This window comes from Duganella phyllosphaerae (assembly GCF_001758785.1).
GTDB classification, from domain to species: Bacteria; Pseudomonadota; Gammaproteobacteria; order Burkholderiales; family Burkholderiaceae_D; genus Rugamonas; species Rugamonas phyllosphaerae.
Map to the genome: position 1 here is coordinate 107,971 of NZ_LROM01000152.1, position 101,210 is coordinate 209,180.

Consider the following 101,210-nt stretch of genomic DNA (forward strand, 5'->3'; position numbering starts at 1 on the left):
ACGAGCCGGAATGGCTGGAAAAGGTCGAGCCATCGGACTTTTCGCTGGAAGGCTATGAGCACCACGCGCCGATCACCGCGCCGATGGCGGTATGACCGTCCATGGCACACGCCTCGACCTGATCCCCGGCACCCTGTGCGACGAACGCATGTGGTCGCGGCTGGCGCCACTGCTCGATGGTTACGACCTGCACCACGTGCCGCTGCATCAAGCACGCACGCGCGAGCAGATGCGCGAGCTGATTGCCCGGCACAGCGCGCCGAAAACCAACCTGGTGGGATTTTCGCTGGGCGCCTATCTCGCGATAGAGTACGCGGTGGCGCACCCGGAGCGCGTGAACACGCTGGTATTGATCGCCAACTCCTGCAAGGGCTTGCTGCCGACGGAAATCGAAGCGCGCAAGCGCATCGTCTCCATGCTGGAAAAAAATGCCTACTCGGGTATGACGCGCCACCGCCTGCGCGAACTGCTGCATCCCGATCACATGACCGACGCATCGATCACCGGCATGATCCAGCAGATGGCGGTAGACCTGGGCAAGGACGTGCTGCTGGCGCAATTTACCACCACCATCGACCGTGTCGATTACATGGACCAGCTGCACACGCTGCCGTTCCCGGTGCTGGTCGTCGGCGCCGAGGGCGACCAGCTGGTGCCTGCCGCCGACCTGCGCGACATGGCGGCGCGACTGCCCGATGCGCGGCTCGAGATGGTCGCCGAGCCGACCGGGCATATGATTCCGCTGGAGGCCCCAGGGGCGCTGGCTGCGCTGCTGCACGCGTTCTACCGCTCAACGACTTCTCCATAAAAAAAGCCTGCGATCAACGCAGGCTTTTTCAGCTTTACACCTTCTGGTTACGCCTTCTTGGCCAGGCCCAGCAAATCCACCACCCTCAACCCCGCCACATCCTTGGTCACGTCACCCACGAACGCCGCGCGACTAGGTTCGCCGTTCTTGAGCCAGGTGCGCACTGCCGTGCGGATTTGCTCCAGGCTGCACGTAAGCACCTCGGTGCGGAAGCGCTGGCGCAGGGCCTGGTCGATGCCGCGGCGTTTCAGGCCCCAGGCGTGCAGCACCTGGTCGTACGGCGAGTTGGGCTTGTCCATGCCCTTGATCACGCAGATGATCGCCTCTTCCAGCATCTCCTGCGAGAACTCGCCGGTGAGCAAGTCGTCGATCGCCGTGTCGAAGTCGGCATAGGTTTCGGCCAGGCGCGGATCGCGGTACGACGCCATCAGGAAGGTGCCGGTGCCGCCGTTGTAGCCGGCATTGCCGCCGTAGGCGCCGCCCTTCTCGCGCAGCGCCACGTGCAGCAGCTGGTTGGTCATCAGTTCGGCGGCGACGGCCAGTGCGGCGGCGCCATCTTCCTGCATCATCGGCGCGCGGTACGACACCACGCAGTGATTGATCTGGCTGACCGCGTGCAGACCGGCGTTTTCCAGCGCGATGGTGCCCAGCTTGGGCGCCACCGCCGGCATCGCAGCTTGCGACGCCGGCAGCTTGAGCAGGCGGCCCAAGTCTGCACCGTCGGTGCCGGCGCCGGCAGCGAGCACGGTCGGCGTGATGGCGATCACGCGGCGGTGCAGCGCGTTCAGGCGGCCGGCAATGTGCGCCAGGCCTTCCGGGGTTTTGCTCAGTTCCAGCAGCTCGCCCTGGAACGCCAGGCTGGCCGCGCCACTGACGATATCCTCGAAGCGGCGCAGCACCGACAATGGCGCGGCGGACGTCAACATGGCATAGCGATTGCCCGACTGCGCCAGGCCGTTCAGGCGGTCCTGCACCTGGCTGTCGATCAGGAACGCCAGGCGTTCATGTTCGTCGAAGCGTGCTTCGGCCAGGCTACGCGACACCAGTTGCGCGATGTTCTCGTGTTCTTCGCGCAAGCCGCTGGCGGCGAACCACAGCTCCATGCTCAAGTGGCCGCCCGGGTGCTGGGTCGCGTCGAAATTGAGGTCGTACGAGGGCGCCATGCGCTGGCGCCAGGCATCGGCGTCCTCGTAGTCCATGTCGCCCACGCCCAATTGGGTCACCAGGTCCACCCACAGGCGCAGCCACGGCCAGTCCTCGACCGCGAAGCCGGAAACGTCGTAGCTCACGCGCACATACGACAGGCCATTGGAGGCGATCTCGAACGGCAGCACGATGGCGTCGCCGGCATCGCCCAGCGGCGACGGCAGCGGCAACGCCGCGCGCGGCTCGGCACTGACGTCGGCCGGGCGTATGCGCGGCAGCACGTCGGAGTTCGACGGCAGCTGCTGGTGCGCTTCCAGGTCGGCCGATTCCTTTTCGATGCGGGCGCGCTCAAGATCGGTCAGGGCGCGGGTGCGCTCTTCCAGGCGGGCTTCCTCGATGGCGTCGCGCTTCTTGAAGTAGTCGGCGTCGGGCACCACGCGGGTGGTGAGGCGAGTCGGGTTGTCGAGCAGCTTGCGCACCAGGCCCTTGAAATACGCGGGATCGGCAATCGCCTGTTCCAGCTTGACCAGGTGTGCTTCGTTATCGAATGCCAGGAACACGTCGCCATCGCGCATCGACACCGGCAGCGCGTTCAAGAGGCGCGACAGGGCGTTGGGCATGCGCCCGGACGCGGTATCGCGCTGGCTGTAGCGCACGTCGCGCAGGGCCGCTTGCAGCGATTCGGTCGGCACGCCCTCTTCCGCAGCGCGTTCCAGCGCGGTCCAGATGCGGTCGCGCGCTAAATCGATCTGCGGTTCGGTCAGGCCTTCCATGCCGAGGTGGAAAATCATCTGGCGCGGGCCGTTGTCCTGGCCGTTGAGCGCGGACGGACGGCCGAAACCGGCCGATTCCATCGCCTTCATCACCGGCGACGACGAGTCGCCCAACAGGCCCGACGACAGCAAATAGGTATTGAAGTAGACGTCGATATCGGACGACTCGCCCATCAGCCAGGTGATCTGCACGCCGTGTTCGTCGGGCTTGGCGGTTTGCGACGGGATCCGCACTTCGTTCGATTTCGGCTCAGGCCAGGCAGCAGCCAGTTCCGGCAGCATGCGCGGCGCGTTCAATGCCGGCAACTTGGACAGCACCTTGTCTTCGATCTGCAGCTGCACATCCACCGCGCTGATGTCGCCGGCGGTCATGAACACGGCTTGCGACGGGTGGTAATGGCTGGCGTGGAAGTCCTTGAGCATCTGGTGCGTCAGCTCCGGGATTACCAAAGGATCGCCGCCCGATTCGACTTCGTACGTGGTGCCGGCCAGCAGGGTGTTTTCGATACCGCTGTACAGCGCGCGGATCGGATCGTTGAAGGCGCCCTTCATTTCGTTGAACACCACGCCCTGGTAACCGAGCTTGCCGTCCTTGAGGACGTAGCGCCAGCCTTCCTGCAGGAAGTTCAGGTAGTCGAGGTTGGGGAAGAAAGTGGCGTCCAGGTAGACGTCGAGCAGGTTATAGAAATCCTTGCTGTCGGTGCTGGAAAACGGGTAGACGGTGCGGTCGGCGTAGGTGAACGCGTTCATGAAGGTGGCCGTGGAACGGCGCATCATGGCGAAGAACGGGTCGCGCACCGGGTAGCGTTGCGAGCCGCACAGCGACAGGTGCTCCAGGATGTGGGCACGGCCGTCGCTGACGTCGGGCACGGTGGGGAACGCCACCAGAAACACCTTTTCCGCCTGGTCGCTGGCGAGGTGGATGTGGCGCGCACCGGTGCGCGGCGAGATGTATTCTTCCACGGTGGCTTGCAGCGCGGGGATCACGCGGCTGCCGATTTTTTCAAAAGTCGTCGTCATAGGCACTCGGTTGGGCTTTTCGTTGGGCTAAAAAAGCCGGATTTCAGAGGGGTTACATAGGACACAGTGTAACGCAGATCGGCAATCTCGTCGGAGGAGGCGTACGCCACGGGCCTGGCTTGGTGAAGCAAGCGGATTTCCGCGATAATGACGGCCATTGCAGCCCAATCAGTTAACTTTAGACTAACGCCATGAGCAATCTCATCATTATCGTCGCCACCGACCAGCAACGCGGCATCGGTATCAATAACAGCCTGCCGTGGAAGCTGCCCGAGGACCTCGCGCATTTCAAGCGCGTCACCACCGGCCACCCGATCATCATGGGCCGCAAGACGTTCGAGTCGATCGGCCGCCCGCTGCCCAACCGTCGCAACATCGTCGTCACCCGCAATGCGGACTGGCGCCACGAGGGCGCAGAGACGGTCGGCTCGCTCGAGGCAGCCGTGGCGCTGCTCGATGGCGCCGACGGCTACGTCATCGGCGGCGCCGAGATTTACCAGCAGTCGATGGGGCTGGCCGCCACCCTGATCGTTACCGAAATCGGCCAAACCTTCGCTTGCGACGCGTTTTTCCCGGAAATCGACCCGGCCGCCTGGCAGGAAACCGCGCGGGAAAGCCATGTTTCGGCTGCGTCCAGCCTGCCTTACGCGTTCGTCACCTACAGCCGGCGCGGATAAAATCGGCTTGTGGCCTATACAGGTGACGAAAATTAGCGATGCGTGTAACAATGCGGTCACACCGGTGCGGCATTCTGCCCGGGTTTGGCCGTATTTCGATATGATATTTTTTCCCCGCAGCGGCTGCATTTCTGCGAGAATCCCGTTCTTATTTTTTTCGGCGACCCTGTCAAATAGTGGTCGCGCCCAGGGCCGCCCCGATACACAAGTGATGGGCGGCTTGCTTTTTTGGAGACATGCATGAAATTTCGTTTCCCCATCGTCATTATCGACGAGGATTTCCGTTCCGAGAACACGTCCGGCCTGGGCATTCGCGCCCTGGCCGATGCGATGGAAAAAGAAGGCATGGAAGTGGTGGGCGTGACCAGCTACGGCGACCTGTCCCAGTTCGCCCAGCAGCAGTCGCGCGCGTCGGCTTTCGTGCTGTCGATCGATGACGAGGAATTCGGCGCCGGCTCCACCGAGGAAACCGACGTGGCCCTGAAGTCGCTGCGCGCTTTCGTCGAAGAGATCCGCCACAAGAACGCCGACATCCCGATCTACCTGTACGGCGAAACCCGCACCTCGCGCCACATCCCCAACGATATCCTGCGCGAGCTGCACGGCTTCATCCACATGTTCGAGGACACGCCGGAATTCGTCGCGCGCCACATCATCCGCGAAGCCAAGTCCTACCTCGACGGCCTGGCGCCGCCGTTCTTCCGCGCGCTGGTGGAATACGCCAACGACGGCTCGTACTCGTGGCACTGCCCCGGCCACTCGGGCGGCGTGGCGTTCCTGAAATCGCCAATTGGCCAGATGTTCCACCAGTTCTTCGGCGAGAACATGCTGCGCGCCGACGTCTGCAACGCCGTCGAAGAACTGGGCCAGCTGCTCGACCACACCGGCCCGGTCGCCAAGTCCGAGCGCAACGCCGCGCGCATCTTCAACGCCGACCACTGCTATTTCGTCACCAACGGCACGTCCACCTCGAACAAGATGGTGTGGCACTCCACCGTGGCGCCCGGCGACATCGTGGTCGTCGATCGTAACTGCCACAAGTCGATCCTGCACTCGATCATCATGTGCGGCGCGATTCCCGTGTTCCTGATGCCGACCCGGAACCACCTGGGCATCATCGGCCCGATCCCGCTGGCCGAGTTCTCGATGGAGAGCATCCGCCGCAAGATCGAAGCCAACCCGTTCGCGCGCGAAGCCGTCAACAAGAAGCCGCGCATCCTGACGATTACCCAATCGACCTACGACGGCGTGGTGTACAACGTCGAAACCCTGCGCGAACTGCTCGACGGCCAGATCGACACGCTGCACTTCGACGAAGCATGGCTGCCGCACGCCACTTTCCACGACTTCTACAAGGACATGCACGCGATCGGCAAGGACCGCCCGCGCGCCAAGGAGTCGATGATCTTCTCCACCCAGTCCACCCACAAGCTGCTCGCGGGCCTGTCGCAGGCCTCGCAAGTGCTGGTGCGCGAATCGGAGTCGGTCAAGCTCGATCGCGACGCCTTCAACGAGGCGTACCTGATGCACACGTCCACCTCGCCGCAATACTCGATCATCGCCTCGTGCGACGTCGCTGCGGCCATGATGGAAGCGCCGGGCGGCACCGCGCTGGTGGAAGAATCGATCCTGGAAGCGCTGGACTTCCGCCGCGCCATGAAAAAGATCGACGCCGAGTGGGGCAAAGACTGGTGGTTCAAGGTATGGGGTCCGCAGGACTTCGCCGAAGAAGGCATCGGCTCGCGCGAAGACTGGGTGATCAAGGCGGAAGACGACTGGCACGGCTTCGGCAACCTGGCGCCCAACTTCAACATGCTCGACCCGATCAAGGCCACCATCGTCAACCCGGGCCTGTCGCTAGACGGCCAGTTCTCGGACTCCGGCATTCCGGCCTCGATCGTCACCAAGTACCTGGCCGAACACGGCGTGATCATCGAGAAGTGCGGCCTGTATTCGTTCTTCATCATGTTCACCATCGGCATTACCAAGGGCCGCTGGAACACCTTGTTGACGGCGCTGCAGCAGTTCAAGGACGACTACGACAAGAACCAGCCGATGTGGCGCATCCTGCCCGAGTTCGCAGCCGCCAATCCGACCTACGAGTCGATGGGCCTGCGCGACCTGTGCCAGCAGATCCACGACTTCTACAAGGCCTACGATGTGGCGCGCCTGACCACCGAGATGTACTTGTCGGACATGATCCCGGCCATGAAGCCGTCGGACGCATTCGCCAAGATGGCGCACCGCGAAATCGAGCGCGTGGCGATCGAGGACCTGGAAGGCCGCATCACGTCGATCCTGCTGACGCCTTATCCGCCGGGCATTCCCCTTTTGATTCCCGGTGAGCGCTTCAACAAGACCATCGTCGATTACCTGCGCTTCGCGCGCGACTTCAACGAGCGCTTCCCCGGCTTCGAGACCGATGTGCACGGCCTGGTCAAGCGTGAAGTCGATGGCAAGCGCGGTTACTTCGTCGATTGCGTTAAGCAGTAAGCACCACAGTAAAAGAGCGGCCGAAGCCGCTCTTTTTTTATGCTAAATTGCGTCCGAGGGCATCTCGCCCGCACGTTCCTGTCGTTTGCAGGCCAAGAAAGATAAAACACATGCGTCTGATCATTGCACTGCTGCTGCCGTGGCTCACCTTCTTCACCATCGGCCGCCCTATCGCCGGCATCATCTGCCTGATCCTGCAGGTCACCCTGATCGGCTGGCTGCCAGCGGCGATCTGGGCCGTGTATGCGCTGAGCCAGTACAAGACCGACCAGAAAATCCGCGACGCCCTGGGCCGCTGATTCGGTCCATCCAGCTTACCCTGCCACGCCAACCGTCAACGTCGCCACATAGCCATCGGTGACGTTGCCGGTTATGCTCACCACTTGCAGCGCAGCGCCGTCGCCAAACACATTGTCCGTCGCCAGGCTGATGGCTGCCATATTGCGCACGCTGGCGCTGTAGCCGGTGGTCGCATACACCGCGTTGCTGGCCGCGTCCGGAAACGCCAACTGCGAGGTCTTGATGCGGTTCGAGGCACTGGTCGCAGCAGTGAGCGACCGGTACACCTCGAAATGCACATGCGGCACCCGGCCCGCGTAACAGCCCGGATAAATCGTCGTAAATCCCAGATTGCCACTGCTGTCGCTCACCTGCACCCCGCGCAGGTAGTTTTGCGTCGTCACGCCACTTGAATACAGCGAATAGTTGCCGTCCCGGTCGCAGTGCCACAGGTACACCGCGTAGCCATCGAGCGCCGCGCAGCTGCCGTTCACGTTGACGATTTGCAGCTTGATGGTCAACGGCACGCCGGCTGCGCTGCCGGTGGCGCCGTTGAAACTGCTGCGGATATCGCTGCGCACCACGCCCGACTGCGTGAGCACGTTGACCACGCCGGCGGCGTTGCTGTTGGTGCCGTCGGCCGGATAAGGGCCACCGGTCTCTTCGGGAATCACCGAGCACGAACCGGTCGGCGTGGTGGTGGTGGGAGTGGTGGTGGTGGTGGTGGTGGCGCCGCTTGCTGGCGCAGTGGTGGCCGTGGTGGCCGCGCTGTCGGTGTCGGAGCCGCCGCCGCAGCCGAGGAGCGGCAGCGCCGACGCACCAGCGAGCAGCCAGCGCAAGCTCTGGCGGCGGTCGCTGCTCAGGTCGAGCATGGCGGCCAGGTCGGCGGCCAGGCTGTGGTCGTGGTGACTGTGGTAGTCATGGTGGTCGTGGTTATGCATGAGACTGCTCCCTGTTGATGTGTTCTGATTATTGTCCCGCTGCACCAGGTTAAGTCTCGTAAAGCCACGGTAAAACCAGGTAAAGATGCCGTTTTGACAGTCTATTTCCACAAAGCAGCTTCATGTAAAACCGGGTAAAACGCTGCTTTGGCCTTGGCGCCGCTGTTATGATGGGCGATCCCCATCCAGAGAATCGCTGCACATGAAGAGCAAAGTACTGCTGATAGACGACGACATCGAGCTGGTCGGCATGTTCAAGGAATACCTGGAACAGGAAGGTTTCGAGGTCAAGGCCGTGCACGATGGCGAGGCTGGCACCATCGAGGCCAGCACCGGCGCTTATGCGATCGCCATCCTCGACGTCATGATGCCGCGCATGAACGGCCTGGAAACCCTGCGCCGCATCCGCACCAACAGCCAGTTGCCGATCCTGATGCTCACCGGCCGCGGCGACGATACCGACCGCATCGTCGGCCTGGAACTGGGCGCTGACGATTACGTCGCCAAACCGTGCACCCCGCGCGAGCTGACGGCGCGCATCCGCGCCATCCTGCGCCGCGCCCACAGCGTGCCGGCCGAGAGCGGCAACGCCTCGGCCATCGTGGTGGGCCAGCTGACCATGTGGCCGGAACAGCGGCGCGCCACCTGGGCCGGCGGCAAGCTGGAGCTGACCAGCACCGAATTCAACCTGCTCGAAGTGCTGGCCCGCAACGCCGGCCGCCCGGTCAGCAAGAACACCCTGTCGGAACAGGGCCTGGGCCGACCGCTGGCCCGCTTCGACCGCAATATCGACGTTCACCTCTCGAGTCTGCGCCACAAGCTCGGCACCATCGCCGACGGCCGTTCGTGCCTGCAAACCGTGTACCGCCTGGGCTATCAGCTGATCAAGGAGTAAGCCTGTGGGCCGTTTGTTCTGGAAGTTCTTCGTGTGCATCCTGCTGGCGCAACTGGCGGCCACCGTGGGCATCGGCGGCGCGGTGTGGCTCAAGAACCGCAACCAGCAGGCCGAGCAAACCGACATCGATACCAGCCCGCCGGCGGAGATGGCGATCAATTCCGCTGCCGCCACGCTCGAGTTTGGCGGCGCCAATGCGCTCAAGCGCATGCTGGAAAACATGGACCGCCGCCGCGTGTACGCCGTCAACGATGCCGGCCGCGAGCTGCTGGGCCGCATCGTCAGCGATGCCATGCTGCGCGAATCGCGCGCCCTGCTGCGCGACGAAGAGCGGCGCCGCGTGGTGCGCCATGTCTATGATCCGCAAGGCAACCGCTACCTGCTGTTCCTGCCGTCGTCGGAACGGATGCGCGGCTACGACAAGGAGCGCTCGCTGCTTGGCATTAACGACCGCGATTTGCGCATGTTCATGAACCGCGAGGGCATGCCCGGTGGGCAACCGAACCGGGCAGGTCAAGGCGGACCAGCAGGCCAGGCGAATCCGGGCGGAGCCCCTGGCGGCGATATGCGCGGACCGATGGGCCCGCGCTTCCAGCCACTGACGCCGTGGGTACCGCTGGCGGCGGCCGTGCTGGCCAGCCTGCTGTTCTCGTTCCTGCTGGCCTGGTATTTCTCGCGCCCCATCCGCGCGCTGCGGCAGGCGTTCGACGCTGCCGCCGGCGGCGACCTGTCGCCGCGCTTTGTCAATGCCGCCGGCAAGCGCGGTACAGAACTCAACGACCTGGGCCGCGACTTCGACCGCATGACCGCGCGCCTGCGCAGCCTGATCGACGGCCAGACCCGCCTGCTGCACGACGTCTCCCACGAGCTGCGCTCGCCGCTGGCGCGCCTGCAGGCCGCGATTGGCCTGGCGCACCAGCAACCGGACAAGATGGCCGCCTCGATGGCGCGGGTGGAACGTGAAAGCGTGCGCATGGACAAGCTGGTCGGTGAACTGCTGACCCTGGCCAGGCTGGAAGCCGGCGCCATCAAGGCCGCGCAGGAAGACATCAGCATGGCCGACCTGATCGACCAGGTAGCCGACGACGCCCGCTTCGAGGCCGCCAGTGTGCAACGCAGCGTATCGCAAGATGGCGAGGCCGACGTGGTGGTGGTCGGCCAGACCGACCTGCTGGGCCGCGCCATCGAAAACGTCGTGCGCAACGCCATCAAACACAGCCCCGACGGTGGCGAGGTGCAGCTGCACGTGCAGTCGCTGCATGACCAGCGTCGCCTGTCGATCCGCGTGCTCGACCGGGGTCCCGGTGTGGCGCCAGCCGAACTGGACACCATTTTCCACCCCTTCTTCCGCTCCAGCAACGCCAGCACCGAGGGCCACGGCCTGGGGCTGGCGATTGCCCAGCACGTGATCGAGGCGCATGGTGGTACGATACGGGCCTCCAATCGCGAAGGCGGCGGGCTGTGCGTGGAAATTATCCTGCCGGTCAAGCCGCAGTAAATCATGACTGAATTGTTCGCTCCACGGCTGCGCCATGGCGTGCTGGAATTTCCGGTCCACCACATGCGTGGCGGCACCTCCACCGGGCTGGTACTGTGGGACCGCTGGGCGCCAGCCGATGTGGCGCTGCGCGAAGAACTGCTGCGCCACCTGATGGGCGTGCCGCTGGCCGGGCAGAACGACCGCAACAAGCAAATCACGGGACTGGGACGCGGCGGCCCCACCAGCAACAAGGTGTTTTTTGCCGATATCGAACGCAGCAGCGATGGCGATGGCGACGTACTGGTCAGCACACTGGCGCAGCTGGCGCACAACCACGGCGCCATCGACTGGAGCGTCAATTGCGGCAATATGTCGGCGGCCCTGCAACTGTGGGCGCTCGATAGCGGCATGGTCAGCTCGGCAGCCGACCTGCAGATCCGCAATACCAACACTGGCGTCACCACCGTCTCGCGCATGCAAACCAGGCCGGACGGCAGCTTTGTCGCCGCCGAGATTCCCGGCGTCGATGGCGCCTGGCCTGCGGTGGACCTGTTCATGCAGTCGCCGGTCGGCGCCAAGACCGGGCGCCTGCTGCCCACCGGCAGCGCAGTCGATGTGATCGACGGTTATTCGGTGTCGTGCGTGGATGTGGCGGTACCGATGGTGATCTGCGATGCGGCCGAGCTGGGCAAGACTGCGCGCGAATCGATCGCCGAACTCGACGCCGATCCCATCTTCAAGCAAACCCTGAAACGCCTGTGGGTCACGGCCGGCCTGCGCATGGGCTTGCAGCGCCGCGACGGCAGCCCGATGACCGAAGACGACCTGGCGCGCAGCGAGACCATCCCGAAAATCTGCATCGTCGGCCAGCCGCAGGCGAGCGGCAATATTGCCGTGCGCTACTTCACGCCGCAAATGGGCCACGCGTCGATGGCGGTGTCAGGTGGCTGCTGCCTGGCGGCGGCCTGCCTGGTACCTGGTTCGGTGGCGCAGCGGGTAGCGCGCGGCCTGCCCGTGCTCGGAGGCGAGTTTGGCGACGTGGAAGTGGGCATCGAGAACCCGGCCGGCATCCTCGACGCCACCGTGGTGGCGCGCATGACCGGCGGACTGCCCGAGATTCGCAGCGCCGCCTATCGCCGCAGCGCGCAGGTGCTGCTGCGCGGCCATGCGCCGTTGTACCGTGCGTCCCGCGCGCTGATGGCCGGCATCATGGAGCGGGTGGCCCGGTAAGACGGACCCGCCCTCCCGGGCCAGCCTTCACGCCGTCGTATCGATGATGGAACCGACGGTGTCGTAGCGCGACCTGGCGGCGCTGGTGCTGGTGCCGGTTGCCGTATCGGTCGTGGCGGTATCGGCAGCCGTGGCCGCTGCGGCCTGCTGTTGCTGGGCCTTCTGCGCCGCCTGCGCCTGTAATTGGGCGATCTGCTGCGCGATGGCTTCCACCTGCGTCTGCAACAGCTTGGCTTTGGCCTGGCCTGCCTCCGACGTATCCTTGCTCGCTTGCGTCAAATCCTTTTGCAGGGACTGCATCTGCTTTTGCAGGTTGGCGATGGTGCTGCTTTCCGACGAAACGCTGCTGGCGCTTGCCGCTGCCGAACTCGATCCCACTGCTGATACCATGTTTGCTCCCTCAACTGTATTGTTAAGGAAGGTATCGGCAAATAAAAAGCGGGCCGAAGCCCGCGTCATGTAAAGTGATGTAAAGCGACGTTAAGAAGCTTATGCGCGCGGCAATGTCACGCCGTGCTGGCCCTGGTACTTGCCGTTGCGGTCCTTGTACGATACGTCGCACAGCTCGTCGCTTTCGAAGAACAGCACTTGCGCGCAGCCTTCGCCGGCGTAGATCTTCGCTGGCAGCGGCGTGGTGTTGGAGAACTCCAGCGTTACATAGCCTTCCCATTCCGGTTCGAACGGAGTGACGTTGACGATGATGCCGCAGCGGGCATAGGTCGATTTGCCGAGGCACACGGTCAGTACGCTGCGCGGAATGCGGAAGTATTCGACGGTGCGGGCCAGCGCGAACGAGTTCGGCGGGATGATGCAGACGTCGCTCTTGATATCGACGAACGAGTTCGAATCGAAATTCTTCGGATCGACGATGGTGCTGTTGATGTTGGTGAAGACCTTGAATTCATCGGCGCAGCGGATGTCGTAGCCGTACGACGACGTGCCATAGGAAATGACCTTGCGGCCTTCTTCCATGCGCACCTGGTCCGGGAAGAACGGCTCGATCATGCCGTGTTCTTGCGCCATGCGGCGTATCCATTTATCGCTTTTAATCGTCATCGCAAAGTCATCCTGAGTGCTGGGAGGGCGCGGCTGCGCCGAATGGACGAGATTTTACGCGAAAGCATCCGCCTTCAACACATTTTTAGACTGTCCACCGATTAATTCGCCGATCATGGCGATGGTCGCATCGGCCGCCACCAGCGGCGCCTCCATCGGAAACAAATGGCCACCGGGCACGATGCGGAAATGCGGCCCCACCAGCGCTTTCGTATGCTGGTGGCCCGACTGGCTGGTTTCCCACGAATCGGCGCCGCCGATGAAGCCGATCGGTACCTTCAGGCCCTGGCGCAGGATGCCGCCCAGGTGGTGCGGCAAGGTGGCATACACCCTGGTTTCGATGTCGCGCGTAAATCGCAGTTGCACGCCTTCCGGGTGCGGCTTGAGGCCGCAGGCGATGTAGTCGGCCAGCACGCCTGGCGCCCAGGCGGCAAAGATATCCTTGCCGGCAAAATGCTGATGGGCGCTCTCGGCATCGGGCCACACGAACCGGCGGCGCCTGGAGAACTTGGCCGGCGGCATGTCGTACTCCTTGCCCACCAGCTTGATCAGGCGCCACACCAGCGCCCGCCAGCCGGCCACGACCGGCGCATCGAGCATGACCACGCAGCGCACCAGGTCGGGCCGCTGCTGCGCCACCAGCAAACTGAGCATGCCCCCGAGCGAATGGCCGACCAGGATCACCGGCTCGGTGTAGCGCGCCACCAGCTCGGCAATGTATTCATCTACCAGGTGCGGCCAGCAGTCGGTGACCGGGTAATGCGGGTTGTGGGCGTGCATGTCCAGCGCCTGCACGTCGAAATGTTCGCCCAGCCGGTCGAACAGCTGGCGATACACGCCGGCCGGGTAGCTGTTGGCGTGGGCGAAATGAAGCTTGGGCTGGGTCACCGGTGATCTCCGTTGCTTGTTTTTATGTTGACTGCCAATTGTAATGGCGGACGCCCTGCCCTGCGTGGGGGAAACGCTCTAACGCGATGCCAGCGCCATGCCGCGTTCGCCGATGCTGTCCGACAGGTTTTCAATTCGATCACAATATTTGCTTGATTTTGAGCGAAAACATCGCGCATACTCGAGTCCAGCCCGCAAACCTGTCCAACCGGATCCCTCGAATTCGGTGGCAGCAAACCGACGGGACGAGGAGACAACAATGCAAACCATACAAGTACCCCGCCATGGGGCGCTACCGCTGCGCCGGCAAGAAAGCACCGTGTCATGATCGGCCACGACATGCAGCTGGTCATCGCGGCGCTGACCGGCATCCTGCTGGCCGTGCTGATGATCGTCCGCGGCCGCCTGCACCCTTTCATCGGACTGTTATGCGGCGCCTTTACGGTCGGCCTGCTGGCCGGACTGCCGCTGTCCGCAGTTGCCAAGGCCGTGCAAAAAGGCGTGGGCGACATCATCGGCGGCACCGGCCTGGTGGTGGCGCTCGGCCTGTCGCTCGGCGCCATGCTGCATTTATCGGGCGCGGCCGCTGCGCTGGCCAAAAGCGCGCTGCAGCTGACCGGCGTGCGTGCCGCGCCCTGGGCCACGCTTGGCATCGCCATCATCGTCGGCCTGCCATTGTTCTTCGAGACCGGCCTGGTGCTGCTGTTGCCAATCGTGGTGGCGGCAGCCGAAGAGATGGCCAGCCGGGGCGGCACCGACCGCGACGCTGCCAAACTACGGCTGATCATGCCGGCGCTGGCCGGGCTGGGCGTGGTCCACGCGCTGGTGCCCCCGCATCCGGGACCGCTGCTGGCGGTCGAGGCGCTGGGCGCCAACCTGGGCCTGACCATGTTCTACGGCATACTGATCGCGATTCCCACCGCCGTCATCGCCGGGCCGGTGCTGGCCAGGTTTACCACGCGCGGCGTGCGGCTGGCCACGCCGATCGCCACCGAAACCAATCTCGTCATCGCGCCGCCGGCGCGGCTGCCATCGCTGCTGATCGTGCTGCTGCCGGTGCTGATGATCGCCACCGGCGAACTGGGCCAGATGATCCCCGGCATGCGCGGCGAGCCCTGGCTGGCCGCCGCCAGCAATCCGGTCGTCGCCCTGCTCTTGACCAACCTGCTGGCGCTGCCGCTGCTGTTCGGCAAACGGCTGCGCGAGGCGGCGATCCAGGAGGCGGTGTGGCACGAAACCATGGGCGCAGCCGGCGCCATCCTGCTGGCCATCGGCGCCGGTGGCGCGTTGAAGCAGGTGCTGGTGACGGCCGGCCTGTCCGACCTGCTGGCGCGCACGGTGCTGATGTATTCGATCTCGCCGCTGGTGCTGGGCTGGCTGGTGGCGGTGGCGATACGGCTGGCGGCCGGTTCGGCCACGGTGGCCACCATCACTGCCGTCGGCATCATGCCGGGCGTGGTGGCCGGGTCCGGCGTTTCGCCGGAGCTGGTGGTGCTGGCGATCGGCGCCGGATCGGTGTTCTTCAGCCACGTCAACGACCCCGGCTTCTGGCTGGTGAAAAGCTACGTGGGCACCAGTACGGCGGACACCTTCCGCACCTGGTCGCTGCTGGAAACCACGATTTCCGTGGTCGGCCTGGCGCTGGTCATGGTACTGAGCCATGTCATCTGACATCATGGACAACGGTGCAGACCACCCCGCGCCGGGTGAGGGCAGGCTGGCCGACCGCGCCTATGCGGGCATCGTCCAGCTGATCCTGGACGACCAGATGGCGATCGGCGACCGCCTGCCTTCGGAACTGGCGCTGGCCGCGAAGTTCGGCATCTCGCGCACCATCGTGCGCGAGGCGCTGGCGCGGCTGGCATCGGACGGCATCACGCAGACCAGGCTGGGCGCCGGCTCCTTCGTCAAGCGCCGCCCGTCCGAGCGGCTGGGGTCGCATATGCCGATGGACGGCCTGGCCACCACGCTCGGCACGTACGAAGTGCGCTTCGTGCTCGAAGCGGAAGCCGCGCGACTGGCGGCACAGCGCCGTTCGAGCCAGCAGCTGGCGGCCATCGAGAAGGCGCTCGAAGCCTTGCGCACGGCGTTGCTGTCGAATGCGCCGGCGCACGACGAGGACTGGCGGCTGCACCGCCTGATCGCCGCAGCGACCGCCAATGCCGCCTTCATCGAGGTGCTCGACCAGCTGCAGGCGCAGGTGATGCAGGTGATGCACGCCGGCGTCGATATCTCGCGCTCGCGCCCGCCCGAGGCGATCAAGGCCATGATGGACGAACATGACGACATCGTCGAGGCGATTCGCGCGCAAGATGCGGACGGCGCGGCGTTGGCAATGCGCTGGCACCTGTCGCAAGGCCGCAAGCGCCTGATGCCGTAACCAGGGAGACAAGATGATCGATGCACGTACACCTACAAACATCACGCGCGCAGTAATGAAGGCAGCAGCAACACTGTGGCTAAGCGCCGCCACGCTGACAGGTGGCGCGCTGGCCGCGCCAGCGCAACCGCCGGCATCGGTGTCGCTGTACCAGAGCGCACCTGCCGAACCTGATGCCGTCACCGTGCACGCGCGCGGCGACGGCGTGGCCGACGCCACGGCGGCGATCCAGGCCGCGCTCGACAAGGCGGCCGCGCAACCTGGCGGCGGCATGGTGTTTCTGCCGGCGGGCCGCTACCGGCTTACGCGCACGCTGTTCATGTGGCCGGGCGTGCGGTTGTTCGGGGTGGGTAAAACCCGTCCCGTGCTGGTGCTGGCCGATAACACCCCCGGTTTCCAGCAAGGCGTGGGCAATATGGTTTTCTTCACCGGTAACCGGCCCGGCGCGGTCGTGCCGGTCAACCTGGGCGGCGCGGCGCCGGTGGCGGGTGTCGATGCGGCCCGCGTGCCGGTGCCGCCGCCGACCAGCGTGCCGTTCGATGCGCGCATTGCCGACGCCAATTCCGGCACCTTCTATTCGGCGCTCGCCAATGTCGATTTCGAGATCGGCGCCGGCAATCCGGCGGCCACCGCCGTGCGCTTCCACACCGCGCAGATGGTCTACCTGGCGCACATCGATTTCCACCTGGGCTCGGCGCTGGCAGGGATTTACCAGGTCGGCAATGTGGGCATCAACCTGCGATTTTATGGCGGCCGCTATGGCATCCTGTCCGAAAAAACCTCGGCGGCCTGGCAATATACCTTGCTCGACTCGGTGTTCGACGGCCAGCGCGACGCCGCCATCCGCGAGCACGAGGCCGGGCTCACCCTGGTCAACACCGTGATGCGCAACACCCCGGTCGGCATCGAGATCGACCGTGGCTACGGCGACTGGTTATGGGGCAAGGATGTGCGCTTCGAAAACGTCACCAGGGCCGGCATCATCATCAGCAACGAAGGCAGTGTCTATACCCAGATCGGCTTCGACAACGCCGTGGCCAGCGCCACGCCGGTGTTCGCCCGGTTCCGCGACAGCGGCAAGACCGTGGCCGGCCCGGCGCCGCACTATCGCATGAAGTCGTTCACCTACGGCCTCACCCTGCCCGGCGCCGGTCAGCCGGGCGAGTACGCAACGCGGGTCGATGCCGTGGCGCTGCCGTCGCTGCCCGCCCGCCGCGCGCCCGCCCTGCGCCTGCTACCCGCCATGGCGGAGTGGACCGACGTGCGCACGCTCGGCGCGAAAGGCGACAACACCAGCGACGATACCGCCGTGCTGCAAAAGGCGATCGACAGCCACCGCGTGCTGTATTTCCCGATGGGGTATTACCGCGTGACAGGCACGCTCAAACTGCGGCCCGGCACGGTGCTGATCGGCCTGCACCCGGGCCGCACCCAGATCATGCTGGCCGAGGACACGCCCGCCTATCGCGGCGTGGGACCGGCCAGGGCGCTGATCGAGAGCGCGCGCGGCGGCGACGCCATCGTCTCCGGGCTGGGCCTGGCCACCGGCGGCAGCAATCCACGCGCGACCGCCCTGCTGTGGCGTGCGGGCGAGCGCTCGCTGGTTGACGACGTCAAGTTCATGGGCGGCCACGGCACCACGCTGGCCGACGGCAGCCGCTTCGATCCGTACAATGCCAACCACACGGCCGACAGCGATCCGAAAAAGCGCTGGGACACGCAATACGCCAGCCTGTGGGTCACCGACGGTGGCGGCGGCACCTTCAACGGCCTGTGGACCCCGAACACGTACGCCCAGGCCGGGCTGTATGTCTCGAACACCTCGACGCCCGGCTATGTTTACCAGATGTCGGCCGAACACCATGTACGCGCCGAAATCGTGCTCGACCGCGTGCGCAACTGGGAGTTCCTGGCGCCGCAGACCGAGGAAGAAGCGGGCGAGAGCCGCACCGCCGTCGCGCTCGAAGTGCGCAATTCCAGCGATATCCTGTTTGCCAATTTTCACGCCTACCGCGTCACCCGTTCGGTGCACCCGGCGCCGGCGGCAGTCAAGCTGTATGGCTCGACCGGGATCCGGTTCCGCAATGTCCACGTGAACGCCGAAAGCGGCTTCGCGACGTGCGACACCGCGGGCTGCGGCACTTTTGTCCGCGCCAGCAAGTACCCGTTTGCCAACGCCATCGTCGACGTCACGCGCGGCAACGAGGTGCGCGAGCGCGAGTTCGCGGTACTCGACATCACCGATGCACCGATTGCGGCCGGCACCCCTGCCCTGGCGCCGGTCACGCGCCTGGCGGGCGACTTCCAGGCGCTGGGCGGCGGCGCGGTCGATGCGGCCGGCAAACTCTATTTCATCGACCGGCCGGCCCACCGCATCCATGGCTGGTCTGCGCAGGAAGGGCTCTTGATCGTTGCCGATGCACCGCTCGACCCGGTCAACCTGGCGGTGGACCGCTCGGGCCACCTGCTGGTGCTGTCCTCGGACGGCCCCGAGGCCACCGTGTACAGCCTCAAGCCCGACGCACCGCAGGCCGTTGTGCAGATCGCCGCCACGCCGGTGCGTGACCGCTCAAGCGCTCGCGTCGCGCTGCCGGGCAACTTCTGGGTCAACGGCGAGTTCCGTGACCGCTACGACGCTGCCAGCGACAGCTTCCCCACCCTGGCCGAACTGTTCGCGCAGGACGTGGCCGCACCGCAGGCGCGCGAGTATGTCTCGCCCGATGGCAGCCTGGCGCTGCCTGCCTATCGCGTGTGGCAGCAAGGCCCGGGCAACCACCTGGGCTGGCGCTTCTCGCACGCGCTCGACACCTATGGCTGGACCATGGGCACCCAGGGCGCGCGCGTGTACCTTGCCAACGGCTCGGAAAACGTCACGTACTCCGCGCTGCTTGGCGCCGGCGGCGCATTGACCGATCTGCAGCGCTTTGCACCGCGCGGCGGCGAGAGCGTGGCGGCCGGGCCGGACGGCCGAGTGTACGTCGCCAACGGCCAGGTATTCGTGTACGACGCCAGCGGCCGCGCCGTGGGACGCATCGACGTGCCGGAACGGCCGCTGCAACTGCTGTTCGGCGGCGTGGACGGGCGCACGCTGTTCATCCTGACCCACCACGCGCTGTACTCGGCCCGGCCATAGCAGTGTTCATGGCTGGTCGTGCCAGTAGCGTGCATCGGTGTGCCGAAAGCGCCGGATCTCGATGCTGGGGCCCACCTCGATGGTCAGCGCGCCGGTGCGGTCGGTGCGCAGGCGTTCGATGCCGAGGTCGCCGTAGCGCTGGTAGACCTCTTTTTTCGGATGGCCGTAGCGATTGCGGTGGCCGACCTGGAAGATCGCGGCCTGCGGCAGCACCGCCTGCAAAAACGCCGGGGTGCTGCTGGTGCCGCTGCCGTGGTGCGGCGCCAGCAGCACGTCGGCGCGCAGCCGGCCGCCTTCCTGTTGCACCAGCCGCGCCTCTTGCGCCGCTTCGATATCGCCGGCCAGCAGCACCGACTTGCCGCTTGCGGTGATGCGCAGCACGCAACTGCGCGCATTCGATTTGATGGCTGCGTCGCTGCGACTGGTGGTCAGCGGGTGCAGCACCTCGAACAGCACGCCGTCCCAGGTCCACTGCTGGCCGGCCGCGCACGACACATGCTGGCGCGCTGCCCTGGCGATCGGATGGCCGGGCGCCAGCGAGGACAGCACCCAGTCGGCTCGCACGTTGTCGAGCACCGTCAGCGCGCCGCCCGCATGATCGACATCGCTGTGACTGACCACCACGCCATCGAGCCTGGCTATGCCACGCGCCCGCAAGTACGGCACCAGCACGCGCCCGCCGGCGTTGCTGTCCGGCCCGTAAGTGGGCCCGGTGTCGTACAGCAGGCGGTGGCTGCTGGTCTCGACCAGCAGCGCCATGCCCTGCCCCACGTCGAATGCGGTCACGGTCATGCGACCGGGCGCCGGGTGCGTGGACTGCGCCGCCAGCAGCGGTATCCACGTGGCGAGCCCCAGCCAGCGCACCGGCCAGCCGCGCGGCGCCAGCAGCCACAGCGTGCCAAACATGGCAAAGCAGAACAGCCACCACGGCGGCGCCGGCGCGGTCCACACCGCGTAACGCAGTCCGCTGAACCACGCCAGGCATGCGGCCAGCCACTCCACCAGCCAGTGCGACAGCACCAGCAACGGTGTGCCCAGCACGGTCGGCAACATGCTGCCGGCCAGCGCCAGCGGTGTGATCACCAGGCTGATCAACGGTATCGCCACCGCATTGGCCACCGGGCTGATGACCGACACTTGCGAGAACAGCAGCATGGTCAGCGGCAGCAAGCCGAGCGTGACGGCATACTGGGTATGGGCGCCCAGTTTTAACGCCGGCCACCATTGCCTCAGCCACACCAGCATGCGCGTCGCAGGCGTGCCGGGCGGCTGGTCCAGGCTGGAGTGATCCATATCGGTCCGTTCCCAGCCGGATTGTTCAGTATCGGTTCGAGTCCGCACCGGCCGCGCCGTGGTGCGCCCGGCCGTGGCATACACGATCACCGCCACCGCGCCGAACGACAGCCAGAACCCCGGCCACAACACGGCCCACGGATCGATCACCACCACTACGCCCAGCGCCGTGCACAGCACGTGTGAAAAGTCGGACAGCCGGTTGCACCACAGTGCCACCGCCACCACGATCAACATATATAGCGTGCGCTGCGCCGGCACGCCAAAGCCGGCCAGCAGCACGTACAGCAGCGCGCTGACTGCCCCCACCAGTGCCGCCACCTTTTGCGCCGGCAGCAGCAGCGGCAACTGGGCGCCGGTGAAAAATGAGTGCCGCCACGAGGTATGCGCCACCCAAGCGAACAAGCCGGCCACCATCGTGATATGCAGGCCGCTGATACTGACCAGGTGGCCGATGCCGGTGCGGTTGAACACCTGCCAGTCGGACTGACCGATGCCGCGCTGGTCGCCCACCACCAGCGCCACGATCACGCCGGCGTACTGCCTGCCGTCGAGGGCCTGTTCGATCCGCGCCCGCAACCCCGCGCGGCTGCGTTCGATGAGGTTGTTGGCGCTGGCCACGAATGCGTCGCGCCTGCCATTGGCGCGGTCGGCGCGCACGTAGCCGGTGGCGCGCACGCCCTGCTCGAGCAGCCACGCTTCGTAGTCGAACCCGTGCGGGTTGGCATTGGCGTGCGGGCGTTGCAGCCGCACGGTGAGGCGCCAGCGTTCTCCGGGCTGGACGTTGCCAATTTCACCAACCGCGCCAACCTTGCCAACCTCGCCGCCCTCGCCTGCCTGGGCCTTCTTTCCCGGCTTGGGCACTTTGCCCGGCGCACTCTTTGGTGGGCGGGAACCGCTGTACCAGGAGATCGCGATGCGCGGTGGGACCGGCACCGGCAGCAGTGCCTTGCCGGTTCGGTCTTCCACGCGCTCCACGGCAAAATTGAAGCGTGCGCCTGCGGCAAAGCGATACGGCAGATTGTCGATGGTCCCGACGATGATGAAGTCACGGCCCTCGTCTTCCGGCGCCAGCGACGGCGCCAATGCACCATGGGCGAGCCAGGCGGCCCAGAGAAAGCCGCCGATGATTGCCACGAACCAGATCAGCAACACGCGGACAGCTACCGCCACGATGCCTGTGCGCGCCATCACCGGAAAATAGCGCCAGCCAGCGCGCGCCGGCCACAGCAACAGTAACAGCAACAGCGCGGCTGCCGCGCTGCATGAAACAGCGACTGCCGCTGGCTCGGGCAGCTGCGCCCGCGTCTGCAACAGCGCCGCGCCGCACGCCAGTCCGATTGCCGCAGCGCGCATCGCAGGCCAGCCTCGCGGCTACTTCGCCGCCACTTCTCCCGCCTTGACCACCACGTGCTCGGTGATATTCTTGGCGGCGATGGTCTCGGTCAGGAATGCCGTCGATTTGACCAGCAGATCGCGCGCCACTTCTTCCAGCGGCGAGCCGCTGATGCTGGCATGGTTGCCTCCTAAACCGGTACCGCCGCCCCAGCCCATGGCGGCGAAGCCGAAGCCATTCTTCTGGTTATTCGCTTGAAAAGTCTTGGAGGCAATAATGCGCGCGCGGCGCACATCGACCACGCGGATGTCGATATTCATGTGCACTTTCGACTGCTTGTAGTCGACCGCACCAGCGATGAAACCAAGGGGTCCCTTGAGAAAACTCAGACCGCCCAGGCCGGTGGAACTCTGCTCGAAGCCCAGCGACGTGATAGAGCCGGTGATCATGTAATCGGCCGCCTCGGCCTCCACGCGCTTGCCCATGAGCGCCATTTCGCGGTGGATTTCTTCGAGCTCGGCACGTTCCTGGACGTCGAAGCAGCCGGTTTGCGTAAGCGCGGTCGCCAGCATTTCGGTCATGCCGGTACCCACGCCCGTGTAATGCGGCTGCGAGACGGTGCCGCCCGACTGCCACCAGCGATACTGGCGCGGGTCTTGCTGCCCGGCGCCCGAACTGCAATCGGCGGACTTGCATTTAAATTCGGTAAATACCACCCTGGCGGCCGGCGCGGCGCACCGGGGCACGTCGATCTGGCGTTCGGAGACCTCGCTCGGGTCGGCCCGGCATAGAACGGGAATGAGAAGCAGGCCAAACAGCAGAGCTGGCAGCGACCGGCACAGTGGTGAGAAACGGGATTTCATGGGAGTATTCCCTGAGAAATGATTCAGTTATGACAACATTCAAAGAACCATTATGCTCCGGCCCACCCGCCTGAATTGTGGCGGTTATACCAACTGCTGGGGTACCTTGATACCGCTCAATCGGCTGCCAGCTTCATCCTCGGCAAGATTGCCTTGGCCGCAGCCGTGCTGGCAACAGCCACCTCCTGCACAGGTATCGCGCGCAATTCGGCCAACACAGCGCCAATGCGCGGTACCTGGTCCGGGCTATTGCGCCCCGGATGCACCCATGCCGGCGAAATATCGGGCGCATCGGTTTCCAGCACGATGGCGTCGAGCGGCAGTTCCGCCGCCAGCCGGCGAATCTGCAACGCACGCGTAAACGTCATGGCGCCGCCGAAGCCCAGCTTGAAGCCGACATCGATATAACCCTGGGCCTGCTGGAAGCTGCCGTTGAAGGCGTGGGCGATGCCGCCGTTGGGGGTGATCTGGCGCACGTGCTTGAGCACCACGTCCTGCGACTTGCGCACGTGGGTCAGGATCGGCAGGCCGAAGTCGCGCGCGATGTGCAGCTGCTCGCGAAAGAAAAAGACCTGCTTTTCGCGCATGGCCGGCTCGCACAGCATGGGGATGAAGAAATCGAGACCGACCTCGCCGATGGCCACAAAACGAGGGTCGTCCATGGCGGCGGCCACCTGCTCGCGCATCACGCGCAGGTCGTCCTCTTTGGCGCGCGGTACGAAGATCGGGTGGATGCCCAGCGCGTAGCAGCCGTTGGGGATGCTGGCGGCCAGCTGCGCCACGGTGGCAAAGGTTGCCACCTCCACCGCCGGGATCACGATCATGTCCACGCCCTGCTGCTGCGCCAGCGCGGCCTGGGCGATCGATTCGTCGCCGAATTCGCCGGCGTCGAGATGACAGTGGGTATCGATCCACATGGCGCTGCTCCTTAGTCCTGCCAGGGTTTGAGGCCTTCTTCGGTCAGGCGCAGCACGCGGTCGCAACGGCGCGCCAGTTCGACGTCGTGGGTGACGATGATGAAGGCGGTGCCGAGGGTTTGCGACAGTTCCAGCATCAGGTCGAAAATCTGCTGGGCAGTGGCCTGGTCGAGGTTACCGGTCGGTTCGTCGGCCAGCACGCAGGCCGGCTGCGTGACCAGCGCGCGCGCCAGCGCCGTGCGTTGCCGCTCGCCGCCGGACAGTTCGCCGGGCACATGGCTCACACGCTTGGCCAGGTTCACCCGCGTGAGCATCTGCTGGGCCACGCTGCTCGCTTCGCCGCGTTTGACGCGGCGGATCAAGAGGGGCATGGCGACGTTGTCGAGCGCCGAAAATTCCGGCAGCAGGTGGTGGAACTGGTACACGAAACCCAGCGACTTGTTGCGCAAGTCGCCGCGCGCGGTTTCGCTCAGGGTGGCGAAGTCCTGATCGAGCAAAGTGACGGTGCCGCTGGTGGGCGTATCGAGGCCACCGAGCAAATGCAGCAGCGTCGATTTACCGGAGCCCGAAGCGCCCACGATGGCGACACGTTCGCCACGGCGCACGTCGATGTCGATCCCGGCCAGCACCTGCACCGAGTAGCTGCCCTGGGTGAAGGTTTTACCGAGGTTGCGGCAGGAAAGAACCACCGGTTGATTGGTATTAACAGCATTACTCATAGCGCAGCGCCTCCGCAGGTTTGACACGTGACGCCCAGCGGCTCGGGTAGAGCGTTGCCAGGAAGGCCAGCACCACGGCCAGGCCGCCGATCTTGAATACGTCCGGCCAGCGCAGGTCCGATGGCACGGTGCTGTTACTGTAGATATCCTTGGACAAGAACTGCACTCCCAATAAATGTTCAATGAATGGCACGATGACGTCGATATTGAGCGCCACCAGCACGCCGCCCGCCACGCCCAGCAAGGCGCCCAGGATGCCTACCAGCGCGCCCTGGATCACGAAAATCTTCATGATCGAGCCCGGTGACGCGCCCAGCGTGCGCAAGATGGCGATGTCGGCCTGCTTGTCGGTCACCGTCATCACCAGGGTCGAGACCAAGTTGAAGGCGGCCACCGCGATGATCAGGGCCAGAATGATCGACATCATGCGTTTTTCGATCTGCACGGCGGCAAACCAGGTGGCGTTCAGCTGCGACCAGTCGCGCACCGTGAGGTCGCCCGTCATGCTGCGCTTGAGCTCCTGCGCCACCTGCGGCGCGCGATGCATGTCCACCAGGCGCAGGCGCAAGCCGGCCGGGGCATCGAGGCGCAGCATCTTTTCGGCGTCGATCAGGTGCACGAACGCCAGCGACGAATCGAACTCGCTGTGGCCGGCCTCGAAGATGCCGGTCACCGTGAACGAGCGCATGCGCGGCAGCACGCCGGCCGGCGTGGCCTGGCCCTGCGCCAGTGCCAGGGTCACCTTGTCGCCAAGCTGGGCGTGCAGCGAGCGCGCCAGCTCCACGCCCAGCACGATATTGTAGGCGCCCGGCTGCAATTGCGCGAAGCTGCCGCGCCGGGTTTGCGAAGCGACGTCGGAGACGGTCGGTTCGAGATCGGGCAGCACGCCGCGCACGATGGCCGGACGCAGGATGTCTTCGCGCACCAGCATGCCCTGCATCTCGGCGAATGGCGCCGCGCCGATCACTGCCGGGTTCTTGCGGGCGGCAACGATCTGGTCGCGCCAGTTGGGCATCGAGCCGCTGGCGTCGAAGATCTCCACGTGCGCCAGCACCGACAGCATGCGGCCGGTCACTTCCTTCTGGAAGCCGTTCATCACCGACAGCACGATGATCAGCGCGGCCACACCGAGGCCGATGCCGGCCATCGAGATCAGCGAGATGAACGAGATAAAACTGTTACGGCCGCTGCGCTTGCCGGCGCGCGTGTAGCGCAGGCCGACCAGCCATTCGTACGGCAAATTTTTCATGATGCTCATGGGGTCATTCCAGAATTATTCATAACGCAGCGCCTGCGCCGGTTTTACACGCGCGGCGCGCCAGCTCGGGTACAGCGTGGCCACGAACGCCAGCAGCACCGAGACGGCGCCGATACTGAGCACGTCGCCCCAGCGCAGGTCCGACGGCAAGGCGCTAATGAAATAGATGTCCTTGGACAGGAACTTCATGCCCAGCAGCTGCTCGATGGCCGGCACGATCACGTCGACGTTCAGCGCCAGCAGCGATCCCAGCGCCACGCCGATGGCGGTGCCGGCGATGCCCACCAGCGCGCCCTGGATCATGAAGATCTGCATGATGGAAAACGGCGAGGCGCCCAGCGTGCGCAAGATCGCGATGTCGGCCTGCTTGTCGGTCACCGTCATCACCAGCGTGGAGACCAGGTTGAACGCGGCCACCGCCACGATCATGGTCAGGATAATGAACATCATGTGCTTCTGGCTTTGCACGGCGGCGAACCAGGTGGCGTTGAGCATGGTCCAGTCGCGCACGTACAGCTGCCCGGGCATGGCCATCTTGAGTGCGCGCGCCACCTGCGGGGCTTGCTGCATGTCGGCCACGCGCAGGCGCAGGCCGGCCGGGGCGTCGATCTTGAGGATGCTCTCGGCGTCTGCCAGGTGCACAAAGGCCAGCGTGGAATCGAACTGGTTGTGGCCGGCCTCGAAGATGCCGACCACGTGGAAGGTGTGCATGCGCGGCATCACGCCCGCAGTGGTGGGCTGGCCGTCGGCCAGCGCCAGCGTCACCTTTTCGCCCGGCTTCACATCGAGCAGGCGCGCCAGCTCGATGCCGAGCACGATGTTGTCGCTGCCCGGGGTCAGTGCGCTGAAGCTGCCCTGGCGCATCTGCTTGATGACGTCCGACACTTGCGACTCCATCTCGGGCAGCACGCCACGGATGATGGCCGGTTTGAGCACGTCGCCGCGCACCAGCATGCCCTGTGCTTCGGCAAACGGCGCCACACCGGTCACTGCGGGATTCTTGCGGGCCTCGAGCGCCTGCTGGCGCCAGTCCGGCATCTGGCCGCGCAGGTCGAACAGTTCGACGTGGGCCAACACCGACAGCATGCGGTTGGTGACCTCTTTCTCGAAGCCGTTCATGACCGACAGCACCACGATCAGCGCTGCCACGCCCAGCGCGATGCCGGCCATGGAAATTGCGGCAATAAAGGAGATAAAACGGTTACGGCCGCCGCGCTTGCCGGCCCGCGTATAACGCAGGCCGACCAGCCATTCGTACGGCAAATTGCTGACGACACTCATAAAACTCATAAAAAACGGTCACGCGTGGTGGGTTGAGGGCGCAGTGTGCCACAACTTCACGAAATTGCCATCACGCACTGCTTTCCCGGTACTGAATTACCCCCAGATTACCCCGAGTTATCAAACGAATTTTTCGTCGCCCAGCACTTCGCCCTTGCGGCGACGGCGGCCCATCACGCCCAGCAGGCCCAGTCCCAGGCCCATCATGGCCCAGGTCTGCACTTCCGGCACCGGCGATACGGCCGGCGACGCGCCCAGCATTTCCTGGGACACCTGGTTACCCAGCGCACCGGTAAAGCTGGTGTAGGTGTACAGGTTTTTCAGCTTGTAGCCGCGGATATTGTCCAGCAGGGCCTTGGCGGCTTCCACGTTGACGTCATTACCGGGGGTGTAGTACTGCATGCCGCCGGTATTGAACAGGTCGCCGTCGTCGCTATGCAGCTCCCACAGCGCCAACTGGAAGGCGATCTGGGCGTCAGTGCTGGCGCCGGTCCCCACGCTGGTGATGCTGTTGGCATACGCGGTTTCGAACAGCGCCTTGACCGTATCCTTGACGACCACGTTAAAGGTCGCGGTATAGATGGCGTTGGGGATGGTGTCAACCGCCGGCGCGAAGCAATAGGCGTAGAACTGGTTGGCGTAGCTGTCGTTGCTGGTCATCTGGTACAGCGATACGCCCTGGGCGTGGAAACCGGGAATGATCGGTTCCTTGAAGAATTTGGCGCCGTCATCGACGACGAAGCCGCCATCGACCGGGCTCTGGTTATAGGTAACAGCCGACACCGGCGCAGCGTGGCTGACGCTGGAAGCAGCGATGGCGATGGCGAAAGCGGAGGATTTAAGGACGTTTTGCAAGGTGATGTTCATTTTTATTTTCTTTAAATGGTTATTTGTCAGAGTTGAAAAGTCAGGTTCAGCCCATGTACACCGGGCACTGGCCCACCAGTTGCACCTGGGCGGCGTCGGCGATCAGCTGGTCGATGGTCGGCGCAGTGATGCCGGCATCGGCCGCGTCGCTGGCGGCCACGTTGAAATACACGTCGGTCATGGCCGCGTTGTGACCAGTGGCCAGCGTTACGGTGCTGCTTTCCATGTGCAGGTTGTTGTTGGCATCGAGGAATGCCAGGTCGGTGTAGGCCAGTTTCAGGCTCACCACGCCGGCCTGTGCGAGCGACACCAGTTCGCCGGCGCCGGTTTTGCCGTCGCTGTTGGCGTCCTGCCAGATCAACAGGCTGGCGAAGTCGCGGTCCAGCCCATCGACCACACCGTCGCCGTTGCTGTCGAAGCTGGCCAGCTTGGCAAAACCGTCGCCCTTGCCCATGCCACCGAACAGCTCGCTGATGTCGTCGATCCGGCCGTTGTGGTTGCCGTCGATGGCCAGGAAGCCGTCGTCCCCGGACAACCAGCCGGTCTGGATCGCTTTGCCGGTGCCCAGCAGGTCGAAGCTGCCAGCCATGTCCTCGCGCGCAATGGTGTGGATACCGTCGCCGTTCAGATCGATGGCGATCGGGGTGATCGCGGCATCCCAGCTCATGTCGTTCTTGCCCGAGGTGAGGGTGATGATGTCGGTCTTGGTGATGTTGTTGAGCATCTGGCCGTCGCCGGCCACGTCGGAGTCGACGGTGTCGTTGGTGCCGGTGTTCTTGACGCCCCATTTCCAGGTGCTCATGTTGACACCCTTGAAAATCACCTCGGCCTTGTTGAATTCGACGTAGTATTTACCAGGGGTCAGGTCGGCAAACTTGTAGTTGCCGTTGGCGTCAGTCTTGACCGAGGCGCCCAGTTGCTTCCTGGTTGCTGCATCGTACAGCGACACCGTGATGCCGCTGATACCCTCTTCACCGGCTTCCTGCAAGCCGTTGTGGTTGCTGTCCCGCCAGACCTTGTCGCCGATGCTGGCCTTGCGATAAATGCCGGCGTCTTCGGTGGTGATGTTCTGGCCTTTGCCCAGCGCGATGGTGCCGGTGCGGCCCGTGCTGCCGTTGACACTGGTGATATCGGAATCGGTGGCGTCGGTGCCCATGCCCGACTTGGTGAAGAACCAGCCGGCGCTGTTGGTCACTTCCACCTTGTAGTTGCCGGCAGCGAGGCCGCCGAACAGGTACTGGCCGCCGTCATGGGTGACGGTGGTGGCCTTGAGCACGTTGTTGGCGTCGTAGAGCTTGACGGTCACGCCATCGACACCTTTTTCGCCCGCGTCCTGCACGCCGTTGTAGTTGGTGTCTTCCCACACCCGGTCGCCGATGCTCGAGGCCTTGACCAGGCCGGCGTCACGCGACAGATCGACGGCGCCCGAGGCCAGCGTGAACTGCGAGATCAGGCCGTTGGCGTCGGCATCGGAGTCGCTGCTGTCGTAGTAGCCCTGGTTTTGCTTGGTGAACAGATAGCCGTCCGGCGCATCGAACTTGACCGAGTACTTGCCCGGACCGACATCGGCGAACAGGTACTGGCCGTAAGCGTCAGTGACGTCGGTGGCAATCGCCTTGCCCGTTTCGTTGAGCAGCGTGACTTTCACGCCGCGCACGCCGGCCTCGTTGCTTTGCTGGATGCCGTCGCCGTTGGCGTCGTGCCATACGCGGTCGCCGATGGCGCCGGTCTGGTAGATGCCGGCGTCCATGCTGGTGACGTTCTGGCCGGCGGCAACGGTGACCGAACCGAGGTTGCCACTGGCGTTGGCGTCGCTGTCGAGCGCGTCGCTGCTGCCGGCGTTTTGCCTGGTGATCGCAAAGCCGTTGGGCAGTTTCATCGCCACGCTGTAGGTGCCTGCTTCCACTGCAAACTTGTAGTTGCCGTTGCTGTCGGTAGTGGTGGTCTTGACCAGTTTCCCGGTGCTGTCGCGCAGTTCCATGGTCACGCCCGACTTGCCGCTCTCGCCGGTGTCCTGGATACCGTTGCCGTTCTTGTCGAGCCACACGCGATCGCCGATGGTGGCAGCGCCGACCACGCCCGCATCCACCGACTTGTTGACCTCGCCGGACGCCAGCGTGAAGCTGTGCGACAGGCCGCTGGCATTGACGTCGGAGTCGATGTTGTCGTTGCTGCCGACATTGGCAGTGGTGAAGCCCATGCCTTCGGGCAGTGTCGATTTGTCGAACTGCACGCTGTACGCGCCGGGTTTCAGGTTAGTGAACTGGTAGTTGCCGTTGGCGTCGGTATACACTGCGGCGCCCACAGGTTTGCCGGCAGCGTCCAGCAAGGTGACCTTGACGTTGCAGATGCCGGCTTCGCCGCTGTCTTGCACGCCGTTGCCGTTCTTGTCGAACCAGACGCGGTCGCCCACGCTGGCGGTCTTGTACAGGCCGGCGTCGATGGTGTTGTTCACTTCGCCGTTCGCCAGGGTGATCTGGCCGCTCTGACCGGTGCTGCCGACGTTGCTGTCGAGACTGGCATCGCCGCCGGCGTTGGCGCCGCTAAACACGTAGCCCTTGGGCGCGGTCACGGCCACCGTGTAGGTGCCGGCGTCGGCCGAGAAACTGTACTTGCCGTCCGCACCGGTGGTGGTGGTCTGCACCACGTTGCCGGTGCTGTCCTTCAGCTGGACGGTGGCGCCGGTGATGCCGGCTTCGCCCACGTCCTGCACGCCGTTGGCGTTGCTGTCTTCCCACACGCGGTCGCCGATGGTGGCTTTCTGGGCCACCAGGCCGGCGCGCACGGTCACGTCGTCGCCCGAGGCGAGCGTAACCTTGCCGGTCGTGCCGGTATCGACGCTGGCGTCGGAGCCGCCGCTGCCCGGCGCGCCGGTGCTGGCGGTGGTCAGCGAATAGCCGGCCGGCAGCGTCGCCTTGTCGAATTGCACGCTGTATGCACCCGGCTGCAGGCCGGTAAACTGGTAGTGGCCGTTGGCGTCGGTGGTGGCGACGGCGCCTGGCACGGCGTTGCCGTTGGCGTCGAGCAGGGTCACGCGCACGCCGGCAGCGCCGGTTTCGCCGTCACTCACCAAGCCGTCGCGATTCTTGTCGAACCAGACGAATTCGCTCAATGACGCCGGGCGGTACAGACCGGCGTCGATGTCGAGGTTGTTCTGGCCCGGGGCCAGTACCACGCTGGCCTGGCCGTTGGCGCCGACGTCGCTGTCGAGTGCGCCATTGGCGCCCTGGCTGGCGGCGGCGAAAACGTAGCCGGCCGGTGGCGCCACCGCCACCGAGTAGGTGCCAGGATCGACGGTGAAGTCGTACTGGCCGCCGTCGTGGGTGGTCACGCTGGCCACTATGTTGCCATCGGCGTCCTTGAGGTTGACGATGACGCCGTCGATGCCCGCTTCGCCAGTGTCCTGAAGGCCGTTGCCGTTGACATCTTCCCAGACCAGGTCGCCCAGGTGCGCTGGCGGCACCTTGAAGGTGAGGTAGTTCGAGGTGGCGCTGGTATCGGCTGCGCCGCAACCAACCAGCCCCCCGGCATCGCGGACCTTGAAGCCGATTTCGAAGGCGCCGGCGGTGCTCTGGCTCGGCTCGAAGCTCAGCTTTCCAGCCTGGATGTCGGCGGCGGAGATTTCGGTATTGAGGGTAACGGCCACGCCGTCGAGCTTGAGGACACCGGCGGTGGGCAGCGCAGTGATGATCACCGACTGAAACATGTCATGCTCGACCGTATCGACGAAGCCGAAGTCGGCCTGGGTGAGCGCAACCGGGCTGCCGTTGTCGAGATTGAATATCTTGTCGGCGCCGGTTGGGGCGTCGTTGACCGGATCGACCACCACGCGCAGACTCAGCGTGATGGTATTGCCCTTGGTGCCTTGGTCGAGCACGAACTCGTAGGTGACGAACTCCCCATTGTAATTGGCAGCCCACTGGCCGGGCCGGACGTAGAGGGTGTCCGCGTCCACCTTGCCGAACAGCGGGCTGTCCTTGCTGGTGACAGTCCCATCGGGCAGCACCACCGAGACAGCGTTGATTTTCAGCGTATTGCCGGCGTTGGGCGTATAGCCGACGTTGGCCAGGATATCGCGAATGTCGAAGGTACCGTCAGTATCTTCGCATATGTGAATAGTGGTAGCAAGATTGATCGAGCTCATGCTTTCTCTTTCGTCAGTTCGTTTTTTTTCGACAATGAGCCGGCGCGGCGGAACGATGGGGGTGGAGCAGCGGCGGTAGGGATGTTATATCGTCATTACGGGGGCTGAGTAATGACTTTCTTTCATTTTTGTTGTCGAGATTATAGCTAAGATTTTATTTGGATAACTAAAATTTTTTATTTGTAATGATTTTGTGCGCGAAATAATACAGTTTTCTCATATGCAACTATTTTGAAACATTCCTCGTCGCGGACCGCAATCGCCTACAATCTCGGGATGACCGATATCATCCTCGCCCTGCCCTTCGCCCTGCCCCCGGCCGACATGGCGCCGCACCTGCTGCGCGCCCTGCAAGTCCCCGCCCTGGCAGCCCTGCTGGGCCGCCACAGCCGCCAGCAACGCCACAGTTTTGCCCAGCACAGCCGCGTATTGCCGCATGAAGCCTGGCTGACGCGCACCCTCGACCTGGCGCCGTCGCCGATCACCTTCCAGACCGGCGCACCGCTGGCCACCGCCTGCATGCGCGGCTGCGGCTTGCAAACCCAAGCTGCCGAAGGACACTGGCTAATTCTGCAACCAGCGCATATTCAAGTGTCGAGCACCCACCCGTCGCTGGCCGACCCGCGCGCGCTGCAACTCGATGAAGCCGACGCCCGCGCCTTATATGATGCCGCGCGCCCCTATTTCGAAGAACTGGGCAAGCCGATGCTGTTCGGCGCGCCGGGCCTGTGGTTCGTGCGCGCCGACGACTGGGCGCAGTTGTCCACCGCCTCGCCCGACTCGGTGGTCAACCAGAACCTGGGCGACTGGCTGCCCGAGGGCGAGCGCGCGCGCGACTTCCGGCGCCTGCAAAACGAAATCCAGATGCTGTGGCACCAGCACCCGGTCAACGCCGCGCGCGAGGCGCGTGGGCTGCCGGCGGTCAATTCTTACTGGTGCTGGGGCGGCGCGTCTGCGTCTGCGTCTGCCGATACTGCCGCAGTTGGGGCGGCCACGCTGGCCGTGAGCGGCGGGCCGTCGTGGCTGCAGGCACTGGCCGCACCCGAACTGCGCCAGGCCACGGCCAACGGGTTGATCGGCCGCCAGGACAACACCGTAACCAATACCGTGGCGGTGGTGGCCGACCTGATCGCGCCGGGCCAGGCCAGCGAATGGGCCGAATGGATCGCCGCCCTGCAGCACATCGACCAGCACTGGTGCGCGCCGCTGCTCGCGGCCTTGCAGGATGGGCGCGTAGGCCGCGTCAACCTGATGCTCAGCCACCGCGAGAGCTGGCTGGAAGTGTCCAGCACCAAAATGGCACAGCGCAAATTCTGGCGCCAGCCGAACCTGAATCTTTTGAAGTAACCGACGAAATAACCGACATGACCCGTATTGCCATCCGCCCCATTCCGTTCCGTGAATCCGAAGTGCTGCGCCAGGACGGTATCCACCCGGTGCTGGCGCGCCTGTACGCGGCGCGCGGCCTGACCGACGCCAAGGACCTGTCGAGCGAACTGTCGGCCATGATCCCGCCTTCGGGCCTGATGAACATCGGCGCCGCCGCCGTGTTCCTGGCCGATTCCATCGCTGCAAAAAAACGCATGGTGATCGTGGCCGACTACGACTGCGACGGCGCCACCGCCTGCGCCGTGGCGCTGCGCGGCCTGCGCCAGATGGGCGCCCACATCGACTACATCGTGCCCAACCGCTTTGAATACGGCTATGGCCTCACGCCCGAAATCGTGGAACTGACCGCGCGTGAAAAGCAGCCCGACATCATCATCACGGTCGATAACGGCATTGCCAGCATCGACGGCGTGGCCGAAGCCAACCGCCGCGGCATCGAAGTAGTGGTGACCGACCACCACCTGCCGGCCGACACCCTGCCCGCCGCACGCGTGATCGTCAACCCGAACCAGCCCGAGTGCGGCTTCCCGAGCAAGCACATTGCCGGCGTAGGCGTGGTGTTCTACGTGCTGCTGGCCTTGCGCGCGGAGTTGCGCCAGCGCGGCGTGTTCGACGCCCAGACCCAGCCCAAGCTGCAAACCCTGCTCGACCTGGTGGCGCTGGGCACGGTGGCCGACGTGGTGCGGCTCGATCCCAACAACCGCATCCTGGTGGCGCAAGGGTTGAAGCGCATGCGCGCCGGCCAGATGCACGCGGGCGTGGCCGCGCTGTTCCGCGTGGCCGGGCGCAACCCGCGCACGGCGTCGCCGTTCGACCTGGGGTTTGCGCTGGGCCCGCGCCTGAACGCGGCCGGCCGGCTGCAAGACATGTCGCTCGGGATCGAATGCCTGGTCACCGACGACGAGGACCGCGCCTGGGCGCTGGCCCAGCAGCTCAATGACATCAACCTGAAACGCCGCGAAATCGAAGCGGACATGCAGGACACCGCACTGCTCCACCTCGACACGTTCGAGCCAGCCAACAGCAGCACCATCTGCGTGTTCGACGACAGCTGGCACCAGGGCGTGATCGGCATCGTGGCCTCGCGCCTGAAAGAGAAATTCTTCCGGCCGACGATTACTTTTGCGCCCGCTGGCGACGGCTGGATCAAGGGCTCCGGGCGATCGATCCCCGGCTTCCACCTGCGCGACGCGCTCGACCTCGTGTATAAAAAGGCACCGAGCCTGATCGACAAGTTCGGCGGCCACGCCATGGCCGCCGGCCTGACCCTGCGCGCCGACGCCTTCGAAGCATTCTCGATCGCCTTCGAGGAAGTGGGCAAAGCCTGGCTCACCACGCAGCAACTGGAACGCGTGATCGAGACCGACGGCCCGCTCGAAGACGCCTATTACACCACGTCGTTCATCGACCTGATGGCGGGCCAGGTATGGGGACAAGGATTTGCGCCACCGGTGTTCTGCGATGAGTTCCGCGTGGTGAGCCAGCGCATCCTCAAGGAGCGCCACCTCAAACTGCTGCTGGAAAAGAACGGCGCCCGCTACGACGCGATCTGGTTCGGCCATATCGATGCGCTCGGCGATCGCGCCAGGGTGGCGTTCCGCCTGGACGCCAACGAGTTCAACGGCGTGACCAAGGTGCAGCTGCTGGTGGAGCATGCCGAGGCGGCCTGAGCCCGGATTCGACAGGAAATCGGATTGCCTTTCATCCGAAAAAAGAGTATAAAGACTCCACTACCGGAGGATTTATGCTCAACTTTGCCTACCCCCGCAGCCGCTTCGAGCCCACCGTGCTGGTCGATCTCAACGCCAGGGCCGAGCGCGAACGGTTGTCAACCTCGGCCCTCAAGGGCTTTTTCAAGCTCGCCGCCACCTGGAAGGTCCGCGACGAGGACGCGCGCCAGCTGCTCGGCGGCCTGTCCAACAGCGCCTGGTACGACTGGAAGAAAAAACCGGAGCGCACGCTGGAAGTGGACTGCATCACGCGCATTTCCTACTTGCTGGGGATCTACAAGGCGCTGCACATCCTGTACGGCGACCAGCTCGCCGACGAATGGATCAACCTGCCCAACTCCAACCAGATTTTCGAAGGCCGCACGCCGCTCGCGTACATGCTCGGCGGCGGCCTGCTGGCCATGCAAACCGTGCGTCAGCTGCTCGACGCCCGGCGCGGGGGCTTGTAAATGGCGGTCAGCCTGGTGCCACCACTGACGGTCCTGCGCCAGTTCGACACCTGCCGCCTGCTGCCCTCGCGCTTCGCCGACGTCGAGGATTCGGTGCTGGCGCCGCTGGCCGACAACGACGCCCACTTGCGCGACCTGTTCGACCTCGATAACGCCACCAATGCCAGGCTGAAGACCCAAAACGGCGGCGGCGCGGCCGGCATCAATCTCGATGAACTGGTATTCGGCGTGCCGAACTTCCGCATCATCAACGCCGCCTACACCTACGCCCATCCGCAGGGCAGCCGCTTCAACGACAGCCGGCGCGGCGCCTGGTACTGCGCGTTCGACGCCGAGACCGCGCTGGCCGAAGTGACCTTCCACAAGACGGTGGAATACGCCGAGATCAACCGCTTCGACGACAGCGTGCAGTACCAGTGCATGCTGGCCGACTTTACCGCCACCTTCCACGACCTGCGCGGCCAGCCGCGCTACGAGGCCTGCCTGGCGGCGGACAGTTACGTGGAGTCACAAACGCTGGCCGAGCGGCTGGTCGATGGCGGTTCGCTGGGCGTGCTGTACCCGAGCGTGCGGCGCCCCGGTGGCACCAACCTGGCGTGCTTCCGCCCTGCACTGGTGGGCAATGTCCGCAAGGGCGCGGTCTATCGGTTAACATGGCAAGGCAGCCCGCAACCGAACATCGAACTTATTTAATCCCTTATTTGATATGCAAACCAAACCAGAAAAAGATACCGAACTGCGCGACAAGGTCAACCGCGAAACCGCGCGCATGCCATGGACCGAACTGCTCAAGCATTTCGCCCAGGGCAACGTGGTGTGGGTGGCCGACTCGCTCGACCTGGTCGATGTAGCCGTGCGCATCTCGCACGACGACAAGGCCAGCATCGGCAAGTGGATGGAAGCGGGCCTGCTGGCCAAGGTCAACGACGAGCAGGCGCAAGGCTGGCTCGAATCGAACGCCCAGCTGTGGGCGTCCGTGGTCAGTCCGTTCATCCTGGTACAGCAGCAAAAAGCCGTACCAGCCAACCTGCACTAATTTTTAAAACTGCCGCCGTCGAGCGTGAGTGTACCGCCGCAGACCGGCGTGGTCGCTTCGCGGTTGCCGCTGGCGGTCGTTTGGTTACTTTCCCATACGGCCGAGCCGCCCGCCTTGACGAACTTGTACTGGATAGTGGTGGCCGGCGGCAGTTGCACGGTGCTCGACCACGGCACGTTGGCGCCGCTGCCTTCGATGGTCATCTGGGTATTTGCGCCCGGGGTCCAGTTGCCCAGGGCCGGCTGGTTGCCCACCACGTTCAGGTTCTGGCCGAAGGCCGTATTGGCGTTCGCCACGCGGAACGTCACCGGCACCGTGGTGCAGGTGCCGCCGCCCCCGCCACCGCCGCTGCCGGCGATTTTCTGATTGATGTGCAAAGCCATTGCCGGCACGCCCGATCCGCCATTGCCAGGAATACTCACGCTGATGACGCCATTGCTGGCCACCGTCACGCTGCCGCCCGTGCACGCCGAGGCGGTGCTGTTCAACTGACCCTGCACCACGTTGCAATAGGTACCGGCCGGCAGCTGGGTTTGCAGCGAAACGTTCCACGGTGCGCTGTCGTTGTTGATGGCCACATAGCCCTTGGCGCCGCGCGCAAACGCGACCTGGTTGCCGGTGCCGCTGGTGAAATTGTCCACGCCCTGGCCACGTGAGACCGCGCGGAACGCCACCATGTTCGAGATATCGCTCCAGCGGTGGATGAAATCCCACTGCTGGTTGATGACGGGATTGCCGCTGGCATCGAACGGGCTGGCCGATGGCGGCGCCTGGTCATAGCTGGTGAAGCGGAAACCCGAGTGCAGTTGCGCCGCGCCGTATGGCCACGCCAGCATGAAAATGTTGGCCAGGTCGTAGCGCTTGGTGCCCTGGGTGTCGTTGACGCTGCCCGAAATGTAATTGCTGGCGACCAGCGAGCTGCCATTGCGCTCGGTATCCCAGTTGTTGACGAACACAGTCGCCTTCTCGCTCGGGATGAAGCCCCAGCTGCCACCCCAGTTGCCAGGCGTGCCCATGATGGTGCGCACTTGCGCCAGGTTGGCGCCGTTCTCGTTGCGGAACATGGCTTTTAACGCATACGCATACTGGAACTCGTTCAAGGTGCCGGCGGCAAAATAGGTCGAGCGCACCACGTTACTGTCCGGGATCACCTCCTGCGTCACCCACAGCGCCTCGCCCGAGGTGGTCGTCTGCGTGACGCCGCCCATGATGGCCTGGATATCGGACGGCTGCATGTGCTTGGCCGCGTCGAAGCGCAAGCCATCCACGCCCAGCGCCACCAGCTTGTTCAGGTAGGTTTTCACCTGGCCCTGCACGTAGCTGCCCTCGGTTTTCAGGTCGGGCAAGCCGCTCAGGCGGCACACCATCACGTTGTTGCGATTACCTGGCGCGCCGTAGTCGCCGCCGGCGATGTCGCACGCCGGGTGGAAATCGCTGGCGCTGAAAAACGGGTACGTCAGCGAAGTCGAGTTCCAGGTCGAGCCGTCGGTGGCCGTACCGGCGCCGGCCGCCACGTGGTTGACCACCACGTCCACGTAGATGCGCACCCCGGCCGCGTGGCAGGTGTTGACCATGGCCTTGAACTCGGCCTCGGTACCCATATTGCTCTTGAGCGAATTGAAATTGACCGGCTGGTACACATCCCACCAGGTGCCAAGACTGGCTGCAGCCGTTGGCGGCGACACCTGCACGGCGCCGAAGCCCTGCGGGCCCAGGAAGCTGGTGCATTCTCTGGCGATATCGTTCCACTTCCAGCGGAACATCTGCACCGACGTGTCGCCGGGGTTGAGCGCGGCGTGCGCGGGGGCCATGGCGGCGGCGCCGAGCAGACCGGCGGCGAACAAGGTGGCTGGGATGTTGCGCAGTCTCGTGTGGGTCATCATCGTGTCCTTATCGTTATGTTTTTGGGAAGCATGTCTCCCACATAAAATGTAGCAGAACTACAGCTGATTTAAAGCGCGATCTTCAAATATTTCTCCTTTTCCCCAAACGTCTCAGTAATTCGACTACAGAAATTTTTGTAGTCGCGATATGGATCCCGGTATCGCTGCGCGCAAAAAAATGATTAGACGACCCGCGCTGGTCGGCACAGCATGGCGTACTGCCGCGTTGACGGCATCGATAAAAAACGGAGACCAAATTGAACATCATGAAAAAATGGGTGGCCGCAGGCTGCCTGGTGCTGGCCTCGGCCGGCGCCGCTGCCGCCACCTGGACCCTGACCGGCGACATCGTCAGCCATGACCCGCATCTGTACAAGGCGGCCAATACCTGGTGGATCGTGGAGACCAGCGATACCGGCGTGGGCGTCAAGTACTCGGCCAATGGCCGCGCGTGGACCCAGGGCGTGCCGATCTTCGGCAACGGTTTGCCATGGTGGGGCCAGTACAACGGCAACAAGAAACAGGCATGGGCGCCAGACCTGCACGAGTGGAACGGCAAGGCCATCCTGTATTACGCGGTATCGACCTTCGGCAGCCAGAAGTCGGCGATCGGCCTGGCCACCGCATCGAGCCTCGCCCAGGGTAACTGGGTGGACCAGGGCGCCATCCTCACGTCCGCACCCGGCGATAACTTCAATGCCATCGATCCCAACTTTTTTGTGGACAAGGCCGGCCAGCCGTGGCTCAGTTACGGCTCGTTCCAGACCGGGATCTACATCACGCGGGTGGACGCCAACACCCTGAAACCGTTCGGCGCCAAGACCCGGCTGGCGACCGATTCGATCGGCATCGAGAACCCGTTCATCGTGGCCAACGGTTCGTACTACTACCTGTTCGTCTCCAAGGGAAAATGCTGCGACGGCGCCAACAGCACGTACCGCATCGCCTACGGCCGCTCGACCAGCGTGACAGGGCCGTACCTGGACAAGAACGGCGTGGACATGCGCAACGGCGGCGGCACCGTGCTCGATGCGGGTGGTGGCCGCTTCATCGCACCGGGCGCGGAATCGATCAGCAACGGCGTGCTGGCGCGCCACGCCCTCGACACCCAGAACAACTACACGCCGGTGCTGTTCATGAGCGACCTGTTCTTCACCAACGGCTGGCCGACGTACTGATGAAAGCGGTGCCGGTCGCAGTGATCGCGGTGGCGGCGATGCTGGTGATGGCGGCCGTGGTGCTGGTGGCGGCGATGGCGCCGGGCACATGGTCGCCGGGATCGGCACCGGCTGCGCTGCCCTCTGGCCAGACCACAGCGCGGGATGCGGCTGGGACGCCGGGCGACCTTGTGCACCGGGCGGACGGCGGCGCTGACGCAGCGGCGTTGGCTGCCCTGCCCGCGCCCACCGCGCCGCTGCACACCGGGCCTGCTTTGGCACCTGCGGACAAGCCCGCACTGGCGCTGACCGAAGACCACCACCTGATCGCCGACCAGGCGCTGCGCGCAGTGATGGAGGCGTATCTGTCGGACCGGCGCAACCCGCGCCGCTTGGAGCAACTCGATGAACACTTGCGCGAACGGCTGCCGGCCGGCGCCGCATCCGAAGCGCACACATTGGCGGCGCGCTACGATGCCTACCTGGCCGCGCACGCTACGCTGCTGAAGGCGCAGAATTTCGCCGACGAACCGGACCTGCAGCGGCTCACCAGTTGGCAGGCGCAGCGCCGGCAACTGCGCGAGCGCATGCTGGGACCGGAGGTTACCGAACAGTGGTTCGGCACCGAGGACGCCTACCTGGAGCAGGCGCTGGAAGAACGCCGCCAGCCGGTACGGGCGGTCACCGGGGCAGAGCAACTTCGCGCCCGGCACCTGCGCGAAGTCGTCGACGTTGCGACTGGGCGACTGCAGCGCTGACCTGCGGACGCGCAGCAAAACTGACGACAGCGTACATGAAAAAAAGGCCGCATCGCTGCGGCCCTCAATTTTCACTGTACAGCGCTGCCGATCAATTCGACAGGATCAGCGTGGCGATCACGCCGGTGGCAATGCCCACCAGCACGTAGTCGGCGCCGGTCTGCACCCAGTGGTAGCCGCGCGGTGGCGCGCTCAGGCGGTGCGTGCGCCAGTTATCCACCACGTACTGCTTGCTGCGGTACTGCGGCGGCAGGCGGTGGCCCTTGTACAGGTCGTGGCGCGGACCGGCGCCGCGATGGCCATTGTTGGCGCCGCGATTGTCGTGGCGATAGTCGTAGCGGTCGTTGCGGCGATCGCCGTCGAAGTCGCGCCGGTCGTCGTGTTTGTCCTTGTACTTGTTGTTACCATTGCCATTGCCATTGCCGTTGCCATTGCCGCGATGGTCGTCGTTGCCGCGGCCTTGCGCCATGGCGCTGCCCATGGTGCCAACGAATGCCGCCAGTACTGCGCCGAGGATAATTTTCTTGTTCATGTCAGCTCCTTCAGTTAAGCCCGAAGATTGCTCCGGGATGACTGAAATATACCGTTGGAAAACTTTTGGTTCCGTTCGGTAGCATACATAAGGGTTTTACGTAGGCGCATCAGGTCGGCGTATCGACCTCGTCCCAGTCACGGTCCTCGAAGCGCACCAGCCAGTTCAGCGCATGGTGGCGCTCCTGCAGCACGCTGTCGTTCAGGCCTGCCGGCACCGCAGTTTTCTTGAGCAGCGCCTGGCGCGAGGCCCAGTGCAGGCGGTAGTGCAGGTCGAGGGCGTCGAGCACTTCGCTGGCGGTGCGCACGACCGGCTGCTTGCGCAGGCCCTCGGTGCCGCGCTCGATGACGGTGCTGGAAATGGCCGCGACATCGCAAATCTCATCGGGGAACGGCAGCGCCTCCTGCAACCCCAGCGCCCATTGCAGCACCAGGATCGCCTCGTAGCGCCACAGGAACTGGGTGATTTCGTGGGCGGTAGGCGCATCCTTGGCCAGGAAGTCGCGCTCCAGTTCGGTGAGGCCCGCAAACGCTGGCGGAAAGCGCTGCTGCAAATCGGCCACCGCGATCGGGCGCTCGCCCGTCAACGACTCGGCGCGGATCGCCACCACGAACAGCGCCAGCATGCGGCGCAGCACATCTTCCGGCGTGCGCAGGCGCAGTTCCGGTTCCGACACCACCGGCGGCAAATCGGCAGGCACCGTGACCCCGCGCTGGGCGATGACCGCATCGGTGCGCGCCTTGCGGTCCCAGGCCGCAGGAGGGTATGGCAGCGCCGCCTGCGGGTCGCCGTCGGCAGCCGCTGGCTTGAGCAGTGCGCGTCCCTGCGGATCGAGCACGCTGCCATCGGCCATGAACAGGATGGCGTTGGCGGCTTCGGCCCAGGCCAGCATGGCGGGCATGTCGGCCGGCGCGACGGCCAGGCTGGCATGTTGCTGCACGCGCTGGATGTGGCGGATCACGTGGTAGCGGGTGCGCGTCATGTTGCCTTTGCCCGCGTCTGCCACGTGGTGCATGAAGCCGTTGAGATGCTTGGCCAGTTCCGGATCGGCCAGGTTGCGCAGGCCGCCCGTCACGTGCGGAAAATCGCGCGGCGGCAATGGCGCCACGGTAGCGTAGGCGTTGACCAGGATTTCGTCGCCTTGCGGGGCGGAAGGCGTGGCGGAGAGCAGTTGCTTGAGTCGTTTGAACATAATCGTTGGTGGCAGTGGTTATCTCATGTCCAGCGCACGCGCGCGGCGCGGCGGCGGAAAGGCGCGGTCCAGCGCGGCCAGGTCGTCGCTGGTCAGCACGATGTCGGCGGCAGCGCGGTTGGCGCGCAAGTGTACAGGATCGACCGCCTTGGGGATAGCGATCACGCCGTCCTGGTGCAGCACCCAGGCCAGGGCAATTTGCGCGGGCGTCGCGTGGTGGGTATCGGCCACTGCCCGCAGGGCAGCATTACCCAACAGGGTTGCCTGTTCGCGCCCGCTGCTCTCGAGCGGCGAATAGGCCATCACCGGCATGCCGCGCGCGCGGCACCACGGCAGCAGGTCGAACTCGATGCCGCGCTTGAGCAGGTTGTAGAGCACCTGGTCGGTGGCGGGCGCACCGTAGCCGATGGCCTCCTCCATGCTGGGCAGATCGAGGTTGCTCACGCCGTAGTCGCCGATCTTGCCGGCCTGCTTGAGGGCCTCGAAGCCGTCGAAGGTTTCGGCCAACGGGTGGTGGCCCTGCCAGTGCAGCAGGTACAGGTCGATAGAGTCGACCTTCATTCTCCGCAAGCTGCGCTCGCACGCCTCGCGCACGCCGTCGAAGCTGGCATTGTGCGGATAGACCTTGCTGACCAGGTAGACCTCCGGGCGCCGCCCGGCAATCGCCGCGCCGACCACTTCCTCGGCACCGCCTTCGCCGTACATCTCGGCGGTGTCGATCAGGGTCATGCCCAGGTCGAGCCCCAGCTGCAAGGCGCGCACCTCGTCAGCGTAGCGCGTGGCGTCCTCACCCATATTCCAGGTCCCCTGCCCCAACACCGGCACGGTCACGCCGGACGCAAATGTGACTGTTTTCATGACAGTACTCCTGTGACGTCAAAGACCGGACAGTGTAACGCTTCGGGGGCAGCGCTTCGGGGTCAGTGCCGACATTCGGACATTTTTGAACTTTATTGATCTTGCATAGTCATCCTTCGTCACGGAAGGGTTAGCTTTGCATAATGACCAGACCATTAAGAGTGCAGTACGCGGGCGCCCTCTACCACGTCACCTCGCGCGGGGATCGCCGGGCAGCGATCTATCGCGACGACGTGGACCGTAGGGTGTGGCTTTCCATACTAGAACAGGTATGCCAACGCTACAACTTCGTCGTGTTGGGCTTCTGCCAGATGACCAACCATTACCACCTTGTTGTGGAAACCGTCGACGGCAACCTGGCGCAGGGCATGCGGGTATTGAACGGCACCTATTCGCAGTATTTCAATCGCCGCCACGAGGTCGTGGGGCACGTCTTTCAGGGCCGTTACAAGGCGATACTCGTGCAGCGCGAATCATACCTGCTCGAGCTCACCCGGTATGTGATCCTTAACCCGCTGCGCGCCGGGGCTGTGGCATCGATCGAAGCATGGCCGTGGAGCAGCCATGGTTATCTCACCGGGAGCATGACAGCACCGCCATGGTTCGAGGCCGACGCCATTCTGGGGCACTTTGCCGCCGACCGCACCGAAGCTATAGCACTATATTGCCGCTTCGTGCTTGCAGGGATAGGGGCCGCCAGCCCACTGAAACAGACCAGGCATCAGCTGTTGCTGGGAGATGAACATTTCATCGCCCAAGCCTACGGCAATCCGGCGTTCAACAACATGGTGGCAATAACGAAAGCCCAGCGACGCGCCACCCTGCTGTCTCTGGACGAATATTGCGCGGCCTATCCGCGTCGCGACGAAGCAATGGCGCGGGCATATTTTTCCACTGCTTACAGCATGCAGCAGATTGCGGCATTCTTTGGCGTGTCGTCAAAGACCGTCAGCCGTGCGGTCAGAAGCATCGAGAAGGCCGAGCTTGTGTCCAAATGTCGGCACTGACCCCGAAGTGAAAAAAGTGGCCATGGCGGTGATGTCGCGGCCTACGCCGCGGTAGCCGATGAAGCGGCTCGCTTCGTCGAATACCGGTTCGCCGCTCACTTGCAGGTACTGGACGGCGCCGCTGTCGGCGGTGCGGCTGTAGATGAAATCGAGGAACGGCTTGCGGTCGGCGATGTTCGATTCGAGCTGCGCGCGTTCGGCCACGTCCCAGCCGCCGGTGTCGGCGCCCGAGAGGCCCACCATGTCGGCCACCGGGCCGTGACAGTTCACCAGCTTGCCCTCGGCGTCCTGTTCCCAGTACCAGTCGGTGGACAGCTCGGCAAAGCGCTGGAAGCGCGCTTCGCTTTCGCGCAGCTGCGCGGTGCGTTCCAGAACCGTGAATTCGAGCTGCTGGTTGTAGCGGCGCAGCTTGCGGTGCAGCAGGCGTACTTCAAGCATGTTCTGGATGCGGGTTTCCACTTCCAGCAAGTCGAAGGGTTTGCCGATGAAGTCCTTGGCGCCCGCCTGCAGTGCGCGCAGCTTGTGGTTCGGCTGGGCCGTGACCACCAGCACCGGCACATAGCCATCCGGCTCGATGTCGTGCAGCGCCTTCAGGACCGCGAAACCGTCCATGCCCGGCATTTGCAAGTCGAGCAAAATCAGGTCGTAGTGATGCTCCAGGTGCAGGCCGGCGACCTGGAAAGGGTCCATGGTGCTGTGCACATTGGTATAGCCGGCGTTGGCCAGCATCTGCTCGAGCAGCATGACGTTGGCTTCCTGGTCGTCCACGATCAGGATCTGCGCGGCGCGGATGTCGGATGGATCTATCATGATGCGGTTTCCTCGGTGGGTGTGTGCGGGCTGCCATGAACGGCGGCAAAGGCCAGCGCTTCGTCGAGTGCGCGCATGAACTGCGTGACATTGATCGGTTTGGTCAGGTACTGGAAGAAGCCCGCTTCCACACCTTTTTCGACGTCGCGCGCCATGGCGTTGGCCGACAGCGCCAGCACCGGGATATGCGCGGTCGCGGCATCTTCCTGCAAGATCTTCAGGCACCCGAAGCCGCTGATGCCGGGCAGGTTGATGTCCATCAGGATCACGTCGGGCTGGTAGGTGCGCGCCAGTTCGATGCCGGCATAGCCGTCGATGGCCGTCAGCAGTTTCAGGTCGCTGCGGCGCAGCACCAGCTGCTCCACCAGGTTCAGGTTGGCCGGATTGTCTTCGATGTACAGCAGGGTTTTGAGCGGCGCATCGGCGCCTTCGGCCACTGCAGGCGGCAGGTCGGTGGCTGCGATTTCCAGCACCGGCTCGACGCTGGCTGCGAGCTCGATCCAGAACGTGGTGCCCACGCCCACTTCGCTGAAGACGCCGATCACGCCGCCCATCAATTCGGTCAGCTGCTTGGTCACCACCAGGCCGATGCCGGTACCCTCTTCCGCGCCCTCTTCCTGGCCCAGCCGGTTGAACGGCTGGAACAGCTGCTCGACCTGCTCGGCGTTCAGGCCGGCCCCGGTGTCGGTCACGCTCACGCGCACCCGGTCGCCTTCGGCATGGGTGCATTCGACGATCACCATGCCGCCACGGCGGTTGTACTTGATGGCGTTCGACAGCAAATTGATCATCACCTGTTTTACGCGGGTGCGGTCGGCATGCACGAAGAACGGCTCGCTCATGGCGGCAAAGAACAGCCGGATGCCGCGCTTTTCCGCTTGCGGCGCAATCAGCGACTGGCAATCCTTGAGTACTTCCGCCAGCCCCATCGACTCCTGCGACATGGTCACCTTGCCCGATTCGATCATGGCCAGGTCGAGAATCTCGTTGATCAGCTGGAGCAAATACCAGCCGCCCTTGAGGATCTGGTCGAGCGAGCGCTGTTGCGCGACGGTCGGCGGCGGCTTGTCCGACGCCAGCAATTGGGCAAAGCCCAACACCGCGTTCAGCGGCGTGCGCAGCTCGTGGCTCATGGCCGACAAAAACTCGGACTTGGCCAGGTTGGCCTTTTCGGCCAGCGCGCGCGCAGCTTCCAGCTCGACGTTGGTGTCCTGCAGCGCCAACTGCTGTTCGCGCAGGCGCTGGTCGAGCAACGCCTGCTCGCGCTCGGCCTGTTTGCGGGCCGTATTGTCGGTACCCATCAGCAGGTAACCGATGACATTCTGGCCGGCGTCGCGCAGCGCGCTGACCGACATGCTGGCCGGCAGCCGGCTGCCATCCTTGCGGATGAAGGTCATGTCATAGGTATCCTCGATCCCGCGCGAGGCCCGGAAAGTGAGCGCCTCGAAGCCTGGCTGGATCGTCACACCGGCCTCCAGGCTCAGGGCGGCAGCGCGTTCGACGTCTTCCAGCGGGTCGGCCAGTCCGGCCGGCGTGACGTGGTTGAGTACCTCGGCCGCGCTGTAGCCCAGCATGCGCTCGGCGCCGACGTTGAAGATCTGGATCACGCCATTGACGTCGGTGGCGATGCTGCAAAAATTGGCGCTGTTGTGGATCGCCGTTTGCAGCGCATCGGCCTCGAGCAACAGCTTCGCGACGGGCAGGCCGGCGTTCATTTGACCTCCTGGCGCTGGCGCACGTCCGACATCAGGCGGGCAAATTCTTTTTTGACCACTTCGTAGCACTCGCACACATCGCCCTCCAGGCCATGGCGGTCCAGCACCGAAATATGGCCGCGGCGGTTGCTGATATAACCCTTGGCCTGCAGGCGGCCGGCCGCCACGGTCACGCCTTCGCGGCGCACACCCAGCATGTTGGCGATCAGTTCCTGGGTCATGGTGAGCTCACTGGTGGGTAATCGGTCGAGGGTCAGCAGCAGCCAGCGGCACAATTGCTGGTCCACCGTGTGGTGGCGGTTGCAGATCGCGGTTTGCGACATTTGCGTGAGCAGCGCCTGGGTGTAGCGCAGCAGCAGGCGCATCACCGGGCCGGCGCGGTTGAATTCTTCGAGCAGCAGGTGCGACTTGAGGCGATAGCCATGGCCGGCGGTCTGCACCACGGCGCGGCTGGGCGTGGTGTTGCCGCCCATGAACAGGGAAATGCCCAACATGCCCTCGTTACCCACGCCGGCGATTTCCGACGAGCTGCCGTTTTCCAGCACGTAATGCAGCGAGACGATCGACGACGTTGGAAAATAGACGTGGTTGATGGCGGCGCCGGACTCGTAGAGCACATCGCCCAGGCGCATCATGATCGGATCCAGGTGCGGCGACAGCCGGTCGAACTCGGCGTCGAGCAGCGCCGCCAACAGGTGATTTTGATTGGGATTATTGAGACGCATGTGACGGTCCTGGGTTCCAGTCGTTAACTAGATGGCTACTTGGACGGCTAACGATGACCGTCGCGCACAGTAACACACAATGCCTCACATCATGCGTGCCCCAAGGATTATCGACCTGTCAATGCGAGCTGTCACTGCGCCAGGTCGACCGCGTACAGCGCAAAGCCCTTGCCGCCGCCGTCATCCGGCTGCAATTCGGTCACGCCGCTCAACCCCGCCTCCGCTGCCAGGGCTATCATGCCCGGCGCCGCGTGGAACACTACCGGCCCGGCCACCTGCACCGGCGCAAAGCGCCAACTGCGGGTGCTGCCGTTGGCCGCGCGCGTGAGGTTTTTGGTTTTCTGGATGTAGGCGATCAGCACATCGCGGCTGCTGTCGGGCGCGGCGATCACGGTCTGGCTGCCGTTCAACCCCGGGAAATTGCCGCCCCCGCTGGCGCGGTAGTTATTGGTCGCGACCAGGAACTGCTGGCCCGGCGTGACCGGCGCGCCCTGCCAGTTCAGCGCCACGATGCGCTGGCCGACCGGCCGCGTGACGTCGATCTGGTAGCTGATGTCGGCGTTGGTAAGCATGTCGAAGTTATAGCCGGCCGCACCGGTGTTGATCAGCTCCTGCGGCGCGGTGGCGGCCGGATCGATGCGGTTGAAACGCTCGGCCGATTTTTCCAGCCAGGCCTTCAGGCCCGCGCCATCGACCTTGACCGCATGCAGCTCGTTCGGATACAGGTACAGGTCGGCGGCGTTGTTGAGCGCCAGCTCGCCCGGCTTGACATCGGTGTAGTCGCCCACGCCAGCAGCGCCGGTCTTGAACGGCGACGCCATCGACAGCACCGGCAGCGAGGCATACTGCGGCAAATTGGCCTGCACGTAATGGCGCACGTAGTCGGTCTGGGCCTGGTTCACCAGCTGTACCGCGCTCACATCGCCGACGTCGGCAAAATACGACGACATGCGGAAGTCGCTGCTGCCCACCGGCGTTTTCACGTAGCCGATGGTGGCCTCGTGCTCGGCCGCCACCAGCCTGGCCACGGCCGGATCGGCCTCGACGTAGCTACCGTCGGCGTTGCGGATGCTGCGCGCTTCCACCGTGGTGCGGGTTTTGTCGATGTTCCAGCGCTGGCCGTCGTAGGTCATATGCAGCGCGATCACGCCCAGGTGCTTGCCCCACAGGCTGGCCATCACGGTCGGCACGCCATGCACGGTGCCCTTCGCCTTGTCCACGCCGGGCAGATTGAATTGCGCGACCGTGCTGGTGGCGAGCGGGAACGGCAGGTGCGAGTGGCCGATCAGCATGGCGTCCACGCCCGGCACTTGCGCCAGGTAGTAGTTGGCGTTTTCCATCGCCGGCGTGTACGGCGCGCCGTCGATGCCGCCGTGCGACAGCGCCACGATCAGGTCCGCACCCTGGGCGCGCATGAGCGGAATGAATTTTTGCGCGGTCTCGCGCACGCCTTCGGCATAGACCTTGCCATCGAGCCAGCGCTTGTCCCACGCCAGGATCTCGGGCGGGGCGAAGCCGATGATGCCCACCTTGATGGTGGCGGTAACCGATTTGCCATCGGGGCCGGTGGCGCCAATTTGCCGGGTGAGGATGCTGTACGGCGCGAACAGCGGCTTGCCCGAGCGTTCGCTGACCACGTTGGCCAGCACGATCGGGAACTTCGGCCCGGCGCAGCGCGGTGCATCGGCCGGCACGCCGGCGACGTCGAAAGCGCTGCCGGTGACCTGGTTCAGGTACGGCAGGCCGTAGTTGAATTCGTGGTTGCCGATGCCGGCGCCGTCAAAGCCCAGCAAATCCATCGCCTTGTAAATGGCCGGCAGCTGGCCGCACTGCACCGGCGCGACCTTGGCCTGGTAGTCCGACAAGGCCGTGCCTTGCAGGGCGTCGCCGTTGTCGAGCAGCAGATTGTTCGGGTACTGGGCGCGCGCCTGGCGGATCAGCGTGGCGGTGCGTTCCAGTCCGATCGACGGCTCGGCTTTGAGCTTGTAATAGTCGTAGCTCAGCACATTGGCGTGCAGGTCGGTCGTTTCCAGCAGGGCCACGGTGGCCTGGGCGCCGGCCGGGGTGGCGCCCGGATTGGCCGCTATGGCGGCAGTTGCAGCCAGGCTGCCAGCGCCGGCCAGCAGCACGGTGGATAACAGGCGAAAACGGGGGGAAGGCGGCAGCAGCGGCATAAGTCGTCGGATCAGGGAAGATCGCAGCATAGGATCGGGAACAGGATCGAGCATGATACGCAGCGATCCGGCGTGAATCAAGGCATTACAACGGGACGCAACGTTAATTCTTGTGCCATCCCGCGAATAATTGGCGCAATCCGGCCCCATTGGTCCCTGTCGGTGAAGGCGCGGTTCCGGTATCATGCGGGGTATGAACAATATCCCATTCCAACCGTTTATTATTGGTGTCGCAGGCGGTAGCGGCAGTGGCAAGTCCACCGTGTCCCAGCAAGTGCTGGCAGCCTTCGGCGCCGACATGGTCTCGGTGGTGATGCAGGACGATTACTACTGCGACCAGTCGCACCTGGCGCCCGAAGTGCGCCCCGAGCAAAATTACGACCATCCCAACGCGTTCGAGTGGCCGCTGCTGGTGCAGCACGTGCAGGCGCTGCGCCGCGGTGAATCGATCGAGATGCCAGAATACGACTTCACCCTGCACAACCGCTCGCAGCGCACGATTGCCGTCAAACCGGCGCCGGTGATCGTGATCGAAGGCCTGTTCGCCCTGTACGACGCCGACCTGCGCGACATGATGTCGCTGAAAATCTACGTCGATACCGCCTCCGACGTGCGCTTCATCCGCCGCATGCAGCGCGATATCACCGAGCGTGGCCGCTCGGTCGAAAGCGTGGTCGTCCAGTACATGGACACGGTGCGCCCGATGCACAAGCAGTTCATCGAACCGACCAAGCGCAACGCCGACGTGATTTTCCCGCACGGCGCCAACGGCCCGGCGATCGATGTCATCACGGCCAAGGTGGCCAGCGTGATCAAACAGCTCAAGATGTCCTGATCAGCAAGAACGAAGTTCGGACTTCCATAGCGTATAATCTGGGGTTTGATTTCGCCCTTAGAGAAGAAGAAAACATGGAAGCCGAACGCATCAACTCCCTCTCCGCCCTGCTCGCCGATCTGACTTCGCGCGAAGCCGAACTTCGGAGGTATCTTTGACTTCGATAAAAAGTCAGAGAAGCTCGAACAAGTAAACGAAGAAATGGAAGACCCGACGATCTGGAACGACCCTAAAAAGGCGCAGGATCTCGGCAAGGAAAAAAAATCGCTGGAAGCCATCGTCTCGGCGCTGACCAAGGCCGACACCGACCTCAAGGACATGGCCGACCTGTTCGCCATGGCCAAGGAAGAAGGCGACGACGACACGCTCGAAGCGCTGATCGTCGACGCCGAAGCCGTGCGCGTGGTCATCGAGAGCATGGAATTCCGCCGGATGTTCAACAATCCGATGGACCCGAACAACTGCTTCATCGACATCCAGGCCGGCGCCGGCGGTACCGAAGCGCAGGACTGGGCCTCGATGCTGCTGCGCCAGTACGTGCGCTATTGCGACCGCAAAGGCTTCAAGGTCGAGGTGATGGAACAGTCCGACGGCGAGGTAGCCGGCATCAAGACCGCCACCATCAAGGTTGAAGGCGAATACGCCTACGGCTTCCTGCGCACCGAAACCGGCGTGCACCGCCTGGTGCGCAAGTCGCCGTTCGACTCGGCCAACGGCCGCCACACGTCGTTTACGTCGCTGTTCGTATACCCGGAAGTCGATGACTCGATCGATATCGAGATCAACCCGGCCGACCTGCGCATTGATACCTATCGTGCGTCCGGCGCCGGTGGTCAGCACATCAACAAGACCGATTCCGCCGTGCGTCTTACCCACGCACCATCGGGCATCGTGGTGCAGTGCCAGAACGACCGTTCGCAGCACCGCAACAAGGCCGAAGCGATGGAAATGCTGAAGGCCAAGCTGTACGAAATGGAACTGCGCAAGCGCATGAGCGAGCAGCAGAAACTGGAAGACTCCAAGACCGACGTCGGCTGGGGCCACCAGATCCGTTCGTACGTGCTGGACCAGTCGCGCATCAAGGACTTGCGCACCAACTTCGAGACCGGCAACACCAAGGCGGTGCTCGACGGTGAACTGGACGACTTCATCTCGGCTTCGCTCAAACAAGGCGTATAACTCATGACTTCCACCTCATCACCGCGCGCGTTCATCTTCGACATGGACGGCACCATCGTCGACAACATGGCCTACCACACCCAGTCGTGGCTGGCCTTCTTCGACAAGCGTGGCCACAAGCTCGATCCGGACGCGTTTTTCCGCGACACGGCCGGCCGCCAGGGCCATGAAATCATGCGCACCTACCTGGGCAGCCAGCTGACCAACGAAGAAACCGCTGCGCTCGATGTGGAAAAAGAGTCGCTGTACCGCGAATTGTATGCGCCGCACCTGGCCGTCACCAAGGGCTTCGAACAGTTCATCGCCCGCGCCAAGGCGGCCGGCGTCAAGCTGGCCGTGGCCACCGCCGCGCCGCCGGCCAATATCGACTTCACGCTCGATGGCCTCGACTTGCGCAGCCAGTTCGATGCCATCGCCGGCGCCGCCGATGTGGCGCGCGGCAAGCCGAACCCGGACGTGTTCCTGCTGGCCGCCGAACGCGCCGGCAGCGTGCCAGCCAACAGCATCGTGTTCGAAGATGCGCCGCTGGGCGTGGAAGCGGCCCGCCGCGCCGGCATGCGCGCGGTGGTGCTCACCACCACCCTGCCCGCTGAGGCGTTTGCCGAATTCGACAACGTGATTGCGATTGCCAGCGACTTCAGCGAGCTCGATGTCGCGGCGCTGTTCGCGTCCGAGCCTTACATTGCCGCCTAATTAAATATTTACCCCACCAAAGAAACAGACCATGACTACGGATCTCCAAGACCAAGCAAGCGCTTCTGCAAACCCGCCCGACGAAAACAAGATCATCGCCGAGCGCCGCGCCAAGCTGGCAGCCCTGCGCCAGCAAGGCGTGGCCTTCCCCAACGACTTCAAACCGCAACACAAGGCTGCCGACCTGCACGCCGCATTCGGCTTGAAGACGCGCGAGGAACTCGAAGAGCATCCAGTGACCGTGGTGCTGGCCGGCCGCATGATGCTCAAGCGCGAGGCCGGCAAGAAGGCCGCTTTCGCCACGCTGCAGGATTCGTCCGGTAAAAACGCCGATGGCCGCATCCAGATCTACGCCACGCTCGACCTGACCGGCGAAGCCGCCATGGCCGCGCTGCACCATTACGACCTGGGCGACATCCTGGGCGTGACCGGCACCCTGTTCAAGACCAAGACCGACGAGCTGACCATCAAGGTCACCGAACTGCGCCTGATCACCAAGTCGCTGCGCCCGCTGCCTGACAAGTTCCACGGCCTGGCCGACCAGGAAACCAAGTACCGCCAGCGGTACGTGGACCTGATCATGAACGAAGAGACGCGCCGTACCTTCAAGGCCCGTACCGCCGCCATCTCGTCGATGCGCCGCTTCATGGAAAAGAACGAGTTCATGGAAGTGGAAACGCCGATGCTGCACACCATCCCGGGTGGCGCGTCCGCAAAACCGTTCACCACGCACCACAATGCGCTCGACATGCAGATGTTCCTGCGCATCGCGCCCGAGCTGTACCTGAAGCGCCTGGTGGTAGGCGGTTTCGACCGCGTGTTCGAGATCAACCGCAACTTCCGCAACGAAGGCGTGTCGATCCGTCACAATCCTGAATTCACCATGATGGAGTTCTACGCGGCCTACACCGACTACCAGTGGCTGATGGACTTCACCGAAGCGATCATCCGCCAGGCCGCGATCGACGCCCACGGCACCGCCACCCTCACCTATGGCGGCCGCGAACTCGATCTGGCCAAGCCGTTCCACCGCCTGACCATCGTCGAGGCGATCAACAAGTACGCGCCGGGCTACACGCCCGAGCAACTGGAAGACGCAGAATTCATCAAGAAGGAACTGCTCAAATTCGGCGTGAAACCCTTCGCTACCGCCGGCCTGGGGGCGCTGCAACTGGCGCTGTTCGAAGAGACTGCCGAAGCGCTGCTGTGGGAACCGACGTACATCATCGATTACCCGGTCGAGGTCTCGCCGCTGGCGCGCGCGTCGGACACCCGCGAAGGCATCACCGAGCGCTTCGAGCTGTTCATGGTCGGCCGTGAAATCGCCAACGGCTTCTCGGAGCTGAACGACGCCGAAGACCAGTCGGCTCGCTTCCTGGCGCAGGTCGCCGCCAAGGATGCCGGCGATGAAGAGGCGATGTACTACGACGCCGACTACATCCGCGCGCTGGAATACGGCATGCCGCCAGCCGGCGGTTGCGGCATCGGCATCGACCGCCTGATGATGATCATCACCGACTCGCCGAACATCCGCGACGTGCTGCTGTTCCCGCACCTGCGCCGCGAAGAGTAATCTTCAGTAGCCAGGTCAGAAAAACCGCTCGTCATGGGCGGTTTTTTTTCGCCCGCATTTTTGCGGCATTGCGTGCGGTGGGGCCGCTTCGCCCTTGCAAGCACCCTTCCCTTGCGCGGCATGCTGCCTAGAATGAGACGATTACCGTTCATGAAATGGGAGCACGCACATGCACATCACGCTTGAAGATCAAACCGCCATCGTCACCGGCGCCAACTCCGGCCTCGGGCGCGGCATCGCGCTGGCCTTTGCCAGGGCCGGCGCCAATGTCGTGGTCAACTACCACTCGCACCAGGACCAGGCCGACGAAGTCGTCGCTGCGATTACAGCCGCCGGCGGCAAGGCCATCGCCTTCCAGGCCGACGTCGGTGAGGAAGCCGATGTGCAGGCGCTGTTTGCCGCCGCCATCGAACGCTTCGGCGCGATCGACATCGTGGTGGCCAATTCCGGTCGCCAGGACGATGCGCCCAGCGCCGACATGACGCTGGCGCAGTGGGAAGGCGTATTGAAAACCAACCTGACCGGCCAGTTCCTGTGCATGCGCGAGGCGGTGCGCACTTTCCGCAAGCAGGGCCAGCGCCAGGCGTCGCGCGCGCTGGGCAAGATCATCTGCATGAGCTCCGTCCACCAGCGCATCCCGTGGGCCGGCCACGTCAACTATGCAGCCTCCAAGGGCGGCGTGCACCTGCTGATGGAAACCATGGCGCAGGAAATGGCGCCCGAGCGCATCCGCATCAACGCGATTGCGCCGGGCGCCATCAAGACGCCGATCAACGCCGAAGTGACCGCCGACGGCGGCACCGACGATTTGCTCAAGCTGATTCCATATGGCCGCGTGGGCCAGCCGGACGATGTGGCCAACGCCGCGCTGTTCCTGGCCTCCGACCTGGCCGACTACGTGGTGGGCAGCACGCTGTTCGTCGATGGCGGCATGGCGCTGTACCCGGGCTTCGAGGACAACGGCTGATGGCTGCCGCCAATCCACGGACCAAACCCCTCAAGCCGGGAGAAGCGCAGCAGCCGCCCCATGATCGTCAGCGCAAGGAACGCGACATTGCCGACCACGGCGTGATCGGCAACCTGGCCACGATTGCGCTGGTGGCGTGCGACGGCGCCATCGACTACATGTGCTGGCCCAACCTCGACAGCCCCAGCATCTTCGCCGGCATTCTCGATGCGGACCAGGGCGGCGTGTTCGAACTGGCGCCCGACATCGCAGAACCACGCGTGGTGCAGATGTACATCCCCGACACCAACGTGCTGCTCACGCGCTGGATGGGCAGCGACGCTTCAGCCGAATTGACCGACCTGATGATCGACACGTCGGAAACCGGCGAAGCGCCCACCCGGCTGGTACGGCGCATGGTCGTCACGCGCGGCACGGTAACCATCCACGTGCGCTGCGCGCCGCGCTACGACTATGCGCGCCTGAAACCGTCGGTGACGATCAAGGACGGCGCTGCGCTCTTCAAGGCCAAGGATTGCCCGTCGCTGCGATTGAGCGGCGCCGATTTCAGCAAGGGCGACGGTGAAGTCCACGCCAGCATCACGCTCAAGGCGGGCCAGTGCATCACGCTGATGCTCGATGAACCCGGCGAACCGCTGATCGGCGCCGACCAGATCGGCCAACTGATCGAAGCGACCATCAACCGCTGGCGCGCCTGGTCGGCGCAATCGACCTACAAGGGCCGCTGGCGCGACGCCGTCGGCCGTTCGGCCCTGGTGCTCAAGCTGCTGACGTCACGCCGCCATGGTTCGATCGCGGCGGCCGGCACTTTCTCGCTGCCGGAAGCGGCGGGCGGCGTGCGCAACTGGGACTATCGCGCCGCCTGGATCCGCGATTCGTCGTTCTCGATCTACGCGCTGATGCGCCTCGGCTACCACACCGAGGCCAAGGATTTTTATCGCTGGCTGGGCGACCGCGCCATGCATTCATCCAAGGGCGGCGAGCTGAAAGTGATGTATGCGCTCGATGGCGGCACGGTGCCGGCCGAAACCTCGCTCGAGCACCTCGGTGGGTACGGCGGCGCCGTGCCGGTCCGTATCGGCAACGATGCGGTGACCCAGCTGCAGCTCGACATCTACGGCGAGCTGATGGACTCGATCTACCTCAGCAACAAATACGGCGAGGCGATCTCGCACGACCGCTGGCTGGGCGTGTGCCGCGTGATCGATTACGTCGCGCGCCACTGGAAAGAGCCCGATGCCGGCATCTGGGAAATCCGTGGGCCGGCGCGCCACCACCTGCATTCGCGCCTGATGTGCTGGGTGGCGATGGACCGCGCGATCCGGCTGGCCAGCAAGCGCTCGCTGGCCGCGCCGTTTACGCGCTGGATCAAGGTGCGCAACGCCATCCACGACGACATCTGGAAGAACTTCTGGGACGAGAAGCTGGGCCACTTCGTGGAAGAACGCGGCCGCAAGGACCTCGATGCTTCAATGCTCTTGATGCCGCTGGTACGATTCGTGGGCGCCACCGATCCGCGCTGGCTGGCCACGCTGGACGCGATCGGCAACAAGCTCACCGACGACGGCATGGTCTATCGCTACAAGCGCGACGACGGCCTGCCCGGCAAGGAAGGCGCGTTTTCGGCCTGTTCGTTCTGGTACGTGGAGTGCCTGGCACGCGCAGGCCGCATGGACGAAGCACGCCACATCTTCGAAAAGCTGCTGCGCTACGCCAATCACGTGCAGCTGTATGCCGAAGAATTCGACGAACGCGCGCACCTGGTGGGAAACTTCCCGCAGGGGTTCACCCACCTGGCGCTGGTCAGTGCCGCGTTTTATATCGATCGCGAGATGGAGGGACGCGGACCGCGTGACTGGCCCGCCTGAGCGCCCATCACTACTGGATCACCCGGTAGCAGGGCTCATAGGCCTTGCCCGGCAACTTCATCCTGCTCTGCTCCACGAACGACGTCAGCAGCGCATCCATCGGCCCCATGATGGCCTTGTCGCCATGGATTTCGAAGTGTCCATGCTGTTCGATGGCGCGGATGCCTTCGTTCTTGACGTTACCGGCCACCACGCCCGAAAACGCCCGGCGCAAATTCGCTGCCAGCAGGTGCACTTCCTGGTCCTTGTGCAGGCTGAGGTTGCGCATGTTTTCGTGGGTGGGCGCGAACGGCATCTGGAACTCGCGGTCGATCTTGAGCCCCCAGTTGAAGTAATAGGCGTCGCTGCGGGTCTTGCGGTACTCGCGCACCTGCTTGACACCGGCCTGCATCTCGCGCGCCACCGCTTCCGGGTCGTCGATGATGATCTTGTAGCGCTCTTGCGCTTCCGGTCCCAGCGTGGCGTGGATGAAGTTATTGATCTGCACAAAATACTCGCGCGAGGTTTCCGGCCCGGTGAAAATCAAGGGGAACGGCAGCTCGGCATTGTCCGGGTGCAGCAGGATACCTAGGATGTACAGGATCTCTTCGGCCGTGCCGGCGCCGCCCGGGAACACCACGATGCCATGGCCGGCGCGCACGAACGCTTCGAGGCGCTTTTCGATGTCGGGCATGATCACCAGCTGGTTGACGATCGGATTCGGCGATTCGGCAGCGATGATGCCCGGCTCGGTAATGCCCAGGTAGCGGCCATTGGTCAGTCGCTGCTTGGCGTGGCCGATGGTGGCGCCCTTCATCGGGCCCTTCATGGCGCCCGGGCCGCAGCCGGTGCAGATATCGAGTTCGCGCAGGCCCATCTGATAACCGACTTCCTTCGAGTAGTTGTACTCGGCGCGGTTGATCGAGTGGCCGCCCCAGCACACCACCAGGTTCGGGTTGAGCATCGGCTTCAGTACGCCGGCATTGCGCAGGATATGGAACACGGCGTCCGTGACATCCTCGGTGCGGCTCATGTCGAACTTGTCGGAGTTGGTGACTTCGTTGCTGACGAAGACGATATCGCGCAGCACGGCGAACAGCTGCTCGTGGATGCCCTTGATCATTTTGCCGTCGACGAAAGCGGATGCAGGCGCGCCCTTGATATCGAGCTTGATGCCGCGCTCGCGCTGGATGATGCTGATCGAGAACGACTCGAAGCGCTCGAGCAGTTCCTTGCCGTCGTCGATGGTGCTGCCGCAATTGAGCACGGCCAGCGCGCAATTGCGAAATACGTTATACAGGCCGCCCTGGCTGGTATCGAGCAGTTTGTTTACTTCGGCCTTGGACAGCACTTCGAGCTGTCCTTCCGGCGAAATCAGGGTATCGATAACGTCATGTTCCATGTTGCGTAAATCCTTATATTCAGGTGCGCAGATTCGGTGTCTCGCAGGGTGCCCTGCCCTGCCAATATACGACAAGTCGGCGCGCTGCGTGCGGAGTTTGGTGCAGCGCAGCGCGCAAAAAGTACTTTCTAAACCATTTGTAGATTAAAATGGCGCCCGATTTGGCCCCTCACGAGGGGGCCCGAGACATTTTTAAACAGATCATCGAAGAGGAGACCCCGCATGAGCGGTGCCACCATCAATAAATCGGAAGCAGTCGTGCCCGAGTTCAAACAGATCATGGGACACCCGGCCCCGCTGTGGATGTTGTTCATGACCGAGTTCTGGGAGCGCTTCGCGTTCTACGGCATCCGTTGGGCACTCGTGCTTTACGTCGTCGCCCAGTTCTACAACGGCGATGCGTCCGGTGAATCCGCCGCCAACCTCGTGTACGGCTCCTACCTCGCGCTGGTCTATGCGGCCGCCCTGTTCGGCGGCTACGTGGCCGACCGCGTGCTCGGCTACCAGCGCTCGATCCTCATCGGCGCCGCCTTCATGGCAGCGGGCCTGTTCATGATCGCCGTGCCGCACGAAGAGGTGTTCAAGTTGGGCCTGGCCACCATCATCGTCGGTAACGGCATGTTCAAGCCGAACATCTCGACCATGGTCGGCAAGCTCTATACCACCGGCGATCCACGCCGCGATTCGGGCTTCACCATTTTCTACATGGGCATCAATGCCGGCGCCATGGTCGCGCCGGTGCTGACCGAGTGGCTCGCCGCCAAGGTGTTCGGCACCGATGGCATGCCCGCCTACAAAGTGGTGTTCATGTCGGCCGGCGTGGGCATGCTGATCAGCCTGGTATGGTTCTTCATCGGCCGCGCGCGCCTGCTGGGCATTGGCGCCCCGGACGCGCAGCATGCCGATCCAAAACGCCTGCTGTACGTGATCATCGGCTCGCTGTGCGTGATCCCGGTCGTGTACTTCCTGCTGGCCGCCGGCGCCGCCAACCTGCAGATCGTGCTGACCATTTTGTTCATCATCCTGTCGGTGATGGTGCTGGTGGAAGGCTTCAAAAACGGCAAGGTCGCGCGCGACAAGGCGCTGGCGATGCTGATCATCTTCTTCTTCAACATCATGTTCTGGATGTTCTTCGAACAGGCTGGCAGCTCGTTCACCTTCCTGGCCGAAAAAATCGTCGACCGCGACATGTTCAATTGGACCTTCCCGGTGGCCTGGTTCCAGACCGTGAATTCGCTGGCCATCATCACGTTCGCGCCGCTGATCGCGTTCATCTGGGTCAAGCTCGGTCGCGCCAATCCGTCGATTCCGCGTAAATTCGGCCTGGGCCTGCTGTTCAACGCCCTGGCGTTCGGCCTGCTGATGTATTCGCTGTCGATGCTGGTCAATATCGACAACAAGATCCCGTTCTGGACCCTGTTCATGGTCTACGTGCTGCAGTCGATCGGTGAGCTGTGCCTGTCGCCGATCGGCCTGTCGATGGTGACCAAGCTGGCGCCTACCCGCCTGGTGGGCCTGGGTATGGGTGGCTGGTTCCTGTCCACCGGTATCGGCAACAACCTGTCGGGCATGTTCGCCTCCCACGTCAGTGGCACCGGCGGCATGTCGATCACGTCGGCTCTGTCGGGTTACACCGTGGGCTTTTATTCGCTGCTTGCCGGCGGCGTGCTGCTGTTCCTGGTCGCTCCGCTGATCCAGAAGCTGATGCACGGCGTGAAGTAAGCGCAATGACGTCGCTCCCGCGCAGGCGGGAGCGTAGTTGCAAGATAAACGGCGCTCTCGGGCGCCGTTTATCGTTTAAGCTGCGCTATTTGAACTGCATCGGGTGGGCGGTGAGCCACGCCTGCAGTGTGGTCGCCGCCTCGGGCGCCAAATGCAACCCCAGCTTGGAGCGGCGCCACAGGATGTCCCGCGCCGTGCGCGCCCACTCGTACTTGCGCAGGTACGCCACTTCCACTTCATACAGGCCGGGGACGATTTCGGCGCCCATGTCGGCCACCGTGGCGCGGTCGCGCAGCAGCGTGTGGATGCGGGTGCCGTAGGCGCGGGTGTAGCGCACCACCAGTAGCGGCGGCAGCCAGGCGTAATGGTTCTGCACGTTGCGCACCCATTCGTCGAAACCCAGCACCGACTTGTTTTGCGGCTCGGCGCCGTACAAGTCGCCGCCCGGCAGGCAGGCGTGGGCGGTCCAGTTGCCGTGGCGGTTGTCCAGGGCCTTGGCGATCAGTTCCACCGCTTCTTCGGCCAGCTTGCGGTAGGTGGTGATCTTGCCGCCGAAAATACTCAGGATCGGCGCGCCATCGCTGTCGACTTCGAGCTTGTAGTCGCGGGTGACGGCCTTGGCGTCGGCGCCGTCGTCGAGCAGCGGGCGCACGCCGGAATAGGTCCACACCACGTCGGAAGGCGCCACCGGCTTGACGAAATACTCGCTGGCCAGCTGGCACAGGTAGGCGATTTCGGTGTCGTCGATCGCCACGCCGTTGGCGTCCCCCTTGTAATCGATATCGGTGGTGCCGATCAGCGTGAAATCGCGCTCGTACGGAATCGCGAACACGATGCGGCCGTCGCGGTTCTGAAAAATATAGGCGTTATCGTGATCGAACATGCGCCTGACCACGATATGGCTGCCCTTGACCAGGCGCAGGTGGCCGGCGCCGTCTTTCGGCGTTGCCGTGTGCAGCATCTGCGCGGTCCACGGCCCGGCCGCGTTGACCACGTAGCGGGCGTTGACGCGGATGCCGCCGCAGGTGGGCTTGTCGATGATCGCTTCCCAGCCGGCGCCCTTGCGGGTGAGCGTGTCCACCCGGGCCTGGGTGAGGATGGTGGCGCCCTTCTCGCAGGCGTCCATGGCGTTGAGCACGACCAGGCGGGCATCGTCCACCCAGCCGTCGGAGTAGGCGAAGCCGCAGCGAAATTCCGGCTTGAGCGGCTTGCCGGCCGAGTGGCAGCGCAGGTTGATGGCGGCCGAGCGCGGCAGCAGTTCGCGCTTGGCCAGCGTGTCGTAGAGCCACAGGCCGGCGCGGATCAGCAGCGCGGAACGCTGACCTTTTGAATGCGGCATGACAAAGCGCAGCGGCCACATGATGTGGGGCGCGGCGCGCAGCAGCACTTCGCGCTCGATCAGCGCCTTGCGCACCAGGTTGAATTCGTAGTACTCGAGATAGCGCAGGCCGCCGTGTATCAGCTTGGTCGATGCCGACGACGTGTGCGCCGCCAGGTCGTCCTTTTCGCACAGGACGACCGACAGCCCGCGTCCGGCCGCATCGCGCGCGATACCCGCGCCATTGATGCCGCCGCCCACGATCAGGACATCGCAATCGAGCGTGTGCTGCGGTTCCGCCATGAGTTCCCCGAGGTGACTTGTAATATAGCATGATTTGCCACATCCCCTACGGTACGACAAATTTCACTTTGATGATAGAGGGCAACCGTATCGTCCCTCTAAAATTCACCGTGAAAGCCACGTTCGTTATAAGTTTGCTATTTAAGCTGGCTCAAATTTCGTTGGTCTATAATCTTCGCACCGTATTGATAGCGAGACCCACGCTTTGACTGCTACTACCAACAAACTGCCCCAGTGGCTCAACCGCCGCAACACCATCCGTGGCGTGATCGTGATCGGCCTGGTGGCCCTGATCGGCGCGGTCGCGCTGGCGGCGTACATGTTCCTGGCGATTGCGCCCAATTTGCCGTCGCTCGATAAAATCTCCGACTACAAGCCAAAGATTCCGCTGCGCGTATACACCGCCGACAATGCCCTGATCGGCGAATTCGGCGAGGAACACCGCGACTTCATCCCCATCAAGGAGATGCCGGACCTGATGAAAAAAGCGGTGCTGTCGATCGAGGACAAGCGCTTCTACGAGCACAATGGCATCGACTGGGTGCGCGCCATGGGCGCCGTCAAGGCCAACCTGGGCGGCTCGTTCCGCCAGGGCGGGTCCACCATCACCATGCAAGTCGCGCGCAATTTCTTCCTCACGCGCGAAAAAGTCCTGGGCCGCAAGCTCAACGAAGTGATGCTGGCCCTGAAAATCGAGAACGCCCTCTCCAAGGACGAAATCCTCGAGCTGTACATGAACCAGATCTACCTGGGCCAGCGCTCGTTCGGCTTCGGCAGCGCGGCGCAAACCTATTTCGGCAAGTCGCTCAAGGAATTGAACATCGCCGAGATGGCGATGCTGGCCGGCCTGCCGCAAAACCCGGCGCGCCATAACCCGATCACCAACCTCAAGCGCGCCAAGCAGCGCCAGCAACTGGTACTGAAGTCGATGCGCGACCTCGATTACATCACCGCCGAGCAGTACGACGCGGCGCTCAAGCAGCCGATCCACATCAGCGCCAAGGGCCAGCAGTTCGAAGTGCACGCCGAATACGTGGCCGAACTGGCGCGCCAGGTCGTGTATGCGCAGTTCAAGGACGAGGCTTACACGCGTGGCATCAGCGTGTACACCACCATCCTCAAGGACGACCAGAACGCGGCCTACGAGTCGATGCGCCGCAACGTCATCAACTATGACCAGCGCCACGGCTATCGCGGCCCGGAAACGTATATCACTCTGCCCGCCGACGCCGACGAACGCGACGACGCCATCGAGGACGCGCTGCAGCGCCGCCCAACCAGCGACCGCCTGATCGCGGCCGTGGTGCTGGCCGCCAGCACCAAGTCCGTCACGGTGCAGAACGAAGCCGGCGACGAGATCACCATCACCGGCGACGGCCTGCGGCTGGCCGCCAGCGCGCTCACCGACAAGGCCAGGGAATCGCTGCGCGTGCGTCCTGGCGCCGTCATCCGCATCATGGACAACGGCAAAAAGGGCTGGGCCATTTCGCAGGTGCCGCAGGTAGCGGCGGCGTTCGTGTCGATGGACGCGGTCAACGGCGGCTATCACGCCATGGTCGGCGGTTTCGACTACAACCTGCAAAAATTCAATCACGTCACGCAGGCATGGCGCCAGCCCGGCTCCTCGATCAAGCCGTTCGTGTATTCGGCGGCGCTGGAAAAAGGCTTTTCGCCGGCCACGCTGCTCAATGACGAGCCGCTGGAGCTGACCGCTGCCGAAACCGGCAGCCAGCCCTGGAGCCCGCGCAACGACGACGGCAAGTACGAAGGCCCGATCACCATGCGCTACGCGCTGGCCGAATCGAAAAACGTGGTCACGGTGCGCATCCTGCGCGCCATCACGGTGCCGTACGCGCACGATTACCTGGGAAAGTTCGGCTTCGATCTGGCCAAGCATCCGAAGAACTTCACCATGGCGCTGGGCACCGGCTCGGTCACGCCGGCGCAGATGGCCGGCGCCTACTCGGTGTTCGCCAACGGCGGCTACTCGGTGGAGCCGTACCTGATCGCCAAAATCGTCGATGGCGACGGCAAGATCATCTCCGAAGCCAAGCCGCGCACCACCCTGCCCGACGAGGCGCGCGTGCTCGATCCGCGCAATGCGTATGTCACCGACAGCATGCTGCGGGAAGTGACACGCACCGGCACCGGCGGCGCCGTCGCGCGCCTGGGCCGCCACGACATGGCCGGCAAAACCGGTACCTCGTCGGAGGCGGTCGATGGCTGGTTTGCCGGCTACGGCGGCGGCATCGTGGCAGTGTCGTGGATGGGTTACGACGATTCCAAATCGCTGGGCAACAAGGAGTTCGGCGCCACCGTGGCGCTGCCGATCTGGCTCGACTACATGAAGGTGGCGATGAAAGACCGGCCGGCACGCGACCGGCCGGTACCGGTGGGCCTGACGCAGGTGGGCAGCGAATGGCTGTACGATGAGTTCACCGGCGACGCCGCGCGGGTGTCACTGGATCTCGATGCAGCGCCACCTGGGGCGGAGAACATCGTGCCGATGCCGACTGGCGCCGGTGCGCCGCCGCCACCACCACCGCCACCGACACCGGCGCCGCCACCGGCGCCACTGCCAGCACGCTAAAAAGCTATCCGGGCCGCTGGTGGCGTCCCAGCGCCGCCGCCAGCCCGATCTTGTTCGACACCCCCAGTGCGCGGTAGGCGTCGCGCAGGTAGGTGCGCACGGTGGACGGCGACAGGCCAAGCAGGCGCGCGACCTGCTTGCTGCTATGGCCCTGCGTATAGAGCAGCGCCGCACCCAGTTCGCGCGGCGACAGCGGCAACTGCGCCGCCGTGCTGCTCCTGACCGTCACTGCCATCAACTGTCCCACCGGTTCGAGCCACAAGCTGGCGCCGGCCAGGCGCAACGCACAGGGCGCGCGGAGGAACGCTGCGCTCACCGCTGGCGGCAATACGGTACCGGTCCAATCCGGCGCATAACGCGCCAGTACCTGCGCCATGCCCTGCCCCAGGTAATGCAGCCGCCCGGCATGGTCGGCCAGCGCCAGCGCCGTGCCGGCGCAGCCGCCGGCAACCGTCCCAGCCCCTAACCCTGCAACAGTACCAGTAACAGTAACAGCGCCGGCGCCGGCACCGGCCATGGTCAAGCTCAGCAGATCGGCTACCCGGTGCTGCCAGGCCTGGGCCAGGTGGCGGGTAACATCGGCAAAGAACGCGCTTTCGGCATCGCTGAACCCTGCCTGCGGATCGTGGCGGTACAGGCAAATGAAAAACAGCAGCCCGCTGTGTTCCAGCGCGATGGTCATGGTCAGGATGCAATACAGACGATGCCGCACGACGAACTCCGCGACCGCACCGGGCGGCCCCCGGTAGTGGCCGCTGGCGCGAAACACCGTGCCCAGGTCGGCCATGGTGCTGAGCGCAAACGTGTCCACGGCGGCCACGTCGCGGTTCCACTCCTGGGCAAAGGTCGGACTGAGGCCAATGCTCGCATGGAGCAGGTTGCGCGGACTGGCGCCGACACCAGCAGCGGGCGCTGCGTCGATCACCTCGCCCCACCATGCGGCATCGAAACCGACGTGCTCGCGCAGCGCCAGCATGGAGGCGTGCAGAAACTCGGCGGGCGCAGTCTGCCGCGCCAGTTGACCAATGCGCAGCAGGCACGGCCCCAGCGCGCGGTGCAGCGGCGCCGGTGCGCCGTCGCCCTCTCCGGTGCCGGTGGTCCAGTCGCTATCAATACTATCAAGACTCTCGAGATCCATGGCGTTGCTCCTGCCCCCACCTCCGCATTCGAGGAGGGGTGTTTATCGCGTGACGGACAGTATGATGGATTGTATCAGTCCACCTGATATAAACCACGACAACAATTATGGAGACAATCATGAAAACAACGACAGGAACCCTGGCAGCGCTGCTATGCGCCGCCACTGCCGCACTGGCGCTGGCCGGTTGCGGCAACAGCGGCAGCGTCGGCGTCGGCGATGCCCACGCCGCTACGCTGGCGCCGTTCAAGGAAGTGGCAATCGGCACCGACTTCTGGGCCGTCCAGGAAGCGCCCCCGGCCGGCGCCAAACCGGGCGACATCCTGCGCGCGCAAAAGCGCGGTGACGCGCCTGCCGGCGCGCAGGGCTGGAGCGTGGTGTACGTGTCGGAAATCGCGCCAGGCAAACTGGCATACGTGTCGGGCGAAGTCTACTATCCGGCGGCAGCCGCCACGGCGCCGCGCGACATCGTCCTGTGGAACCACGAAACTGCCGGCCTGGGCGACGCCTGCGCACCGTCGCGGCGCAACCTGCTGGAGAACAGCGTGGACCGGGTGCCGGCCATCAGCAGCCAGCTTGCCGCCGGCCGCGTGGTAGTGATGAGCGACTACCCCGGCCTGGGCCTGCCCGGCCCCGCCTTGTACATGGCGGGCCAGCCGAATGCGCGCGCCTCGCTGGACATGCTGCGCGTGGCGCAAAAATTCCCGGACGCCCGGGCCTCGGCGCGCTACGTGATGTACGGCTGGTCGCAGGGCGGCCAGACCACCATGTGGGCCGAAAACATCGCGGCCAGCTACGCGCCCGAATTCACCGGCCTGGGCGCCGCGCTGATCGCGCCGGCCGTGCGCATCCGCGAGCTCACGCTCAACTCGATGAAGTCGCCGACCAACGCCGGCTACGTGATCTCCACCCTGCCCGGCATCCAGGCCTATATGCCGGAGCTCAAATACCGCGACTTCCTTTCGGCCGAGGGCATGGAGCAGCTGCCGGCGCTGACCAATGGCTGCTACGACATCTGGGAACTGGCGACCAGCGTGCGTGACGCCTACCAGCCCGGCGCACTGACGCCAGGCTCGAGCTGGTGGAACGCGCTCACGGCGGTGGACAACTTCACGCCGCGCGGTTCGATGCCGTTCGTGATGTTCCAGGGCACCCTGGACACCGACACGCCGGTCGCGCTCAACCAGCGTGAACGCAGCGCCCTGTGCAAGGCGGGATCGGCGGTGGAATACAACGAGTTCGCCACGCTCAACCACCTGACCATGGTGCCGGAAGCGGCAAAACGGCTGCCGGCGTGGATGGACGCGCGCTTCAAGGGCCAGGCCCCCGCCAACAACTGCCCCGCGCCTTAGACTACAGCAAGCGTTAAAGAGCGGGTATCGCCAGGTACCCGCGCATCATCCGCACCGCGCTGCCGGCAAATTGATCGGGCGTCACGTCCGCCGCCCGGTATTTCCACCGTTTGACATACCAGTCCTGGAACGTTGCCATCAGGTGCGACGCCAGCAGGTCGGCGCTGCCCGGCGGGCGCGACGGCAGGCGCACGATCACCTCGGCAAACAGCGACTGCACGTACAACTCCGAACGCTTGGCCGCGTGGCGCAATTCCGGCTGTAGCACGCGCGAATCCATGTACACGAAATAAAACCACGGCTGCAAGATCTCGGAGATGTAGATCGACGAGCGTATCAACGCTTCCAGGCGGTCGAGCGGATCGGCGATGGTGTCGAACAGCAGCGGCACCTGGTGAGTGGCGTGGCGCACCACGTCGCCGATCATTTCCGCCAGTTGGTCCTTGTTGCTGATGTAGCCGTACAAGCCCCCCATCGACAAGCCGGTTTCCTGGCACAAATCGCGCAGGTTCATGGCGCGAAAGCCGACATCGTTGGCCAGTTTGAAGGTGGCGTTGAAGATCCGTTCGAGGTTTTCCAGCGCCGGCTTACGGCGCTTGACGGTGATGCGGTCGGCGTAATGGTCGAGCAGGTAGGCCCAGATATTGCCGGCGCCGAGCGGCGTCATGGTCTGAAACTGGGCAAAGGTAAAGTCTGGCTGCACGACGGTCTCTTTAGTTGGTTTTATGGTAAATATTATAGCGTATGCGGTAACATGGTGATCCTTGTCCAGGAATGTTTCCATTGTATACACGTCGCCCCCCACCCAACTTACTCCTGCCGCTGCTAGCCGTCCTGTCGCTGTTGCTTTTGCTGGCATTGTCAGCAAAAGCCCATGCCGCTGGGGCACCGGTCGAGGTGCGCGCCCTCCACCAGGGCGTGGTGTCGCTCACCGATGCTGTTGCCGTACTCGAAGATCCTGGCCACGCGCTCGATCTGGCGCAGGCGCGCGCGCAAAGCTATCGCTACAGCGGACAGGCCGACCAGGCGATCAGCTTTGGCTATTCCCGGTCGGCCTACTGGCTCAAGGTGGAGCTGCGCAATTCGGGTGCTGCGCCAGTGCGTCGCCTGCTCGAAATCAGCAACGCGCGCCTGAGCGATATCACGTTCTATGAACCGGATGAAGACGGCAGCTATCGTGCGCACCACACCGGCAGCGCAATGCCGTATGCCTCGCGCGATTACCCCAACCGTTACTATGTCTACCAGATCGAGCTGCCGGCCCGATCGCAGCACACTTATTATCTGCGCGTAGCCTCCGAGGGCGCCAAGCTGATACCGCTGCGCCTGTGGGAGCCGCAGGCGTTTGCAGTCCACGCCCAGGGCGACTACCTGGCACAGGGCATTTTCTTCGGCATGGTGATCGCCATGATGCTGTTCAACCTGGTGCTGTTCGCCATGCTGCGCGACCGGCTGTACCTGATGTACGTGGTCTTCGTGGTGGTTACCGCCATGGGGCTGGCCGCCCAGAACGGCCTGGGTCACGAATGGCTGTGGCCAGCGGTGGGCGGACGCTGGCCCAACCTGTCGGCCGCGATCCTGTTCTCGCTGTCGCACGCCACGCTCACCATGTTCATGCGGCGGATGATCGGCACCCGCACCCTGGTGCCCTGGCTCGACAAGCTGCTGCTGGCGATGGTGGCATGGTTCCTGGTCTCGCCGGTGCTGCTGGTGCTGTTCTACCAGCAGGTGGCCGGCGCCATCACCACGATCTGGAGCATTACCTCGCCGCTGACGCTGGTGATCGCGCTGGTGTGCGTATGGCGCCGCCAGCGCAGCGCCTACTACTTCAGCGCCGCGTTTTGCGTGCTGCTGGTGGGTAACATGGGCAGCGCCCTGGCCGCGCTGGCGATATTGCCGCACAACCTGGGCACCAATTTCGGCGCGCAGATAGGATCCGCCTGCGAAATGCTGCTGCTGGCGTTTGCGCTGGCCGACCGCATGCACGTGATGAGGCGCGAGAAGGAGCAGGCGCAGGCAATGGCGCTGGCCGCCCAGAACGACCTGATCACCGGTCTGAAACTGTCGGAGCAGCGCCTGGAAGCGCACGTGGCCCAGCGTACGGCCGAACTGCAGCAAGCCAACAACAGCCTCGCGCTGATGTCGATGACCGACGTCCTCACCGGCATCCCGAACCGCCGCCGCTTCGACCAGATCCTGGCGGCGGAATGGACACGGGCGGCGCGCCAGCACAGCCTGCTGGCCATCGGCATGCTCGATATCGACCACTTCAAGAAGTACAACGACCACTACGGCCATCAACAGGGCGATGACTGCCTGCGCCGCGTGGCGGCGGCGATCGATGACCAGTTCCGGCGCGGTGGCGACCAGGTGGCGCGTTACGGCGGCGAGGAATTCATCTTCATCGTGCCCGACGCCCAGCCCGACACCGCCATGGCCCTGGCGCAGGCGGTCTGCGCAGCGGTGGCCGCGCTGGGCATCGTGCATGCGGCAGCGCCAGGCGGCATCGTCACGGTGAGCGTGGGTGTGGCATGCGGCCAGCCAGTCGGCGGCGAAGAACCCGAACAGCTGGTGCACGCGGCCGATGTGGCGCTGTACCAGGCCAAGAAGTCGGGACGGAACCGGGCCATGCTGGCCTGAGAACGGCCAGCGCCTGCCACTGTCCAGCTTGACAATGCGGGTGTGTTCACCGTTTGCCTGTGTCTGGGGCTGCGGCTGCAGGTGCAGGTGCAATTGCGGAGACTGTATTGACCGCATCGACAATGGCTTGCACGGCGTGGGCAGGGGGGATTCCGGACTCGTCCTCCAACCCGTGCCCAACGGCATCGATGGTACGGATGCTGCAACGAGGAGATGCCGCACATGCGCCCGGGTCCGGCAGCTGCAGATAGTCTAGCTGGCCAAACAGATAAATCGTTTTTCCAGTGTAGCCTTGCAACTGCACGACGGTACTGGCGCGGGTCTGGAATACCTGCGAATAGTAAGATCCGTTCCACACTGCTGGCACGCGTACGCCGCCGAACGTTCCCGGCATGACCTCGTCACTGACATCGCCGGCATAGTGGGCCAGCGCCTGCCGGTACAGTGCTTGCGCGTATTGTCGGCGCGCTGCCAGCGTTGCAGGCGAAACGGCGGTAGCCCCAAGAAATTCCTGCAGGCCGGCGCGGGTCGCCGCCAATGGCCGGGCCTCGGCGCAGGCGAATACGCGATCGAGGTCCAGTGTCGGTGCGCGGCACCGATCGAACGCTTTTTGCACCATCCGAACATAAAAACCGCGCTGCATCTGGTAAGCCCAGAGCGCTGACAGCGGTGCTGTCGGCCCGCCGGCGCCAACGATGCCCGCCGGTGCGATGCGGCCTTGCCCGGCCAGCAGCGTGACATGGTGCATGCCTTCAGAAAAAGCCAGCGCTACTTGCGGCAATTTACCAGTCAGCGTCAAGGCCGACAGCGCGTGGAAGACGGCCTCGGTGTCGGCAGTGGTGGTGACGAGATTGGCCGTCCCGCGCACCTCGCTGTTGACGCAGTGGGTGGCAAAGTCGGTCGCGCGCGCTGCGAAATGGTCGCCGTGAGCACATTCGCGCAGCGGTGCAAAACCGCGCAGGCTGAAGAAGGCGACGGCATACCCCTGGCCTGTCAGCGCCTCGACCAGGCCCCCGCGATGATCGGGCCGGTAAGTAGCCTGTTGAAGTTCCGGGTCGAAATACGGATCAGCCAGTCCGCCGGAATTTGGTGCAACGATCACCAGCGCGCGGGGGGCGTTAGCGGGCCAATACAGGTCAACCGGAATATCGATGCCGGCTTCGACAGGTGCAAGCACTTGCCGATAGGTCGGCGGGGCAGCGACAGCAGCAGGCAAGATCGTCGCGCAGACCGCTAGCAGCAAGGAGATCCAGCAGCGTCTCACTGCACAGCACCGGAAAGCAGCACCAGGCAGATCATGCTTTTGTGGAAAAGCTTCAAAATGACTCCGTTTGGTTTGAATGTGGGCCAAAAAAAAGCAGCCACACGGGCTGCTTGACATTACTGCGGTACCAGAAGTGGCTTACCTTTTTGTTTTGCCCAGCCAATATCCGTTGTCACGCAATCCACGTCAATTGAAATGTGCATCACGGCGCGCAGGTGTGGCGCGGCTGGCACGGAAAATCGGTTAAAGTGGCGTGATTGACAACCCAAACACCCATCCATGGCCTATCCGATAGAACACAAGCTGGTGGTCGGCATCGCGTCGAGCGCGCTGTTCGACCTTACCGAGTCGCACCAGGTCTACGTCGAGAGCGGCGCCGAAGCTTATCGCCAGTACCAGGAACGCCACCTCGACGTCGTACTCGGCAAGGGCGTGGCGTTTCCGTTCATCCGGCGTTTTTTATCGATCAACGCCCACCACCCGCAAGCCTCTCCGGTGGAAGTGGTGCTGTTGTCGCGCAATTCTCCGGAGACCGGACTGCGCGTGATGAACTCGATCGCCCACTACGGGCTCGACATCTCGCGCGCCTGTTTTATCACCGGCAAGTCGCCGTACACCTACCTGCCCGCCTTTAATACCTCGCTGTTCCTCACCGCCAACGAGCAGGACGTGCGCATGGCGCTCGACGCCCACTACCCGGCCGGCCTGGTGCTGCCGGGCCTGACCGAGGACGACGACGCCGACGGCGAACTGCGCGTGGCCTTCGACTTCGACGGCGTGATCGCCGACGACGAGTCCGAGACGGTTTTCAAGCGCAACAACGACGTCGCCGAGTTCCACGCCCACGAGCGCGAGCGGGTGGCGGTGCCGCATCAACCGGGGCCGCTGGCCGACCTGTTCCAGAAGCTCTCGGCCATGCAGCGGCTGGAAGACCAGGCGGTAGCGGCCGATCCCGGCTACCTGCGCATCTTGCGCATCGCCATCGTCACCGCCCGCAGCGCGCCCGCGCACGAGCGCGTGGTCACCACGCTCAAGAGCTGGGGCGTGTCGGCCGACGAAACCTTCTTCCTGGGCGGGATGGAAAAAGCGCGCATCCTGTCGATCTTCAAGCCGCACCTGTTCTTCGACGACCAGTTGAGCCACCTGAAGTCCCCTGCCGGCAATATCCCGATGGTGCACATCCCGTTCGGCATCGCCAACCTGGTGGCCGGCTCCGCACCCAAGCCGGGGTAGGCGCAGACCGGGCTGCGGTGCATCGTCTATAATGTTGTTCACCTTTTTACCATGCACCACAGCTCACCAGCGTCCACCTCATTGTGTCCCTAGTCCTCGCCAACTCCATTCCCAAACCGGGCAATCGCTTTGCCCTGCCCACCCTGCATGGCTCCTCGGATGCGTACGCGCTCGCGCAAGCGGCGCTCGCCCTCAAGGCGCAAGGCCGCATGCTGGCCGTGATCACGTCCAGCGCAGCGGACGCCCAGCGCCTGCGCGACGAGATCCCGTGGTTCGCCGGCGAGGAAGTGCGCTGCCACCTGCTGCCGGACTGGGAAACCCTGCCTTACGACGCCTTCTCCCCGCACCAGGACCTGGTGTCCGAGCGCCTGGCCACGCTGCACGAAATCTCCAGCGGCCAGTGCGACGTGATGCTGGTGCCGGCCACCACGGCGCTGGTGCGCATGGCGCCGCCGTCGTTCCTGGCGGCGTACACTTTCTTCTTCAAGAAGGGCGAGTCGCTCGACGAAGCGCGTTTGAAGGCGCAACTGACGCTGGCAGGCTACACGCACGTCACACAAGTGATGTCGCCCGGCGAATACTCGGTACGCGGCGGCCTGATCGACCTGTTCCCGATGGGCTCCGCCCTGCCCTACCGGCTCGACCTGTTCGGCGATACGGTGGAAACCATCCGCACTTTTGACGCCGACACCCAGCGCTCGCTGTACCCGGTGGGTGAAGTGCGGCTGCTGCCGGGACGCGAGTTCCCGATGGACGAAGCGGCGCGCACCACGTTCCGCAGCCGCTGGCGCGAGTATTTCGAAGGCGACCCATCGCGCTCGGTGGTCTACAAGGACATCAGCAGCGGCATCGCCTCGGCCGGTATCGAGTACTACCTGCCGCTGTTCTTCGAGCAGACCGCCACCCTGTTCGACTACCTGCCAGAGGGCGCGGCGCTGGCACTGGTCGGCGACATTGACGCCGCCATCAAGCGCTTCTGGGCCGACACCACCTCGCGCCACCGCTTCCTGAAAGCCGACCGCGAACGCCCGATCCTGCCGCCCGACATGCTGTTCCTGTCGGACGAACAGTTCTTCACGCTGGCCAAGCCGTATGGCCGCATGGTCATTTCCAGGGACGCCGACCAGGGCGCGTCCGAATTGTCGGCGCCGATTCCCAATATCGCCGTCAACCGCCACCTGGAGGACCCGCTGACCAACCTGCGCAGCTACCTGCTGCCGGCCGGCACGCGGGTGATGATCTGCGCCGAGACCAACGGTCGCCGCGAAACCTTGCAGCAGTACTTCAGCGAATACGACCTGGCGCTGACGCCGGTCGAAGGCTTTGAAGGCTTTGCCACGTCCGCCGCCAAGCTGGCGCTGGGCGTAGCACCCCTGCACACCGGTTTCGAGCTGGCCACGCCTACCGAGCGGCTGGTCTTCATTACCGAGACCGAGCTGTATGCGGGCTCCGGCCGCCGCGTGGGCAAGAAGAAGCAGGAAGCCGTCACGCAGGTCGAATCGATGGTGCGCGACCTCTCCGAGCTGAAAATCGGCGACCCGGTGGTGCACATCAACCATGGCATCGGCCGCTACATGGGCCTGACCAGCATGGACCTGGGCGAAGGCGAAACCGAGTTCCTGCACCTGGAATACGCCAAGGACACCAAGCTGTACGTGCCGGTCTCGCAGCTGCACGTGATCTCGCGCTACTCGGGCGCCGCGCCAGAAGACGCGCCGCTGCACACCCTGGGATCCGGCCAGTGGGAAAAGGCCAAGCGCCGCGCCGCAGAACAGATTCGCGACACCGCCGCCGAGCTGCTCAACCTGTACGCCCGCCGCGCGCTGCGCCAGGGCCATGCCTTCGAATACTCGGCGCACGACTACGAGCGCTTCGCCGAGAGCTTCGGCTTCGACGAGACGCCCGACCAGCAGGAAGCGATCAACAACGTCATCCGCGACATGACATCCGGTAAACCGATGGACCGCCTGGTGTGCGGCGACGTCGGCTTCGGCAAAACCGAAGTGGCGCTGCGCGCCGCCTTCATCGCGGTCATGGGCGGCAAGCAGGTGGCGATCCTCGCCCCCACCACGCTGCTGGCCGAACAGCACGCGCAAACCTTCGCCGACCGCTTTGCCGACTGGCCAGTGCGCATCGCCGAAATGTCGCGCTTCCGCACCGGCAAGGAAATCAACCAGGCCATCAAGGGCATGGCCGACGGCACGCTCGACATCGTCATCGGCACGCACAAGCTGCTGTCCGACGACGTGAAATTCACCCGCCTGGGCCTGGTCATCATCGACGAGGAACACCGCTTCGGCGTGCGCCAGAAGGAGGCATTGAAGTCGCTGCGGGCGGAGGTCGACGTGCTCACGCTCACCGCCACGCCGATCCCGCGCACGCTGGGCATGGCGCTCGAAGGCCTGCGCGAGTTTTCCATCATCGCCACCGCGCCGCAAAAGCGCCTGGCCATCAAGACGTTCGTGCGCAGCGAGGGCGAGTCGATCATCCGCGAGGCCTGCCTGCGCGAACTCAAACGCGGCGGCCAGGTGTACTTCCTGCACAACGAGGTGGAAACCATCCAGAACCGGATGGCGATGCTGACCGAGCTGCTGCCCGAGGCGCGCATTGCGGTGGCCCACGGCCAGATGCACGAGCGCGACCTGGAAAAAGTGATGCGCGACTTCGTGGCGCAGCGCTACAACATCCTGCTGTGCACGACGATTATCGAAACCGGCATCGACGTGCCGACCGCGAACACCATCATCATGCACCGCGCCGACAAGTTCGGCCTGGCGCAGCTGCACCAGCTGCGCGGGCGCGTGGGCCGCTCGCACCACCAGGCGTATGCGTACCTGCTGGTCACCGATGTGCAGGGCCTGACCAAGCAGGCGCAGCGCCGACTCGACGCCATCCAGCAGATGGAAGAACTGGGCAGCGGCTTTTACCTCGCCATGCACGACCTGGAAATCCGGGGCGCCGGCGAAGTCCTCGGCGACAACCAGTCCGGCGAGATGACCGAAATCGGCTTCCAGCTCTATACCGACATGCTCAACGAGGCGGTACGCTCGCTCAAGGCCGGCAAGGAACCCGACCTGGCGGCGCCACTGGCCACCACCACCGAGATCAACCTGCACACGCCGGCGCTGCTGCCGGCCGACTTCTGCGGCGATGTCCACGAGCGGCTGTCGATCTACAAGCGCATGGCCAACTGCTCGGTCCAGGACAAGATCGACGACTTGCAGGAAGAACTGATCGACCGTTTCGGCAAGCTGCCCGACCCGGTCAAGGCGCTGATCGAAACCCACCGCCTGCGCATCGCCGCCAAGACCGTGGGCATCATCAAGATCGACGCCCATGGCGAAGCAGCGAGCCTGCAGTTCATGGCCAAGCCGCCGATCGACCCGATGCGCATCATCGAACTGATACAGAAGAACCGCCAGATCAAGCTCGCCGGCCAGGACAAACTGAAGATCACGGCGTCCATGCCGGACCTGGCCGCGCGCGTCGCGCAGATCAAAGGTGCAATTAAACAACTCACCAACAATTAATCAGGTATTGACCGCGAGCGCCTAAGGTCGTACCTTAAACGAGCGACACCCGAACACCAAAGCCTACAACCAGCAAGAACAATGACATCAGCCACCAAATCCATGAACTTGGTTTTACAAGGGCGCGACGAAAGCCGTGCGCGACTCGAACGTATCGCGGCGCTGACAGCGCCGCAGTCGCTCACGTGGCTGAGCGACCGCGCCGTGCGCTGCGAAGGCATCGCCTTTTCGCCGGCGCTGCGCCAGACCATCGAAGTGGCGGCCCATGCCGCGCAGCTGGACGCCACCTATGCCATCGGCGTGCAAAAGATGAGCGACTTCAAACTGGTGGCCATGGACATGGATTCCACCCTGATCACCATCGAGTGCATCGATGAAATCGCCGACATGCAGGGCCTGAAGGCGCAGGTGTCCGAAATTACCGAGGCGGCCATGCGCGGCGAACTCGATTTTGCCGCCAGCCTCACGCGCCGCGTGGCGCTGCTCGAAGGCCTGGACGCGTCCGCGCTCGAGCGCGTGTATGAAGAACGCCTGAAGCTCTCGCCGGGCGCGGAAGCCATGCTGCAAGCGGTGCAGCAGGCCGGCCTGAAGACCCTGCTGGTCTCCGGCGGCTTCACCTATTTCACCAGCCGCCTGAAAGAACGCCTGAAGCTCGACTACACCCACGCCAACGAACTTGAAATCGTCGACGGCAAACTGACCGGCAAGGTACTCGGCGCCATCGTCGACGCCGACGCCAAGCAGCAGACCGTGGAGCGCGTGTGTGCGGAGCTGGGCATCTCGCCGTCGCAGGCAATCGTGATGGGCGACGGCGCCAACGACCTGAAAATGATGAGCATCGCAGGCATGTCGGTGGCGTTCCGCGCCAAGCCGGTGGTACGCGAGCAGGCCAGCGTGGCGCTCAATTTCGCGGGCCTCGACGGCATACTGCCGCTGTTGGCATAAACCATGGACAAGTCTGCCGCCAAGGGCTGTCAGCAATGCCGCGAGGCCGAGCCGCTCGGTTTCGACTTCTCTTATGCCTACCAGCCCATCGTCCAACTGAGCACGCAGCAGATCTACGCGCACGAGGCCCTGGTGCGCGGTCCCAATGGTGAGTCGGCCTGGTCTGTGCTATCGCAGGTGAATGAAGACAACCGCTACGCCTTCGACCAGGCTTGCCGCGTGGCCGCCATCGAAGGCGCAGCCAAGCTCAATCTGCAAGGCTATTTGTCGATCAACTTCCTGCCCAACGCCGTGTACCAGCCTGCGGCCTGCATTCAGCGCACGCTGCAGGCGGCCGAGGAATTCGGCTTTCCCACCGAGCGCATCATCTTCGAGGTGACCGAGGGTGAAGAAGTGCAGGACCGCCCGCACCTGGTCAATATCTTCCGCGAGTACCGCCGCTTTGGCTTCCAGACCGCGATCGACGATTTCGGCGCCGGCTACGCAGGGCTTAACCTGCTGGCCGAATACCAGCCGCACATCATCAAGATCGACATGGACCTGGTGCGCAGCATCGACACCAGCGTCGCCAAGCAGGCCATCGTGCGGGGCATCGTGTCGATCTGCCGCGACCTCGACGTCAAGGTGCTGGCCGAAGGCATCGAGACCCCGGCCGAACGCGACACCCTGCGCGGCGCCGGCATCGACCTGATGCAAGGCTATTTGTTTTGCAAGCCGGCGTTGCGCGCGGCTGGCGAGATCGATCCGGCGGCCTGGGGTTGAGCATGGCCGCTTGCGGCTGCCGCCTGCTGGAGGTGGTAGACACGGTGCAAAAGGCGATGATCCCGCTGGCGCTGCTGTATCCGGCCCACGGCGTGGAAACCACCGAGCAGTTCGGCCCTTATTCCCTCGCTGTCGCAATCGATGCAGCACCGGTCGGCGGTACCTTCCCGCTGGTGGTAGTCTCGCACGGCAACGCCGGCACGCCGTGGGCCTACCGCGAACTGGCCAGACACCTGGTGCAGCACGGTTACATCGTCGCCCTGCCCGCCCACACCGGCAACACCCGCCACAACAACAACCGCGCCAACACCGCCGCCAACCTGGCCAACCGGCCGCGCCACATCACGCTCGTCATTGATGCCGCTTACCAGCAGCTGAAAGACCACCTGAAACCCGACTGCGTGGCCGTGATCGGCCATTCGATCGGCGGCTACACCGCGCTGGCGGTGGCCGGGGGAAAGCCGTGGACCGGGCCTTACGAGCGCAAGGCCAATCCGCCGCAGCCTGTCCTGGTGACGCCCGATTACCGGGTGCGCGCGCTGGTGCTGCTGGCGCCGGCCACCGCCTGGTTCCGTCCCGGGGCGCTGCGCGCGGTGCGGGTACCGGTCCTGATGATCACCGGCGACCAGGATGTGAACACGCCGGTCGCGCACGCGCTCAATGTGCTCGATGGCGTGGCCGACCGCGCCCAGGTGGTGCACAAGGTGTTTGCCGGCGCCGCCCACTTTTCGTTCATGAGCAAATTTCCGGCCGAGATGACCAAGCCGGAATTTCATCCGTCGCAAGACCCACCCGGTTTCGACCGCGCCGATATCCAGGCCGGGTTGTTCGACGATATCAGCGCGTTCCTGCTGCGTACGGTCGGTACGGTGGCTGCATTACCGGATAATGAAACTGTGTAAACGCCCGGCGATTCCGCTATACTTTTGACACTCTTGTCACTTTAAAGGAATCGCCATGTCGCAGGATCTGATACTCGATGGTCGTGACAGCTCGGCCAAGACCACCGCCTGGTGGTTGTACATCGTGCACGCCGTCAGCTTCGTGTTTTCGCTGGGGCTGTTCTCGGTGATTCCGCTGGTGATCAACTATGTGCAGCGCCCCGGCACTACCGGCACGTTCGTGCACAGCCACCATACCTGGATGATCCGCTCGTTCTGGTGGTACGTGGTGTGGATCGCGGTGGGCGCGCTGGCGTTCATCACCATCATCGGCATTCCGCTGGCCTACCTGATCTGGCTCGGCGCCTGGCTGTGGAAGGCCTACCGCCTGATCGCCGGCTTCATGCGCCTCAATAACAACGAAGCGGCTGCCGTCTAGCGCTGGATCAGCTGCAACGCCTGGCGCAGGCCTTCGACGATCACACCGTAGGCCTGGCGCCGGCTGGCCTCGTCCGGCGCACGCAAGACGTACGACGGGTGATACACGGTGACCACCCAGCGGCCGTCGTGCTGCACCGGCGCCGGGTGGCCATCGTTCATCATCGCCGTCATGGTGGCCGAGCCATCCTGCAGCAGCGACTTCAAAGCTGTGCTGCCCAGCGCCACCACCACTTGCGGTTGCACCCGTTTCAATTCCTCTTCCAGCCACAGGTGGCATGCGGCCACCTCGCGCTGCGCCGGCGTCTTGTGCAGGCGCCGCTTGCCGCGCGGCTCCCACTTGAAATGCTTGACGGCGTTGGTCAGATAAATGCTGTCACGGTCCACGCCGGCCTCCTGCATGGCCTGTTGCAGCACGGCCCCGGCCGGGCCCACGAACGGCAAGCCCTGCAGATCCTCCTGGTCGCCCGGCTGTTCGCCGACGAGCATGATGCGCGCCTGCGCCGGTCCCACGCCAGCGACGGCCTGGGTGGCGTTTTCCCACAGCGCGCAGCGGCGGCACTGGTCAAGCGACGTCGGCAGCTCGCGCTGCGGTTGCGCGCGTTCTGGCGCAATCGGAATGCTGGTGGCGCCGCCGCGCTGACCCACGGTACCGGTCTGGCCGGTGCGGCGCTCGCCGTTGTTGGCGGCAGTGACCATGGCGGGCACGATCGCGCCTTCGGGCAAATTTTTCCAGAACCGCGAAGGGATATGGCTGCGCAGCAGGTCGGCGTTCACGCGCGCCGGATTGAAGATGCTGCGGTAATAGGTGAGCCACAGCGCTTCGCCGGCATCCTCGATATCGGCCGCGCTGCGCAGCAGCGATGGCGCCTCGATCAGCTTCTCGCCGTCCCACAGGATCGCTTGCCCCGGCGTGGCGATCAGCCAGGTGATCGGCCCCATGCGCCTCGCAAAGTGGCGCGCCACCTGCGGCAGCACATCGTGGGTGGGCTCGAACCAGGCCACGAAGCGCGGCGCGCCGTCTTCTTCCTTGCGCTCGCGGAAGCGCACGTAGGCGTGCATGTCGTGCTGCTCGCGGTGCACGGCTTTGACCATGGCATACAGCCGGGCGCCGTCGGGATCGGCCGGCGACACCACGTCGCGCTCGCCCAGGTGCCAGCGCCAGATCACCTTGTATAAAAACGACCACCGGTCGAGTGCATTGAAGCAGGCCGCGTCCTCGATCATGTCCATCACCTGGCGCGGCAGGCGCAGCTCGGCGCCCGGCGGCGGCGCGGCCTTGAGCGCGGTCGCGCCGGCCTGCGAGCCGAAGCCGGAAAACAGGTCGCCGTCTTCGGGCTCGCTGGCCCACTCGACGTACTCGGGCGCGATGCTGCGCGCCACCAGGTCGCGCGCGGCAGTGCGCCATTCGGCAAACGTCTGGACCACCCGGCGCGTCATGCCGCTTGCAGCTCCGGCCACAAATTCAATTGCTGTGCTGGCACCGCCATAGCCCGCCGCAACTGCTCGGAAGGACCGGCGTCGTTGACCGGAAAATAGTCGGCCGTGATGATGAAGGGCGAGATCTTCTTCATGCTGCATTTCAGGCGCGTGAGGTCGGCGTAGCGCACCTGGCGCAGGCGGCGCAGGTCGACGATGCGCTGGGCGTTGCGCAGACCGATGCCGGGAATGCGGGCGATCATGTGCGGTTCGGCGCGATTCAAGTCCATCGGGAAGTGCTCGCGGTTGTCCAGCGCCCAGGCCAGCTTGGGGTCGATGTCGAGCGCCAGGTTGCCGGTCTTGGGCAGCAGCTCATCGACCTGGAAGCCGTAGCTGCGCAGTAAAAAATCGGCCTGGTACAGGCGGTGTTCGCGCATCATGGGCGGCGGCGCCAGCGGCACGCTTTTCGGGCTTTGCGGAATCGGGCTGAATGCCGAGTAGTACACGCGTTTGAGCTTGTAGCTGCCGTACAGCGTTTCGGCGGTTTTCAGGATTTGCTGGTCGTCGCTGGCGTCCGCCCCCACGATCATTTGCGTGCTCTGGCCGGCCGGTGCGAAGCGCGGCGACTTCGGCTCCTCGGCCTTTTCGTCGAGCTTCCTGCGGATGGAGCCCATCGCCAGCTTGATGGTGTGCACGCTCTTTTCGGGCGCCAGTTTTTGCACGCTGTCCTGGGTGGGCAGTTCGATGTTGACGCTCAAGCGGTCCGCATAGCGGCCGGCGGCGGCAATCAGCGCCGGGTCGGCATCGGGGATGGTTTTTAAATGGATGTAGCCGCGGAACTGGTGCACCTCGCGCAGTTCGCGGGCGATCTGCACCAGCTGCTCCATGGTGTAGTCGGCCGACTGGATGATGCCGGAACTGAGGAACAGGCCGTCGATGTAGTTACGCAGGTAGAAATCCTTGGTAAGCTTGACCACCTCGGCCACCGTAAAGCGCGCGCGCGGCACGTTGGACGTGCGGCGGTTGACGCAGTACTGGCAGTCGTACAGGCAGTAATTGGTCAGCAGGATCTTGAGCAGCGAGACGCAGCGGCCGTCCGGCGTGTAGCTGTGGCAAATGCCCATGCCGGTGGTGGCGCCGAAGCCGTCCTTGCCGACCGAATGGCGCTTGGGCGCCCCGCTGCTGGCGCAGGAGGCGTCGTACTTGGCCGCGTCGGCCAGGATTTCCAGTTTGTCTGTCAGTTCCATGACCCGTCTCGATATACTGTGTATGCATACAGTATATCAGACGAATCAGGCCAGCAGCTTCTTCAGTGCATCCACGAGTGCCGCGCATTCGGCATCCGTACCAATCGAGATACGCAGGAACTGGTCAATGCGCGGCTGTTTGAAGTGGCGCACCAGGATGGCCCGCTCGCGCAGGCCGGTGGCGATGGTGACGGCGTCGTGGCCGGGATGGCGGACAAAAATGAAATTGGCGCTCGACGGCAGCACCTCGAAGCCCAGCGCCAGCATCTCGGCGGTCAGTCGTTCACGCGTGGCGATCACTGCGCGCGAGGTTTGCGCGGCATACTCCACGTCGTCGAGCGAGGCTACCGCGCCCGCCTGCGCCACCTGCCCCAGCGGATAACAGTTAAAACTGTTTTTCACGCGTTCCAGGCCGGCGATCAGATCAGGGTGGCCGACCGCGAAGCCCACCCGCAGGCCGGCCAGCGAATGCGACTTCGACAGGGTCTGGATCACCAGCAGGTTGTCGTAACGGTCCACCAGCGCGCTGGCGCTCGCGCCGCCGAAATCGACATAGGCTTCATCGACCACCACCACCTGGTCCCGGTGATTCGCCAGCAGCGCTTCGATCCGCTCCAGTGGCAGCGCGATGCCGGTGGGGGCATTCGGATTGGCGATGATGACGGCGCCGCACGGCGCGGTGTAGTGCTCGACGTCGATCTCGAAGCGGTCGTTGAGCGGCACCGGCACCGCAGTGATGCCATACAGGCTGCAATAGGTAGCGTAGAAGCTGTAGCTGATATCGGGCAGCAGCAACGGCAGCTCGTGCTTGAGCAGCGCCTGGAAGGTGTGGGCCAGCACTTCGTCCGAGCTGTTGCCGACAAAGACCTGCTCGCGCTGCACACCGAGTCGGTGCGCCACCGCATCCTTCACTGCCAAGTTGGCGGGGTCGGAATAGCGGCGCAGATCGTCGTCGGCGGCGGCCTGCATGGCGGCGATCGCCTTGGGCGATGGGCCGTACGGGTTTTCGTTGGTGTTCAACTTGATCAGGCCCGGCATGCGCACCTGCTCGCCCGGCGTGTACGGCGTCAGGCCGTGGACGACTTTGCTCCAGAAACGACTCATTTCATCAACTCCAATGCTTGTTCGATATCGGCGATCAGGTCATCGGCCTCTTCCAGGCCGATATTAAAGCGCACGAGGATGCCCTGGTCGGGCCAGTTCTTGCGCATGTGCGCGATCCGGTACGGCATGGCCAGGCTGTTGGCGCCGCCCCAGCTATAGCCGATGCCGAACAGCTGCAAGGCATCGACGAAGCGGTCGGTCTGCTCTTCCGTGTAGCGCGCGTCGAACAGCACCGAGAACAGGCCGCCGGCGCCGGTAAAGTCGCGCTGCCAGGTTTCGTGGCCGGGACAATCGGGCAGCGCCGGGTGCAGCACGCGGGTGATCTCGGGGCGGGTCTTGAGCCACGCCGCCACCTTGCGCGCGGCTTTGTCGTGGGCCTCGAAACGCAGCCGCATGGTGGGCAGGCCGCGCAGCACCAGGAACGCATCGTCGGCGCCCACGCCCATGCCAAGGCGCATGTGGGCCAGGCTCAGCCGGTCGTGGATGACGCGGTCGCGCGTGATCACGGCGCCCATCAGCACGTCGGAGCCGCCCGACTGGTACTTGGTCAGCGCCTGCATGACGATGTCCGCACCGTGGTCGAAACCGTTGAGCGCGAGGCCGGCAGCCCAGGTATTGTCCAGCGCGACCAGCACGCCGCGCGCACGGGCGGCGGCGCAGATGGCCGGCAGGTCCGGCACTTCCATCGACACCGAACCCGGCGCCTCGGTCCAGATCAGCTTTGTATTCGGCAGTATCAGTTCGGCGATGCCGGCGCCCACCAGCGGATCGTAGTAGCGCGCGGTGATGCCGAAGTCGGCCTCCAGCCAGCGACCCAGTTCGCGGTTGGGGTTGTAGACGTTATCGGGCAGCAGCACGTCGTCGCCGGTCTTGAGCAGCGCAAAATCGACCATGGCAATCGCCGCCAGTCCGCTGGGCGCCAGCAGGCACTGCGTGCCGCCCTCGATCTCGGCCAGCCGCGCTTCCAGCGTAAACGTGGTGGGCGTGCCGTGCAGGCCGTAGGTATAGGCGTTCTTGTCTTTCCAGTCGCCCGAGCGCATGGCGGCCACGTTTTCGAACAACACCGTGGAGGCATGGTGGATCGCGGTGGGAAACGCCGCGAAGCCTGCGGGGGCACGGTAGTCGGAGTGGATCAGGGCGGTGTGCGGGGATTTTTTGGTGTTCATCTGGAGTGCTGGGCGAAGAAAAAAAGGCGGGGCACTTGCGTGCTCCGCCTTCATTATAGCCGCGTTGACAAGGCTTACTAAGCCTCGCCCCACAGGTCGTGGGCGTCGGACGTGGTGATCTTGACGTCGACGAACTGGCCGACGACCAGCTTCTTGTGCGGTTCGTACGGCGGCTTGACGTACACCACGCCGTCGATTTCCGGCGCATCCGCGCTTGATCTGCCGATGCCGCCGGTGCGGTTGACTTCATCGATCAGCACGCGCACGGTCTTGCCAACCTTGGCCTTCAGGCGGTTCTTAGAAATTTCTTCCTGCAGCAGCATCACGCGGCCACGGCGTTCTTCGCGCACTTCTTCCGGCACCGGATTGGCCAGTTCGTTGGCAGTCGCCCCTTCCACCGGCGAATACGCGAAGCAGCCGAGGCGGTCGATCTGCGCTTCCTTGAGGAAGTCAAGCAGGTACTCGAACTCTTCCTCGGTCTCGCCAGGGAAGCCGGCGATGAAGGTCGAGCGGATGGTCAGGTCAGGATTCATCTTGCGCCAGGCCAGGATGCGGTCGAGGTTTTTCTCGCCGCTGGCCGGACGCTTCATGCGCTTGAGTACATCGGGATGCGCGTGCTGCATCGGGATGTCGAGGTAAGGCAGCACGTGCTCGCCCATCATCGGGATTACCTGGTCCACGTGCGGGTACGGATACACGTAGTGCATGCGCACCCAGGCGCCGTACGACTTGGCCAGCTCGCCCAGCGCTTCCATCAGCTGCGTCATGTGGGTCTTGATCGGGCGGCCGTTCCAGAAGCCGGTGCGGAACTTGACATCGACGCCGTAGGCCGAGGTGTCCTGAGAAATGACCAGCAGTTCCTTGACGCCCGACTTGAACAGGTTTTCCGCTTCCAGCAGCAGCTCGCCGATCGGGCGCGACACCAGGTCGCCGCGCATCGACGGGATGATGCAGAACGAGCAGCGGTGATTGCAGCCCTCTGAAATTTTCAGGTAAGCGTAGTGCTTGGGCGTGAGCTTGATGCCCTGCGGCGGCAGCAGGTCGATGAACGGCTCGTGCGGCTTGGGCAGGTGGAAGTGGACCGAGTCCATCACTTCGGCCAGCGCGTGCGGACCGGTCACGGCCAGTACCTTCGGGTGCACCTTCATGATGATGTCGTCGCCGGCAGCATCCTTCTTCGCGCCCAGGCAACCGGTTACGATCACGCGGCCGTTTTCAGCGAGTGCTTCGCCGATGGCGTCGAGCGACTCCTGCACGGCAGCGTCGATGAAGCCGCAGGTGTTGACGATCACCAGGTCGGCGCCGTCGTACGACTTGGCGGTCTCGTAGCCTTCAGCGCGCAGCTGGGTCAGGATTTGTTCGGAATCGACCAGCGCCTTGGGGCAGCCGAGCGAGACAAAGCCGACTTTGGGCGCCGCACCGCTCACGGTGGTCGCTGCTGCTGGCTTGGTGGTACGGGAAAGTGGTTGCGATTGCATGTTGGGTGTCATGAAGATGCCGGGCAATCGGGCATTATACCCGATTGCCCTTGCTGCGGAGAACCCCCAGACACCGCGCTGTCGCCGCGATCCTGAATACATGCTCATCCGTATACCTTTCCATACTGCAAGATGGTATCGTGAGGTCTTATCGGAATTCACGATTGGACAGTGTATGGCAGTTATTGTTGGCATCGTTATCGCCTTGGGCGCGATATTTGGCGGCTTCGCGCTCGAGGGCGGCCACCTGGCGCCCCTGTTCCAGCCGTACGAGTTGATGATGATTGCCGGCGGCGCGCTGGGCGCATTCGTCATCGCCAACGACGCCAAGTCGCGCCAGGCCGTGTACGATGCCATGCCCACCCTGTTCCACACCGCGCGCCAGACCCGCGCCCTGTACGTTGAAATGATGAGCCTGATGTTCGAGCTGCTGACCAAGGCGCGCCGCGAAGGCCTGATGGCGATCGAAGACGAAATCGACAATCCGCCAGGCAGCCCGATCTTCGTCAAGTTCCCGCTGGTGATGGCCGATGCCCACCTGGTGGAATTCATCACCGACTACCTGCGCCTGATCATCAATGGCAACATCGACGTGTACCAGATCGAAAACCTGATGGACAACGAAATCGACGTCCACCACCAGGACGGCGAACTGGCGATCAATGCCATCCACAAGGTCGCCGAAGCCCTGCCCGCCTTCGGCATCGTCGCTGCCGTGATGGGCGTGGTCCACACCATGGCCTCGGTCGGCTTGCCGCCGGCCGAACTGGGCAACCTGATCGCCGCTGCGCTGGTAGGCACCTTCCTCGGCATCCTGCTGGCCTACGGCGTGTTCGGCCCGATCGCCAGCCTGCTCGAGCGCAAACTGGCGGAATCGACCGGCGTGTTCCAGTGCATAAAAGTGACCATCATCGCCAGCCTGAACGGCTATGCACCGGCACTGGCGGTGGAGTTCGGTCGCAAGGTGATTTCGGCCAAACAGCGGCCGTCGTTTGCGGAGTTGGAGTCGATTTTAAGGCCGGGGAAGCGTTGAGTCGGCATCTGCCTATTTGACGGCTGGTGTCATTATCACCGGACCGAGAGGGGTATAATCGAGACTTATTTCAGAAGGAGAGCGTCATGGCAAAAATAGCCTTCTCTCGCAGTGACGTCATTGCCATCAATCGCAGGTTGATTACCAAACCCGCACTGCTGCAAGAGACTCCAAACGGCTCCGCCTTTCCCACACGTCCGCAGTCGCCTTCCTCGCAGATTGCGGCGAAGTTAATGCGGGAAGTTGGCGTCTCAAGCAAAAAAATGTCAGAGGCGTATCGCTTTGCACGGTCAGCAGTGATCAAGGCCGAGTGATATGGGCAGCAAATGGCCTACAACACCATTTATGAAAGGCTTACTGCGGATCCAAACGACCTGGTGGGCGCCTTAGCCTACATTAGCTACAAGCAGCAAAAGGTCGAGTTCTGCAAGACCACCGGCGGCGGCAGCCCCAGCCGCGAGGAAATTGAGGGGTTTCACGCAATTGCGTCGCTTGATACCTCGATTGCGGCATATCGTTCGCAGGCAGAAGCGATGGCGCAAGCGTTTCTCAACGAAAGTCTTGACGACTTGGCTCAACGCGCAGAGTCGGAGACGCGGCAGGACGTTCTGTACCGCTACATTGCGACGGTCAATGCGGATCTGCAGCTCCAACTCACCACGATCAATCAAGCGCTCGCTGCCAAGCGTACCTGGCTGGGATGGCTGCGCGATGTGGGCGGAAATCTTATCGTGAATATCGTCACGATTCTGGTGATCGGAGCTTTTGTACTCGGCTATAAATTTATCGGCGAGGTTCAGCAACAAGCAGAAATCAAGGCCGGTGTCGGCTCTCCAAAGGCCCCCGGCGATTCCGCAGCGCGCCCCGATATCCGCTAACACAACAAAAACTACGGACGCAATTCATCGCCGACGACAGTCATCTCATTAACGTTTTAGTTGAGGGTCGTTTCACTTTATTACTCTATAGGTGCATTCATAGCGAGGCTCAACGCAAAAACGGCACAGAAGCCAAAGCTGCTGTGCCGTTCAGATTTCGCTCAGTTCAGCTGCTCAGTTCAGCTGATGCGAAAGATTACTTCTTGTCCGTGGGCGGCACCACTGGCACGAACGGGAATGCGCCGAACAGGTTCTTGCTCTGGTTCTGCATCTGCTCCTGCATCTGCACGAACAGGCTCTTGCTCTGGTCGATGTAGTTGTTCATCATGCCTTGCATCATCGGGCCCTGGACGTTCATGAACTGGGTCCACATTTCTGGACTAAAAGCTTTGCCGTCGATGGCGCCCGGGGTGGTGCCGGTGAATTTGCGCTGGATGTCGGTAAAGGCCTGGACGTTCTTTTCCAGGTACGAGCCCATCATGCCCTGCATGGCGTGGCCGTAGAAGCGGATGATCTGCGACAGCACGTCGCTCGAGAACATCGGCGCGCCGCTGGCTTCTTCTTCCAGAATGATTTGCAGGAGAATGCTGCGGCTCAGATCTTCGTTGGTCTTGGCGTCGACCACGGTGAATACTTCGTTGTCCAGCACCAGCTGCTTGACGTCCGACAGCGTGATGTAGGAACTGGTCTGCGTATCGTACAGGCGACGATTCGGGTATTTCTTGATCAGGCGGTCAGCATTTTTTTTCGCACTACTCATCACAAGTCCGTTTTTATTGCGCCGCAGCGCGTCTCCAACAATTCGAAAGAAAAAGCGAACTTCGGTCCGCTTTTCACGTGCCTACTTCATCGTATTATAGAGGGGAAAGTCAAAAGATTGCAGAAAGTCGCAATAGTGCTGGCATTTATTGCAACGCAACCAATCGTCGCGCACTCAAGCACTTCCCCTCAGCAACTCACTCAGCCAGCCTTCGCCTTCACATACCGCCCGGGTGCCGGCTCGATCGGCGTGTAACGGGCATTGCCCGGCTTGGCCTTGGGCTTGACCTTCTTGCCGCCGTGCTGGGCCAGGAACTCGGCCCATTGCGGCCACCAGCTGCCCGGCACCTCTTTGGCGCCATCGAACCAGGCCTGGGCGTCTGCGGCGTCGCCTTCGTTGATCCAGTAGCTGCGCTTGTTCTTGGTCACCGAGTTGATCACGCCGGCGATGTGGCCAGACGCGCCCAGCACGAAACGGTTGGCGCCTGGTTTGCCCTGGTTGAGAATGTTGCGCGAACCGTAAGCCGACATCCACGGCACGATATGGTCCTCGCGTGATCCGTAAATAAAGGCCGGGGCGTCGATCAGGCCCAGGTCGATCTTTTCGCCGGCGACGGTGAGCTTGCCCGGAATTTTCAGGCTGTTTTCCAGGTAAGTATTGCGCAGGTACCAGCAGAACATCGGGCCCGGCAAGTTGGTGCTGTCCGAGTTCCAGAACAGCAGGTCGAATGCCGAGGGCTCATTGCCTTTGAGGTAGTTCGACTGCACATAGTTCCATACCAGGTCGTTCGGACGCAGGCTCGAGAACGTCGAGGCCAGGTCGCGGCCCGGCATCAGGCCGCCGTCGCGCAACTGCTGTTCGCGCAGCGAGACTTGCGTTTCGTCGATGAACACGTCCAGCACGCCGGTATCGCTGAAGTCGAGGAAGGTGGTAAGCAGCGTCAGGCTGGCTGCCGGCTGCTGGCCGCGCGCCGCCAGCACCGCCAGCGCGGTGGCAACGATGGTGCCGCCCACGCAGAAACCGAACATATTCAGTTTTTCCTGGCCACTGACGTCCTGGACGATGCGGATCGCCTCGATCACGCCCTTCTCCACGTAGTCGTCCCAGGTGGTGCCGGCCAGCGATTTATCCGGGTTGCTCCACGACACCAGGAACACGGTGTTGCCCTGCTCCACCGCGTAGCGCACCAGCGAATTTTCCGGCTGCAGGTCGAGGATGTAGAACTTGTTGATGCACGGCGGCACCATCAGCAGCGGCACCTGGCTCACGGCAGGCGTGGTAGGCGTGTACTGGATCAGCTGGAACAGCGGATTCTCGTAAATCACCGTGCCCGGCGTAATCGCCAGGTTGCGCCCCACTTCGAACGCCGATTCATCCGACTGCGAGATATGGCCCTTGTTGATGTCGCCAAGCATATTGGCCAGGCCGCGCGTGAGGCTCTCGCCCTTGGTTTCAATCAGTTTTTGCTGCGCTTCCGGGTTGGTGGCCAGGAAGTTGGCCGGCGACATGGCATCGACCACCTGCTGCACGGCAAAGCGGATTTTCTGCTTTTGCTGGGGCGCGGTTTCCACGGCGTCCACCATCGCGGTCAGGAACCTGGCGTTGAGCAGGTAAGATGCGGCATTGAAGGCCGACATCGGGTTGCCCTGCCAGGCCTCAGAACTGAAGCGGCGATCGGCAATGGCGGGCGCCTTGCCGGCCAAAAATTCCTGCCACAACGCGGTAAAGTCGCGCAAATAATCGTTTTTCAGCTGCTCCATCGCTTCCGGTTTGAGCGCGACGCCGATATCCTGCAACATGGTGGCCATGGGATTGGCCTCGGTGGTGGGCGCCTTGCTGAACCAGGACTGCCATTGGCTCGGGTCGCCGACCTGGGACATCCAGGCGTTGGCAATGGCTTGCGGATCGGGCAAATTCATGTGTGATTCCCTAAAAAATAATGAAGTATCTTTAACTGGGTTGCTACATGCTGATTGTTGCTATTGCTTGGATTTACGTCGTGGGACTAATGGCGCTCACCGAGCCGACCATCGTCGCGGGAATTGTAACGTTTTTGTTCTATTGCGTGCTGCCGCTGGGGACCTTGATTTACATCTCGGGTACCGGCAAGCGCAAGGCACGCCGCAAAGCGGCAGAGCAGGCGGCGCAAGAAGCAAAAAAGTCCGGCACGCCCGGGACTCAACGGAGCCCTGAGAAACCGTAGCGAGCGGCTCGCTATCGTCTTGAGTAGCGGAAGCGTACGCAGGTACGCTGAGCAACGCAAAGGCGATAGCGTGACGCGCAGTAGGTTTATCAGGGCTCTCTCATTTGAGCCAGATCAAGCTCGCTTGCCGTCCAGTCACGCCATCGCGGCGGAACGAGAAGAAGCGGCCCGAGTTGGACACCGTGCAGTATTCGCCGCCATGCACTTGCGTGACACCGGCGCGCAGCATGCGGTGCCGGGCCAGCGCGTAGATGTCGGCCAGGAATTTCCCCGGCTTGTGTTCGATGGCAGTAAACGCCGCCGTCACGTGGCGCACGCTCGAATCGTCCAGCGCACCCTGCAGAAAGGCCTCGCGCACGTCGCCGCCCACCTCGAACTGGTAGGCGCCGATGGCCGGCCCCATCCAGGCCATCAGGTCGCCGGCGCCGGCGGCGCGCATGGACTCGATGGTGTTTTCCAGCACACCAGCGGCCAGGCCGCGCCAGCCCGCGTGCGTGGCAGCCACCACGGTGCCTTGGGCGTCGCAGAACAGCACCGGCAGGCAATCGGCCGTCATCACCACGCACACCTTGCCGGCGATGGTGGTCATGCTGGCGTCCGCTTCGGGCACTTGCTGCGGGCCCACCTTGGCCAGATCGGCTACCAGCGTGCCGTGTACCTGGGCCAGCCAGGCCGGGTCGCACGGCAATTGTTCGCGCAGGATCTGGCGGTTGCGGGCGACGTTGTGCGGCTGGTCGCCCACGTGGGTGCCCAGGTTGAGGCCGCCCTGCCCCATGCCGTCGTCATACGGCGCGGGACTGACGCCGCCACGCCGCGTGGTGGACAGCATGACCACATTGGCGGGCATGCCCGGCCACTGTGGCATCAACCATTGTTGATAAGCATTCATTTCAGTGCTGTTCCGGTTCTGCGATGCCGGCCTGGGCGATCAGGCCGGCGAAGTCGGCCGCCAGCGGCACGACCCATTCGCATGTCTCGCCGGTGGCCGGATGCACCAGGCCCAGGCGGCGCGCTTGCAGGGCCTGGCGTGGGAACACATTGGACAGGTGCTGTTTGCCGTAGGTGGTGTCGCCCACCAGCGGGAAGCCGATCGACATCATGTGCACGCGGATCTGGTGGGTGCGGCCAGTTTCCAGCCGGCACTGCATCAGGCTGACCGGGCGACGGTCGAGGTCGCCGCTGGACAGCAGTTCGTAGTGGGTAATCGCCGGCTTGGCGCCCATGCTGGTGGAGACCGCCATCTTGATGCGGTCTTTCGGGTGGCGGCCCATGGAGGCGTCGATGGTGCCGCTGATGCGCGGCGTGCCCCATACCAGCGCGAAATACTCGCGCTTGACGGTGCGCGCGGCCAGCTGGCGTACCAGGTCGGTCTGCGAAGCCAGGGTTTTGCCGACGACCATCAGGCCGCTGGTATCCTTGTCCAGCCGGTGGACGATGCCGGCGCGCGGCACACCGGCCAGTTGCGGACAGTGGTAGAGCAAGCCGTTGAGCAGCGTGCCGCTCCAGTTGCCGGCGCCCGGATGCACTACCAGGCCGGCCGGCTTGTTGATGACGATCAGGTGGTCGTCTTCGAAAACGATGTTAAGTTCTACCGGTTCCGGTTTAAAAGCCTCGTCTTCCGGCGCTGGTTGGGGCAGAATGACGATCTTCTCGTCGCCGTAGACCGTATCCTTGGTGCTTTTTGCCGGTTTGCCATCGACGCTGACGAAGCCGTCGGTGATCCACATCTGCAGGCGCCCGCGCGAAAATTGCGGCACCAGGCCCGAGATCACCTTGTCGAGGCGCTGGCCGCACGCTTCCGGCGTGAGTTCCAGTTCGATCGGCGCCAGGCTGTCGTCTTCGTCGCCGTCGGCATCGAGGACGATGGTGGTGTCGAGATCAGTGTGGTCGAGGGCGAGTTCGGTGGAGGATTCGGTCGAATTCGGCTTTGGAGTTAATATCACAGCATTCCCATCGGCTATAATCAGCCTATTGTAAAACTTTGGTTAAACAGCTTCTTGCAAAACAATATGCAAAAAAAATTATCAGTAGTCGCAGCAACGTTGGTGATGCTTAGTTTGTTCGGTTGCGGAGCATTCTCCGACAAGGCCGATGAAACAAAGGGCTGGACCGCTTCGAAATTATACTCGGAGGCGACCGAAGAACTCGAAGGAGCGCACTACGAGCGCGCAATTCAGCTGTACGAGCGTCTCGAATCGAGCTATCCGTTCGGTACCTACGCCCAGCAGGCGCAGATGCAGATCGCCTATGCCTACTACAAATCGCAGGACCAGGCCCAGGCGCTGGCAGCGGTCGAGCGCTTCATCAAGCTGCACCCGAATCACAACAACGTCGACTACATGTATTACCTGCGCGGCCTGATCAGCTTCAACGACCAGGTTGGCCTGCTCAACTTCGTCTACGAGCAGGACGTCACCGAGCGCGATCCGAAAGCCACGCGCGAAGCGTATGCGGCGTTCAAGCAGCTGGTGGACAAGTTCCCCAACAGCCGCTACACGCCAGACGCCCGCCAGCGCATGCGCTACCTGGTCAACGCCATGGCGTCGTACGAAGTACACGTGGCGCGCTACTACTACCGTCGCGGCGCCTACCTGGCAGCGGCCAACCGCGCCATGGGCATCATGGACGACTACCGCGATTCGCCCTCGATCGAAGAAGCACTGTTCATCATGATCCGCAGCTACGACAAGCTGGGCATGACCGAACTGCGCAACGACACCGAACGGGTATTCCGCCTGAACTACCCGAACAGCAAGTTCCTCGACGAAGGCAAGAAGGCCGAGCGTCACTGGTGGAAGTTCTGGAGCAGTAAATAAATACCGATCGCGGTTGAGCCGTCATCCCCGCGAAAGCGGGGATCCATGGAGCGCATGAGCAGCCCGGCGCTGGTCACTATGGCTATATTCACAGGTTCTATGGATCCCCGCGTACGCGAGGATGACGGATCTGTGGCCTTTACACCAATTTACTCCGCCACTTTCCGCCGGAAAATCCACGTTGTCTCGCTCGAATCCTTCGCATCGAACGCATAACCGTCGACATCGAATTTTTTCAGCTTCTGCGGGTCGGCCAGTCCCTTGACCGTCGCATAGCGCGCCATCAGGCCGCGTGCGCGCTTGGCGTAGAACGAGATGATCTTGTACTTGCCGCCCTTGTAATCCTCGAACTGCGGCGTGATCACCGGCACCGCGAGCTGCTTCGGTTTGACCGACTTGAAGTATTCCTCGGACGCCAGGTTGACCAAGGCTTTCGCGCCCTGCTCCGCCGCCAGCGCGTTCAACGCGCGGGTCTGGGTCTCGCCCCAGAAATCGTACAGGTTCTTGCCGCGCGAGGTCGCCAGGCGCGTGCCCATTTCCAGCCGGTGCGGGTGGATCAGGTCCAGCGGACGCAGCAAGCCGTACAGGCCCGACAGGATACGCACGTGCGACTGGGCATAGTCGATCTGCTTGGCGTTCAGGCTGTAGGCGTCGAAACCGGCATAGACGTCGCCGTTGAAGGCCATGATGGCCTGGCGACCTTCTGCAGTGTCGGTGGTCCACGAGGCGTAGCGGCCCACGTTGAGCGACGCCAGCTTGTCGGACAGGTCCATCAGTTCGCCGACCTGGTCCGGCGAAAATTCGCGTAGGCGGTCGATCAGCAGGGCCGACTGGTCGAGAAAATCGGGCTGGGAAACCAACTTGGTCGTGGCAGGGGTTTCGAGGTCGAGACTTTTGGCGGGCGACAGCACTATCAACATATTCTGATTAACCTATTTACTGAACTTCCGACATGATACCCGTTCCCCGCATCGTCATCGATACCAACGTCTGCCTGGACCTGTTCGTCTTCAAGGACCCGCGCTGGGCCGCCCTGCTCGATGCGCTGGAAACCGGTAAGGTCGAGGCCGTTACCCGGTGGGATTGCCGCGACGAATACAATATCGTGCTGCATTACAAGCATTTGCCGCTCGACGACGACAGCCGGCCACTGGCCGCCGCCCGTTTTGACGAACTGATCAAGGTGGTGGCGCCGGCCGAATCGGGCGTGCGTCTGCCGGTGTGCACCGACCGCGATGACCAGAAGTTCCTGGAAGTAGCGCGCGACGCCCGGGCCAGTGTGCTGATCACGAAGGACAAGGCGCTGCTCAAGCTGGGCAAGCGCCTGGTCAAGGCCGGCATGTTCCAGGTAGTGGTGCCCGAGAAATGGTCGCTCGAAGTTGACGTACACCCGCTGACGCACAACCGCTGACCAGCACCAGCTGACCTGCGCTAGAATAGGCGATCTGTCCACCACCTCGCCGACATGAACAGCAGCCTACCCAGCAGCCAACACAGCAGTAGCAACACCGCCACTCCTGTCCTTGCCAGCCGCCTGCCGGCCGTCGGCACGACCGTGTTTACCCGCATGTCGATGCTGGCCGCGCAAGCGGAGGCCGTCAACCTGGGCCAGGGCTTCCCCGATTTTCCGTGCGAGCGCAGCCTGCTCGACGCCGTCACCGACGCCATGCAGGCCGACTGCAACCAGTATCCGCCCATGACCGGCGTGCCGGCGCTGCGCCAGGCCGTCGCCGCCAAGATCGCCACGCTGTACGGCCAACAGTACGACGCCAACGACATCACCATCACCGCCGGCGCCACTCAAGGCCTCACCACCGCCATCCTGTGCTGCGTGCACCCGGGCGACGAAGTGATCGTGATCGAACCGGTGTACGACAGCTATGTGCCGGCCATTACGCTCGCGGGCGGCATCGCCGTGTGCGTACAGATGGAAATGCGCGCCGGCGGCTACACCGTGCCATGGGCCAAGGTGGCCGCTGCCGTCACCAGCCGCACCCGGCTGATCGTGATCAACACCCCGCACAACCCCACCGGCAGCATCCTGCGCGGCTCGGACATGCACGCCTTGTCCGACCTGGTGCGCGGCACCGATATCCTGGTCCTGTCCGACGAAGTGTACGAACACATGGTGTTCGACGGCCAGCGCCACGAGTCGGTGTGCCGCCACCCGGAGCTGGCCGCGCGCGCCTTCGTGGTGTCGTCGTTCGGCAAGACCTACCACGTCACCGGCTGGAAAGTTGGCTACGTGGCGGCGCCGCCCGCGCTGATGGCCGAATTCCGCAAGGTGCACCAGTACAATGTGTTCAGCGTGAATACGCCGATGCAGCACGGCATCGCCGACTACATGGCAGATCCGCAGCCGTACCTGCAGCTGCCGGCGTTTTACCAGCGCAAGCGCGACCTGTTCCGCAATGGCCTGGCCGGCACCCGTTTCGAATTGCTGCCGGCCGACGGCACCTACTTCCAGTGCGTGCGTTACGATAAAATTTCCGCGCAAACCGAGGCCGAGTTCGCCGAGTGGCTCACGACCGAGATCAAGGTGGCGGCCATTCCCGTGTCGGCCTTTTACCAGCAGGGCAACGAGTCGGGCATCGTGCGCTTCTGCTTTGCCAAGCAGGACGCCACGCTGGCGCTGGCCCTGGCGCGCCTGGCCACCATCTAGGAGCCAACCATGGCCGACCTCGATCCCGGCACGCCTTCCGCTTCGGTGCTGCATCTGCTCAATGCAAGCAACCGCCAACTGCAACACCTGCTGGAAAACCTGCGCAACGAACCCGACGCCGAAGGCGCGCTGCGGGACATCGCCGCCGACGTGATCCACGCGGTCGAACAGCACGCCGACATCGCCCTGGCCGCCATTTTGCTCAACCAGATCGCCGGCAGCTACGCCGTGCGCCACTGTATCGAGACCGCCGTGGTGGTGGTGGTGGTGGCGCGCCGGCTGGGCAAGACCCGCGTCGAGACGCTGACACTGACCGCCGCCGCGCTGACCATGAACGTCGGCATGCTGCGGCACCAGGACACGTTCCAGAACAAGCACACGCCGTTGTCCAGCGAGGAACTGGCCATCGTCCGCCGTCACCCCGAGGATTCGGCCAACCTGCTGCAATGCGCAGGCGTGCAGGACGACGACTGGATTTCCTGCGTGCTGCTGCACCACGAAAACGACGACGGCAGCGGTTACCCGGCCGGCATCGCCAGCCCGGAGGTCACACTCAACGCCAAACTGCTGAGCCTGGCCGACCGTTATTGCGCGCAAGTGTCGGCGCGCAACTACCGGCGCTCGATCCTGCCCGACCAGGCGCTGCGTGCGCTGCGCGAAGACCGCGCCAATCCGGTCGATGCGGACCTGCTCGACGTCTTTCAGCAGGAACTGGGCGACTATCCGCCCGGCTGCCTGGTGCGTCTGCACGGCGGAGAGATAGGCGTGGTCAGTCGCCGTGGGGCCGACGGGCCGGGGCAAGTGATCTGCCTGCGCGACGCCGCCGGCGCAGTGGTGACTGCCGAGGCGAGGCCGCTGCCCACCACAGCCATCGCCGCAGCGATCACCGAAGACGAAGCCGACACCCGCTTCAGCATGAAACAGGTGTGGGGTGCGCAGGCCGGCCTGTAGTTGGCCGGCCGCCCCCTGAAAATGCTTACCCCCTGCGGCGGCGCGCCACCATCACCAAAGTGCCCAGTCCCAGCAGCATGGCCAGCCAGGTGGACGGCTCCGGCACGGGCGAGACGCCCAGCAGGTAGCGGAAGCCGTAGTCGGACGCGACCTGGTTGGTGGCAGACCAGGATGCCGCGATCGACAGGTTCTGCATGCCGGCGCCAAAGCCGCCCAGGTCGATCAGCCGGTCCGTCATCAACGCAGTCAATGCGCTACCAGAGAAAAATCCCGTCCACACCGGCACGCCATCATTGGACACTGACAGGTCGAGCGAGAAGTCGTCGCTGGCGATGCCCGGTGCGCCGAACAGTCCCAGCAGCAGGTGCTGGCCGCCGCCGGTGGCGAACGTGTACCGCACATCGCTCTGCATCACCAGCGACTGCGAAACATTGCTGTAGCCCATGGCCCCTGCGGCGATCCACCGCGCATCGGCAGCGGCGAGCACGGGGCTATCGTTCAACAAGGCAGCGACGTCCGCGCCTGATGGCAAACCGGTGGCAACCGACACCACGGCGTTGGTGCCGGCAACGTTGGGCAAGGCGTACAGCGCACCACCGACGTTGGCAGCGTTCGTTACCTCGCTGTCGGCGCCCAGCAGCCAGGTCCGGCCAGAGGTGGTGATGGTCATACCGCCGCCACCGGCAGTGGCGCGACTTTCGAGCGTGCCGCCGTAACCGCCGCCGGCATTGATGCCGGTCGCCACCGCCGTGGCGCCGCCGCTGCCCACGCTCGATGCTTCGGCAAGAGCGCTATACTCGCCGTACAAGTCGTAGCTTGCGTGACGCGCCTCGGCGCGGGAGGTGCCGCCACCAGCGGTGGTCTTGGCGCTCGCATGCACCTGGGGTGAGTCGAACGGACTGTTGATACGCGTGCCACCGTAGGAATGCGCCTCGGCCGTCACGGTCACCCTGCCGCTGTCGGACTGGCCGCTGGCCACCGCGCTGGCATTGCCGCCCTTGGTCGGATACGTCGTATCGCTGATCATCGATTTACCGCCCAGTGCCAGCGCCGTGATGGTGACATCGCCACTGCCGCGCGTGATACCGCTGGCAAAACTCTGCGCCTCGCCACCGCCCAGCTGGTAGCCGGTGTAAGAACCTTCGTACGTAAAAATGCTGTCGGCGCCGCGCGCCTGGCTGGCCCCCACGATCGTACCGGTGCCCAGCAAGGTCACCCGCGCCGTGTTCAGGCCATGCGCGTTCTCGACGTTACCGGCCAGGGCCCTGCCGGTGATGGCGGCGCTGCCGGTCGCCGCCATGCCGTATCCCGAATCCACGTGGACGTCGGCACTGGCGCCGCCATAGAACGTGTCGACCTGCGCCAACGCCGTCAAGTCCACCACCGCACTGCCGCCAGTGTAGGCGCGCGCCGAACTGGTGGCGTTCAGCCCGGTGGCGTTACTGGTGCCGGTGCCACCCGCGCCGCGCAGCGCCAGAGTGGCGGTGGCATCGCGGCCCGATGCGTCAGACCAGCCACTGACCAGGCCGCTACTGGACACAGCCAAGTTGGCCGTGGCAACCCTGCCGACCGCAGCCGACCGGCCGCTGGCAGCGCCGCTACCGAGCACGGTCAGGTCGGCAGTGGCGTCGCCCTGTGAGCCATGCACCAAGCTCCATGGCCCGGGCGGATCGTACGGGGCGCCAGCATTACCGCCAACGGCCAGCACGTCGCCCGTCGCCACACCGTTGATGGCCACAGACGTGCCCCTGGCGAAGGCTGCGCCGCCATCGGCCACCTCGCCGCCGGTTCCGCCCGTGGCGCGCACCTGTACCCGGGTATTGCCATTGCCGGTTGCAGCGGTAGCGGTGCCTGCGGCGGCACCACCGGCACCGCTCGGCGCCGTGCCCCAGGGGTTGCAGCAGGCAACACCACCGTTGCCGCCATTGCCACCGCGAACATTTACTTCGGCAGCAACGTTGCCAGTGGCGCGACCGGCACTGAGCCGTCCGCGTGCCTCGCCGCCGGCGCCGCCAGCGCCCCCAGGGGTGCCCTCCACCGGCGCCGCCTGGCCAGTACCCGCCGCGCTGCCGTCGCCACCATGGCCACCGTTCAATGTGAGGCGACTGGCGGCGTCGCTGGTGGCGACGCGGTGCCGGACCGCGCTACCTGCGCCGCCGGGACTGCCGGGAGCATCATCGGTCGTGCCCCGGACTCCAGGCGCGCCGTTGGCGCCGGTGCGGGTGATATCGACGGCGTATGCCTGACCGACCGCCATGGCGAGCAACAGTGGCGTTAGTGCGACGTTGAGGTGCGAGGTTTTCATTGAATGATTTTCGTGGAGTGGATGGCAGGGTAAGCGAACGGTAAACCGGTTATTGCATATTGTGAATATAATAATTTACTTGGGATAGTTATAATTTCCCCTGAGTCTCTCATTGCTTGATCCAATCTCCCCACCACCGAACCCATGCTGCCCACGCCATCGCCCTGCCCCGCCCCCTGGTTCGACATGGACACCGTCAGCGACTTTCCCGGCACCTTCAAAAGCCAGGCGCTCGGCACGCTGACGTTGTCGCAGGCGGCAGGCACGCGTCACAGCGTGCAGCGCGACATCGCGCAGCCCAGCGACGGCGGCGAACAATGTTTATTGCTGACCTGGCAGCGGCGCGGTACCGCAACCCTGGCGCAGCAGGGGGCCAAGCTGCGGCTGGCCCCCGGCGACATGCTGTTGCACGATGCCGGCCAGCCCTACCACTTGCATTTCGAGGAACCGTTCGAGGTGATGGTGGCGCGACTGCCGGCGGCGCCGATGCGCAACCTGTGTCCGCTGATCGATACCCTGCTGGGCGTGGTGCAGAAGTGTCGCCAGCCGCAGGTGGCGCTGTTGACGGCGATGGCCGATTGTCATGTCGCCACCGATTACGGCAGACTGCCCCGGGCAGCGGCCTTGCACGCCGCCGACGCCTTCCGCCACACGCTGGCCGCCTGCGCACTCGGTGTGGTGGTGGCGGAGCCACAACGCCGGCCCAGTTTGAGCCAGTACCACCTGGACCGGATCCGCCAATACGCGCTCAAGCGCATTGGCGACAGCGACCTGTCGGTCAACCAACTGGTGGAGGCACTCGATATTTCGGCGGCGCACATTCACCGCCTGTTCGCGGGCGAGGCGCAAAGCTTCAGCACCTGGCTGTGGGAAACGCGCCTGCAACTGTGCCACCTGGCCTTGCGCGACCCGGACTGGGGGGACCAGCCGATCAGCCAGATTGCCTACCAATACGGCTTCAGCCATCCGGCGCATTTTTCACGCGCCTACCGCAATCACTTCGGCATGACACCGAGCGCCTGGCGCGCCGGGGCCCCAGCGGCTGCCGACCACGCAGCCGTCAGGCGCCGTCGGCCCTAGCAAACTGTCTTCGACTTGCGGCGGCGCGCCACCAGCAACATGCCGCCCATGCCCAGGCTCATCATCAACCAGGCCGACGGTTCCGGCACGGCCGAGACGCTGTCGAGCGTGGCTACGCCCAGCGCCGAGGTACGGAACAGCGCGTCGCCACCGAGCACGTAGTTGAACGCATACGCGCCTTGCTGCGCGTACGTCAGCGACGAGTTGATCACCAGGTGCTGGCTGCCCGCGCCGAACGAACCGAGGTCCAGCACGTGGTCGTTGAAGAACAGGTTGGCGGCCGCCAGCGTGGTGAAGCTTTGCGACAGCAGGGTCACGCCGTTGTTGCTGATGGTGAGATCGAGCGCGTCGAAGCTGCCGCCGGTGAAGGTCGATGACACGAAGCCCAGCAACAGGCGCTGGGCGCTGTCGGTGGCGAAGCTGAATTCACCGGTCGTCGCCAGCACGGCCGGCGTCTCGGAGAGCGGTGCTTCGATACCGGCCGCGTGCACGCCGGTGCCCAGCACGGTCGGGATGGCCGCGGCCACGTTGGCGCCCAGGCCCAGCGCGGCCGGGTTGACCGGACCGGCCCCCACGTGGGCGGTCATGGTGGAAACCGCTGCCAGCTGCGGCAACTGGAAGGCGCTGTCGCGGTAGGCGCTCGACGCCGAGGTCTGCGCCAGCGTGCCTTGCGTGCTGCGGGCGCCGGCCGCATAGGTGACCGCACCGCCGCCAGCAGCGATGCCCTGCGCGGTGGCCTTGACGTTGAGGGTCAAGGCTTCGCCTTCGGCACGCGCCAGGCTCACACCGCCTCGTTGCGTCGTCACCGCAGTCGCGGCGGCATTGGCGTGGCCGTTGCCTTCCTCGTAGCCGTAGCCGTACACGCCGCCGCGCGCCACTGCGACGCTCTCGACAATGCCGCTGCCGGAACGGCCGTACGCACTGGCGGTACCGTTGCCGCGGAACGCCCGGGCGCCGTTGGCGTCGCCAATATTGCTCAGCGCAGTGGCGGTGACGCTGACGTTATGGGCGCCGCTGGTGATCGCCCTGGTGGTGCTGACGGTTTCGCCGGCGAGGGAATCCGTCGCGCCGTTGCTGGTGTAGCCACCAACGGCGCGGCTGCTGGCAACGATGTCGCCGGCGGCGCGTACGTCGGTGGTGGCGGTGGCTTTTTCAATCCGCTCGCCGCCCAGGGCGACCGACACGGCGCGCACCGCAGCCGTCCCGGCAGAAATACCCGCCCGCACCGTATTGACGACGGTATTGGCGATTGCCGAGCCGATGTCGGCGCCGTTGGCGCCATTGGCCACCGCCTGCGACTGCACGTCGACCGCCTGCATGCCGGTGGTCGACACATTGGTGTTGCTGGTGGCGTAGCCGCCATTGCTCGAGGCCGCGCCCAGCGCGCCGTCGCCCGACAGCGCCAGGTTGGCCGTCGCCGCACCGTAGTTGCTCCTGGTAAGCGGCCACTGCTCGCGACCGGCGCCGGCATTTGCCTCGGCCGTGCCACGCACGGTGCCGGCGCCGCTGGCGCGCAGCGACGCGGTGGCGTTGCCACCGGTGCCGCCCGCGCCACCGGTGGCGACCACCCGGCCATCGACCGCGCTCTTGCCGCGCAAATCGGCGCTGGCGCTGGCGTTGCCGCCGATGCCGCCGCCGAACGGCGTGCTGCCGCCCATGCCGCCAACCGCCGCTACCTGGGCGTCGATGCCGGCGCCGTTGCGTCCCGATGTGAGCGTGAGCGCACTGCTGGCGTTGCCGCCGGCGTTGGGCGAGATGCCGGTGTCCGACAAGGCGCCGCCGTTGCCACCGGTGCTGGCAATATCGAGCGCCAGGCCACTGGCGACATTGTCTTCCAGTACCAGCGTGGAGACCGCGTTGCCGCCGCGAGCATCGCCGACCAGGTCCTGGTACGGCGGGATCGTGTCGAAGCTGTCGCCGGCCTTGCCGCCGGTGGCGCGCTGCGCCAGCGTGACCGAGCCGCCGGTGGTGGTGCCGCGCACCGCGTTGTTGAGCGTGGCGTTGCCGCCGCGCGCGCCGCGCCAGGCGATGTCGGCACCGTTGCCGCCGGCGCCGCCGTTTGCAACGGCCGTGGCCGAAACATTGCCGGTGAGCGAGGTGGCGCTGGCAGCGGCCGTGGCCGCGCCACCGACGCCGGCGATGCCAATGGCGCCGCCATGCTTGCGGACCACGCAGCCCACCGCCGGCGTGGACAGCACTCTCTC

General features: G+C 64.1%; 83 protein-coding genes (1 of these 83 running past the window's edge). 44 read left to right on the top strand and 39 right to left on the bottom strand.

Annotated elements, in window-relative coordinates; translation table 11 throughout:
• Both DUPY_RS25890 and DUPY_RS25895 read left to right on the top strand, forming a co-directional pair.
• Positions 1-95: the 3' end of a thymidylate synthase gene (locus DUPY_RS25890; protein WP_070252021.1), read on the top strand. It extends 877 nt beyond the left edge of the window; the window shows 95 of its 972 coding nt (coding positions 878-972); its start codon lies off the left edge, out of view; the stop codon is at positions 93-95.
• Positions 92-808 (top strand): alpha/beta fold hydrolase, encoded by a 717-nt coding sequence (locus tag DUPY_RS25895; protein ID WP_070252022.1) that lies wholly within the window; start codon positions 92-94, stop codon positions 806-808. The genes DUPY_RS25890 and DUPY_RS25895 overlap by 4 nt, the downstream gene beginning before the upstream one ends.
• A 47-nt stretch (positions 809-855) precedes the next feature.
• Here DUPY_RS25895 and DUPY_RS25900 read toward each other — a convergent pair whose 3' ends face one another.
• Positions 856-3,747, bottom strand: a complete 2,892-nt coding sequence (locus DUPY_RS25900) for an insulinase family protein (protein WP_070252023.1) — start codon at positions 3,745-3,747, stop codon at positions 856-858.
• A 191-nt stretch (positions 3,748-3,938) separates the two neighbouring features.
• On the opposite strand from DUPY_RS25900, the gene DUPY_RS25905 reads away from it, so the two are divergent.
• The 3 genes from DUPY_RS25905 (at position 3,939) to DUPY_RS25915 (ending at position 7,216) form a co-directional block, all read left to right on the top strand.
• Entirely contained in the window at positions 3,939-4,424 is a 486-nt protein-coding gene (locus DUPY_RS25905) for a dihydrofolate reductase (RefSeq protein ID WP_070252024.1), read from the top strand.
• Positions 4,425-4,664: 240 nt separating this feature from the next.
• Positions 4,665-6,917, top strand: a complete 2,253-nt coding sequence (locus DUPY_RS25910; RefSeq protein WP_070252025.1) for an arginine/lysine/ornithine decarboxylase — start codon at positions 4,665-4,667, stop codon at positions 6,915-6,917.
• 110 nt (positions 6,918-7,027) lie between these two features.
• Positions 7,028-7,216 (top strand): YqaE/Pmp3 family membrane protein, encoded by a 189-nt coding sequence (locus DUPY_RS25915; RefSeq protein WP_070252026.1) that lies wholly within the window; start codon positions 7,028-7,030, stop codon positions 7,214-7,216.
• Positions 7,217-7,231: 15 nt separating this feature from the next.
• On the opposite strand, the gene DUPY_RS25920 is transcribed toward DUPY_RS25915, so the two are convergent.
• Complete coding sequence (locus DUPY_RS25920; RefSeq protein ID WP_070252027.1) at positions 7,232-8,137, bottom strand: intradiol ring-cleavage dioxygenase; 906 nt, start codon at positions 8,135-8,137, stop codon at positions 7,232-7,234.
• Between the two features lie 202 nt (positions 8,138-8,339).
• On the opposite strand from DUPY_RS25920, the gene DUPY_RS25925 reads away from it, so the two are divergent.
• Genes DUPY_RS25925 through DUPY_RS25935 form a run of 3 tightly spaced genes read left to right on the top strand, consistent with a single transcriptional unit; the run spans position 8,340 to position 11,742 of the window.
• Positions 8,340-9,032 (top strand): response regulator transcription factor, encoded by a 693-nt coding sequence (locus DUPY_RS25925; protein ID WP_070252028.1) that lies wholly within the window; start codon positions 8,340-8,342, stop codon positions 9,030-9,032.
• Between the two features lie 4 nt (positions 9,033-9,036).
• Positions 9,037-10,530: a sensor histidine kinase gene (locus tag DUPY_RS25930; protein WP_070252029.1), complete on the top strand. Its 1,494-nt coding sequence runs from the start codon at positions 9,037-9,039 to the stop codon at positions 10,528-10,530.
• A gap of 3 nt (positions 10,531-10,533) precedes the next feature.
• The gene (locus tag DUPY_RS25935) at positions 10,534-11,742 is read left to right on the top strand and encodes a PrpF domain-containing protein (protein WP_070252030.1); all 1,209 of its coding nucleotides are present in this window, start codon (positions 10,534-10,536) and stop codon (positions 11,740-11,742) included.
• Between the two features lie 27 nt (positions 11,743-11,769).
• Here DUPY_RS25935 and DUPY_RS25940 read toward each other — a convergent pair whose 3' ends face one another.
• The 3 genes from DUPY_RS25940 to DUPY_RS25950 all read right to left on the bottom strand — a co-directional run bounded on the left by DUPY_RS25940 (position 11,770) and on the right by DUPY_RS25950 (position 13,686).
• Positions 11,770-12,132, bottom strand: coding sequence for a FlxA-like family protein (locus DUPY_RS25940; RefSeq protein WP_070252031.1), 363 nt, complete (start codon positions 12,130-12,132; stop codon positions 11,770-11,772).
• 99 nt (positions 12,133-12,231) lie between these two features.
• Positions 12,232-12,798 (bottom strand): dCTP deaminase, encoded by a 567-nt coding sequence (gene dcd / locus DUPY_RS25945; RefSeq protein WP_026637094.1) that lies wholly within the window; start codon positions 12,796-12,798, stop codon positions 12,232-12,234.
• A gap of 54 nt (positions 12,799-12,852) precedes the next feature.
• A complete protein-coding gene (locus DUPY_RS25950; RefSeq protein WP_070252032.1) occupies positions 12,853-13,686 on the bottom strand; it encodes an alpha/beta hydrolase in 834 nt (277 codons plus the stop codon).
• A gap of 324 nt (positions 13,687-14,010) precedes the next feature.
• Here DUPY_RS25950 and DUPY_RS25955 point away from each other — a divergent pair, with 324 nt between their 5' ends.
• Genes DUPY_RS25955 through DUPY_RS25965 form a run of 3 tightly spaced genes read left to right on the top strand, consistent with a single transcriptional unit; the run spans position 14,011 to position 19,199 of the window.
• Positions 14,011-15,357: a GntP family permease gene (locus DUPY_RS25955; RefSeq protein ID WP_070252033.1), complete on the top strand. Its 1,347-nt coding sequence runs from the start codon at positions 14,011-14,013 to the stop codon at positions 15,355-15,357.
• On the top strand, positions 15,347-16,066 hold the full coding sequence (locus DUPY_RS25960) for a FadR/GntR family transcriptional regulator (protein WP_208600106.1): 720 nt from the start codon (positions 15,347-15,349) through the stop codon (positions 16,064-16,066). The genes DUPY_RS25955 and DUPY_RS25960 overlap by 11 nt, the downstream gene beginning before the upstream one ends.
• Positions 16,067-16,121: 55 nt before the next feature.
• Positions 16,122-19,199, top strand: coding sequence for a glycosyl hydrolase family 28-related protein (locus tag DUPY_RS25965; protein WP_070252035.1), 3,078 nt, complete (start codon positions 16,122-16,124; stop codon positions 19,197-19,199).
• A gap of 6 nt (positions 19,200-19,205) precedes the next feature.
• Here the strand turns inward: DUPY_RS25965 and DUPY_RS25970 are convergent, their stop codons facing one another.
• From DUPY_RS25970 to DUPY_RS26005, 8 genes are all read right to left on the bottom strand, one after another.
• Positions 19,206-21,848, bottom strand: coding sequence for a DNA internalization-related competence protein ComEC/Rec2 (locus tag DUPY_RS25970; protein ID WP_070252036.1), 2,643 nt, complete (start codon positions 21,846-21,848; stop codon positions 19,206-19,208).
• A gap of 18 nt (positions 21,849-21,866) precedes the next feature.
• Entirely contained in the window at positions 21,867-22,691 is an 825-nt protein-coding gene (locus DUPY_RS25975) for a CsgG/HfaB family protein (protein WP_070252037.1), read from the bottom strand.
• Between the two features lie 116 nt (positions 22,692-22,807).
• On the bottom strand, positions 22,808-23,608 hold the full coding sequence (locus DUPY_RS25980) for a TatD family hydrolase (RefSeq protein WP_070252038.1): 801 nt from the start codon (positions 23,606-23,608) through the stop codon (positions 22,808-22,810).
• Between the two features lie 11 nt (positions 23,609-23,619).
• Positions 23,620-24,327 carry a lipoprotein-releasing ABC transporter ATP-binding protein LolD gene (gene lolD / locus DUPY_RS25985; protein WP_070252039.1) on the bottom strand — a complete coding sequence of 236 codons (708 nt, stop codon included), beginning with the start codon at positions 24,325-24,327 and terminating at the stop codon, positions 23,620-23,622.
• Positions 24,320-25,585 (bottom strand): lipoprotein-releasing ABC transporter permease subunit, encoded by a 1,266-nt coding sequence (locus DUPY_RS25990; RefSeq protein WP_070252040.1) that lies wholly within the window; start codon positions 25,583-25,585, stop codon positions 24,320-24,322. The genes lolD and DUPY_RS25990 overlap by 8 nt, the downstream gene beginning before the upstream one ends.
• 15 nt (positions 25,586-25,600) lie before the next feature.
• The gene (locus DUPY_RS25995; RefSeq protein ID WP_070252041.1) at positions 25,601-26,866 is read right to left on the bottom strand and encodes a lipoprotein-releasing ABC transporter permease subunit; all 1,266 of its coding nucleotides are present in this window, start codon (positions 26,864-26,866) and stop codon (positions 25,601-25,603) included.
• A 120-nt stretch (positions 26,867-26,986) separates the two neighbouring features.
• Positions 26,987-27,733, bottom strand: a complete 747-nt coding sequence (locus DUPY_RS26000; RefSeq protein ID WP_070252042.1) for a PEP-CTERM sorting domain-containing protein — start codon at positions 27,731-27,733, stop codon at positions 26,987-26,989.
• A 46-nt stretch (positions 27,734-27,779) separates the two neighbouring features.
• A complete protein-coding gene (locus DUPY_RS26005) occupies positions 27,780-31,877 on the bottom strand; it encodes an SdrD B-like domain-containing protein (protein ID WP_070252043.1) in 4,098 nt (1,365 codons plus the stop codon).
• Between the two features lie 276 nt (positions 31,878-32,153).
• On the opposite strand from DUPY_RS26005, the gene DUPY_RS26010 reads away from it, so the two are divergent.
• From DUPY_RS26010 to DUPY_RS26030, 5 genes are all read left to right on the top strand, one after another.
• A complete protein-coding gene (locus DUPY_RS26010; RefSeq protein ID WP_070252044.1) occupies positions 32,154-33,224 on the top strand; it encodes a hypothetical protein in 1,071 nt (356 codons plus the stop codon).
• 17 nt (positions 33,225-33,241) lie between these two features.
• The gene (gene recJ, locus DUPY_RS26015; RefSeq protein WP_070252045.1) at positions 33,242-34,936 is read left to right on the top strand and encodes a single-stranded-DNA-specific exonuclease RecJ; all 1,695 of its coding nucleotides are present in this window, start codon (positions 33,242-33,244) and stop codon (positions 34,934-34,936) included.
• A 74-nt stretch (positions 34,937-35,010) separates the two neighbouring features.
• On the top strand, positions 35,011-35,445 hold the full coding sequence (locus DUPY_RS26020; RefSeq protein WP_070252046.1) for an antitoxin Xre/MbcA/ParS toxin-binding domain-containing protein: 435 nt from the start codon (positions 35,011-35,013) through the stop codon (positions 35,443-35,445).
• Positions 35,446-36,138: an RES family NAD+ phosphorylase gene (locus DUPY_RS26025; RefSeq protein WP_070252047.1), complete on the top strand. Its 693-nt coding sequence runs from the start codon at positions 35,446-35,448 to the stop codon at positions 36,136-36,138.
• Between the two features lie 13 nt (positions 36,139-36,151).
• Positions 36,152-36,481: a DUF2288 domain-containing protein gene (locus DUPY_RS26030; RefSeq protein WP_070252048.1), complete on the top strand. Its 330-nt coding sequence runs from the start codon at positions 36,152-36,154 to the stop codon at positions 36,479-36,481.
• On the opposite strand, the gene DUPY_RS26035 is transcribed toward DUPY_RS26030, so the two are convergent.
• On the bottom strand, positions 36,478-38,361 hold the full coding sequence (locus tag DUPY_RS26035) for a carbohydrate-binding module family 20 domain-containing protein (protein ID WP_070252125.1): 1,884 nt from the start codon (positions 38,359-38,361) through the stop codon (positions 36,478-36,480). The genes DUPY_RS26030 and DUPY_RS26035 overlap by 4 nt on opposite strands.
• 269 nt (positions 38,362-38,630) lie before the next feature.
• Here DUPY_RS26035 and DUPY_RS26040 point away from each other — a divergent pair, with 269 nt between their 5' ends.
• Positions 38,631-39,542, top strand: coding sequence for a glycoside hydrolase family 43 protein (locus tag DUPY_RS26040; protein ID WP_070252126.1), 912 nt, complete (start codon positions 38,631-38,633; stop codon positions 39,540-39,542).
• On the opposite strand, the gene DUPY_RS28550 is transcribed toward DUPY_RS26040, so the two are convergent.
• Complete coding sequence (locus DUPY_RS28550; protein WP_167359119.1) at positions 39,517-39,678, bottom strand: hypothetical protein; 162 nt, start codon at positions 39,676-39,678, stop codon at positions 39,517-39,519. The genes DUPY_RS26040 and DUPY_RS28550 overlap by 26 nt on opposite strands.
• A 70-nt stretch (positions 39,679-39,748) precedes the next feature.
• Here DUPY_RS28550 and DUPY_RS26045 point away from each other — a divergent pair, with 70 nt between their 5' ends.
• The gene (locus DUPY_RS26045; RefSeq protein ID WP_167359120.1) at positions 39,749-40,279 is read left to right on the top strand and encodes a lipase secretion chaperone; all 531 of its coding nucleotides are present in this window, start codon (positions 39,749-39,751) and stop codon (positions 40,277-40,279) included.
• A gap of 91 nt (positions 40,280-40,370) precedes the next feature.
• Here DUPY_RS26045 and DUPY_RS26050 read toward each other — a convergent pair whose 3' ends face one another.
• The 3 genes from DUPY_RS26050 to DUPY_RS26060 all read right to left on the bottom strand — a co-directional run bounded on the left by DUPY_RS26050 (position 40,371) and on the right by DUPY_RS26060 (position 42,861).
• Positions 40,371-40,811, bottom strand: a complete 441-nt coding sequence (locus DUPY_RS26050; RefSeq protein WP_070252050.1) for an RcnB family protein — start codon at positions 40,809-40,811, stop codon at positions 40,371-40,373.
• A gap of 109 nt (positions 40,812-40,920) precedes the next feature.
• Positions 40,921-42,003 (bottom strand): DUF4272 domain-containing protein, encoded by a 1,083-nt coding sequence (locus tag DUPY_RS26055; protein ID WP_070252051.1) that lies wholly within the window; start codon positions 42,001-42,003, stop codon positions 40,921-40,923.
• Between the two features lie 18 nt (positions 42,004-42,021).
• On the bottom strand, positions 42,022-42,861 hold the full coding sequence (locus DUPY_RS26060) for an aldo/keto reductase (protein ID WP_070252052.1): 840 nt from the start codon (positions 42,859-42,861) through the stop codon (positions 42,022-42,024).
• A 143-nt stretch (positions 42,862-43,004) separates the two neighbouring features.
• Between DUPY_RS26060 and DUPY_RS26065 the strand changes: the two genes are divergently transcribed.
• On the top strand, positions 43,005-43,868 hold the full coding sequence (locus DUPY_RS26065; protein ID WP_070252053.1) for a transposase: 864 nt from the start codon (positions 43,005-43,007) through the stop codon (positions 43,866-43,868).
• Here the strand turns inward: DUPY_RS26065 and DUPY_RS26070 are convergent.
• The 4 genes from DUPY_RS26070 to DUPY_RS26085 form a co-directional block, all read right to left on the bottom strand.
• The gene (locus tag DUPY_RS26070; RefSeq protein ID WP_070252054.1) at positions 43,800-44,678 is read right to left on the bottom strand and encodes a response regulator; all 879 of its coding nucleotides are present in this window, start codon (positions 44,676-44,678) and stop codon (positions 43,800-43,802) included. The two genes, DUPY_RS26065 and DUPY_RS26070, sit on opposite strands and share 69 nt — an antisense overlap.
• Complete coding sequence (locus DUPY_RS26075) at positions 44,675-46,393, bottom strand: hybrid sensor histidine kinase/response regulator (RefSeq protein ID WP_070252055.1); 1,719 nt, start codon at positions 46,391-46,393, stop codon at positions 44,675-44,677. Before DUPY_RS26075 ends, DUPY_RS26070 begins: the two co-directional genes overlap by 4 nt.
• Positions 46,390-47,118, bottom strand: a complete 729-nt coding sequence (locus DUPY_RS26080; protein WP_070252056.1) for a Crp/Fnr family transcriptional regulator — start codon at positions 47,116-47,118, stop codon at positions 46,390-46,392. The genes DUPY_RS26075 and DUPY_RS26080 overlap by 4 nt, the downstream gene beginning before the upstream one ends.
• Positions 47,119-47,249: 131 nt before the next feature.
• Positions 47,250-49,292 (bottom strand): bifunctional 2',3'-cyclic-nucleotide 2'-phosphodiesterase/3'-nucleotidase, encoded by a 2,043-nt coding sequence (locus DUPY_RS26085; protein WP_070252057.1) that lies wholly within the window; start codon positions 49,290-49,292, stop codon positions 47,250-47,252.
• A gap of 193 nt (positions 49,293-49,485) precedes the next feature.
• On the opposite strand from DUPY_RS26085, the gene udk reads away from it, so the two are divergent.
• The 6 genes from udk to DUPY_RS26115 all read left to right on the top strand — a co-directional run bounded on the left by udk (position 49,486) and on the right by DUPY_RS26115 (position 56,407).
• Positions 49,486-50,127, top strand: coding sequence for a uridine kinase (gene udk, locus DUPY_RS26090; protein WP_070252058.1), 642 nt, complete (start codon positions 49,486-49,488; stop codon positions 50,125-50,127).
• Positions 50,128-50,201: 74 nt separating this feature from the next.
• Positions 50,202-51,306, top strand: a protein-coding gene (prfB, locus tag DUPY_RS26095; protein WP_141749684.1) for a peptide chain release factor 2 whose coding sequence is annotated in 2 segments (ribosomal slippage) — positions 50,202-50,282 and positions 50,284-51,306 — 1,104 coding nt in all. Because the reading frame shifts where the segments join, the coding sequence is not laid out codon by codon here.
• A 3-nt stretch (positions 51,307-51,309) separates the two neighbouring features.
• Positions 51,310-51,999 (top strand): HAD family hydrolase, encoded by a 690-nt coding sequence (locus DUPY_RS26100; protein ID WP_070252059.1) that lies wholly within the window; start codon positions 51,310-51,312, stop codon positions 51,997-51,999.
• Between the two features lie 31 nt (positions 52,000-52,030).
• The gene (gene lysS, locus DUPY_RS26105) at positions 52,031-53,572 is read left to right on the top strand and encodes a lysine--tRNA ligase (RefSeq protein WP_070252060.1); all 1,542 of its coding nucleotides are present in this window, start codon (positions 52,031-52,033) and stop codon (positions 53,570-53,572) included.
• A gap of 169 nt (positions 53,573-53,741) precedes the next feature.
• Positions 53,742-54,539, top strand: a complete 798-nt coding sequence (locus DUPY_RS26110) for an SDR family oxidoreductase (protein ID WP_070252061.1) — start codon at positions 53,742-53,744, stop codon at positions 54,537-54,539.
• Positions 54,539-56,407, top strand: a complete 1,869-nt coding sequence (locus DUPY_RS26115; RefSeq protein WP_229255509.1) for a glycoside hydrolase family 15 protein — start codon at positions 54,539-54,541, stop codon at positions 56,405-56,407. The genes DUPY_RS26110 and DUPY_RS26115 overlap by 1 nt, the downstream gene beginning before the upstream one ends.
• A gap of 10 nt (positions 56,408-56,417) precedes the next feature.
• Here DUPY_RS26115 and ppnN read toward each other — a convergent pair whose 3' ends face one another.
• A complete protein-coding gene (ppnN, locus tag DUPY_RS26120; RefSeq protein WP_070252062.1) occupies positions 56,418-57,788 on the bottom strand; it encodes a nucleotide 5'-monophosphate nucleosidase PpnN in 1,371 nt (456 codons plus the stop codon).
• Between the two features lie 222 nt (positions 57,789-58,010).
• Here ppnN and DUPY_RS26125 point away from each other — a divergent pair, with 222 nt between their 5' ends.
• Entirely contained in the window at positions 58,011-59,510 is a 1,500-nt protein-coding gene (locus tag DUPY_RS26125; RefSeq protein ID WP_070252063.1) for a peptide MFS transporter, read from the top strand.
• A gap of 85 nt (positions 59,511-59,595) precedes the next feature.
• Here DUPY_RS26125 and glpD read toward each other — a convergent pair whose 3' ends face one another.
• Entirely contained in the window at positions 59,596-61,131 is a 1,536-nt protein-coding gene (gene glpD, locus DUPY_RS26130) for a glycerol-3-phosphate dehydrogenase (protein ID WP_070252064.1), read from the bottom strand.
• Positions 61,132-61,336: 205 nt separating this feature from the next.
• On the opposite strand from glpD, the gene DUPY_RS26135 reads away from it, so the two are divergent.
• Positions 61,337-63,721, top strand: coding sequence for a penicillin-binding protein 1A (locus DUPY_RS26135; protein WP_070252065.1), 2,385 nt, complete (start codon positions 61,337-61,339; stop codon positions 63,719-63,721).
• Positions 63,722-63,725: 4 nt separating this feature from the next.
• On the opposite strand, the gene DUPY_RS26140 is transcribed toward DUPY_RS26135, so the two are convergent.
• The gene (locus DUPY_RS26140) at positions 63,726-64,859 is read right to left on the bottom strand and encodes a helix-turn-helix transcriptional regulator (RefSeq protein ID WP_084640898.1); all 1,134 of its coding nucleotides are present in this window, start codon (positions 64,857-64,859) and stop codon (positions 63,726-63,728) included.
• Positions 64,860-64,978: 119 nt separating this feature from the next.
• Between DUPY_RS26140 and DUPY_RS26145 the strand changes: the two genes are divergently transcribed.
• The gene (locus DUPY_RS26145) at positions 64,979-66,211 is read left to right on the top strand and encodes a lipase family protein (RefSeq protein WP_070252066.1); all 1,233 of its coding nucleotides are present in this window, start codon (positions 64,979-64,981) and stop codon (positions 66,209-66,211) included.
• Positions 66,212-66,224: 13 nt separating this feature from the next.
• Here the strand turns inward: DUPY_RS26145 and DUPY_RS26150 are convergent, their stop codons facing one another.
• Positions 66,225-66,914: a TetR/AcrR family transcriptional regulator gene (locus DUPY_RS26150; RefSeq protein ID WP_229255510.1), complete on the bottom strand. Its 690-nt coding sequence runs from the start codon at positions 66,912-66,914 to the stop codon at positions 66,225-66,227.
• 194 nt (positions 66,915-67,108) lie between these two features.
• Between DUPY_RS26150 and DUPY_RS26155 the strand changes: the two genes are divergently transcribed.
• Positions 67,109-68,851 (top strand): diguanylate cyclase domain-containing protein, encoded by a 1,743-nt coding sequence (locus DUPY_RS26155; RefSeq protein ID WP_229255511.1) that lies wholly within the window; start codon positions 67,109-67,111, stop codon positions 68,849-68,851.
• Positions 68,852-68,897: 46 nt separating this feature from the next.
• Here the strand turns inward: DUPY_RS26155 and DUPY_RS26160 are convergent, their stop codons facing one another.
• On the bottom strand, positions 68,898-70,094 hold the full coding sequence (locus tag DUPY_RS26160; protein WP_070252068.1) for an alpha/beta fold hydrolase: 1,197 nt from the start codon (positions 70,092-70,094) through the stop codon (positions 68,898-68,900).
• 300 nt (positions 70,095-70,394) lie between these two features.
• Here DUPY_RS26160 and DUPY_RS26165 point away from each other — a divergent pair, with 300 nt between their 5' ends.
• The 6 genes from DUPY_RS26165 to DUPY_RS26190 all read left to right on the top strand — a co-directional run bounded on the left by DUPY_RS26165 (position 70,395) and on the right by DUPY_RS26190 (position 77,905).
• Entirely contained in the window at positions 70,395-71,348 is a 954-nt protein-coding gene (locus DUPY_RS26165) for a 5'-nucleotidase (RefSeq protein ID WP_070252069.1), read from the top strand.
• 83 nt (positions 71,349-71,431) lie between these two features.
• Positions 71,432-74,878: a transcription-repair coupling factor gene (gene mfd / locus DUPY_RS26170; protein ID WP_070252070.1), complete on the top strand. Its 3,447-nt coding sequence runs from the start codon at positions 71,432-71,434 to the stop codon at positions 74,876-74,878.
• A gap of 102 nt (positions 74,879-74,980) precedes the next feature.
• On the top strand, positions 74,981-75,823 hold the full coding sequence (serB, locus tag DUPY_RS26175; RefSeq protein WP_070252071.1) for a phosphoserine phosphatase SerB: 843 nt from the start codon (positions 74,981-74,983) through the stop codon (positions 75,821-75,823).
• 3 nt (positions 75,824-75,826) lie between these two features.
• On the top strand, positions 75,827-76,585 hold the full coding sequence (locus DUPY_RS26180; protein WP_070252072.1) for an EAL domain-containing protein: 759 nt from the start codon (positions 75,827-75,829) through the stop codon (positions 76,583-76,585).
• A 2-nt stretch (positions 76,586-76,587) separates the two neighbouring features.
• Positions 76,588-77,487 (top strand): alpha/beta hydrolase family protein, encoded by a 900-nt coding sequence (locus DUPY_RS26185; protein ID WP_070252073.1) that lies wholly within the window; start codon positions 76,588-76,590, stop codon positions 77,485-77,487.
• 55 nt (positions 77,488-77,542) lie between these two features.
• Positions 77,543-77,905, top strand: coding sequence for a DUF4870 family protein (locus tag DUPY_RS26190; RefSeq protein WP_070252074.1), 363 nt, complete (start codon positions 77,543-77,545; stop codon positions 77,903-77,905).
• Here DUPY_RS26190 and DUPY_RS26195 read toward each other — a convergent pair.
• The 5 genes from DUPY_RS26195 to rimO all read right to left on the bottom strand — a co-directional run bounded on the left by DUPY_RS26195 (position 77,902) and on the right by rimO (position 84,318).
• Positions 77,902-79,344: a UdgX family uracil-DNA binding protein gene (locus DUPY_RS26195; RefSeq protein ID WP_070252075.1), complete on the bottom strand. Its 1,443-nt coding sequence runs from the start codon at positions 79,342-79,344 to the stop codon at positions 77,902-77,904. The genes DUPY_RS26190 and DUPY_RS26195 overlap by 4 nt on opposite strands.
• Entirely contained in the window at positions 79,341-80,570 is a 1,230-nt protein-coding gene (locus tag DUPY_RS26200) for a putative DNA modification/repair radical SAM protein (protein ID WP_070252076.1), read from the bottom strand. Before DUPY_RS26200 ends, DUPY_RS26195 begins: the two co-directional genes overlap by 4 nt.
• 45 nt (positions 80,571-80,615) lie before the next feature.
• Positions 80,616-81,674: a histidinol-phosphate transaminase gene (gene hisC, locus DUPY_RS26205; protein ID WP_070252077.1), complete on the bottom strand. Its 1,059-nt coding sequence runs from the start codon at positions 81,672-81,674 to the stop codon at positions 80,616-80,618.
• Complete coding sequence (locus DUPY_RS26210) at positions 81,671-82,840, bottom strand: cystathionine beta-lyase (protein ID WP_070252078.1); 1,170 nt, start codon at positions 82,838-82,840, stop codon at positions 81,671-81,673. Before DUPY_RS26210 ends, hisC begins: the two co-directional genes overlap by 4 nt.
• Positions 82,841-82,917: 77 nt before the next feature.
• Entirely contained in the window at positions 82,918-84,318 is a 1,401-nt protein-coding gene (gene rimO / locus DUPY_RS26215) for a 30S ribosomal protein S12 methylthiotransferase RimO (RefSeq protein ID WP_070252141.1), read from the bottom strand.
• 175 nt (positions 84,319-84,493) lie between these two features.
• Between rimO and motA the strand changes: the two genes are divergently transcribed.
• The 3 genes from motA (at position 84,494) to DUPY_RS26225 (ending at position 86,229) form a co-directional block, all read left to right on the top strand.
• Positions 84,494-85,351 carry a flagellar motor stator protein MotA gene (motA, locus tag DUPY_RS26220; RefSeq protein ID WP_070252079.1) on the top strand — a complete coding sequence of 286 codons (858 nt, stop codon included), beginning with the start codon at positions 84,494-84,496 and terminating at the stop codon, positions 85,349-85,351.
• A gap of 86 nt (positions 85,352-85,437) precedes the next feature.
• Positions 85,438-85,665: a hypothetical protein gene (locus DUPY_RS28145; protein ID WP_141749685.1), complete on the top strand. Its 228-nt coding sequence runs from the start codon at positions 85,438-85,440 to the stop codon at positions 85,663-85,665.
• A gap of 12 nt (positions 85,666-85,677) precedes the next feature.
• Positions 85,678-86,229, top strand: coding sequence for a hypothetical protein (locus tag DUPY_RS26225; RefSeq protein ID WP_070252080.1), 552 nt, complete (start codon positions 85,678-85,680; stop codon positions 86,227-86,229).
• Between the two features lie 196 nt (positions 86,230-86,425).
• On the opposite strand, the gene phaR is transcribed toward DUPY_RS26225, so the two are convergent.
• Both phaR and phaC read right to left on the bottom strand, forming a co-directional pair.
• Positions 86,426-86,989: a polyhydroxyalkanoate synthesis repressor PhaR gene (gene phaR, locus DUPY_RS26230; RefSeq protein ID WP_070252081.1), complete on the bottom strand. Its 564-nt coding sequence runs from the start codon at positions 86,987-86,989 to the stop codon at positions 86,426-86,428.
• 200 nt (positions 86,990-87,189) lie between these two features.
• Positions 87,190-88,908, bottom strand: a complete 1,719-nt coding sequence (phaC, locus tag DUPY_RS26235; RefSeq protein WP_070252082.1) for a class I poly(R)-hydroxyalkanoic acid synthase — start codon at positions 88,906-88,908, stop codon at positions 87,190-87,192.
• A gap of 47 nt (positions 88,909-88,955) precedes the next feature.
• On the opposite strand from phaC, the gene DUPY_RS26240 reads away from it, so the two are divergent.
• The gene (locus DUPY_RS26240) at positions 88,956-89,192 is read left to right on the top strand and encodes a hypothetical protein (RefSeq protein WP_070252083.1); all 237 of its coding nucleotides are present in this window, start codon (positions 88,956-88,958) and stop codon (positions 89,190-89,192) included.
• 100 nt (positions 89,193-89,292) lie between these two features.
• On the opposite strand, the gene pgeF is transcribed toward DUPY_RS26240, so the two are convergent.
• A complete protein-coding gene (pgeF, locus tag DUPY_RS26245; protein WP_229255513.1) occupies positions 89,293-90,039 on the bottom strand; it encodes a peptidoglycan editing factor PgeF in 747 nt (248 codons plus the stop codon).
• A 43-nt stretch (positions 90,040-90,082) separates the two neighbouring features.
• Positions 90,083-91,135, bottom strand: a complete 1,053-nt coding sequence (locus DUPY_RS26250) for an RluA family pseudouridine synthase (protein WP_070252086.1) — start codon at positions 91,133-91,135, stop codon at positions 90,083-90,085.
• A gap of 66 nt (positions 91,136-91,201) precedes the next feature.
• On the opposite strand from DUPY_RS26250, the gene DUPY_RS26255 reads away from it, so the two are divergent.
• Positions 91,202-92,008: an outer membrane protein assembly factor BamD gene (locus DUPY_RS26255; RefSeq protein WP_070252088.1), complete on the top strand. Its 807-nt coding sequence runs from the start codon at positions 91,202-91,204 to the stop codon at positions 92,006-92,008.
• A 149-nt stretch (positions 92,009-92,157) separates the two neighbouring features.
• Here DUPY_RS26255 and yaaA read toward each other — a convergent pair whose 3' ends face one another.
• Entirely contained in the window at positions 92,158-92,928 is a 771-nt protein-coding gene (gene yaaA / locus DUPY_RS26260) for a peroxide stress protein YaaA (protein WP_070252090.1), read from the bottom strand.
• A gap of 32 nt (positions 92,929-92,960) precedes the next feature.
• Between yaaA and DUPY_RS26265 the strand changes: the two genes are divergently transcribed.
• The 3 genes from DUPY_RS26265 to DUPY_RS26275 are packed head-to-tail and all read left to right on the top strand — an operon-like array spanning position 92,961 to position 95,621.
• Complete coding sequence (locus DUPY_RS26265) at positions 92,961-93,419, top strand: putative toxin-antitoxin system toxin component, PIN family (protein ID WP_070252093.1); 459 nt, start codon at positions 92,961-92,963, stop codon at positions 93,417-93,419.
• Between the two features lie 54 nt (positions 93,420-93,473).
• Entirely contained in the window at positions 93,474-94,670 is a 1,197-nt protein-coding gene (locus tag DUPY_RS26270) for a pyridoxal phosphate-dependent aminotransferase (protein WP_070252095.1), read from the top strand.
• A gap of 9 nt (positions 94,671-94,679) precedes the next feature.
• Complete coding sequence (locus DUPY_RS26275) at positions 94,680-95,621, top strand: HD-GYP domain-containing protein (protein ID WP_070252105.1); 942 nt, start codon at positions 94,680-94,682, stop codon at positions 95,619-95,621.
• Positions 95,622-95,646: 25 nt separating this feature from the next.
• Here DUPY_RS26275 and DUPY_RS26280 read toward each other — a convergent pair whose 3' ends face one another.
• Positions 95,647-97,926, bottom strand: a complete 2,280-nt coding sequence (locus DUPY_RS26280; protein WP_084640900.1) for a PEP-CTERM sorting domain-containing protein — start codon at positions 97,924-97,926, stop codon at positions 95,647-95,649.
• Between the two features lie 144 nt (positions 97,927-98,070).
• On the opposite strand from DUPY_RS26280, the gene DUPY_RS26285 reads away from it, so the two are divergent.
• Positions 98,071-99,006: an AraC family transcriptional regulator gene (locus DUPY_RS26285; RefSeq protein ID WP_084640901.1), complete on the top strand. Its 936-nt coding sequence runs from the start codon at positions 98,071-98,073 to the stop codon at positions 99,004-99,006.
• On the opposite strand, the gene DUPY_RS26290 is transcribed toward DUPY_RS26285, so the two are convergent.
• Positions 99,003-101,210, bottom strand: a 2,208-nt coding sequence (locus tag DUPY_RS26290) for a beta strand repeat-containing protein (protein ID WP_141749686.1), incomplete at its 5' end; no start/stop codon positions are given. The two genes, DUPY_RS26285 and DUPY_RS26290, sit on opposite strands and share 4 nt — an antisense overlap.

Coding starts and splice junctions, on each gene's coding strand:
- DUPY_RS26185 (WP_070252073.1), top strand. CDS start 76,588: ATGGCCGCTTGCGGCTGCCGCCTGCTGGAGGTGGTAGACACGGTGCAA.
- DUPY_RS25920 (WP_070252027.1), bottom strand. CDS start 8,137: ATGCATAACCACGACCACCATGACTACCACAGTCACCACGACCACAGC.
- DUPY_RS26110 (WP_070252061.1), top strand. CDS start 53,742: ATGCACATCACGCTTGAAGATCAAACCGCCATCGTCACCGGCGCCAAC.
- DUPY_RS25965 (WP_070252035.1), top strand. CDS start 16,122: ATGAAGGCAGCAGCAACACTGTGGCTAAGCGCCGCCACGCTGACAGGT.
- DUPY_RS26280 (WP_084640900.1), bottom strand. CDS start 97,926: ATGAAAACCTCGCACCTCAACGTCGCACTAACGCCACTGTTGCTCGCC.
- DUPY_RS26020 (WP_070252046.1), top strand. CDS start 35,011: ATGCTCAACTTTGCCTACCCCCGCAGCCGCTTCGAGCCCACCGTGCTG.
- DUPY_RS25955 (WP_070252033.1), top strand. CDS start 14,011: ATGATCGGCCACGACATGCAGCTGGTCATCGCGGCGCTGACCGGCATC.
- udk (WP_070252058.1), top strand. CDS start 49,486: ATGAACAATATCCCATTCCAACCGTTTATTATTGGTGTCGCAGGCGGT.
- DUPY_RS26005 (WP_070252043.1), bottom strand. CDS start 31,877: ATGAGCTCGATCAATCTTGCTACCACTATTCACATATGCGAAGATACT.
- DUPY_RS26145 (WP_070252066.1), top strand. CDS start 64,979: ATGAAAACAACGACAGGAACCCTGGCAGCGCTGCTATGCGCCGCCACT.
- DUPY_RS26080 (WP_070252056.1), bottom strand. CDS start 47,118: ATGCGTCTCAATAATCCCAATCAAAATCACCTGTTGGCGGCGCTGCTC.
- DUPY_RS25940 (WP_070252031.1), bottom strand. CDS start 12,132: ATGGTATCAGCAGTGGGATCGAGTTCGGCAGCGGCAAGCGCCAGCAGC.
- DUPY_RS25995 (WP_070252041.1), bottom strand. CDS start 26,866: ATGAGTGTCGTCAGCAATTTGCCGTACGAATGGCTGGTCGGCCTGCGT.
- lolD (WP_070252039.1), bottom strand. CDS start 24,327: ATGAGTAATGCTGTTAATACCAATCAACCGGTGGTTCTTTCCTGCCGC.
- DUPY_RS26100 (WP_070252059.1), top strand. CDS start 51,310: ATGACTTCCACCTCATCACCGCGCGCGTTCATCTTCGACATGGACGGC.
- DUPY_RS26050 (WP_070252050.1), bottom strand. CDS start 40,811: ATGAACAAGAAAATTATCCTCGGCGCAGTACTGGCGGCATTCGTTGGC.
- DUPY_RS26165 (WP_070252069.1), top strand. CDS start 70,395: ATGGCCTATCCGATAGAACACAAGCTGGTGGTCGGCATCGCGTCGAGC.
- DUPY_RS26265 (WP_070252093.1), top strand. CDS start 92,961: ATGATACCCGTTCCCCGCATCGTCATCGATACCAACGTCTGCCTGGAC.
- DUPY_RS26285 (WP_084640901.1), top strand. CDS start 98,071: ATGCTGCCCACGCCATCGCCCTGCCCCGCCCCCTGGTTCGACATGGAC.
- DUPY_RS26125 (WP_070252063.1), top strand. CDS start 58,011: ATGAGCGGTGCCACCATCAATAAATCGGAAGCAGTCGTGCCCGAGTTC.
- dcd (WP_026637094.1), bottom strand. CDS start 12,798: ATGACGATTAAAAGCGATAAATGGATACGCCGCATGGCGCAAGAACAC.
- DUPY_RS25905 (WP_070252024.1), top strand. CDS start 3,939: ATGAGCAATCTCATCATTATCGTCGCCACCGACCAGCAACGCGGCATC.
- DUPY_RS25925 (WP_070252028.1), top strand. CDS start 8,340: ATGAAGAGCAAAGTACTGCTGATAGACGACGACATCGAGCTGGTCGGC.
- DUPY_RS25980 (WP_070252038.1), bottom strand. CDS start 23,608: ATGTGGATCGATACCCACTGTCATCTCGACGCCGGCGAATTCGGCGAC.
- DUPY_RS26065 (WP_070252053.1), top strand. CDS start 43,005: ATGACCAGACCATTAAGAGTGCAGTACGCGGGCGCCCTCTACCACGTC.
- DUPY_RS25915 (WP_070252026.1), top strand. CDS start 7,028: ATGCGTCTGATCATTGCACTGCTGCTGCCGTGGCTCACCTTCTTCACC.
- DUPY_RS26040 (WP_070252126.1), top strand. CDS start 38,631: ATGAAAAAATGGGTGGCCGCAGGCTGCCTGGTGCTGGCCTCGGCCGGC.
- hisC (WP_070252077.1), bottom strand. CDS start 81,674: ATGAGTCGTTTCTGGAGCAAAGTCGTCCACGGCCTGACGCCGTACACG.
- DUPY_RS26025 (WP_070252047.1), top strand. CDS start 35,446: ATGGCGGTCAGCCTGGTGCCACCACTGACGGTCCTGCGCCAGTTCGAC.
- DUPY_RS26190 (WP_070252074.1), top strand. CDS start 77,543: ATGTCGCAGGATCTGATACTCGATGGTCGTGACAGCTCGGCCAAGACC.
- DUPY_RS26010 (WP_070252044.1), top strand. CDS start 32,154: ATGACCGATATCATCCTCGCCCTGCCCTTCGCCCTGCCCCCGGCCGAC.
- serB (WP_070252071.1), top strand. CDS start 74,981: ATGAACTTGGTTTTACAAGGGCGCGACGAAAGCCGTGCGCGACTCGAA.
- DUPY_RS26225 (WP_070252080.1), top strand. CDS start 85,678: ATGGCCTACAACACCATTTATGAAAGGCTTACTGCGGATCCAAACGAC.
- DUPY_RS26055 (WP_070252051.1), bottom strand. CDS start 42,003: ATGTTCAAACGACTCAAGCAACTGCTCTCCGCCACGCCTTCCGCCCCG.
- DUPY_RS26255 (WP_070252088.1), top strand. CDS start 91,202: ATGCAAAAAAAATTATCAGTAGTCGCAGCAACGTTGGTGATGCTTAGT.
- DUPY_RS25970 (WP_070252036.1), bottom strand. CDS start 21,848: ATGCGCGCTGCGGCAATCGGACTGGCGTGCGGCGCGGCGCTGTTGCAG.
- DUPY_RS28145 (WP_141749685.1), top strand. CDS start 85,438: ATGGCAAAAATAGCCTTCTCTCGCAGTGACGTCATTGCCATCAATCGC.
- DUPY_RS26240 (WP_070252083.1), top strand. CDS start 88,956: ATGCTGATTGTTGCTATTGCTTGGATTTACGTCGTGGGACTAATGGCG.
- DUPY_RS25910 (WP_070252025.1), top strand. CDS start 4,665: ATGAAATTTCGTTTCCCCATCGTCATTATCGACGAGGATTTCCGTTCC.
- rimO (WP_070252141.1), bottom strand. CDS start 84,318: ATGCAATCGCAACCACTTTCCCGTACCACCAAGCCAGCAGCAGCGACC.
- pgeF (WP_229255513.1), bottom strand. CDS start 90,039: ATGCCCGCCAATGTGGTCATGCTGTCCACCACGCGGCGTGGCGGCGTC.
- DUPY_RS25990 (WP_070252040.1), bottom strand. CDS start 25,585: ATGAGCATCATGAAAAATTTGCCGTACGAATGGCTGGTCGGCCTGCGC.
- DUPY_RS26085 (WP_070252057.1), bottom strand. CDS start 49,292: ATGCCGCTGCTGCCGCCTTCCCCCCGTTTTCGCCTGTTATCCACCGTG.
- DUPY_RS26140 (WP_084640898.1), bottom strand. CDS start 64,859: ATGGATCTCGAGAGTCTTGATAGTATTGATAGCGACTGGACCACCGGC.
- DUPY_RS26030 (WP_070252048.1), top strand. CDS start 36,152: ATGCAAACCAAACCAGAAAAAGATACCGAACTGCGCGACAAGGTCAAC.
- DUPY_RS25900 (WP_070252023.1), bottom strand. CDS start 3,747: ATGACGACGACTTTTGAAAAAATCGGCAGCCGCGTGATCCCCGCGCTG.
- recJ (WP_070252045.1), top strand. CDS start 33,242: ATGACCCGTATTGCCATCCGCCCCATTCCGTTCCGTGAATCCGAAGTG.
- DUPY_RS26180 (WP_070252072.1), top strand. CDS start 75,827: ATGGACAAGTCTGCCGCCAAGGGCTGTCAGCAATGCCGCGAGGCCGAG.
- DUPY_RS26195 (WP_070252075.1), bottom strand. CDS start 79,344: ATGACGCGCCGGGTGGTCCAGACGTTTGCCGAATGGCGCACTGCCGCG.
- glpD (WP_070252064.1), bottom strand. CDS start 61,131: ATGGCGGAACCGCAGCACACGCTCGATTGCGATGTCCTGATCGTGGGC.
- DUPY_RS25935 (WP_070252030.1), top strand. CDS start 10,534: ATGACTGAATTGTTCGCTCCACGGCTGCGCCATGGCGTGCTGGAATTT.
- DUPY_RS26270 (WP_070252095.1), top strand. CDS start 93,474: ATGAACAGCAGCCTACCCAGCAGCCAACACAGCAGTAGCAACACCGCC.
- DUPY_RS26070 (WP_070252054.1), bottom strand. CDS start 44,678: ATGATAGATCCATCCGACATCCGCGCCGCGCAGATCCTGATCGTGGAC.
- DUPY_RS26035 (WP_070252125.1), bottom strand. CDS start 38,361: ATGACCCACACGAGACTGCGCAACATCCCAGCCACCTTGTTCGCCGCC.
- DUPY_RS26075 (WP_070252055.1), bottom strand. CDS start 46,393: ATGAACGCCGGCCTGCCCGTCGCGAAGCTGTTGCTCGAGGCCGATGCG.
- DUPY_RS26200 (WP_070252076.1), bottom strand. CDS start 80,570: ATGGAACTGACAGACAAACTGGAAATCCTGGCCGACGCGGCCAAGTAC.
- ppnN (WP_070252062.1), bottom strand. CDS start 57,788: ATGGAACATGACGTTATCGATACCCTGATTTCGCCGGAAGGACAGCTC.
- DUPY_RS26060 (WP_070252052.1), bottom strand. CDS start 42,861: ATGAAAACAGTCACATTTGCGTCCGGCGTGACCGTGCCGGTGTTGGGG.
- DUPY_RS25960 (WP_208600106.1), top strand. CDS start 15,347: ATGTCATCTGACATCATGGACAACGGTGCAGACCACCCCGCGCCGGGT.
- phaC (WP_070252082.1), bottom strand. CDS start 88,908: ATGAATTTGCCCGATCCGCAAGCCATTGCCAACGCCTGGATGTCCCAG.
- DUPY_RS25895 (WP_070252022.1), top strand. CDS start 92: ATGACCGTCCATGGCACACGCCTCGACCTGATCCCCGGCACCCTGTGC.
- yaaA (WP_070252090.1), bottom strand. CDS start 92,928: ATGTTGATAGTGCTGTCGCCCGCCAAAAGTCTCGACCTCGAAACCCCT.
- DUPY_RS25975 (WP_070252037.1), bottom strand. CDS start 22,691: ATGAAATCCCGTTTCTCACCACTGTGCCGGTCGCTGCCAGCTCTGCTG.
- DUPY_RS26275 (WP_070252105.1), top strand. CDS start 94,680: ATGGCCGACCTCGATCCCGGCACGCCTTCCGCTTCGGTGCTGCATCTG.
- lysS (WP_070252060.1), top strand. CDS start 52,031: ATGACTACGGATCTCCAAGACCAAGCAAGCGCTTCTGCAAACCCGCCC.
- DUPY_RS26210 (WP_070252078.1), bottom strand. CDS start 82,840: ATGAACACCAAAAAATCCCCGCACACCGCCCTGATCCACTCCGACTAC.
- phaR (WP_070252081.1), bottom strand. CDS start 86,989: ATGAGTAGTGCGAAAAAAAATGCTGACCGCCTGATCAAGAAATACCCG.
- DUPY_RS26115 (WP_229255509.1), top strand. CDS start 54,539: ATGGCTGCCGCCAATCCACGGACCAAACCCCTCAAGCCGGGAGAAGCG.
- DUPY_RS26000 (WP_070252042.1), bottom strand. CDS start 27,733: ATGAACATCACCTTGCAAAACGTCCTTAAATCCTCCGCTTTCGCCATC.
- motA (WP_070252079.1), top strand. CDS start 84,494: ATGGCAGTTATTGTTGGCATCGTTATCGCCTTGGGCGCGATATTTGGC.